The 111728-nt window shown below is 68.8% G+C and carries 105 protein-coding genes, 26 tRNA genes and 5 pseudogenes (2 of these 136 cut by a window edge); 76 read left to right on the forward strand and 60 right to left on the reverse strand.

What is annotated here, in order from left to right:
- The 4 genes in view from OG990_RS05340 to OG990_RS05355 are tightly spaced (each overlapping or abutting the next) and all read right to left on the reverse strand, a layout consistent with a single transcriptional unit that may run on beyond the window.
- On the reverse strand, positions 1-289 hold the 5' portion of the coding sequence (locus OG990_RS05340) for a DoxX family protein (RefSeq protein ID WP_328418371.1). The gene continues 68 nt to the left of window position 1, outside the view; only the first 289 of its 357 coding nucleotides appear in the window; it begins with the start codon at positions 287-289; the stop codon falls past the left edge of the window.
- On the reverse strand, positions 286-2169 hold the full coding sequence (locus OG990_RS05345; RefSeq protein ID WP_406079231.1) for an acyl-CoA synthetase: 1884 nt from the start codon (positions 2167-2169) through the stop codon (positions 286-288). Before OG990_RS05345 ends, OG990_RS05340 begins: the two co-directional genes overlap by 4 nt.
- Complete coding sequence (locus tag OG990_RS05350; RefSeq protein WP_406079232.1) at positions 2166-3104, reverse strand: fumarylacetoacetate hydrolase family protein; 939 nt, start codon at positions 3102-3104, stop codon at positions 2166-2168. The genes OG990_RS05345 and OG990_RS05350 overlap by 4 nt, the downstream gene beginning before the upstream one ends.
- Entirely contained in the window at positions 3101-4234 is a 1134-nt protein-coding gene (locus OG990_RS05355) for a VOC family protein (RefSeq protein WP_406079233.1), read from the reverse strand. The genes OG990_RS05350 and OG990_RS05355 overlap by 4 nt, the downstream gene beginning before the upstream one ends.
- Before the next feature lie 141 nt (positions 4235-4375).
- Between OG990_RS05355 and OG990_RS05360 the strand changes: the two genes are divergently transcribed.
- Positions 4376-5023 (forward strand): TetR/AcrR family transcriptional regulator, encoded by a 648-nt coding sequence (locus OG990_RS05360; RefSeq protein ID WP_406079234.1) that lies wholly within the window; start codon positions 4376-4378, stop codon positions 5021-5023.
- Between the two features lie 33 nt (positions 5024-5056).
- Here OG990_RS05360 and OG990_RS05365 read toward each other — a convergent pair whose 3' ends face one another.
- The gene (locus OG990_RS05365; RefSeq protein ID WP_406079235.1) at positions 5057-6229 is read right to left on the reverse strand and encodes a low temperature requirement protein A; all 1173 of its coding nucleotides are present in this window, start codon (positions 6227-6229) and stop codon (positions 5057-5059) included.
- A 29-nt stretch (positions 6230-6258) separates the two neighbouring features.
- The gene (locus OG990_RS05370; RefSeq protein ID WP_406079236.1) at positions 6259-6402 is read right to left on the reverse strand and encodes a hypothetical protein; all 144 of its coding nucleotides are present in this window, start codon (positions 6400-6402) and stop codon (positions 6259-6261) included.
- 311 nt (positions 6403-6713) lie between these two features.
- Between OG990_RS05370 and OG990_RS05375 the strand changes: the two genes are divergently transcribed.
- Positions 6714-8600: a glycoside hydrolase family 15 protein gene (locus OG990_RS05375; RefSeq protein ID WP_406079237.1), complete on the forward strand. Its 1887-nt coding sequence runs from the start codon at positions 6714-6716 to the stop codon at positions 8598-8600.
- Between the two features lie 573 nt (positions 8601-9173).
- On the opposite strand, the gene OG990_RS05380 is transcribed toward OG990_RS05375, so the two are convergent.
- From OG990_RS05380 to OG990_RS05395, 4 genes and pseudogenes are all read right to left on the reverse strand, one after another.
- A complete protein-coding gene (locus tag OG990_RS05380; RefSeq protein WP_406081993.1) occupies positions 9174-9452 on the reverse strand; it encodes a hypothetical protein in 279 nt (92 codons plus the stop codon).
- A gap of 70 nt (positions 9453-9522) precedes the next feature.
- Positions 9523-9714: pseudogene (locus tag OG990_RS05385) on the reverse strand (helix-turn-helix domain-containing protein); the annotation flags it as partial.
- A 142-nt stretch (positions 9715-9856) separates the two neighbouring features.
- On the reverse strand, positions 9857-10270 hold the full coding sequence (locus tag OG990_RS05390; RefSeq protein ID WP_406079238.1) for an SRPBCC family protein: 414 nt from the start codon (positions 10268-10270) through the stop codon (positions 9857-9859).
- 47 nt (positions 10271-10317) lie between these two features.
- Positions 10318-10680, reverse strand: coding sequence for a VOC family protein (locus OG990_RS05395; RefSeq protein ID WP_406079239.1), 363 nt, complete (start codon positions 10678-10680; stop codon positions 10318-10320).
- 364 nt (positions 10681-11044) lie between these two features.
- Between OG990_RS05395 and OG990_RS05400 the strand changes: the two genes are divergently transcribed.
- The 3 genes from OG990_RS05400 to OG990_RS05410 all read left to right on the forward strand — a co-directional run bounded on the left by OG990_RS05400 (position 11045) and on the right by OG990_RS05410 (position 13268).
- Positions 11045-11608, forward strand: coding sequence for a helix-turn-helix transcriptional regulator (locus OG990_RS05400; protein WP_406079240.1), 564 nt, complete (start codon positions 11045-11047; stop codon positions 11606-11608).
- A gap of 207 nt (positions 11609-11815) precedes the next feature.
- Complete coding sequence (locus OG990_RS05405) at positions 11816-12454, forward strand: hypothetical protein (RefSeq protein ID WP_406079241.1); 639 nt, start codon at positions 11816-11818, stop codon at positions 12452-12454.
- Between the two features lie 163 nt (positions 12455-12617).
- A complete protein-coding gene (locus tag OG990_RS05410; protein WP_406079242.1) occupies positions 12618-13268 on the forward strand; it encodes a hypothetical protein in 651 nt (216 codons plus the stop codon).
- A gap of 30 nt (positions 13269-13298) precedes the next feature.
- Here the strand turns inward: OG990_RS05410 and OG990_RS05415 are convergent, their stop codons facing one another.
- Positions 13299-14417, reverse strand: coding sequence for an IS630 family transposase (locus OG990_RS05415; RefSeq protein ID WP_406081661.1), 1119 nt, complete (start codon positions 14415-14417; stop codon positions 13299-13301).
- A gap of 323 nt (positions 14418-14740) precedes the next feature.
- Here OG990_RS05415 and OG990_RS05420 point away from each other — a divergent pair, with 323 nt between their 5' ends.
- From OG990_RS05420 to OG990_RS05480, 13 genes are all read left to right on the forward strand, one after another.
- Complete coding sequence (locus OG990_RS05420; RefSeq protein WP_328426716.1) at positions 14741-15346, forward strand: helix-turn-helix domain-containing protein; 606 nt, start codon at positions 14741-14743, stop codon at positions 15344-15346.
- A complete protein-coding gene (locus OG990_RS05425; RefSeq protein ID WP_406079243.1) occupies positions 15346-15714 on the forward strand; it encodes a hypothetical protein in 369 nt (122 codons plus the stop codon). The genes OG990_RS05420 and OG990_RS05425 overlap by 1 nt, the downstream gene beginning before the upstream one ends.
- Entirely contained in the window at positions 15711-16649 is a 939-nt protein-coding gene (locus tag OG990_RS05430) for an ABC transporter ATP-binding protein (protein ID WP_406079244.1), read from the forward strand. The genes OG990_RS05425 and OG990_RS05430 overlap by 4 nt, the downstream gene beginning before the upstream one ends.
- Positions 16646-17443, forward strand: coding sequence for an ABC transporter permease (locus OG990_RS05435; RefSeq protein ID WP_406079245.1), 798 nt, complete (start codon positions 16646-16648; stop codon positions 17441-17443). Before OG990_RS05430 ends, OG990_RS05435 begins: the two co-directional genes overlap by 4 nt.
- A 178-nt stretch (positions 17444-17621) precedes the next feature.
- The gene (locus OG990_RS05440; protein ID WP_406079246.1) at positions 17622-18794 is read left to right on the forward strand and encodes a MalY/PatB family protein; all 1173 of its coding nucleotides are present in this window, start codon (positions 17622-17624) and stop codon (positions 18792-18794) included.
- Positions 18795-19330: 536 nt separating this feature from the next.
- Positions 19331-19462, forward strand: a complete 132-nt coding sequence (locus OG990_RS05445) for a hypothetical protein (RefSeq protein WP_328418350.1) — start codon at positions 19331-19333, stop codon at positions 19460-19462.
- A 71-nt stretch (positions 19463-19533) separates the two neighbouring features.
- A tRNA-Trp gene (locus tag OG990_RS05450) sits at positions 19534-19606 on the forward strand.
- A 273-nt stretch (positions 19607-19879) separates the two neighbouring features.
- Positions 19880-20638 (forward strand): transposase family protein, encoded by a 759-nt coding sequence (locus OG990_RS05455; RefSeq protein WP_406079247.1) that lies wholly within the window; start codon positions 19880-19882, stop codon positions 20636-20638.
- 70 nt (positions 20639-20708) lie between these two features.
- Positions 20709-20783 (forward strand) — tRNA-Pro (locus OG990_RS05460).
- Position 20784: 1 nt separating this feature from the next.
- Positions 20785-20857, forward strand: a tRNA-Ala gene (locus OG990_RS05465).
- 131 nt (positions 20858-20988) lie between these two features.
- Positions 20989-21061, forward strand: a tRNA-Glu gene (locus tag OG990_RS05470).
- 16 nt (positions 21062-21077) lie between these two features.
- Positions 21078-21150: transfer RNA gene (locus OG990_RS05475), tRNA-Gly, on the forward strand.
- Between the two features lie 7 nt (positions 21151-21157).
- Positions 21158-21234, forward strand: a tRNA-Gln gene (locus OG990_RS05480).
- A 1-nt stretch (position 21235) separates the two neighbouring features.
- On the opposite strand, the pseudogene OG990_RS05485 reads toward OG990_RS05480, so the two are convergent.
- A pseudogene (locus OG990_RS05485) lies at positions 21236-21562 on the reverse strand (histone-like nucleoid-structuring protein Lsr2); the annotation flags it as partial.
- A 113-nt stretch (positions 21563-21675) separates the two neighbouring features.
- Here OG990_RS05485 and OG990_RS05490 point away from each other — a divergent pair.
- The 22 genes from OG990_RS05490 (at position 21676) to OG990_RS05595 (ending at position 24625) form a co-directional block, all read left to right on the forward strand.
- Positions 21676-21810 (forward strand): HNH endonuclease, encoded by a 135-nt coding sequence (locus OG990_RS05490; RefSeq protein ID WP_328418349.1) that lies wholly within the window; start codon positions 21676-21678, stop codon positions 21808-21810.
- Positions 21811-21937: 127 nt separating this feature from the next.
- A tRNA-Gln gene (locus tag OG990_RS05495) sits at positions 21938-22011 on the forward strand.
- Between the two features lie 6 nt (positions 22012-22017).
- A tRNA-Leu gene (locus OG990_RS05500) sits at positions 22018-22094 on the forward strand.
- A gap of 1 nt (position 22095) precedes the next feature.
- Positions 22096-22171 (forward strand) — tRNA-OTHER (locus tag OG990_RS05505).
- Position 22172: 1 nt separating this feature from the next.
- Positions 22173-22245: transfer RNA gene (locus OG990_RS05510), tRNA-Thr, on the forward strand.
- A 10-nt stretch (positions 22246-22255) separates the two neighbouring features.
- Positions 22256-22328: transfer RNA gene (locus tag OG990_RS05515), tRNA-Leu, on the forward strand.
- Between the two features lie 183 nt (positions 22329-22511).
- A tRNA-Asp gene (locus OG990_RS05520) sits at positions 22512-22585 on the forward strand.
- Positions 22586-22599: 14 nt separating this feature from the next.
- Positions 22600-22690 (forward strand) — tRNA-Ser (locus tag OG990_RS05525).
- Between the two features lies 1 nt (position 22691).
- Positions 22692-22766: transfer RNA gene (locus OG990_RS05530), tRNA-Ile, on the forward strand.
- 62 nt (positions 22767-22828) lie between these two features.
- A tRNA-Arg gene (locus OG990_RS05535) sits at positions 22829-22900 on the forward strand.
- Positions 22901-22904: 4 nt separating this feature from the next.
- Positions 22905-22979: transfer RNA gene (locus OG990_RS05540), tRNA-Pro, on the forward strand.
- Between the two features lie 5 nt (positions 22980-22984).
- Positions 22985-23058 (forward strand) — tRNA-Pro (locus OG990_RS05545).
- A 5-nt stretch (positions 23059-23063) separates the two neighbouring features.
- A tRNA-OTHER gene (locus tag OG990_RS05550) sits at positions 23064-23151 on the forward strand.
- Positions 23152-23227: 76 nt separating this feature from the next.
- Positions 23228-23303, forward strand: a tRNA-Met gene (locus OG990_RS05555).
- A 2-nt stretch (positions 23304-23305) separates the two neighbouring features.
- Positions 23306-23377 (forward strand) — tRNA-Val (locus OG990_RS05560).
- 11 nt (positions 23378-23388) lie between these two features.
- Positions 23389-23465 (forward strand) — tRNA-Glu (locus tag OG990_RS05565).
- 1 nt (position 23466) lies between these two features.
- A tRNA-Asn gene (locus OG990_RS05570) sits at positions 23467-23540 on the forward strand.
- Position 23541: 1 nt separating this feature from the next.
- A tRNA-Val gene (locus OG990_RS05575) sits at positions 23542-23614 on the forward strand.
- Positions 23615-23682: 68 nt separating this feature from the next.
- Positions 23683-24303 carry a group I intron-associated PD-(D/E)XK endonuclease gene (locus OG990_RS05580; protein WP_406079248.1) on the forward strand — a complete coding sequence of 207 codons (621 nt, stop codon included), beginning with the start codon at positions 23683-23685 and terminating at the stop codon, positions 24301-24303.
- Between the two features lie 7 nt (positions 24304-24310).
- A tRNA-His gene (locus OG990_RS05585) sits at positions 24311-24389 on the forward strand.
- 87 nt (positions 24390-24476) lie between these two features.
- Positions 24477-24549, forward strand: a tRNA-Arg gene (locus OG990_RS05590).
- A 5-nt stretch (positions 24550-24554) separates the two neighbouring features.
- Positions 24555-24625, forward strand: a tRNA-Cys gene (locus OG990_RS05595).
- 576 nt (positions 24626-25201) lie between these two features.
- Here OG990_RS05595 and OG990_RS05600 read toward each other — a convergent pair.
- The 7 genes from OG990_RS05600 to OG990_RS05630 all read right to left on the reverse strand — a co-directional run bounded on the left by OG990_RS05600 (position 25202) and on the right by OG990_RS05630 (position 29149).
- Positions 25202-25738 carry a GNAT family N-acetyltransferase gene (locus OG990_RS05600; protein ID WP_406079249.1) on the reverse strand — a complete coding sequence of 179 codons (537 nt, stop codon included), beginning with the start codon at positions 25736-25738 and terminating at the stop codon, positions 25202-25204.
- Complete coding sequence (locus tag OG990_RS05605; protein ID WP_406079250.1) at positions 25663-25971, reverse strand: hypothetical protein; 309 nt, start codon at positions 25969-25971, stop codon at positions 25663-25665. Before OG990_RS05605 ends, OG990_RS05600 begins: the two co-directional genes overlap by 76 nt.
- 85 nt (positions 25972-26056) lie before the next feature.
- The gene (gene arsB, locus OG990_RS05610; RefSeq protein WP_406079251.1) at positions 26057-27133 is read right to left on the reverse strand and encodes an ACR3 family arsenite efflux transporter; all 1077 of its coding nucleotides are present in this window, start codon (positions 27131-27133) and stop codon (positions 26057-26059) included.
- A 174-nt stretch (positions 27134-27307) separates the two neighbouring features.
- A complete protein-coding gene (locus OG990_RS05615) occupies positions 27308-27715 on the reverse strand; it encodes an arsenate reductase ArsC (RefSeq protein ID WP_328418341.1) in 408 nt (135 codons plus the stop codon).
- The gene (locus tag OG990_RS05620) at positions 27715-27849 is read right to left on the reverse strand and encodes a hypothetical protein (protein ID WP_406079252.1); all 135 of its coding nucleotides are present in this window, start codon (positions 27847-27849) and stop codon (positions 27715-27717) included. The genes OG990_RS05615 and OG990_RS05620 overlap by 1 nt, the downstream gene beginning before the upstream one ends.
- A gap of 106 nt (positions 27850-27955) precedes the next feature.
- Positions 27956-28657 carry a helix-turn-helix domain-containing protein gene (locus OG990_RS05625; protein ID WP_406079253.1) on the reverse strand — a complete coding sequence of 234 codons (702 nt, stop codon included), beginning with the start codon at positions 28655-28657 and terminating at the stop codon, positions 27956-27958.
- A gap of 114 nt (positions 28658-28771) precedes the next feature.
- A complete protein-coding gene (locus tag OG990_RS05630; RefSeq protein WP_355611690.1) occupies positions 28772-29149 on the reverse strand; it encodes a metalloregulator ArsR/SmtB family transcription factor in 378 nt (125 codons plus the stop codon).
- A gap of 326 nt (positions 29150-29475) precedes the next feature.
- Here OG990_RS05630 and OG990_RS05635 point away from each other — a divergent pair, with 326 nt between their 5' ends.
- From OG990_RS05635 to OG990_RS05650, 4 genes are all read left to right on the forward strand, one after another.
- Positions 29476-30726: a M28 family metallopeptidase gene (locus OG990_RS05635; RefSeq protein ID WP_406079254.1), complete on the forward strand. Its 1251-nt coding sequence runs from the start codon at positions 29476-29478 to the stop codon at positions 30724-30726.
- Positions 30727-30748: 22 nt separating this feature from the next.
- Positions 30749-31066, forward strand: a complete 318-nt coding sequence (locus OG990_RS05640; RefSeq protein ID WP_328426714.1) for a metalloregulator ArsR/SmtB family transcription factor — start codon at positions 30749-30751, stop codon at positions 31064-31066.
- Complete coding sequence (locus OG990_RS05645; protein ID WP_328418331.1) at positions 31066-31560, forward strand: N-acetyltransferase family protein; 495 nt, start codon at positions 31066-31068, stop codon at positions 31558-31560. Before OG990_RS05640 ends, OG990_RS05645 begins: the two co-directional genes overlap by 1 nt.
- Positions 31561-31637: 77 nt before the next feature.
- Positions 31638-33056: an FAD-dependent oxidoreductase gene (locus tag OG990_RS05650; RefSeq protein WP_406079255.1), complete on the forward strand. Its 1419-nt coding sequence runs from the start codon at positions 31638-31640 to the stop codon at positions 33054-33056.
- 197 nt (positions 33057-33253) lie between these two features.
- Here OG990_RS05650 and OG990_RS05655 read toward each other — a convergent pair whose 3' ends face one another.
- From OG990_RS05655 to OG990_RS05670, 4 genes are all read right to left on the reverse strand, one after another.
- Positions 33254-34309, reverse strand: coding sequence for a CapA family protein (locus OG990_RS05655; RefSeq protein ID WP_406079256.1), 1056 nt, complete (start codon positions 34307-34309; stop codon positions 33254-33256).
- 104 nt (positions 34310-34413) lie between these two features.
- Complete coding sequence (locus tag OG990_RS05660; protein WP_406079257.1) at positions 34414-34971, reverse strand: hypothetical protein; 558 nt, start codon at positions 34969-34971, stop codon at positions 34414-34416.
- Positions 34968-35810, reverse strand: a complete 843-nt coding sequence (locus OG990_RS05665; protein ID WP_328418323.1) for an ABC transporter permease subunit — start codon at positions 35808-35810, stop codon at positions 34968-34970. The genes OG990_RS05660 and OG990_RS05665 overlap by 4 nt, the downstream gene beginning before the upstream one ends.
- The gene (locus OG990_RS05670; RefSeq protein ID WP_406079258.1) at positions 35807-36778 is read right to left on the reverse strand and encodes an ABC transporter ATP-binding protein; all 972 of its coding nucleotides are present in this window, start codon (positions 36776-36778) and stop codon (positions 35807-35809) included. The genes OG990_RS05665 and OG990_RS05670 overlap by 4 nt, the downstream gene beginning before the upstream one ends.
- A gap of 176 nt (positions 36779-36954) precedes the next feature.
- Here OG990_RS05670 and OG990_RS05675 point away from each other — a divergent pair.
- The 3 genes and pseudogenes from OG990_RS05675 (at position 36955) to OG990_RS05685 (ending at position 40111) form a co-directional block, all read left to right on the forward strand.
- A pseudogene (locus tag OG990_RS05675) lies at positions 36955-37631 on the forward strand (response regulator transcription factor).
- A 31-nt stretch (positions 37632-37662) separates the two neighbouring features.
- Complete coding sequence (locus tag OG990_RS05680) at positions 37663-38991, forward strand: sensor histidine kinase (protein ID WP_406079259.1); 1329 nt, start codon at positions 37663-37665, stop codon at positions 38989-38991.
- Positions 38992-39355: 364 nt separating this feature from the next.
- Entirely contained in the window at positions 39356-40111 is a 756-nt protein-coding gene (locus tag OG990_RS05685; RefSeq protein ID WP_406079260.1) for a BTAD domain-containing putative transcriptional regulator, read from the forward strand.
- 4 nt (positions 40112-40115) lie between these two features.
- On the opposite strand, the gene OG990_RS05690 is transcribed toward OG990_RS05685, so the two are convergent.
- From OG990_RS05690 to OG990_RS05705, 4 genes are all read right to left on the reverse strand, one after another.
- Positions 40116-43307, reverse strand: a complete 3192-nt coding sequence (locus tag OG990_RS05690; protein WP_406079261.1) for an efflux RND transporter permease subunit — start codon at positions 43305-43307, stop codon at positions 40116-40118.
- 36 nt (positions 43308-43343) lie between these two features.
- Positions 43344-43823 (reverse strand): hypothetical protein, encoded by a 480-nt coding sequence (locus tag OG990_RS05695; RefSeq protein WP_406079262.1) that lies wholly within the window; start codon positions 43821-43823, stop codon positions 43344-43346.
- 43 nt (positions 43824-43866) lie between these two features.
- Positions 43867-47043, reverse strand: a complete 3177-nt coding sequence (locus OG990_RS05700) for an efflux RND transporter permease subunit (RefSeq protein WP_406079263.1) — start codon at positions 47041-47043, stop codon at positions 43867-43869.
- 240 nt (positions 47044-47283) lie between these two features.
- Positions 47284-48675 carry an MFS transporter gene (locus OG990_RS05705; RefSeq protein WP_406079264.1) on the reverse strand — a complete coding sequence of 464 codons (1392 nt, stop codon included), beginning with the start codon at positions 48673-48675 and terminating at the stop codon, positions 47284-47286.
- Positions 48676-48820: 145 nt separating this feature from the next.
- Between OG990_RS05705 and OG990_RS05710 the strand changes: the two genes are divergently transcribed.
- Entirely contained in the window at positions 48821-49357 is a 537-nt protein-coding gene (locus tag OG990_RS05710; RefSeq protein WP_386983363.1) for a TetR/AcrR family transcriptional regulator, read from the forward strand.
- A 257-nt stretch (positions 49358-49614) separates the two neighbouring features.
- On the opposite strand, the gene OG990_RS05715 is transcribed toward OG990_RS05710, so the two are convergent.
- The gene (locus OG990_RS05715) at positions 49615-50019 is read right to left on the reverse strand and encodes a GNAT family N-acetyltransferase (protein WP_355611741.1); all 405 of its coding nucleotides are present in this window, start codon (positions 50017-50019) and stop codon (positions 49615-49617) included.
- A 454-nt stretch (positions 50020-50473) separates the two neighbouring features.
- On the opposite strand from OG990_RS05715, the gene OG990_RS05720 reads away from it, so the two are divergent.
- The 5 genes from OG990_RS05720 to OG990_RS05740 all read left to right on the forward strand — a co-directional run bounded on the left by OG990_RS05720 (position 50474) and on the right by OG990_RS05740 (position 53954).
- On the forward strand, positions 50474-50737 hold the full coding sequence (locus tag OG990_RS05720; RefSeq protein ID WP_386984632.1) for a metal-sensitive transcriptional regulator: 264 nt from the start codon (positions 50474-50476) through the stop codon (positions 50735-50737).
- Between the two features lie 104 nt (positions 50738-50841).
- On the forward strand, positions 50842-51153 hold the full coding sequence (locus tag OG990_RS05725; RefSeq protein WP_328418301.1) for a rhodanese-like domain-containing protein: 312 nt from the start codon (positions 50842-50844) through the stop codon (positions 51151-51153).
- Between the two features lie 43 nt (positions 51154-51196).
- Positions 51197-52603 (forward strand): rhodanese-like domain-containing protein, encoded by a 1407-nt coding sequence (locus OG990_RS05730; RefSeq protein WP_406079265.1) that lies wholly within the window; start codon positions 51197-51199, stop codon positions 52601-52603.
- A complete protein-coding gene (locus OG990_RS05735) occupies positions 52600-53181 on the forward strand; it encodes a rhodanese-like domain-containing protein (protein WP_328418297.1) in 582 nt (193 codons plus the stop codon). The genes OG990_RS05730 and OG990_RS05735 overlap by 4 nt, the downstream gene beginning before the upstream one ends.
- The gene (locus tag OG990_RS05740; RefSeq protein WP_406079266.1) at positions 53178-53954 is read left to right on the forward strand and encodes a sulfite exporter TauE/SafE family protein; all 777 of its coding nucleotides are present in this window, start codon (positions 53178-53180) and stop codon (positions 53952-53954) included. Before OG990_RS05735 ends, OG990_RS05740 begins: the two co-directional genes overlap by 4 nt.
- A gap of 95 nt (positions 53955-54049) precedes the next feature.
- Here the strand turns inward: OG990_RS05740 and OG990_RS05745 are convergent, their stop codons facing one another.
- Complete coding sequence (locus tag OG990_RS05745; RefSeq protein ID WP_386983354.1) at positions 54050-55198, reverse strand: hypothetical protein; 1149 nt, start codon at positions 55196-55198, stop codon at positions 54050-54052.
- An 80-nt stretch (positions 55199-55278) separates the two neighbouring features.
- Between OG990_RS05745 and OG990_RS05750 the strand changes: the two genes are divergently transcribed.
- Positions 55279-55767 (forward strand): PP2C family protein-serine/threonine phosphatase, encoded by a 489-nt coding sequence (locus OG990_RS05750; RefSeq protein ID WP_406079267.1) that lies wholly within the window; start codon positions 55279-55281, stop codon positions 55765-55767.
- 9 nt (positions 55768-55776) lie between these two features.
- Here the strand turns inward: OG990_RS05750 and OG990_RS05755 are convergent, their stop codons facing one another.
- Positions 55777-57672 (reverse strand): hypothetical protein, encoded by a 1896-nt coding sequence (locus OG990_RS05755; RefSeq protein WP_406079268.1) that lies wholly within the window; start codon positions 57670-57672, stop codon positions 55777-55779.
- 76 nt (positions 57673-57748) lie between these two features.
- A pseudogene (locus OG990_RS05760) lies at positions 57749-57944 on the reverse strand (cupin); the annotation flags it as partial.
- 164 nt (positions 57945-58108) lie between these two features.
- On the opposite strand from OG990_RS05760, the gene OG990_RS05765 reads away from it, so the two are divergent.
- Entirely contained in the window at positions 58109-58312 is a 204-nt protein-coding gene (locus OG990_RS05765) for a hypothetical protein (protein ID WP_328418288.1), read from the forward strand.
- 188 nt (positions 58313-58500) lie between these two features.
- Here OG990_RS05765 and OG990_RS05770 read toward each other — a convergent pair whose 3' ends face one another.
- Positions 58501-59292: an NAD-dependent deacetylase gene (locus OG990_RS05770; RefSeq protein ID WP_386983348.1), complete on the reverse strand. Its 792-nt coding sequence runs from the start codon at positions 59290-59292 to the stop codon at positions 58501-58503.
- Positions 59293-59544: 252 nt separating this feature from the next.
- Here OG990_RS05770 and OG990_RS05775 point away from each other — a divergent pair, with 252 nt between their 5' ends.
- The 5 genes from OG990_RS05775 to OG990_RS05795 all read left to right on the forward strand — a co-directional run bounded on the left by OG990_RS05775 (position 59545) and on the right by OG990_RS05795 (position 63480).
- Positions 59545-60270 (forward strand): ABC transporter ATP-binding protein, encoded by a 726-nt coding sequence (locus tag OG990_RS05775; protein WP_406079269.1) that lies wholly within the window; start codon positions 59545-59547, stop codon positions 60268-60270.
- A complete protein-coding gene (locus OG990_RS05780) occupies positions 60267-61037 on the forward strand; it encodes an ABC transporter permease (RefSeq protein WP_406079270.1) in 771 nt (256 codons plus the stop codon). The genes OG990_RS05775 and OG990_RS05780 overlap by 4 nt, the downstream gene beginning before the upstream one ends.
- Positions 61034-62380, forward strand: a complete 1347-nt coding sequence (locus OG990_RS05785; RefSeq protein ID WP_406079271.1) for a sensor domain-containing protein — start codon at positions 61034-61036, stop codon at positions 62378-62380. The genes OG990_RS05780 and OG990_RS05785 overlap by 4 nt, the downstream gene beginning before the upstream one ends.
- A 14-nt stretch (positions 62381-62394) precedes the next feature.
- Positions 62395-63042 (forward strand): LuxR C-terminal-related transcriptional regulator, encoded by a 648-nt coding sequence (locus tag OG990_RS05790; protein ID WP_386983341.1) that lies wholly within the window; start codon positions 62395-62397, stop codon positions 63040-63042.
- 150 nt (positions 63043-63192) lie between these two features.
- Positions 63193-63480, forward strand: a complete 288-nt coding sequence (locus tag OG990_RS05795; RefSeq protein WP_328418276.1) for a hypothetical protein — start codon at positions 63193-63195, stop codon at positions 63478-63480.
- Positions 63481-63657: 177 nt separating this feature from the next.
- On the opposite strand, the pseudogene OG990_RS05800 reads toward OG990_RS05795, so the two are convergent.
- From OG990_RS05800 to OG990_RS05810, 3 genes and pseudogenes are all read right to left on the reverse strand, one after another.
- Positions 63658-64903, reverse strand: a pseudogene (locus OG990_RS05800) (RNA polymerase sigma factor).
- On the reverse strand, positions 64900-65274 hold the full coding sequence (locus tag OG990_RS05805) for a YciI family protein (protein ID WP_406079272.1): 375 nt from the start codon (positions 65272-65274) through the stop codon (positions 64900-64902). The pseudogene OG990_RS05800 and the gene OG990_RS05805 overlap by 4 nt, the downstream one beginning before the upstream one ends.
- Positions 65275-65279: 5 nt before the next feature.
- Positions 65280-65660: a YciI family protein gene (locus OG990_RS05810; RefSeq protein ID WP_406079273.1), complete on the reverse strand. Its 381-nt coding sequence runs from the start codon at positions 65658-65660 to the stop codon at positions 65280-65282.
- A gap of 176 nt (positions 65661-65836) precedes the next feature.
- Here OG990_RS05810 and OG990_RS05815 point away from each other — a divergent pair, with 176 nt between their 5' ends.
- Complete coding sequence (locus tag OG990_RS05815) at positions 65837-66001, forward strand: hypothetical protein (RefSeq protein WP_406079274.1); 165 nt, start codon at positions 65837-65839, stop codon at positions 65999-66001.
- A 19-nt stretch (positions 66002-66020) separates the two neighbouring features.
- Here the strand turns inward: OG990_RS05815 and OG990_RS05820 are convergent, their stop codons facing one another.
- Together OG990_RS05820 and OG990_RS05825 are read right to left on the reverse strand one after the other, a co-directional pair.
- Positions 66021-66956 (reverse strand): zinc-binding dehydrogenase, encoded by a 936-nt coding sequence (locus tag OG990_RS05820; RefSeq protein ID WP_355611786.1) that lies wholly within the window; start codon positions 66954-66956, stop codon positions 66021-66023.
- A 160-nt stretch (positions 66957-67116) separates the two neighbouring features.
- Complete coding sequence (locus OG990_RS05825) at positions 67117-67677, reverse strand: TetR/AcrR family transcriptional regulator (protein ID WP_406079275.1); 561 nt, start codon at positions 67675-67677, stop codon at positions 67117-67119.
- Between the two features lie 333 nt (positions 67678-68010).
- On the opposite strand from OG990_RS05825, the gene OG990_RS05830 reads away from it, so the two are divergent.
- Positions 68011-68673 carry a tetratricopeptide repeat protein gene (locus OG990_RS05830; RefSeq protein ID WP_406079276.1) on the forward strand — a complete coding sequence of 221 codons (663 nt, stop codon included), beginning with the start codon at positions 68011-68013 and terminating at the stop codon, positions 68671-68673.
- 194 nt (positions 68674-68867) lie between these two features.
- On the opposite strand, the gene OG990_RS05835 is transcribed toward OG990_RS05830, so the two are convergent.
- On the reverse strand, positions 68868-69308 hold the full coding sequence (locus OG990_RS05835; protein WP_406079277.1) for a hypothetical protein: 441 nt from the start codon (positions 69306-69308) through the stop codon (positions 68868-68870).
- 196 nt (positions 69309-69504) lie between these two features.
- On the opposite strand from OG990_RS05835, the gene OG990_RS05840 reads away from it, so the two are divergent.
- Complete coding sequence (locus tag OG990_RS05840; RefSeq protein WP_328418262.1) at positions 69505-69798, forward strand: hypothetical protein; 294 nt, start codon at positions 69505-69507, stop codon at positions 69796-69798.
- A gap of 258 nt (positions 69799-70056) precedes the next feature.
- On the opposite strand, the gene eno is transcribed toward OG990_RS05840, so the two are convergent.
- Complete coding sequence (gene eno / locus OG990_RS05845) at positions 70057-71364, reverse strand: phosphopyruvate hydratase (RefSeq protein WP_406079278.1); 1308 nt, start codon at positions 71362-71364, stop codon at positions 70057-70059.
- Positions 71365-71517: 153 nt separating this feature from the next.
- On the opposite strand from eno, the gene OG990_RS05850 reads away from it, so the two are divergent.
- Positions 71518-71940 carry a MarR family transcriptional regulator gene (locus OG990_RS05850; RefSeq protein ID WP_328418258.1) on the forward strand — a complete coding sequence of 141 codons (423 nt, stop codon included), beginning with the start codon at positions 71518-71520 and terminating at the stop codon, positions 71938-71940.
- Positions 71941-72024: 84 nt separating this feature from the next.
- Here the strand turns inward: OG990_RS05850 and tnpB are convergent, their stop codons facing one another.
- From tnpB to OG990_RS05870, 4 genes are all read right to left on the reverse strand, one after another.
- Entirely contained in the window at positions 72025-73452 is a 1428-nt protein-coding gene (gene tnpB, locus OG990_RS05855) for an IS607 family element RNA-guided endonuclease TnpB (RefSeq protein WP_406079279.1), read from the reverse strand.
- On the reverse strand, positions 73449-74024 hold the full coding sequence (locus OG990_RS05860; protein ID WP_386990352.1) for an IS607 family transposase: 576 nt from the start codon (positions 74022-74024) through the stop codon (positions 73449-73451). Before OG990_RS05860 ends, tnpB begins: the two co-directional genes overlap by 4 nt.
- Before the next feature lie 142 nt (positions 74025-74166).
- Entirely contained in the window at positions 74167-76158 is a 1992-nt protein-coding gene (locus OG990_RS05865) for an acyl-CoA dehydrogenase (protein WP_406079280.1), read from the reverse strand.
- A 285-nt stretch (positions 76159-76443) separates the two neighbouring features.
- Complete coding sequence (locus OG990_RS05870; protein WP_406079281.1) at positions 76444-77595, reverse strand: glycoside hydrolase domain-containing protein; 1152 nt, start codon at positions 77593-77595, stop codon at positions 76444-76446.
- Between the two features lie 261 nt (positions 77596-77856).
- Here OG990_RS05870 and OG990_RS05875 point away from each other — a divergent pair, with 261 nt between their 5' ends.
- Both OG990_RS05875 and OG990_RS05880 read left to right on the forward strand, forming a co-directional pair.
- Complete coding sequence (locus tag OG990_RS05875) at positions 77857-78576, forward strand: class I SAM-dependent methyltransferase (RefSeq protein ID WP_406079282.1); 720 nt, start codon at positions 77857-77859, stop codon at positions 78574-78576.
- A gap of 16 nt (positions 78577-78592) precedes the next feature.
- On the forward strand, positions 78593-78760 hold the full coding sequence (locus OG990_RS05880) for a hypothetical protein (RefSeq protein WP_328418249.1): 168 nt from the start codon (positions 78593-78595) through the stop codon (positions 78758-78760).
- Between the two features lie 146 nt (positions 78761-78906).
- On the opposite strand, the gene OG990_RS05885 is transcribed toward OG990_RS05880, so the two are convergent.
- Positions 78907-79842, reverse strand: coding sequence for a hypothetical protein (locus OG990_RS05885; protein WP_406079283.1), 936 nt, complete (start codon positions 79840-79842; stop codon positions 78907-78909).
- 546 nt (positions 79843-80388) lie between these two features.
- Between OG990_RS05885 and OG990_RS05890 the strand changes: the two genes are divergently transcribed.
- Positions 80389-80742 (forward strand): hypothetical protein, encoded by a 354-nt coding sequence (locus OG990_RS05890; protein WP_406079284.1) that lies wholly within the window; start codon positions 80389-80391, stop codon positions 80740-80742.
- A 120-nt stretch (positions 80743-80862) separates the two neighbouring features.
- On the opposite strand, the gene OG990_RS05895 is transcribed toward OG990_RS05890, so the two are convergent.
- From OG990_RS05895 to OG990_RS05920, 6 genes are all read right to left on the reverse strand, one after another.
- Positions 80863-81756, reverse strand: a complete 894-nt coding sequence (locus OG990_RS05895) for a hypothetical protein (protein WP_406079285.1) — start codon at positions 81754-81756, stop codon at positions 80863-80865.
- Positions 81753-82889, reverse strand: coding sequence for a GNAT family N-acetyltransferase (locus OG990_RS05900; protein WP_406079286.1), 1137 nt, complete (start codon positions 82887-82889; stop codon positions 81753-81755). The genes OG990_RS05895 and OG990_RS05900 overlap by 4 nt, the downstream gene beginning before the upstream one ends.
- Entirely contained in the window at positions 82886-83332 is a 447-nt protein-coding gene (locus OG990_RS05905) for a DUF4188 domain-containing protein (RefSeq protein ID WP_386983307.1), read from the reverse strand. The genes OG990_RS05900 and OG990_RS05905 overlap by 4 nt, the downstream gene beginning before the upstream one ends.
- The gene (locus tag OG990_RS05910; RefSeq protein ID WP_406079287.1) at positions 83329-84870 is read right to left on the reverse strand and encodes a phenylacetate--CoA ligase family protein; all 1542 of its coding nucleotides are present in this window, start codon (positions 84868-84870) and stop codon (positions 83329-83331) included. The genes OG990_RS05905 and OG990_RS05910 overlap by 4 nt, the downstream gene beginning before the upstream one ends.
- A 257-nt stretch (positions 84871-85127) precedes the next feature.
- Entirely contained in the window at positions 85128-85742 is a 615-nt protein-coding gene (locus OG990_RS05915) for a molybdopterin cofactor-binding domain-containing protein (protein ID WP_406079288.1), read from the reverse strand.
- 283 nt (positions 85743-86025) lie between these two features.
- On the reverse strand, positions 86026-87249 hold the full coding sequence (locus OG990_RS05920) for an oxygenase MpaB family protein (RefSeq protein WP_406079289.1): 1224 nt from the start codon (positions 87247-87249) through the stop codon (positions 86026-86028).
- Between the two features lie 360 nt (positions 87250-87609).
- On the opposite strand from OG990_RS05920, the gene OG990_RS05925 reads away from it, so the two are divergent.
- Together OG990_RS05925 and OG990_RS05930 are read left to right on the forward strand one after the other, a co-directional pair.
- Positions 87610-88377, forward strand: coding sequence for an SDR family NAD(P)-dependent oxidoreductase (locus OG990_RS05925; RefSeq protein ID WP_406079290.1), 768 nt, complete (start codon positions 87610-87612; stop codon positions 88375-88377).
- 219 nt (positions 88378-88596) lie between these two features.
- Entirely contained in the window at positions 88597-90450 is a 1854-nt protein-coding gene (locus tag OG990_RS05930) for an AMP-dependent synthetase/ligase (protein ID WP_406079291.1), read from the forward strand.
- Positions 90451-90710: 260 nt separating this feature from the next.
- Here OG990_RS05930 and OG990_RS05935 read toward each other — a convergent pair whose 3' ends face one another.
- Positions 90711-91589 (reverse strand): oxygenase MpaB family protein, encoded by an 879-nt coding sequence (locus OG990_RS05935; RefSeq protein ID WP_406079292.1) that lies wholly within the window; start codon positions 91587-91589, stop codon positions 90711-90713.
- Positions 91590-91830: 241 nt separating this feature from the next.
- Here OG990_RS05935 and OG990_RS05940 point away from each other — a divergent pair, with 241 nt between their 5' ends.
- The 3 genes from OG990_RS05940 (at position 91831) to OG990_RS05950 (ending at position 94932) form a co-directional block, all read left to right on the forward strand.
- Positions 91831-92301 (forward strand): DUF4334 domain-containing protein, encoded by a 471-nt coding sequence (locus tag OG990_RS05940; RefSeq protein ID WP_406079293.1) that lies wholly within the window; start codon positions 91831-91833, stop codon positions 92299-92301.
- Positions 92302-92326: 25 nt separating this feature from the next.
- The gene (locus OG990_RS05945; protein WP_406079294.1) at positions 92327-93421 is read left to right on the forward strand and encodes an NAD(P)-dependent alcohol dehydrogenase; all 1095 of its coding nucleotides are present in this window, start codon (positions 92327-92329) and stop codon (positions 93419-93421) included.
- A gap of 293 nt (positions 93422-93714) precedes the next feature.
- Positions 93715-94932 (forward strand): oxygenase MpaB family protein, encoded by a 1218-nt coding sequence (locus tag OG990_RS05950; RefSeq protein ID WP_406081665.1) that lies wholly within the window; start codon positions 93715-93717, stop codon positions 94930-94932.
- A gap of 15 nt (positions 94933-94947) precedes the next feature.
- On the opposite strand, the gene OG990_RS05955 is transcribed toward OG990_RS05950, so the two are convergent.
- Together OG990_RS05955 and OG990_RS05960 are read right to left on the reverse strand one after the other, a co-directional pair.
- Positions 94948-96111, reverse strand: coding sequence for a TetR/AcrR family transcriptional regulator (locus tag OG990_RS05955; RefSeq protein ID WP_406079295.1), 1164 nt, complete (start codon positions 96109-96111; stop codon positions 94948-94950).
- Between the two features lie 126 nt (positions 96112-96237).
- Positions 96238-97434 (reverse strand): TetR/AcrR family transcriptional regulator, encoded by a 1197-nt coding sequence (locus OG990_RS05960; RefSeq protein WP_406079296.1) that lies wholly within the window; start codon positions 97432-97434, stop codon positions 96238-96240.
- A 184-nt stretch (positions 97435-97618) separates the two neighbouring features.
- Between OG990_RS05960 and OG990_RS05965 the strand changes: the two genes are divergently transcribed.
- Positions 97619-98833: an acetyl-CoA C-acetyltransferase gene (locus OG990_RS05965; protein ID WP_406079297.1), complete on the forward strand. Its 1215-nt coding sequence runs from the start codon at positions 97619-97621 to the stop codon at positions 98831-98833.
- Positions 98834-98843: 10 nt separating this feature from the next.
- A complete protein-coding gene (locus tag OG990_RS05970; protein ID WP_406079298.1) occupies positions 98844-100991 on the forward strand; it encodes a 3-hydroxyacyl-CoA dehydrogenase NAD-binding domain-containing protein in 2148 nt (715 codons plus the stop codon).
- Between the two features lie 4 nt (positions 100992-100995).
- Here the strand turns inward: OG990_RS05970 and OG990_RS05975 are convergent, their stop codons facing one another.
- Genes OG990_RS05975 through OG990_RS05990 form a run of 4 tightly spaced genes read right to left on the reverse strand, consistent with a single transcriptional unit; the run spans position 100996 to position 105438 of the window.
- Positions 100996-102942, reverse strand: coding sequence for a GMC family oxidoreductase N-terminal domain-containing protein (locus tag OG990_RS05975; RefSeq protein WP_406079299.1), 1947 nt, complete (start codon positions 102940-102942; stop codon positions 100996-100998).
- Positions 102943-102953: 11 nt separating this feature from the next.
- Positions 102954-103694 (reverse strand): ABC transporter ATP-binding protein, encoded by a 741-nt coding sequence (locus OG990_RS05980; RefSeq protein ID WP_406079300.1) that lies wholly within the window; start codon positions 103692-103694, stop codon positions 102954-102956.
- Positions 103691-104446: an ABC transporter ATP-binding protein gene (locus OG990_RS05985; protein ID WP_406079301.1), complete on the reverse strand. Its 756-nt coding sequence runs from the start codon at positions 104444-104446 to the stop codon at positions 103691-103693. The genes OG990_RS05980 and OG990_RS05985 overlap by 4 nt, the downstream gene beginning before the upstream one ends.
- A complete protein-coding gene (locus OG990_RS05990) occupies positions 104443-105438 on the reverse strand; it encodes a branched-chain amino acid ABC transporter permease (RefSeq protein WP_406079302.1) in 996 nt (331 codons plus the stop codon). The genes OG990_RS05985 and OG990_RS05990 overlap by 4 nt, the downstream gene beginning before the upstream one ends.
- A 95-nt stretch (positions 105439-105533) precedes the next feature.
- Between OG990_RS05990 and OG990_RS05995 the strand changes: the two genes are divergently transcribed.
- A protein-coding gene (locus OG990_RS05995; protein WP_328426520.1) for an IS5 family transposase occupies positions 105534-106399 on the forward strand; the annotation gives its coding sequence in 2 pieces (ribosomal slippage) (positions 105534-105867 and positions 105867-106399; 867 coding nt in all).
- Here OG990_RS05995 and OG990_RS06000 read toward each other — a convergent pair.
- The 3 genes from OG990_RS06000 to OG990_RS06010 form a co-directional block, all read right to left on the reverse strand.
- Entirely contained in the window at positions 106383-107318 is a 936-nt protein-coding gene (locus OG990_RS06000; RefSeq protein ID WP_406079303.1) for a branched-chain amino acid ABC transporter permease, read from the reverse strand. The genes OG990_RS05995 and OG990_RS06000 overlap by 17 nt on opposite strands.
- Positions 107319-107393: 75 nt before the next feature.
- Positions 107394-108584 carry an ABC transporter substrate-binding protein gene (locus OG990_RS06005; RefSeq protein ID WP_406079304.1) on the reverse strand — a complete coding sequence of 397 codons (1191 nt, stop codon included), beginning with the start codon at positions 108582-108584 and terminating at the stop codon, positions 107394-107396.
- Between the two features lie 555 nt (positions 108585-109139).
- Positions 109140-110291 carry an acyl-CoA dehydrogenase family protein gene (locus OG990_RS06010; protein WP_406079305.1) on the reverse strand — a complete coding sequence of 384 codons (1152 nt, stop codon included), beginning with the start codon at positions 110289-110291 and terminating at the stop codon, positions 109140-109142.
- 75 nt (positions 110292-110366) lie between these two features.
- Here OG990_RS06010 and OG990_RS06015 point away from each other — a divergent pair, with 75 nt between their 5' ends.
- On the forward strand, positions 110367-111728 hold the 5' portion of the coding sequence (locus tag OG990_RS06015) for an aldehyde dehydrogenase family protein (RefSeq protein ID WP_406081667.1). 129 nt of this gene lie beyond the right edge of the window; the window shows 1362 of its 1491 coding nt (coding positions 1-1362); it begins with the start codon at positions 110367-110369; its stop codon lies off the right edge, out of view.

Consider the following 111728-nt stretch of genomic DNA (forward strand, 5'->3'; position numbering starts at 1 on the left):
CGTACTTGCGCGGGCCGTCTCCCTTGCGCAGGTGCACGACCAGGGCTCCGCCGAGCAGGAGGAGCAGCCCGGCGCCGGCGAGGATGCCAATCAGCGGCTGGAACAATCCGATGAGCAGCCCGATCACCGCGGCGACCTCGAGCAGGCCGATGCGGCGATAGGCCGCGACGGGAAAACCGGCCTCCGCGGCCAGCGCACGCATCGGTTGCAGGGCCAGGATCTTGGCCGTGCCCAGGGCAGAGAAGATCAGCGCGAGCAGCACCGCGAGGATGGACGCAGCGAGCGTCATGACACAACCACCAATCGCCATTCAATGGCATACCGGCCCAGGATCGCCTTGATAGCCCCCTCCTGGGCAGAGGGATGAACTTTCACAGTGGCCACGATGGAGTTACCCTCGATCGCGGCCTCGATGTCCTGTACTCCGGCGGTCTGGTCAAGCGCGGCACGGAGTTCCGCGCGGGCGGCTTCCTTCCGCAGGGCGAGCTTGTACAGCTTGCCCACGGCGGTGACGGGCAGTTCGTCGAGGATCGTCACGGTCTTGGGCGCGGCGGTGCGGTCGGGCACCCGGTCGCTTGCCCAGTCGCGCAGCTCGTCTTCCGTTACGGTGGCGCCTGGCATGAGGGTGACGTAGGCGACGGGCACCTCACCGGCGTGGACGTCGGGGCGCCCGACCGCGCTGGCCGCGGTGACCTGCGGGTGAGTCAGTAGCGTGTCCTCGATGATCGCGGGGTCGATGTTGTGTCCGCCGCGGATGATGAGGTCCTTCGCCCGCCCGGCGAGGTAGACGAAGCCGTCCTCGTCAACGCGCGCGAGGTCCCCGGTGTCCAGCCAGCCGTCGACGAGCTTGCCGAGTCCGTCGAGGACGGGCCCGTTCTCGTCACGGTCTGTGACGTAGCCGGGGAAGACTGTCGGGCCGCTGATCGCCAGCACGCCGGTCGCGCCGAAGGGTCGGTCTTCCCACGTGCCGTCAGCGGCGACCACCCGCACCCGCTGGTAGGGCAGGCGCTGCCCAACAGAGCCCGGCCGCGACGCGTCGGGAAAGGTACGCGCGCTCGCGCACGTTGCCTCGGTAAGCCCGTAGCCCTCGACCAGGGTTATCCCGGTGTGGGCCTGAAAGTTGTCCCGGACCGCGGTGGGCAGCGGCGAGGCCCCCACCAGCGGAAATTGCAGGCTGTTGATGTCGGCGTCGATCGGGACCTGCGCCAGTACGGCGTACACGGTGGGCACTGCGCTCATGGCAGCGATCCGGTAGTGCTCGACGATCTTCCAGAACTCGCCGAACAGTGCGGGGTCGCGGTAACCCGATGGACCGGCCCACACCACGGTCTGTCCCTTGAACAGGGGCGCCAGCAGGGTGACGACGAGGGCGTTCACGTGGAACAGCGGGAGGGCCGCGAAGACCACGGTCTGCTCGTCGAACAGGGAGCTGGCGGCCAGCATCCACCCGTCGGCGACCTCGTTGGCGTGTGTGTGCGCGGCCAGCTTCGGCGCGCCCGTGGTGCCACCGGTGTGGAACATCGCGGCCAGGTCGGCGGATCGGGGCAGCTCACCGCCGAAGGCGGACGGGTCCTTCTTTGCTGCAAGCTCGCCGAGGTAGCCGACGCGTACGCCGCCGACGGCCGGTAGAGGGTGGGGCGTGCCCGACGCCCCGGTGGGCCGCAGCACGAGAATCGCGTCGAGCAGGCCGTTGCGGGCGAGCGCCTGCGCGGTGCCCCACATGTCCGGCGCGAGCTCGGGCCCGGCCGTGACCAGCACGCGGGCACCGGAGCGCCGGAGGAGCTCGGCGAGGTGCTGCCGCGACAGTCCGCCGCCCAGGGGCGCCGCGATCCCGGCGAGCTGTGCGCCCATCGTCGCGGTGATCAGTTCGGCGCAGTTGGGCGACATCAGGGCGACCGCGTCATTCCGCCGCACCCCCAGGTCGTGGAGCAGGTTCGCAACCCGGTGGACGTCGGCCAGGAGCTCGGCGAAGGTACGGGGGAGCGGCTCCCGCCAGCGGGCGGCGTCCGGCAGGACGGTGATGGCCGCGCGATCCGGCCAGTGCGTCGCCGCCCGCGACAGTAGCGCGTACGTCGATTCGGGCAGGCCCCGCGCCTCCAGCGGCACGGCCTCGATCGCGGCCAGGTCCGCGGCCGTGGCGTAGTCCGGCCACAGCAGGGGTCCAGTCATCGGGCGTACCTCACGACCGTGCGCTGCCGGCCCAGATCGATCGCGCCGTCGTCGGTGGCGACGGTGACCTCGACGGCGTCGCCGTCCTTGAGGTACCTAGGGTTGCGGGCCTGGCCCTTGAAGAACATCTTCCACTTCACCGCGGGCGGCAGCAGCGAGGCGATGATCTCGACGGGCTTCGGCGGTGCGCTCAAGGCCGTCCCGACGGGCGTGCCGGTCAGCAACAGATCGCCGGGGTCGAGTCGCTGAAAGCGGGTCAGCGCCTGCAGCGCCTGGACCGGCAGGTAGATCATGTCGGCGGCCGTCATGTTCTGCCGGAGTTCGCCGTTGACCCACAGCTTCAGCCGCAGGTCGGTGAACCGCTTGAGCTCGTCGGCGTCGAGCAGCACCAGCGCGGGGCCGACCGGAGTGAAGGTCGGGTAGGACTTGGCCTCGTAGAACTGGGTCTTGGGAAGCTGGACGTCACGTGCCGAGATGTCGTTGGTGACCACCAGGCCCGCGACGTAGTCGGCGAGATTGTCCGCGGTGACGGTCGTGCCGACGGGCATCTCGCGGCCGAAGATCAGCCCGATCTCCACCTCGTAGTCCAGCAGCGTCACGTGGGTGGGACGGACCACGTCGGCGAAGGGACCGCTGACCGAGCCCGACGTCTTGCGGAAGAAGGTCAGCGGGACGGTCTCGGGATTGCCGTTGGTGTCCTTGACGTGCGAGGCGAAGTTCGTCATCTGGGCGACGACGCGGCAGGGCGCTGTCACCGGGGAGACCAGCGCAAGGTCGTCCACCGGAACGGTGTCGCTGCTCGTCGCGGCCGCGACGATCGCCGGCCGGTCGGCCAACAGCTCCCCGGTGGTGGTGGCGCTGGTGTGCACCTTGGCGGCGCCGGTGGGGGTGAGCACCCACCAGGCGTCGGCGGTGCGCAGGACGGAGGTGGTCATGAGTTGAACGCTTTCATCAGGCCGCGGAGGCGGTGGAGGTCGAATTCGTTTTCCTCGCGCAGCGCGCTGATGACCGCGCGCAGCTCGCGAAGCGATTCCCGGCCGGGTCTCATGCCGAGAAAATCCTTGGTGGCGGGCGGACCCCACTGGGCGAGCCCGGAGGCGCTCATCGGTGCCCAGCCCGGCTCGAGCGTGCAGTCGAACAGGTCGCCGTCGGTGAAGTGCTCGACGAGGAAGTCGTCCGGGTCGCGCCAGTAGTCGAAGATCTGGCTGCCCTGGATGTGCCGGCCGATCCCCCAGGACCGCTGGTAGCCCCGGTCGAGCAGGTACTCCCCGCCGGCGGCCAGCGAGTCGAGGTCCGGGACCTGGTAGGCCGAGTGCACGTACCGGTTCGCCGGGCCGAGGGTCATCGCGAGCGTGTGATGGTCCGTGGGCGTGCCGCCGCGGTCGCAGCGAATGAAGCTCATAATCGGGCCGCGCTCGCGCTGCCCCTCGTGGTAGAGGAAGTCGCTGACAATCAGGCCCAGGTTCTCGAGATACCAGTTGAGCGTCTCCAGGTACCGGGTCGTCTGCAGCACGACGTGACCGAGCCGCTGCGCCTTGGCCGGCTCCCGCGGTGGCCGTTGGACGCCGTTCGCCCGCCTCACGTCGTGCCCGAAGTTGAACGTCAGAGGCGCCTGCGTGGGCAGCGCGGGGAGCTCGTGCGTGCCCGCGACCACGCGTACCCGCGCCCCGCTCGGGTCGACCAGATCCACCGTCACCCCGCCCAGGCTTTCCGGCAGCGGTGCGATCGCCGTGCCGGTCGCATCCGCAAGCCGCAGCACGTCCTCCGGCTCGGCAGCCCGGAAGGCGGGGCCGATGAACCGTGATCGGCGGCCCCGGCGGATGAGCACGCAGGGCGAACCCGGGTCCGTGCCCCGCAGGTGCAGCTCGTCGGCGGTACGCAACGACGTCGTGAAGCCGAAGGCCCGGGCGAACAGCTCAGCCCGCTCAAGATCGGGCTTTTCGAACTCCAACCAGGCCAGGTCGTGCACCTTGATGAGCGGGTTGCGCGCCCTCCCGGGGTGCTCGCCCGGCAGCGCACCCTGCTCGCTGTGCAGACCCGTGTGCGGGTCGTGCCGCTTGATCATGTCCCGCTCCTTCCTAGCGCTGACGAAATCGTCACTTACGAGGGTGGCGTCAGTCAAGGACGGATGACGAATCCGTCATATCTGAGGGTCGTCGGGGTTAAGGTAGGCGCAGACCGACCTGGGAGAGGTGAACAAGTAGGCATGGCGCAACAAACCACGCATGCCCCTAACCGCCTGGAACGGCGGAAGGCGCACACCCGATCGGCGCTCGTTAGAGCCGCCCAGACCTTCATCGCGGCTGGAAAGCAGAACGTCCCGATCCTCGAGCTCACCCAGGCCGCCGACGTGGGGATGGGCTCGTTCTACAACCACTTCGACAGCAGGGAACAGCTCTACCAGGCCGCGGTGGAGGACGCCCTCGAGCGCCACGGTGCCCTGCTCGACGAGCTGACAGTGGGCCTGGACGACCCGGCCCACGTCTTCGCGCAGAGCTTCCGGCTGACCGGACGCCTCCATCGCCGGAGTCCCGAGCTGAGCAAGGTGCTGCTCAGCAACGGCCTGGCCCTGGCTGGTTCCGACAAGGGGCTCGCGCCGCGAGCCCTGCGCGACATCGAAGACGGCGTCCGTGCCGGGCGGTTCAGCGTACGCGACCCCGAGTTGGCGACGGTGATTGTTGCCGGCGCCGCGCTGGTTCTCGGGCAACTGCTGCACGACCACCCCGAGCGCGACGACGCCGCAGCAACCGACCAGGTCACCGAGGACCTGCTGCGCACGCTCGGTCTGCCGCCCGACGACGCGCACGAGATCTGCCTGCGGCCCTTACCCGCGCTCGACGGTGTCCGCCCATAAGACCGCTGCATCCGGAAGCGGCTAACCAGGTGGTCACGGCTGCTCGGATGGGAACCTTCGGGTGCGGAGCGTGTCGGCTACGGCGACGCCGGCGAGGATAAGGGCGGCGGCGGTGGCTACCGCGAGCGGCGGTGCCGACCTCATTGCTGGGGTGAGGGCGAGGAGGGCGAGTGCGCCGATCACGCGAGGTTGGGACACGCGGCCGAACACCGCGTAATCGAAGGTGGCTCGTCCGGCGAGGAACAGGGCGGGTCCGCCGAGGATGACGGCGATCCAGGCCGGGTCCGGGTGTCCGAACGGGTGCGTGATGATGAGTTCGTCGCCGACGGCGATGGCGACGATGCCGGCGATCATGATCACGTGGGAGTAGATCGTCAGGATCGCAACGCGGCGTGGGTTGTTGGTCGCCACGATGGCGCCGGCCAGCAGTGCTCCGGCGCGGTGGATGTAGATGCGCCACAGCAGTGCCGTGGTGGCGAACGCCAGTAGGGTCGCGGCGGTGCGGCCCGCCCCGAACTCGCGGCTTCCGAACGTCAGTCCGACCACCACGATGGGCTCGCCGAGCGCGATGATGAAGAACTGCTGGTACCGCTCAGCCGTGTGCTCCTCGGAAACCACGACCTCGAGTCGACGCTCGCCACTGCGGCCCAGCCGCGGCGTGGGGAAGCCGAGTGCGATCCCCGCGTACTCCACGGCCGCCGCCGTGATCCACAGGGCTCCACGCGCCGAGCCGGGTAGGAGCGCTCCGGCGATCCATGGCAGCGCAGCCATGCCGACCCAGAACAACAGCCGCACCGCGCTGGGCTGTGCCTCGTGGCCACGCAGGAAGAAGGTGGCGACAGCGAGGCCACCAGCGCGGATGGCGAGGTACGCAATTGCGAATACCAGGCCCTTGTGACCGAACGCCTCAGGCGTCGCAGCCGCCATCACGAGGGTGCCGAACATGATGGGCATGGTCAGCAGCTGTACCAGCGGATGCTGAGGGTCGAACGCGTCCAGAAACCTCGCCGTGGAGACCCAGACCGCCAACACGGCAAGCAGCAACACCAGTGTCTGGAACGCGCCAGTCCAGGTCAGATGCGCCAGCAGTTCCTCGGAGAGCCGAAAGAACGCGAGGACGAACACCAGGTCGAAGAACAGTTCCAGGAACGCCGGCCGCGCCTGGCCGGGTCTTCGCAGCAGTGCCCCGAACCTACCGTTCGTCATCGGTCGCCTGTTCTGTCCGCCTTGATCGGTCAGCCTCGTCGTTCGCCGGGCGGTGGCTGGTCCCGGTCAGCGATCGCAACGATGCCGAACCCACGCTCCTCAAGGACCTGGATCGCCCCGATCTGCGCATAGCCGCGCGCCTCGCCTGCGCCGAGTGACACCGCGATCCGCACGTCATCACCGTCCACTGCTCCGACCCACATTGGGCCACGAGGCTTCGATATCGAGGACGGTGAGCCGCAGTCCGCTTGGCATTTCGGGCAGGCCCAAGGGCACCCGTCGGTGCTGATACTCAATCACGAAACGGAGGACCGAGGAGCGCGAGCGGCGAGTGCGGCCGTGTGAGTCAGGGACAGCTTGTTACCTCCTCGGCGCTGGCCCCGGGCTTCGTGCAGCGCGCTGGTCCTGACCGATGTGCGCCGCTGAGCTCCCGCCAGCACATACGGTGAGAGCAGTTGCAGGAGCCCTGACAGGAGGCTGGTGAGTGGAGTCGTATCCGTTCGTCGAGTCACATGGCCTGATCGGGGACCTGCAGACGGCGGCGCTGATCGCGGACGACGGCACCCTTGACTGGTTCTGCGCGCCGCGGTTCGACTCGCCCAGCCTGTTCGCCGGACTGCTCGACCTCAAACGGGGCGGGTATTTCCGAATCGCACCCGATGGCGGCGGCGACGTCAGAAAGGAGCAGTTGTACCTGCCGCGGACACCGATCCTGATCACTCGTTTCCTGACGTCCGGCGGCGTGGGTGAGGTCATCGACTTCATGCCGGTCGCCGGCGATACGCCGACCGATCGTCATCGCCTCGTTCGGCTCATCAGCGTGGTTCGGGGCACCATACGGTTCCGGATCGATTGCCAGCCGCGATTCAACTATGGGCGCGACCGGCACGAAGTCGAGATGTACGCCGACGGCGCCGTTTTCCGCAGCCCGACGCTCAGTATGACGGTGCATCGAGTCCGCCACGCCGACCAGCCCCCAGACGAAGTCGAGATCGAACGCGACGGCGACGGGGTGCGCGCCTTCGCCACCCTTCGCGAGGGTGCCACCGGCGGGGTCCTCGTCGAAACCGGCTCGGGTGAGCCACCCCGGCTCATCGGGCCTGAGGAAATACGGGCCATGTACGAGCAGACCCGGGACTATTGGTGGGCCTGGCTCAGCGGCTCCAGCTATCGCGGACGGTGGCGGGAAGCGGTGGAGCGCTCCGCCCTGACGCTGAAACTCCTCACGTACGCGCCGACTGGCGCCCTGATCGCCGCTCCGACCGCAGGCCTGCCGGAGCAGATCGGCGGGACGCGGAACTGGGACTACCGCTACGCCTGGATCCGCGACGCCTCAGCTTCGGTTTACGCCCTGCTCGGTCTCGGCTTCACCGAGGAAACGCGCCGATACCTGCATTGGCTCAACGATCGCATCTGCGAGGCGGCCGGCGGGGCGACGCCTCTGCACCACCTGTACCGCGTCGACGGCTCGACCGCCCTCGACGAGGAACTCCTGGATCACCTGGAGGGCTATCGACGCTCCCGCCCGGTGCGGATCGGCAACGCCGCTGCCGACCAGCTCCAGCTTGATATTTACGGCGAAGCGATGAGCGCCATCCACTTCGCCGACGCGTATGGACTGCGCAGCTCCTATCAGGCGTGGCTCAACACGGTGAAGCTCATCGACTGGCTCTGCGAGCACTGGGATAGACCCGATGAAGGGATCTGGGAGACCCGGGGCGGCCGCCAGGACTTCACCTTCGGCCGCCTCATGTCTTGGTTGGCTATCGACCGGGCCATCCGCCTCGCTCAGCGGTACGGGGTACCCGGCGAAATCACCCGCTGGAGCACCGAGCGCGGCCGGATCTACCACCAGATCATGAACCGGGGTTACCACCCCGCACGCCGGGCGTTTGTGCAGCACTACGACAGCGACGTCCTGGACGCGGCGCTGCTCGTCATGCCGGGCGTGGGGTTCATCGCGCCCGACGATCCGATGTGGCAGTCCACACTGCGGGCGATGGACGACGAACTCGTCTCGGACAGCCTCGTCTACCGGTACAACCCCACCGCATCGCCCGACGGTCTGCCCGGCAACGAAGGCACCTTCAGCATGTGCACCTTCTGGTACGTCGAAGCCCTGGCCCGCTCGGGACGTCTGAGCGACGCGCTGATCACCTTCGAGAAGATGCTGACCTACAGCACCCACCTCGGTCTCTTCGCGGAGGAGATCGGACCGACCGGCGACCAAGTCGGCAACTTTCCCCAAGCCTTCAGCCACCTCGCACTGATCAAGGCCGCGACGACCCTCGATCAACTCATGGACGCTGCACCGGCATCGTCTCGCACTCCGCTCGAAACCCTGGTCGAGCGAGAATCACCGCTCCCGTGAAGACTCGTCCGAGGTACCTGCGGCGGAGTCCGGATCACCTCGATGCCCTCGGCGGTGAACACAGCGTCGAAAACCTTGGGTGAAGGGCCTCGTCGATCGAGGGCTGCGGTCGAGCAGCAGTGGATGAGGAGCCAGTCGTACATCGTAGAAGCCACCGAGTTGAACAAGATCAAGAGGTGGGCTGCCAGGCAGAACTGGATGGGCATCTGGCTGCCGATGCCTGGCGAGCACTCGCCGGGACTGCTCGGTGAGTTCCCGGACCTCGGACCATGGCCGGAGTACCTTGCGGCGTGTGCACGCGAGGCTGAGGGAACGTCACGTGACGGCGCACCTGATCCCGATCCACTTTGGTCGGAAAATTCACATCAGCCGCGAGAGGCGGCCTCCAGGACTGGGCACTCGCATGGCGCTAGCGACTGCCACGAACACAAGGCGGTCAACCAGCGACTGGAGCGCGACCGAACTGGCAAACCGGGCAATACCATCACCTCTCGTGCTCGAGCTTCTCGATGCGCACTGGGCTCCGAATGTAGAGTCCGAGCCGGCCCTGGGTCTGGGGCCGCCCGGAGGCGATCATGAGGGCCTGGAGCGCCGGAAAGGGCGAGCGGCTCGCGCCGGGATGTGGCGGATCTCGTCAGGGCTCATGGTCCGACGTCTGGTGAGGCGGCGCAGCTTGGCCTCGGCGGTGACCTGTTCTGCTTGGACGTCAGCGATCCATGAGCTGACGACGGTGGGGTCGGCGCCGCCGTCGAGAGCGGCGCGGTAGCGGTCTAGCCGGGTTGCGCAGGTGGCGGTTTCCCGTGCTGCCTTGATCGTCTGTTGCTCGGCGTCGTCGTGTTGCGCTTCGGCCATGGAGTGGACAGTTGCGCTGAGTCGGCTGGGTGAGAAGGCTCGGGCGAGCCATGGGTCGAGTTGTTCGAGGATGTGGTCTTCGCGGACGTAGACGCTGCGGGGTGGGTGATGCGACGCGGTAGCGATCGGCCCAGCGTTTCGCTGTTGTCGGGCTGACCTGGAACCGTTCCGCGGCCCGGCGCAGCGGCCAGCCGTCGTCGACGACACAGCGGGCCAGACGCAGTCTCCCGCGTTCGGTCAAGGGTGCATTAGCGTGGGTCACGAGGACCTCCCGGGTGGTGCGGAACCTTCGAAAAGCTCCACCTCACCCGGAGGCCCTCACCCATTTCAAGATCTAAGTCCTGTCACCAACGTCTATGGGCAGAACCCCTAGGCCGGCACACCCTGCAGCACGCGGTCGTCCGTTAGGCGTGCGCGGCTTCAGACTCCAGCGTCTGCTTGATGACGGTCATGCCTTGCTCCATGGCGGCGTCGAGTGATGTGGCGAGGTCGTCGGGCAGGACGTCGTGGATCCAGACAAGCCGGCTGCGGGCTTCGCCCTGGTCGAAGACCTGCATGGAGGCGTTGTCGTGGGTCGGGCGGATCGTGTCACCGACGACCGAGTAGACGGTCCGACGAGCCACGTCATCGATCGAGACGAGACGCTCGCGGGCCACCGTGCCATCAGCGAAGGTGACGACCCGACTGGCTGCCTCCATGCGGGTATCGACGACAAAGCCGGGCGCCATGCGCGACGGTCCGGCACTGAAATCGCGGATCACGTTCCAAACCTTGTCGGCGCTGGACTCGATGATGATTTCCTTGCGGATGGAAGCCATTGCTCGGTCTCCGATTCTGCTAGAGCTGTAGCGGCAGCCAGGGAAGTTCAGTCGCTGCCGACGAGGCAGAACAGATGCCCTTGTGGATCGGCGAGCACCACCCACTCGTCCCCACCAGGCTGGAACTCGGGCATGGTCGCACCGATCGCGAGCAGCTCCTTGACCGCGTGCCCCACGTCGATGACCTTGAAGTCGAGGTGGGCGTGCTTGGCCACGTCGGGCCAGCCCGAGGGCCGGTAGCCGTCGACTCGCTGGAGACCGAGCTGGATCTGGCCACCGTTGCCCAACTGGACGCAGTCCTCGTCGCGGTAGGTGACCTCCCAGCCGGTCACCGCTCGGTAGAAATCGGCGAGCGGGCCTGGGTCGGCACAGTCAAGGATGACCGTGGTGAACTCAGCCAATGCGGGCATGTCGACTACTCCTTGAACTCGTATGGACTCATGGAGCAGCCTGCCCGCCGCGGCGCGTGCCGTCTTGAAGATCCTTGCGTTGGTTGTCGGACCTCGGGCATAGCTTCGAGGCGTGCGCTCGTTCCGTGTTCTCGCTGCCCGGCCCGACTTCACGGTGACGGCGGTGACCTGTCGCGACGACCACAAGGGGTGGTCGGAGGTCGAGTCGCCGGACGATTACCGGGTGGTGCTGGTTCGTCGTGGCCGATTCCGCAGGAGGACCGCCGGTGTCCCCGCGGAGGTTGATCCGACCCTCGCATACGTTGGCCTGCCAGGGGACGAGGAGCATTTCGCCCATCCCGCGGGGGGAGACGTGTGTACGTCGGTGAGGCTGACACCGGCGCTGTGGCGTGCCCTGGCAGGTGACGCGGCGCGGGTAACCAGGCCGGTCGTTTATGTCGACCCTCGGCTTGACCTCACCCACCGTCGGGTCCTCACCGCCGCCAGCGCCGGGGACCTTGACTACGCGCTCACGGAGCGACTGATGGACCTGCTCAGCCGCGTCGTCGAGCAGGTCGTCACCGGCCCGACGCCCATGGGTGCGAGTCCCGCCAAGGCCGATCACGCGCTCGTGGCGGCGGCGCGCGCCGTCATCGGCGAGGGCGACCCGGCCGCGAACGGACTGTTCCCGCTCGCCGAGTTGCTGGGGGTCTCGCCGTACCGGTTGAGTCGGGCGTTCACTCGGGAGCTGGGGGTGTCGCTGACCCGCTACCGAAATCGGGTCCGCCTCGGCCGAGCGCTGGACCGGCTGGAGGGCGGGGAGTCCAGCCTCGCCACGCTCGCCGCGGACCTCGGCTTCGCCGACCAGGCACACCTGTGCCGCACCGTCCGCGAACACCTGGGCCACACGCCGACCGCGCTGCGTCGCCTCCTGGCCGAGCCAACCTGACGCCATCTGCCACCTGAGGGCCCTTCTGCCATCACCCTTCCGGGAGGCCGAGTCCCTTGTCGACGCCGCCCCTGCGGCGGTGGACCCGGGCCGCCGGGGGGGCCGAAGGTCCCGCCGGTTAAGGGGGGACGGCCCTGCCGGGTGGGGCGGGGAAGCTGACAACGTGATGGTTACCGAATCAGCCGTCAACATCCCTCGGAGACTCCCATGAAGCGCAGGACCCTCGACCTTCTGTTCAGCATCGGTGGGCTGGGCCTCGCAGTCCTGCTGCTCGTCGTCGGCATCGTCCTGACGTCGAACGCCACCTTCGCCAGCAACTATGTACGCGACCAGCTAGGCGCGCAGAACATCACGTTCACGCCGGCCGCCCAGCTCGACGAGGAAGAGAAGAAGGCCGAGTGCCTGGTCGAGAACGCGGGGAAAAGGCTCACCACCGGCAAGCAGGCCGAGTGCTACGCCAACGAGTACATCGGGTTGCACCTGAAGAACATGGCTGGCGGTAAGACCTACGCCGACCTGGGTGAGCCGCAGAGCCAGCTACGCGAGCAGGTCGCCACGGCTCAGCAGACCAACGACCCGGCCCTGGCCGACCTGCAGAAGCAGCTCGCCGAGGTCAGCGGCCAGCGCGAGACCGTGTTCAAGGGTGAGACGCTGCGCGGTCTACTGCTCACCTCGTACGGCTTCAGCGAAATGGGGGTGAAGGCCGGACAGGCTGCCACCGTCATGTACCTCGGCGCCGCGCTGCTCCTGCTGCTCTCATTCGCCGGCCTGGTGCACGCCTTCCGGACCCCGCGCAGCGAGGCGTTCGCCGCCCCCGAGTCGACCCGGGCAACCACCGTCGGCTGACGCTGCAAGGCCCCTACCTCGACTGCCCCGGCCTCCCACGGAGGCCGGGGCGTCGCCCCGTCCGGGAGCCCTCCGACCCGCCGCCGGCTCAGGTGGCCTGCGGTGATCTGCGAAGTGGTACGGCATAAGCCGGCCCTTTTCGCGTGTCGGTTAGGTTGGCCCAGTGGATGTTGAGGTTGTGGAGGGTGCGCTCGTCGAGCTGCCGAGCGCCGAGGTCGCGGGCATGGACCGCCGCGCCTTCGGCGAGTTCGTTGGTCCCCAGGGTGAACTCGCCTCGTACGCATTTGGTTGGACGACCGGCGCCGAGCCACGCGTCGCTGCGCTAACGATCGGGATTGGTGTCGGTAATCCGGGCGGGGGCACGTTTCACGCCGTGATTTTCCAGCACGAGGACGGCCACGCCTTCTCCCTGACCGACGAGCCGTTCGAGCAGGTACCACAGGGTGGCCCAAGTCTGACGGCGGACCAGGCTCGTGCGCACGAAGATCTACCTTTTGTCTGGTGGGTTGCCGACCAGGTAATGGAGCGTGACCGTCGGGCGCGGTGGATGCGGCACTGGCTGCTGGGCACCCACTGCATCCAGACCTTGGAAGTCATTGAGCGTCGCGAGCCTGTCCTTTTCGTAGCGAACGACGCTGACGACGGGATCTGGCAGCTCATCGGCACGACCGATGCTGGCAGTAGCGGCAAGATCGGGCACCTTTACCACTCGATCGAGGAAGATCCGACGCTGATCGAGGTCCTCGACCTTGCCCCCGGCCACAGCGCGAGTCGGGCTCGCGTTGGGGGATCGTGGGACCGCCACCTCGGCTAGTGCCCTGACCACAAACGTTGGCCGGGTTGGTTACGCCGCTTTCGTTGTCGGGTGGCCCCAGCGGTGTTGTCGTTCGCTGCGGACGCGTGCGCGTTCGCGGCGTTGAGCGGCCAGGACGTCGGGGTGGCGGGCGTTGGCGTTGCGCCAGCGCAGGTATCGGTGCAGGTGACGGCCCAGTGCGACGTGGTTTTGGTGGTCGGATCCGGCGACCACGAAAGTGCGTAGCGGCCCGAAGTGGGCTTCGATCGGGTTGGCCCAGGACGCGTAGGTCGGGGTGAAGCAGAGTTCGACCTTGTTCCGGGCCGCCCACTGCCGGATGGCGATGCCCTTGTGTGCCGACAGGTTGTCGAGGATGACGTAGATCGGCGCACCGTCCGGCCGTTTCGCGCGGATCGACTTGAGGGCAGCGAGGGTGTTGACCGTGGATTTCTGCCGGTGGATGGCACCCCACATGGTGTCGTCACCGACGGAGTAGCAGCCGTGGAACTGCCGGACGCCGTGCAGCTTGTGATAGTTCGCCGGGAGCCGGTCCGGATGGTTCTTCGGCTGCCATCCCGAGCCGGCCTGCGGACGGATCGTCAGCGGCCCGAACTCGTCGAACGCGAACACCCGCTGCGGGAAATGGTGCATGACGTGCTCGATCCGGGCCAGTTTTGCTTCCCGCTGCGGGTCGTTCGACTCCTTCCACGTCTTGGTCCGTTGGAAGGTGATCTCGTGTTTGCGCAGGAGCTGCCGCAGCCGTTCGCGGCCCACGACTACGGTCCGGTCGGGGTTGCCGGCCAGGTAGTCGACGAGCTTGCGGATACTCCACCGAGTGAACGGTCGCCCGAGCTTCGTCGGGCGGGTGTTAGCCGTCGAGACGATGAACTGTTCGTCGTCAGGACTGATCTGGCGGGGACGGCCACCCGCCCACTGAGGGTCCAGGCTGGGCATGCCCATCTCGTTGAACCGGTGAATGACACCGCGGACGGAGTCCTCGTCGGCCTGGACCAGACGGGCGATGACCGGCACGCTATTACCGCCAGCCGAGGCGAGCACCACCATCGCCCGGCGAAGTCGCACCGCTGAGCCCGTCCCCCGACGGACGAGACGTTGCAGCTTCTGACCTTCAGGATCGCTTAATCGGCGTACTCGAACAGGTTCTGCCACCCCCACAGCCTCGACCGACACCGGGCCCACGTCGCGGACCCGGCTCGGTGTGTCACCCGACCCGGCCAACGTTTGTGGTCAGGGCACTAGCCCTCCTGAGCTTTTGTTCCGCGTTGCCGAGCGGTGACAGCATCCGCTCTCTGGCCGGGCTGAGGAGATCACCTGCTCCCGCTTGTGCCGGACGCGTGCCCGTACGTGCGGCGAAGCGCGGTGTCCAAAGGGGTCGGAGACGCGGCCTCGAACTCCCGGAAGGCCCACGAAGGTCGGTGGTTGCTAGGTCCTACCGTTATCACTTTCGATAGTGATAACGTTGCGACGTGGAGATGCCAAGTGAGCGGTGGGCCGAGCTGGCGCTGCACCCGGTCCGGATCCGGATCCTGCGCGCGGTCGCAGCTGCCCAGCTGACCACGCGTGACCTCGTTGAACTGTTGCCGGACATTGCGCAGGCGACGCTGTACCGGCACCTGGCGACGCTGGTCAAGGCCGGGCTGCTGGACGTGGTCGAGGAGCGCAAGGTACGCGGCGCCGTCGAACGGGTCTACGCGCTACCGGCGCACGGTGCCACGCTGGACCCGGCGGCACTGGCCACAGCCACGGCCGAGGACCACGCTCGCTACTTCACGGCGTTCGTGTCGAGCCTGCTGTCGGAGTTCTCCCGCTACCTGGCCCGGGAGCGGATCGATTTCGCCGCCGACGGCGTCGGCTACCACCAGCTCGTGCTGCAGCTGACCGACGCCGAGCTGGGCCAGTTCGCCGCCGACCTCAACGCGCTGGTCGGCCCGCTGCTGGCCAATGAGCCCGGTGGAGGGCGAATACCGCGGTTGCTGGCGACGATCCTGATGCCAGCCGACCAGCCGGCTGCCACGAGCGACAACACGCCAACAGCCGAGACCGTGGACAACTCGGGGACGACGAAGGGGGACGACTGATGGCTTCGGTCATGGTTACCGGCGATGTGATCGACATCGGATTCACCAGCTGGGAGCGACTGTGGATCGGGCAGGAACGGCTCGTGCTGCCCGTCGCCGTGGTGCGGCAGGCCGCCTCGGTCGACGATCCGCTGCGCCTGGCGCGCGGCGGCCGGCGCGGGCTCGCGGTGTCCGGTGTCGTCAAGATCGGCGTTTGGGGCCTGTTCGGCGGTCCCCGGCAGCTCGTGGCGGCCCGCCGCGGCGAGCGCGGGTTGCACCTGATCCTGGACCGGACGGCCGGCGGTGCGTTCGACGAGGTCGTGCTCTCCAGCCCGGCCGCGCCGCACCTGGCGGACGCGATCGGGCGTGCGTTGGCGGCCCGCGGATGAGTGGCGCCCGCCTGACGATCGAGGTGGCGCACCTGACGAAGCGGTACGGCGAGGTCACCGCGGTCCGCGACCTCAGTTTCACCGTCGCACCGGGTGTAGTCACCGGGTTCCTCGGCCCGAACGGCGCCGGTAAGACCACCACGATGCGGATGCTGACCGGCCTCGTGACGCCTACCAGTGGTACCGCCACCATCGGCGGGCAGCCCTACCGCCGGCTGGCCCGGCCCTCGAACACCGTGGGGGCGGTGTTCGACGCCAACGCGTTCCACCCCGGCCACACCGCCCGCGACCACCTACGCGTTTACGCCGCCATGGGCGGCCACCCAGACAACCGCGTCACCGAGCTGCTGGACCTGCTCGGCCTGACCGAGGCCGCCGACCGGCGTACCCGCGGGTTCTCCACCGGCATGCGGCAACGGCTCAACCTGGCCACCGCGCTGCTCGGCGACCCCCGCGTCTTGCTGCTCGACGAACCCAGCAACGGTCTTGACCCGGAAGGCATGTCCTGGCTGCGGGCCCTGCTGCGCCGGCTGGCCGAGGAAGGGCGCACCGTCCTGGTCTCCAGCCACGCGCTCAGCGAGATCCAGCAGCTCGTCGACAGCGTGGTGGTGATCCGACGCGGCGAACTCGTCGCGGCCGGACCGTGGTCCCAACTCGCCGGCCCGCCAGCCGTGCTGGTCACCTCACCCGACGCCGAGGCCCTCGCCGCGACCCTGAAGGCCAGCCGTGCCAACAGCGGCACCACGCCACGGGTCGAAACGGTCGGGCCCGGCAGGCTGCGGATACACGGGTTGAACGCGCCGGGCGTCGCCGACCTCGCCGCCGCGCACCGCCTGCGCGTACACGAACTGGTCACCGAGAACACCAGCCTCGAACAACTCTTCCTCCACCTGACCACCGACACGCCGACCACCGACAAGGCGGCCACCCCATGACTCTCTTGATCAAAGCCGAGTTCCGCAGGCTACTAGCCACCCGCATGTGGGGCGGACTCCTAGTCGTCGCCGCCCTGATCGGTGGCGGCATGCTCGGCGGCATGGCGCTGATCGGCCCGGAAAACTTCGACCCACCCATGCCCGGACTGGACACCGAAACCGGCGTCCGCTCCATCCTCGGCATCCTCGGCTACACCGCATTCGTCCCGGCCGCCGCCGGAACCCTCGCGGTCACCTCCGAATACCGGCACCGCACCGCCGCCGTCACATTCCTGGTCGCACCGCGCCGCTGGCAGGTACTCGCCGCCAAACTCGCCACCTACACGGTCGCCGGGCTCGCCTACGGCCTCATCCTCGCCGGCACCGCCGCCGCAGCCGTGTTCACCGTCGCCGCCGCCCGCCAAGTCCCACTCGGCCTGCCCGCCCACACCCTGCTCGCGTTGCTCGCCCGCATCGCCGCCGCCATGGTGGTGTATCTGATCATCGGCGTCGGCATGGGCGCCCTTATCCGCAACCAGGTCGCAGCCCTGTGCGTCGTGATCGGCTACCTCTACATGGGCGAAACACTGCTCATGCTGATTCCCGGCGTCAACACGCTCTATCCGATCCTGCCCGGCGGCGCCACCGCCGCCCTCACCGACTTCACCTACCTCGCCGACGCCATGTCTGCACAACTCGGCAACACCACCGTCCAACTCCTACCGCCAGCAGCCGGCGCACTCCTCCTCACCGCGTACGCCATAGGTGCCTGCGCCGTCGCCGTCCTCATCCCCATGCGCCGAGACATCACCTGACCAACACGGCCGCGACCGCGCCACCGCACAGCCCCGCTATCGAGCGTCATCCCGAACGGCACGGCCAAATCCTCACCGCTGCGCAGGATCACTTGTACGCGGCTGCGCACCTGACTCGCATGCCGACCGTCCCTCGGCCGTGATCGCGAGGTGGCAGGGAGTGGACTAGGGTTCATCGATGAGCGCTGTGCTTCGTGGTGCCGCAGTGAATCCCCTTCGCCAGCTCACGATCGACCAGCTCCGGCAACGGACGAGCCTCAAGTGGCGGGAGTACCCGGACGACGTGCTGCCGCTCTGGGTGGCGGAGATGGACGTGCCGCTGGCCGAGCCGGTCGCGCAGGCGATCACCGACGCTGTCGCGCGCGGCGACACCGGCTACACCGCCGGTACGGCGTACCCGCAGGCGCTGGCGGAGTTCGCCCGGCGGCGGTGGGGATGGGACGGGCTGGCCGTGGAGCGCACCGCGCTGATACCCGACGTGATGCACGGTGTCGTCGAGGCGCTGCGGCTGGTCACCGAGCCGGGGGACGCGGTGGTCGTCAACTGCCCGGTCTACCCGCCGTTCTACGAGTTCGTGGCGCACGCCGACCGCCGGATCGTGGAGGCGCCGCTCGGCGAGGACCTGCGGATCGACCTCGGCACACTGGAGGACGCGTTCCGGCAGGCTCGGGCCGGTGGGCGGCCAGCGGCGTACCTGCTGTGCAGCCCGCACAACCCGACCGGCGTCCTGCACACCACCGACGAGTTGGCCGCCGTCGCCAGTCTGGCCGAGCGGCACGGGGTGCGGGTGGTCGCCGACGAGATCCACGCTCCGGTGGTGGCCGGGGGAGTGCGCTTTGTGCCGTACCTCTCGGTGCCCGGCGCGGAGAACGGCCTGTCGCTGATGTCCGCCACCAAGGGGTGGAACCTGGCCGGCCTGCGCGGTGCGCTCCTCATCGCCGGCCCGGCCGCGGCCGCAGATCTCGCGCGCGTTCCGTTCGAGGCCAGCGTCAGCACCAGCCACCTCGGCGTGATCGCCCACACCGCCGCCTTCCGCGACGGCGGCGAGTGGCTCGACGCCTTGTTGACCGGCCTGGACGACAACCGTCGGCTCCTCGCCACGCTGCTCGCCGAGCACCTGCCGGCCATCCGTTACCACCCCGGTCAGGCCACCTATCTCGCCTGGCTCGACTGCCACGCCCTGGGCCTCGGCGACGACCCCGCTGCCGTGTTCCTCGACCGTGGCCGGGTGGCGCTCAACTCCGGTTCGGCCTTCGGCACCGGCGGCGCCGGCCACGTCCGGCTGAATCTGGCCACCGCACCGGAGCTGATCACCGAGGCGGTGCGGCGGATGGCCACCGCAGTCGCCTGAGAAGCCACTTCGGCCGCTGCCGACCGCCATTGCCCGGAAGAACCCATGCCCAGGGTGGATCAGCGCAGCGCGGGCTCGCGAACTCCGGCGCCTCGTCGAGACTGCCGATCAGCTCTTCCTGAGCCGAACTCTGCCTGCTCCGCAGCGGCAGAGAAACCCGAGACATGGCCAGGTCGTGCGGCTGCAGCTGAGCAGGTAGCCGTGCTCCGCGCGCCCGACTCCGCCTCCTAGTGGCCGAAGCCATCGCCGCCGTCGTGAGCAGCGCCCGCGATCCTGACGTGAAGGCTGCCGCGACCTACTGGGCTCTCCGCCGACGGGAAGAAAGGCATCGGGGTACGGCGCGAACTACCGGCGCTGCGGAGGTGTCAGCCCGCGCTGCCGATGGTGTTCAAGTCGCAGGCGCAGGACGCCTACCTCGACTGACGGCGGCCACTGGCGAAGGACATGAATGTGCCTCGAAATATCCATTGCCAATGTCGGACCCCGCGCCTACCTTTAATGAGCAAGGTCAACCGGACCAACCCAAGGAGTTCCCCGTGTTGCAGTACGCCTCCACCGAAACCACGCGGTTCATGCCGCGCGGCGGTGTCGTGCTGCCCTCGATCGGGCGAGCCCACGATCTGTGCGCGAGCGAGCAGAACTGGAAGCCGGGGTGGCGGCGCGAATAGCGTCAGCGCAAGCTGCGAAGCCGCCCACCCCGACAGGGATAGGGCGGCTTTTCGTTACTCGAACAGTTCATAGGGGCGCAGCTCAACTGGTAGAGCACCGGTCTCCAAAACCGAAGGTTGCAGGTTCAAGTCCTGTCGCCCCTGCTTTTCGTCCTGGCCGCGGCCGGCGACGTTGCAAATTCTCAACTCCACAGTGAGGTGATCTCAGCAAGGATTCGGGCGGGATTCGGGATGGCACGGGCGTAGCGTCCATAGCGGACAGTGTGGGATAAGGACGTGGAGCCATCGGTAGACAGGTTCTTGCGACAGAATCAGTCTCCGAGAGGGCTCCACGTGATCACCTATTCTGCCAGGCTCGACGTCCCCAGGGAACTCGTGCGTCACGTGGCGCGTCTGCTACACGCGGAGCGTCGGGCGGTGGGAACTCGCCGCCGAGCCCGGGCGTTGACGTGCTTCTACCAGGCGCTTCTGGTGCTGGTGTGGTTCCGCAAGGGCGAGGACAAGACGACCCTCGGGGTCGGGTTCGGGGTGTCGAGGGCAACTGCTTACCGGTACGTCGCCGAGGCCGTGCGCGTCCTCACCGCGCAGACCCCCACCCTGCACGACGCCCTGACCCAGGTCGCGGCTGACGGCTGGTCCCACGTGATCCTCGACGGCAAGTTGTTCGACACCGACCGGCTCGCCGAGACCACCACCAGCGTCAAGGGCAAAACGATCGACGCCTGGTACTCCGGGAAACACCGCGACTTCGGCGCGAACATCCAAGCGGTCATGCGCCCGGACGGACTACCAGTCTGGACCTCGAGTGCGATGCCCGGACACCTTCACGACCTGGCCTGCGCCCAACAGTTGGACATCACCGGCGCGCTCTACTGGGCGGCGTCGGCGCTGGATCTACCGACCCTGGCCGACTCCGGCTACGAAGGCGCCGGCCAGGGCATCCACACCCCGTACAAGCAACCCGCCGACGGCCGCCGCCTCGCGGTCGACAACCGCACCTACAACGCTGCCCTTCGATCCATGCGATGCCTCGGAGAACGCGGCTTCGCGATCCTCACCGGCCGCTGGCGCACACTACGCCACAGCACCGCCAGCCCACGACAGGTCGGCGACATCGTCCGCGCCGCTCTCCATCTCACCCATTTCGAATACCGATACCTACCGGATTCATGTTGAGATCACGTCAGTGGATGGCATAGCAAGAACCCGGCCTGCGCCCACACGGGCCGGCCGGGGGCAAGACCCTCCGGGACGAGGGAGACGGCAACCCGCCTGCTTTGGGAGCAGGAGACACGGGGTTCGACACCCCGGTCCCGGACCATGGGGATGTAGCTCAGATGGGAGAGCGCCGCCTCGGCAGGGCGGAGGCCAGGGGTTCGAGTCCCCTCTTCTCCACGTACCAATGCCCTCTTCGCGTAACTGGTAGCGCACAGGAGTGAAGTCCCCGAGGGCTCCGTTCAAGTCGGGGGAGAGCACGTTGGCGGGGGAAGTGCCCGGGCGCACAACCCAGCCCCCGTCGGCTCCATGGGCCGTTGGAGCAATTGGCAGCTCACCTGGTTCTCAGCCAGAAGGTTGCGGGTTCGAATCCCGTACGGCCTACGCAGGAAAATGCCATGCGGTCGTGGTGAACTCGGCGGACACGTCGGTCTTCCAAACCGAAGAAGCGGGGTCGGTGCCCGCCGACCGCTCAACCATTCCGGGCTGCTCTGCTGGCAGGGGCGACGGGACTTTGAATCCCGGTACAAACGTAGGTTCGATTCCTGCTCCCGGAGCTCACACCCCAGGCGCGGAGCCCGTCGCCGCTGGAATCACGCCGGATGACCTGCTCGTGGCAGGACTGACCAGCGTCTCGTGCTGCCGGTACGCGTCGATCACGGTGGCGGGGATGCGTCCGCGCTCGGTGGCCTTCTGGCCGACGAGCTTCTCGTTCTTCGTCCACCACTCCCGGATGATCCGTCGACGGTCCCGCTCGGCGTTCTGGGACTTCATCGCCCCAGGGGCCGCAGGGCCTGCCCCCTGCCAGGCCCTGCGGGCGGCATCAACGAACGGGGCGAGATGCTCCTCGAAGCTGCTCCGGCTCTTCTCGGTCAGGTCGATCCGGTACTCGACGCCGCAACCTGCGGTTCTCGCCTCGGTAGCCCAAAGGCAGGAGGCTCATACGCCAGGTCGCCGAGATCCACGAGGACGAGCGGCCCAGCTGGTCCAAGTCCGGCGTGCTCCGGCGCGACGGCCACCATTGCGGCTACCGCCTGGCCCCGGCCACGACCGTCGACCACATCCAGCCCCGCTCCCGCGGCGGGCGTAACACCTGGAAGAACACCGTCAGCGCGTGCTACTCGTGCAACTAGCGCAAGGCGGACCTCACCCTCGCCGAGGCCGGCATGGACCTGCTGCTCCGGCCGCAGGTCTCCACCTGGTCGAGCACCGTGCAGCGTCGACCCTCCCCGCCGGCGAGACCGCGGCTCGCCGGCCCATTCCGAGATGGTGCAATCTGGCAGCACGTCCGATTCTGCATCGGAAGGCTGGAGGTTCGAGCCCTCCTCTCGGAGCGCAATGCCCTCGTAGCCCAACGGCAGGAGGCGCGGTCTTGAGGAGGCCGACAGTGCGCGTTCGAATCGCGCCGAGGGCACCACGCCGGCGTAGCTCAGATGGACCGAGCGTCCGCCTTGTAGCGGAGGGCCGCCGGTTCGAGCCCGGCCGCCGGGTCCACGCCGCCGTAGCTCATCAGGCAGAGCAGCGTCCTCGTAAGGCGCAGGTGGTTGGTTCGAGGCCAACCGGCGGCTCGCAGTACATGCCCGACTGGCCCAGAGGAAGAGGCGCTCGGTTCAGGTCCGAGAGGTGCGGGGTTCGATTCCCCGGTCGGGTACGCATGGGTCGAGGGCTGGTGCCCAGTGTCGCTTTGCAAGCCTCGTGTGCCCGGTTCGAAACCGGGTCGATCCACTGTCCATGCCGGCCAGTTCGTGACCGCAGGTCCGCCGAAGCGCGATAGGTGGACCGTGTATGCGATCTCCCTGTGGGAAAGCCGAGCCGGCTGGAAGTCGCGCGCCAAGGTGTCGTAGCTCAATTGGCCAGAGCACCGCCCTGTCGAGGCGGGGGTTGCGGGTTCGAGTCCCGTCGGCGCCGCGCAGCAAGATTATGGAGGGGTGGCATGAGCGGTCTATGGCGCTTCCCTGCTAAGGAAGACCGGGGGCAACCCCGGCCCGGGTTCGAATCCCGGTCCCTCCGCCAAGCCGTCGTGGCCAAGCTGGTTAAGGCACCTCGCTGATAACGAGGAGATGCGCTGGTTCGACTCCAGCCGACGGCACGGGCCGCCGGGGCGGGGCAGAACCCGGCGTACCGGCCGGCTTCCCTCGTTTGCAACACATCCCCCCGTAGCTCAGTGGAAAGAGCACGAGATTACGGTTCTCGGTGTCGCTGGTTCGATTCCAGTCGGGGGCTCTTTCGGGATACGGCGCAGTCAGGTAGCGCTCCGGTCTGGGGGGACCGGAAGTCGCCGGTTCGAATCCGGCTATCCCGACTCAACGGGTTGTAGCTCAGTTTGGTGGAGCGCGCGGTTCGGGACCGCGAGGACGCAGGTTCGAATCCTGTCAACCCGACGCATGGAGGGTAGTGCGGAACAGGTCCGCGACCGGTCTCGAAAACCGGCACCGGGTGAAAGCCCGAGGGTTCAACTCCTTCACCTTCCGCCATGCGCCGTTAGCTCAGTTGGTAGAGCTTCCGACTCTTAATCGGAGTGTCCAGAGTTCGATCCTCTGGCGGCCCCCTTGCGGGATGGCGCAGTTATGGAAGCGCGCTGGGCTCATAACCCAGAGGTACCCGGGTTCGAATCCCGGTCCCGCTCCCGTCGCGGTAGCTCAGCGGGAGAGCAACGTCTCGACAAGGCGTAGGTCGCTGGTTCGATCCCAGCTCGCGGCACGTACCCACCTGGCGCGGTGGACGAATGGAAGAGTCGCCCGGCTTTCACCCGGGACATGTGCGGGTTCGAGTCCCGTCCGCGCTGCCATTCCCCTGTAGTTCAAGGGTAGAGTGGCCGGCTGTTAACCGGCTGATCTTGGTTCGAGTCCAGGCAGGGGAGCCAAGCCCGCATAGCTCAGCGCGCAGAGCAGCGCCTTCACACGGCGCAGGTCGGGGGTTCAAATCCCTCTGCGGGTACTGGCCTTCGGGCCGCGAGTGTGGCCGTAGCGCAACAGCAGGGCACAGGGTTGAGCTACACTGCCCGTGTGGACAAAGAGCTATTGGAATCCGCGCTGGCTAAAGGGCTGAGCCAGCGCCAAATCGCCGACTGCCACGGCTGCTCTCAGGTCAACGTTCGTTACTGGCTCAAGAAGCATGGGCTGCAATCCCGTCGTCGCGTCGCTGCTGCGCCGAAGACGGCCACGTCTGTTAGACCGCCAATCGCGTTCCCGTCTCGCCCGACTGCGCTTACGGCGAACGACTCCAACGCCGTCGCAGCCATCGTGGAGAGTCGCGTACTGGCCGCCCTCACTAATGCTGGCTACCCCTGCTACGTTCCATTCGGGGTGGGCAAAGCAGACCTGGTGATCGAGACCGGCGACGGGATGAAGTCGGTCCAGTGCAAGACCGCCCGGCTGGTCCGGAACGGCTCGGTCATCGAGTTCGCCACTACCTCCAAGAACTACGCTCAACAACGAACGACCTACGTCGGGCTGGTCGACTACTTCGGTGTCGCAGTCCCGGGACGGCCTGGCGTCTACCTTGTGCCGGTCAGCGAGGTCGGGAAATCGTCGGCGTACCTGCGGATCGCCCCACCGGTCAACGGCCAACGGTCGCTCGTTCGGATGGCCGATGACTTTTTGATTCCTGGGTCGACGGAGATTTAGAAGCATGGTGGTTGTAGTAGCTCAGTGGTAGAGCACCGGGTTGTGGTCCCGGGTTGTCGCGGGTTCGAGTCCCGCCAGTCACCCCAAGCGCGTCGTGGGCGGCGGCACGCCCCCCGGCCTGTAAAGCCGGCGCTTTCGAGCAGACCTGGGTCGGCACCAGGGACGCGCACCATGCCCCCGTAGCTCAGCGGATAGAGCAGCGGTTTCCGGGACCGCAGGCCGGCCGTTCGAATCGGTCCGGGGGCGCGCACGGTCGTATGCCCGAGGGGTGAGGGAGCGGTCTGCAAAACCGCGCACGCCGGTTCGAGTCCGGCTACGGCCTCTAGATGCCATCCACTGCGGAGTAAGGCGCAGGCGGACGTGGGTCCAGCTGCTGCTCATAACGGCGGCCTGCTCGGTTCGACTCCGAGGCTTGCGACCAGTCCGGCACATGCGTCGAAGCAAGATCGCCGGCCGTTACCGGTCACAAGACGATGCGTGACCCCGCTGTCGCTGGCCTCCACACGTCCTATGTGCTCGCCGGTAACACACCGGTCCTCGTACACACCTGCGGTGGCGAACTCGCCCCTTCCATGGGGGTCGCAGCAAATCCCGTCGCGGGGCAGCGCCGTACACCGACCACCCGTCGATTGGGAGGAGGATTTACTAGGTGAGGTCAGAAGGGGGCAGGCGTTGTAGGGCAGGTGCCGGCCTGGAAGCTCCCGTCAGCCCGCACGAATCGTCCGTACTGTTGATCTGCCCGAGCAGGGGACCTTGCAGCGTTATCACCGGGCAGTTCGGCAGCGCGCAACCATGTTCGGTGATCGATCCGCTTGTGGTGTACCGCAGCACGAACTCGGAATGGGGCAGCTGACGCCTGCCGTCGCTGCTCGGAGCCGCAGGCGAAACACCGGGTGTGTCAGAGCCGTCTCGTGGTGAACAGGGTGGTCCCGTAGACCGCGTCCACTTCCTTCCGATCGGTCTCGGTGAACCCGACCTTGGCCAGCACACGGCGAGAAGCGGTGTTCCACTCCCAGACTGTGGCCCACAGACGTTCGTACCCGGACGATCTCGCCCAGTCCAGAACCGCCAACGAGGCCTCGGTCGCGTATCCCTGACCCCAGAATCGGCGTAGCAGCTCGAACGCCAGTTCCGGTTCCCCTTCCGATCCTCGTCCGCCGTCGATCAGCCCGCAGTAGCCGATGACGTCACGAGCGGCCTTCCGCTCGATCGCCAGTAACCCGGTCGACGATGGCTGGTTGGTGCGGATCGAATCCTCGAGTTCCGCGACCGTGGGGTGTCCATCCGCGTCGATTCGGCGGTGCGGCGGCACTCGTGGGTCACGTTCGGTCCACAGCTCGCGCTGGACGACAGCCTCGGCTACCCGCCAAGGTCTGAGCAGCAGGCGATCCGTCTCGAGGACAACTTCGCGGCCCGGAGTCGCTTCAGCTGCCATGACACCAACTTTCTCACGGGCGCACGCACTGTCATGCTGCGGGACGCGCGGTCGATCGTGCCGAATCGTGGACGCTTGATGTGCGGACGTCGTGGCCTGCCTGATGCAAGATTCGCTCCCGTGAGCGAGTCTGAGCGTGGGCACCCGATCTCCGATGATCGGCAGCGGACGGTGCGGTGCAGATACATGTAGGACTCGAAGGCGTACCGTTCGACGGTTTCCGGGCCGAACACGCCGGTGAACGGAGTATGTGGCCCCGAACGGCTGCCGACGGTCGGCCTCGCGCCGCTGGCTGCCGGAGCCGTTGCTTGTGCCCGGCTAGGCGTTGGTGACTCCGGTGGGGAAGAACCGGCGGCGGGCGGCGAGGCTGACGTAGACGAGGGCGACCAGGACCGGTACCTCGATCAGTGGTCCGACGACTCCGGCGAGGGCCTGGCCGCTGGTGACGCCGAACACGCCGATCGCCACGGCGATGGCAAGTTCGAAGTTGTTGCCGGCCGCGGTGAAGGCGAGCGTGGTGGTGCGTTCGTAGTTCAGGCCGATCGCCCGACCGATGGCGAACGAGCCGAACCACATGATCGCGAAGTACGCGAGGAGGGGGAGTGCGATGCGGGCGACGTCCCAGGGCTGGGCGGTGATCGCGTCGCCCTGCAGAGCGAAGAGCAGCACGATGGTGAACAGCAGCCCGTACAGGGCGACCGGCCCGATCCGGGGCAGGAACTTCGCCTCGTACCAGTCGCGGCCCTTGGCGCGTTCGCCGAATTTGCGGGTGAGGTAGCCCGCGGTCAGGGGGATGCCGAGGAAGACCAGGACGCTGCCGGCGATGTCCCATCCGGAGACTGACAGTCCGGCCTGCTCCAGGCCGAGCCAGCCGGGCAGGACCGTGAGGTAGAACCAGCCGAGCAGGCCGAAGGCGAGGACCTGGAAGACGGAGTTGAGCGCGACCAGGACGGCGGCGGCTTCCCGGTCGCCGCAGGCGAGGTCGTTCCAGATGATGACCATGGCGATGCAGCGGGCGAGGCCGACGATGATGAGGCCGGTGCGGTACGCGGGCTGGTCGGGTAGGAGCAGCCAGGCCAGGGCGAACATGACGGCGGGGCCGATGAGCCAGTTGATGACCAGGGAGGAGATCAGCAGGCGCCGGTCGGAGGTGACGGTGTCGAGGCGGTCGTAGCGGACCTTGGCCAGGACCGGGTACATCATGATCAGCAGGCCGAGGGCGATGGGTACGGAGATCCCGCCGATCTTGACCCGGTCGAGGGCGTCGTCGAGTCCGGGGATCAGTCGGCCGAGGAGCAGCCCGGCGGCCATGGCGGCGCCGATCCATACCGGCAGGAGCCGGTCCAGCGTCGAGAGCCGTGGTGTGGTGCGCGCCGGTGTGGCCAGTGCCGTCATGGGGTTCGTTCCTCTGTTGGTTCCTGGGCGGGTGCGTCGGGCCCGCAGGGCCGTCTGCCCTCGGCGCCGGTGGGCGCCTGGTCGGCGAAGGTGATGCACTGACCGAGCGCGCGGAGCGATTCGGGCCGGAGTCGGTAGTGGGTCCAGTAGCGGGCGCGCGGGGCGGTCTCGGGGTCAGGCGACAGGGCGCAACTCGGTGAGGAGTTTCTCCACGCGAGTGCGGATCTCGTCGCGGATGGGGCGGACGGCCTCGACGCCCTTGCCGGCGGGGTCGTCGAGCTTCCAGTCCTCGTAGCGCTTACCGGGAAAGACCGGGCAGGCGTCGCCGCAGCCCATGGTCACGATGACGTCCGAGGACTGCGCCGTGGCGTACTCGAGGAGCTTCGGCGTCTGGTCGGTGATGTCGATGCCGACCTCCCGCATGGCCTGCACCGCGGCGGGATTGACCGTCTCGGCCGGGGCGGAGCCGGCAGAGCGGACCTCGACGGCGTCGCCGGCGAGGTGGCGCAGCCAGCCGGCGGCCATCTGGGAGCGGCCGGCGTTGTGGACGCAGACGAACAGGACGCTCGGCTTGTCGGACATCAGAAGCCCTCCTTGCAGTGTGGATCGCGGGGCCAGTTGACCGGTGCCTGGTCGGGAATCGCCGGCAGGGTGCGGGCGGGGTCGCTGTTGCGGTCGAGACGCTGGTAACGGCCGGCGGGACGCGACGGATTCACCAGGCCTCGGTACGTTTCGTCCGCCCTACGATGCTGCGGCTTGGTGCTTACGGGGTGCAGTTGGGCGCCGGGTTGCCCTCGTTCATCGCGCACGTAGGGGTTGGTGTCAGTCATGGCGGCCGGCCGAACTCGTGGCGGGGGCGACGTTGGGGGCGACGCGGTCGACGCGGGCGGCGAGGTCGGCGAACGCGGCCTCGAACGCGGCGTCGGTGTCGACGCGGACCGGGTCGGGCACCGACCAGTGAAGTCGGGGCGCGGCTGGGCCGGTGAGTTCCTCGTGGGCGTTGTCGCAGACGGCGATGACGAGGTCACCGTCGCGCACGATGTCCGCGACGTGCGACGTGCCGGTCGGGTTCAGCCGCAGTCCGTGCCGGTGGGCCACGGCGACAGCCCGCGGATGAACCCGCTGTGCGGGCTGCGTTCCTGCGGACGCAGTCGAGGTGTGGGTGCGGTCGGACCAGAGGGCGGCGGCGAGTTGCGAGCGGGCGGAGTTGTGGGTGCAGACGAACACCACCCGACCCACCTCGGTCAACGGCGCCGGCATCAGCATGGCCAGGGCCTCGGGCCGCAGCCGCAGGTAGGTGCGACGGCGGTCTCCCTCGGACCGGCTGCGGACGACGAGCCCGGCTTCGGTGAGGACCTTGACGTGGTGGGCGACCAAGTTCGTCGGCATCCCCAGGTCCTGGGCGATCTCACCAGGGGAGGCATCGCCCAGGGTGAGCGCGTCGACGACCGCCAGGCGCGCCGGATCCCCGAGCGCGGCGTGGATGCGGGCGCGCCCCTGCAGGGAAGCAAGCTCAATAGTCATTGAGTCAACTATTGCTGAGCAACTTTGCCGCTGTCAAATGGCGACGAGTCGGTGGTCGGTGTGGGGCGCGCTGAGTGCACCCGGCTGGGTGGATGTTCACCCGGGGGCCGCGGCCTACGCCGTGGGGGTCGGTTCGACCGTGAGCAGCGCGGCGAGCTGGCGCAGGATGGCCGGGCGAGCGCGGTAGTAGACCCACGTCCCGCGTCGCTCGGCATCGACGAGGCCGGCCTCGCGCAGCGTCTTGAGGTGATGCGAGATGGTTGGCCCGGTGAGGTCGAAGGCGGGAGTGAGGTCGCAGACGCACGCCTCCCCGCCCTCCGCCGAGGCGATCATCGACATCAGCTGCAGCCGCACCGGATCGCCCAGGGCCTTGAACGCCGGAGCGAGCACTGCGGCGGTTTCGGCCGGCACCCGGCGCTGAGCCAGTGGAGGGCAGCACGGCGTATCAGCGGTCAGATCCACGAGGGCGAGAGGCGCGCCTTGCTTCGACATGTCTCTAGGTTGACATCCTTCTAATCAACGTGCAACTCTCTGCTTAGACAAACGTCAAGACAGGCGGAAGGGAACACGATGAGCGAGGACACCCAGAGGGCAGGCGGATTCACCGGGGACCCGGGCGCCGCCCTGGCCGTGACCGGGTCGGGCTCCTGTTGCGGAAGCCCCGCGCAGGGGGTCGGCTCGATCCTCCCGCCCGCTGGCGAGACAGCGACGACCGGCGGCCCGTGCTGCGGCACCCAACAGACCGCCGAGGCGGCCGACTCCTGCTGCGGCACCACGGCGAAGGCCGACGCGATGCGCACCGGACAGGGGTGCTGCGGATGACCCCGGCAGCCGGCCCGCCCGCCACCATGGCGGCACGGCTCGCGGCCGTGTCCGCCGAGCGGATGACCACGACCGTCGCCGCCCTGGCCGCGGACGACTTCGCCGGTCGGCGGGTCGGCACGCCGGGCGGGGCTGCCGCCCGCGCCTGGCTCGCCGACCACCTCACCGCGCTCGGCGCGAGGGTCGAAATCGACGACTTCCCGGTCCGAGCCGTGCCCGACATCTACGCCGCACCGACCGTCACATGGGGTGTCGGCGACGTGTCGGCGGATCTGACCTTCGGTCGTGAGGTGTCGATCCACCCGGCTTCCACCGACACCATCGAGGTCAGGCGTGGCCTGCTGGGTGTGGCCGGTAGCGATGACCCGACCGGCCGCTGGCTGGTGGTGCCAGCGGGGATGATTCTGTTCGACGCCTACCGTGACACCCGAGGCGCCGCCGGTCTGCTCCTGAGCCGCGCGGTCGACGCCGACGGATGGCAGTACACAACCCTCGCGGGCCCGGACCCGGGACCCCTGCCGGTCCTGACGCTGGACCCGAGCACGCACTCTGTCGTCTTGAGCGCCGCCGGTGAGGGCTGGATGAGCGCGAACACCCCACTACGTCGCGCCGACGCCACCGGGACCAACATCTACGCCACCTTCGACCGACCCTCGCCCCGTGCGGTAGAGCTGCTGTTGACCGCCCACTACGACGGGGTGGGCGACCACCCCGGCCTGCGCCAGCCCGGCGCGTCCGACAACGCCAGCGGCGTCGCCGTGGTCCTGGAGGCCGCCCGGGTCCTGTCCGCCGTGCTCCCCGACGAACTCGGACTGTCCGTCGCGCTGCTCGACGCCGAGGAAATCGGGGCGTTGGGCTCCGCCCACCACAGTTCTCGACTGCGTGCCAGCGGCGGCAACCCGCTGGTCATCAACGTCGACGGCGCCGGCCGCCTCGACCAGGCCGCCGCGGTAGAGGCCGGGGGCCCCGCCCACCGGCTGCTCGCCCTGCTCGACCAAGCCGGCCGACACACCGGCCTTCCCCTAACTGCCGGGCCCGTGGCGTCGGACAACCGCCGCTACGGCGCCGCCGGGCTTGCGGCTGTGGGCATCGGTGCGGGAATGGCCGGCTACCACAGTCCCGCCGACACCCCGGATCGCGTCGACCCGCACACCCTGACGGCCATCGCCCGCCTGGTTGTCGCGACCGTGTCCCTCGCTGCGCCCGCACCCGCTACACTTTCATCGCCGATCGGCGATAAACGATGAAGGGGGAGATGTGGCGGCCGAGATGCTCGACCGGACCACCGCGCAGGCGTACGCATCCTGGTTCCGGGCCCTGGCCGACCCGACCCGAGTGCAGATCGTCGAATACCTCGCCCGGCACGCCCGACCAATGAGCGTGGGAGAAATCGTCGACGCCGTCGGCCTGGCGCAGTCCACCGTCTCGCAGCACCTGAAGATCCTCACCGAGGTGCGGTTCGTCTTCGTCGAGCCGGTCGGCACCGCCCGCCACTACCGGATCAACGACGCCTGCGTCGACTGCTTCCCGTCCGCCGCGGACGTGGTCATGGGCCGACCCGCCCCCCACCCGAATGGAGCCTGCTGATGGCCGACATCACGGTGCGCCCCCTGCGGGACGACGACGCCGAGCGGGTTCTGGCGATCTATCAGGCCGGACTCGACGCCGGCAACGCCAGCTTCGAGACGATCGCACCCACCTGGGCGGCGTTCGACGCGGCAAAGCTGCCCGAACACCGCTTCGTGGCGATCGACGGGAACACGGTGGTCGGTTGGATCGCTGTCGTGCCCACCTCGGGGCGCACGGTCTACGCCGGCGTGGTCGAGCACTCCGTCTACGTCGACCCCGTCGCGCAGGGCCGCGGCGTCGCCCGGCTGCTGCTGGACACGCTGATCACCTCCACCGAAGCCGCCGGCATCTGGACCATCCAGTCCGGAGTCTTCCCCGAAAACGCCGCCAGCCTCACCCTGCACGAGCGGGCCGGCTTCCGGGTCATCGGCGTGCGCGAGCGGGTTGGTCGCCACCACGGCCGCTGGCGCGACGTCGTCCTGCTCGAGCGGCGCAGTCCCGTCGTCACCTGACCAACCCTGGCCCCTCACAAGCAGGGCCTCGTCCACCTACTTGATTCGATAGTTCTCAACACAGAGGAGTTTGACCGGTGAGCACCCTGAACGAGCTGCCTGTCGTGGTCATCGGCGCCGGACCAGTAGGCCTGGCCGCCGCCGCGCACCTGAACGAGCGGGGCATCGCCTTCACCGTCCTCGAAGCCGGCGACACCCCGGGTGCCGCCGTGCGGCAGTGGGGCCACGTGCGGGTGTTCTCCCCGTGGCGCTACAACATCGACCCGGCCGCCCGCCGGATTCTCGACGAGGCGGGCTGGGCCGCCCCTGACCTGGAGGCCCTGCCCACCGGAGCGGAGCTGGCCGGCGACTACCTCCAGCCCCTCGCGGAGCTTCCGCAGCTCAAGCCGTACCTGCGCTACGGTGCCCGGGTCGAAGCGATCAGCCGTCTGGGCCTGGACCGACTGCGCACCGCCGGCCGTGAGTCCACGCCGTTCCTGATCCGCCTCGCCGACGGCGAAGAGCTACTCGCCCGCGCCGTCATCGACGCGTCCGGCACCTGGGGCACGCCGAACGTCCTGGGCGCCTCCGGCTTGCCCGCCCGCGGCGAGACCACTGTCGCTCCGTTCCTGGAGCACGCGCTGCCCGACGTTCTAGGCGCGGCCCGGGACCGCTTCGCCGGCCGGCACACCCTCGTCGTCGGGGCCGGCCACTCCGCCGCGAACACGCTGCTGTCCCTGGCCGAGCTGGCCGAATCCACGCCGGGCACCGAGGTGACCTGGGCGATCCGGACCGCCTCACCGGCGCGTACCTACGGCGGCGGGGACGCCGACGCGCTGCCCGCCCGCGGTGCCCTGGGCTCGCGGCTGCGCGCGCACGTCGACGCCGGCCGGATCCGGCTGCTCACCGGCTTCTCCGTGCACGCGCTCACCCCGACAGACGGCCGGGTGAGTGTGGTGGTGCGGCACGGCGACGGCGGCGAGGAGTCGGTCACGGTGGACCGGATCGTCGCGGCCACCGGCTTCCGACCGGACCACTCGATCGCCGCCGAGCTGCGCCTGGACCTGGACCCGATCATGGGCGCCACCCGCGCGCTCGCGCCGCTCATCGACCCGAACGAGCACTCCTGCGGCACCGTGCCCGCACACGGCGTCGACGAACTCGTCCATCCGGAGGCCGGCTACTACGCCGTCGGCATGAAGTCCTACGGCCGGGCGCCGACGTTCCTCATGGCCACCGGCTACGAGCAGGTCCGCTCCGTCGTCGCCGCCCTCGCCGGCGATTGGGACGCCGCCCGCGACGTCCAGCTCGACCTGCCCGAAACCGGCGTGTGCAACAGCAACCCCACGGACTCCGCCGCCGGCGACAGTTGCTGCGGGCCGGCGCCGACCGCCGAGCCGGCAGCGCGCGGACTGGCCACCGGCATCTCCGGGGGCCTGCTGTCCGCACCGTTGAACCTGGTCACCCTTGACGCCGCCCCCGCTGGTGGTCAGGCCGGCGGCTGCTGCGGCAGCTGATGCCCACCACCACGACGGTGCCCGCCGACCCCACAATCGGCGGGCACCACGTCCACGGCTGGGGCAGGTGGGCATGCGGCCGGCCGCCGCAGTAGCTGCACTTCCGGAGTTGTGGTTCCGGCCGTTTTAGCTGCGCGTGTCGAAGTCGGCTGAATTTCACCCCTGGGTTCCACGTTGCGGGGCCGTGTTTCGCCCGACTATGGGGCGGGGCTCGCGGCGAGTCCGGTGCAGGCGCGCAGGCCCGCGTACTCCTGGCCGATCCGGGCCGTGTCTTCGCGGCCGGCGAGTTCGGGTCGACCGGTGCGGCGGGAGATCGTCGCGGGCACCAGTTCCGTTTTCGAGATCGCGGAAGCGTCGAGGGTCACCCGCAGCACCCCCGTGTCGTTGCTGTACGCGTCGTCACGCCACCACAGGAAGTTGCCGAGTCCGTACTGGACGAAGGTCTTGCCGAGCCACCCGTCGCCGAGCAGTAGGTGGGCGTGGGTGCCGACCACGATCGTGGCACCGGCCTCGGCCATCTCGCCAGCGAACGCGCGAGCCTCGGCGGGTGGACACGCGTCGCCCTCCGTGCCCCAGTGGACGTAGACGACGACCACGCTGGCCTGGCGCCGGGCGGCGCGCACCGCCGCGACGGCGCGCGGTAAGTCGCGGGTCATCGCGATGCCGGCACGGGTGTCTGTGGCTCTCCACTCCGACCACAGCTCGGAGACCTGGCTGAAGCCGAGGACAGCGATTTTGGTACCGCGTATCTCGGTGATCCACGGCGCGTACGCCGCCGCCGCGTCGGCGCCCGCCCCGACGGCCGGCAACCCGACGGCCCTGGCTGCGTCCACGGTGTCGGCCAGCCCTGTCCGCCCGTAGTCCAACGCGTGGTTGTTGGCGATCGACACGACGTCGATGCCGGCGGCCTTCACCGCGTCATACGCGCTTGCCGGCGCCCGGAAATGGAACTCCTTCGGCTCGGGAGTGCCGCGTGTGGTGACCGCCGTTTCCAGGTTGACCATCGCCAGGTCTGCGGCCGACAGCGTCGACGAGATCGACCCGAACGCGGTCGCCGGGTCGCCCAGCAGATCTGCCGTACGGTCGGCGAAGTGCACGTCGCCCGCGAAGGCCAAGGTGATCTCGGCGGGGTGCGACGGGGAGCCCGCAGGGGCGGAGCGGGTGGGCGCAGCGGCCGGCGGGGTCCGGACGGCATCGCACGCCGTAACAGTCAGGGTCGCCGCCAGCGCGACGAAGGAACGTGCCCATTTCACTCAGCGCAGCGTACGGAAACCCGCCCGACCCTGGGCCTACTTGGCCAGATTGCCCTCGGCCTGACCCAGCGACGACGCCGTTGCGCGAGGGTGAGTTCCTCCCGTCAACTCATACGCCGAATGCGATATCTGGCAGCTGCGGCCAGCAGAGCGAGCACGACCGGAACGACGATGGCAACCGGCAGCGAGCCCGCTGCGGTCAGGGTCCGCTTTCCGGCCACGCTCACGTGTAGCGGCTGGCTCACCACCAGCGGGCCCGTACCCGCCGTGGAGTCGCCGCCGGGCATGAGCACGACGTAGACGTCGAAACTGCCGGTGTTAACGGCCTGGTACTGCCAGGACAGTGACGTGCTGCTGCCCGGCGCCACCGGCGGAACCTCCCGGGTCACGTCCGCCGACCAGTCCTCGAGGTCGACGTAGACGCCGTCCAGGCTCGCGACGTTGAGGTGGGCCACCAGCCGGTCGGTCGGCGCGTCACCCGAGTTGACCACGCGGGATTCAAGCGTCAGCCGCTCACCAACGACCGTGTTGAGTCGGCTCTGCTCCAATACGACCTCAACGGCGCCCGGCAGTGGCGGCGGAGCGGCTGCCGCCGAAGCGGTCAAGCCGACGGGAGCCGTCAGCGCCAACAACAGCCCGGCGAGGGCCAGCCCTGTCTTCATGCTCCGCTCACCCCTCCATAGAGCCTGACGATCCGGGTGCCGGCGGCAATCAGGACGCCCCCGGTCAGTACCGCGATGAGTAGCGGAGAGATCAGGTACGACAGGTCCCGCGTCCAGCTGTGCCCGTTGACGAGCACAGCCGTCAGGTAGTGCAGCGACGCGCCGACCGGATTGAGCCGGACGAGAAGATCACCGAACCAGCCCTTCGGCGCGCCGCCGGGCAACTGGGTCGGTGCGAAGAGCGCCAACAGCAGGAACAGGCTCACCGCGAGGCTGACTTTGTTGGAGCTCGACACGGCGCTGATCAGCAGACCGAGCGCGGCGAGCGCGACGGCCAGCAGCGTGCCGACGAGCAGGCCCAGCACCAGCGCCTGCCCGACGATGGACACTCCGCGTCCGAGCGCCCACAGATACGGCACACTCACGACGAAGGCCGCGAGCCAAAGCGACAAGGCGGCGGCGAACTTCCCCAGCACGATCGCCCGGCGGGAGACGGGTGCGAGCAGCAGGCTCTCCAACGTGCCCCGTTCCCGCTCCCCGCTGATCGCGTCGGCGCTGACCACCAGCGTGACGAGGACGCCGACCGCCACCGCAACCTGCAGGGTGAGGTTCACCGCCTCCCGCTGCTCGAGGAAGTTGAGCACCTGACTGGTACCGGCAAGGTAGGTCATGACGCTCAGGACGACGCTGAACGCGAAGACCAACACCGGGCCGCGCCCGCTCACCCACAGATCGCGGCACTCCTGTTCGGCGATGACCCGCCAACCCGGGCCATCGCCGCGAACCCCGCCCGCGCTGGGTTCGGCGTTCCGGACCAGCCCCCGCAGACCCGTCGTCATCGGACACCCTCCCCGGTCATGGCTAGAAACGCGTCGCTGAGCCGCGCGCCTTCGACCTCGAAGGACAGAACCGGCACGTCGGCGCTCAGCACCGCCCGTAGCGGTCCATTCATCCCCGGATCCGCGCCGGCCTGCGTGGCGACCGACCGGTCGTTCACGGAGAACTTGAGGATGTCGGGACGTTCATCGGCCGGCTCCAACGTCAGGCCGGCAACCCCCGCGAGGGCGTCCCGGGCCCGACCGACCAACTCGATCGGTACGCGCATCTGCGCGTACCGCTGGGTGGGGACAGCGCGGGTGACCTCGCCGGAGGTGCCGGAGACGAGGACCTTTCCCTTGTGAAGGATCAGCACGCTCGTGCAGATCTCCTCGACGTCCGGAAGGGTATGGGTGCTGAGAATGACCGTCGCTCCCCTGACCACCGCGATCTCGCGGACGATCGCCCGCATCTGACGTTGCCCGGCCGGGTCGAGCCCGAGCGTCGGCTCGTCGAGGAACACGACAGCGGGATCGTTGACCAGCGCCCGTGCGATACCCAGCCGCTGCCGCATGCCGCGGCTGTACGTGGAGATCCGCGACGAGCCACGCTCGGCCAGGCCTACCTCCGCCAGTAGCCGCGCGGCGACTCGCGCGGCGTCTGGACGGGCGTTGCCGAACAGCCGCGCGTGGTAGCGCAGGTACTCCTCGCCCGTCTGGTGTCCGGGATAGCCGCTGCTTTCCGGCAACACGCCGATCCGCCGTCGAATCTCGCCCGGCCGGGTGCAGGGAACACCAGCCACCGAGAACTCCCCGCTCGTCGGCGCGAGCACCGTGGTGAGCAATCGGATGGTGGTCGTCTTGCCCGACCCGTTGGGCCCGAGCAGTCCCACGACCTCGCCTTGTCGTGCGGTGAAGCTCAACCCGTCAACCGCCGTACGGTCCCCGAACCGCTTGGTGAGCCGCACCGCATCGAGCTGCGCGCTGGCCATGAGCGTCCCCCTCTCGCCGTGTGCGAGGTGGCGGCGCGCCACCCGCGGTCCGTTCGACCAGGACGTCATGGCGACAGTACGGAGGGTTCGCTGAAGGCCGGCTGAACCGGACGAAGCCGGAGGTCTGCGTCGGCGGCTTCAGCGGGCAGTAAGCCGGCGAGTGGCACACTTGGGAAGTGCGCATCCTCGTGGTCGAGGACGACAAGCACCTCGCCCGGTCAATCAAGCGTGGACTGGAGGCCGAGGGGTTCGCTGCTGAAACGCACTCGACGGCATCGACGGCCTCTGGCGGGCCACGGACGGCGACTTCGATGTCATCGTTCTCGACATCATGCTTCCCGGCAAGAACGGCTTCCAGGTGTGCGCCGAGTTGCGTGAGGCCGGCAACTGGACCCCGATTCTCATGCTCACGGCCAAGGACGGCGAGCTCGACGAGGCGGAAGCTCTCGATACCGGAGCCGATGACTACCTGTCCAAGCCGTTCTCCTATGTCGTCCTGGTCGCCAGAATTCGGGCGCTGCTGCGCCGGGGTTCGCGGGAGCGCCCGGCCACGCTGAGTGTCGGCGACCTACGGCTCGACCCCGCCGCCCACAGGGTCTGGCGTGGGGAAACGGAGGTCTCACTCACTCCGCGCCAGTTCGCCCTTCTCGAGTTCCTCATGCGGCGTCCGGGCGAAGTGCTTTCCAAGGGCACCATCCTCGACCACGTCTGGGACTTCGCGTTCGACGGCGACCCCAACATCGTCGAGGTCTACGTCCGGCACCTCCGCAGGAAGATCGACGAGCCGTTCGGTCGATCCGCGATCCAGACCGTCCGTCTCGTCGGCTACCGACTGGACCCCGATGGCGGCTGAAAACCCTCGGCCTCGGGCACGCCTCACGACGGTGCGTGCCCGCACCACCGTGGCCGCCACGATCGTCGTCGGTGTCGCCCTCGTGGTCACCGCCGTGAGCCTGGTGATGTTTCTGCGTCATTCGCTGGTCGAACGCGTCGACGACATTGCGAGGGTACGTGCGCACGACATCGCGACCCTGGCCCGCCAGGGCACGCTCCCCACGGAGCTGGCCGTCGAGGGTGACGACGGAAGCATCGCCCAGGTCGTGGACGGCGCCGGCCGGGTGGTGGCCGCCACCGCCGGACTTCGGCGCGATCAGTCTCTCGCCCGGTTCCTCCCGGGGGCGGGGTCCGAGGTGCGCACAGTGGACGGCCTTCCGTTCGGCGAGGCCGGCGGCTACCGGGTCATCGCACTGCCCACGAATACGCCCGAAGGACCGGTGACCGTCTACGTTGCGGCGAGTCTCTCCCCGGTCGATGACGTCGTCGACGTTCTCCAGGGCGCCCTTGCCACCGGTGCTCCACTGCTGCTGGCACTCGTCGCCGTCACGACCTGGACGGTCGCGGGTCGCACCCTGCGGCCGGTGGACGCTATCCGGGCCGAGGTCGCCGACATCTCCGAACGCTCCCTCGACCGGCGCGTGTCCGTGCCGACCACGGACGACGAGATCAGTCGGCTCGCGGGCACGATGAACATGATGCTCGACCGGTTGGATGCCGCCGCCGAGCGTCAACGCCGCTTCGTCGCGGACGCCTCGCACGAGTTGCAGACCCCGCTCGCCGCGGCGCGTACCGATCTGGAGGTCGCGCTCGCCCACCCTGACCGCACCAAATGGAACGAAACCGCCGCTGATCTGCTCGTGGCGAACCGTCGCATGGAGCGGCTGGTCCGGGATCTGCTGTTCCTCGCACGGGCGGACGCCGGCGTTCCCCGCCCCCCAGCCCGTCCCGTCGACCTCGACGACATCGTCCTGGCCGAGGCGGCCCGGATTCGTGGCAGCGGCCACCTGCGGGTCGACACCGGCGCGGTCTCGGCGGCTGCCGTCGACGGCCGTCGCGACGACCTGACCCGGGCCGTACGCAACCTGTTCGACAACGCCGAGCACCATGCCTCGTCATCGGTCAGCGTCGAGCTCGACAGCGACGACCGCCGGGTCACGTTGATCGTCCACGACGACGGGCCGGGGATTCCGCCCGCGGACCGGAAGCGCGTCTTCGAGCGATTCACGCGCCTCGACGACGATCGGAGCCGGCGCACGGGCGGCACCGGTCTCGGTCTGGCCATCGCGAGAGAGATCATCGATGCACACGAAGGCTCGATAGACGTCGAGGACGCGCCTCGCGGTGCACGGTTCGTCATCCGCCTACCTGCGCGCTAATTGACCGCCTTGCTGGGAAAGGCCCGGTGAATCCACCTTTATGGGCAAACGCATGTTGTGAGGAGGGCAAGGCGGGGCACGTGCACTTGCCTGTTGCGGAAATGCGCGTCCTGGTAGGCAATGAAAGGTACTGGTGACCCGGATTTCTGATGATTACTCGCTTTTGCCCGTGAACACGGACTGAATCGGCCTCTAGTGTCACAAATTATATTTAGACCTCGGCGGGTGCATACCACTTGTGAGTTGGTGTCGGCGGAATGCAGAGAACGTGGCCCACCATTCATCACGAGCATCGACGGCCTGGATCCGAGGCCCTGCGCAGCGAGGCGGAGGAGGTGTAGACGCATCACGGGGGGAGGGGGTCGTGGAGTTCCGGCTCTTGGGTGCGGTGGAGGCATGGGCGGGGGATCAACAAGTCGATCTCGGGCCACGCCAACAGCGGCTTGTGCTGGCGATCCTCGCGCTGAACGTGAACCAGCTCGTGCCGCTCGACCGCCTCGTTGACCTGACATGGCCTGAATGGCCGCCCCCGACCGCACGTCATGCCATCCACGTCCGCGTCTCGCAACTGCGCAACGTACTGGCCATGGCCGGTGCGGACCGTGAAGGCGTAAGGATCACCACGCGCGGCCGGACCTATGTCCTGCGGGCCGACCCGATGAGCGTGGACGCCCACCGTTTCCGCGCCCTCCTCGCCGGGGCTCGTCTTGAGACGGACGACCTGGAGAAGGCGGCGATGTTGCGGCGCGCGCTCGATCTGTGGCACGGACCCCCGCTGGCCGACGTGGCGACCCCGCGAGTCGAAGAGCTGTGCCGGGGACTGGAGGAAGCGCGGTTGACGGCTGTGGAGGAATGGTTGGACGCGCAGTTGCGGCTCGGCGGGCACGAGGCCGTCCTCGACGAGCTCGCCGAGTACGTCGGGCAGTATCCGTACCGGCAACGACTGCTCGCGCAGCTCATGCTCGCCCTGTACCGCGCTGGCCGCGCCGCCGACGCGCTGGTCGCGTACCGGCTCGCACGGAGTCGGCTGGTCGACGAGCTCGGACTCGACACCTCGCCGCAGCTACAGAAGCTGGAGAGGGCGATCCTTCGCGGCGATCCTGCACTTGACCTGCCGTGACCGCTCAGGCTTGGGACCTTCCGGGCCGCAGGGCTGTGGGCCACACCCGCCCTGCAAGCGGCCGGCGCGTGGACGAATCCCTGGGTCGGCCGAAACGCAGATAGAGCGACGGGAGGACAAGCAGGTTCAGCAGAGTCGAGGTGAACAGGCCACCCAGAATCACCACCGCCATCGGGTGTTCTATCTCGTGACCGGGCAGGCTGCCCTCGATGGCCAGGGGAACCAGGGCGAGCCCGGTCGCCAACGAGGTCATGAGGATCGGCGAGAGTCGCTCCTTCGCGCCACGGAGGACGAGGTTTCGGCCGAAGCTTTCCCCTTCCTCCCGCTCGAGATGCTGGAAATGGTTGATCATGAGAATGCCGTTGCGCGCGGCGATGCCCAGCACGGTGAAGAATCCCACCAGCGAGCCGAGCGAAAGGATGCCGCCACCGACGTATGCCGCGAGGATCCCGCCCACCAGAGCCATGGGCAGCGTGAGGAGGACGAGGAACGACAGCCGCCAGCTGTTGAAGGCGGTGGTCAGCAGGAAGAGGATCCCGATCACCGCGACGCCGGCGAAGAGCCGCAGCCGCTCCTGGGCGCTCGTCGCCTCCTTGTACTCACCGAGCAGTTGTGGGTGGTAGCCGGGCGGGAAGTCCACCGTCACCAGGCGGCGCTCAACCTCGGCCGCCACGTCACTCAGGGCCTTCCCCGCGGCCACATTGGCACCCACATTGATATACCGCGATCCATTCTCTCGCAGGATCTGGTTGGGCGTGGGCACCATCTTGACCTCGGCCAGCTCACCCACCGGGACCTTGCTCCCGTCCGCCGCGTCCATCAGGAGGTTACGGACGCTCTCGATGCTGTACCGGGCACTCGGCACGCTCCACACGTGCACCTCGGTGTTCTTGCCGTTTCGCCAGATGTCGCCCGCCTCCTCGCTGGCGATGAACGTGGCCGCCGTTCGGCGTACATCGCCGGGCTTGATCCCGTATTGGGCAGCCTTGGCCAGGTCGACCTGGACGTCGACCTGGGGAACTGTGGTCTGCAGCGTCACGTGTTCGTCGATGATGCCGTCGATCCCGGCGACGAGGTCCTTGACCTCGTTGGCCTTGTCGCGGAGCACGTCGAGGTCGTCGCCGACGATGCGGACGATGATGGCGTCGCTGGAGCCGGTGAGCACCTCCTTCGTGCGCTCCTTCAGATAGGTCTGCACATCGCGCTGCAGGCCGGGATAGCCGTCGACCACCTTCTGCACGGCGTCATGAGTCTTGTCGTAGTCGACCTTCGGGTCGATGCTGATCCAGTTCTCGGTGAAGTTCATGCCGACGACCTCGTCGGCCAACGTGCCCTGCCCGATGTGGGCGCCGAAGTTCCGGACTCCGGGGATCGCCCGCAGTTCCCTGCTGACCTGTTCCGTGATGCGGACACTCTCCTCACGCGACGTGCCGGGCTGGGTCACCCAGTGCATCAGGAAGTCCCGCTCCTTGAACGCGGGGAACAGGTTCTGTCCCAGCATCGGTACCACCATGACGCCTCCGGCCAGGACGAGTACGACGGTCGCGTAGGCGACGGCGGGACGCGGGATAATGCGTGCCAGCAACGCGGTGTAGCCGCGTTGGAGCCAGCGCACCAGCGGCGATTCCCGCCGCTCGATCGGTGACCGGGCCAGCAGCATCAGGGCGAGCGCCGGGATCACCGTCAGGGCCACCAGCAGCGAGGCCAGGATGGCCAGCCCGTAGGCCAACGCCATGGGCCGGAAGAACGAGCCGGTGAGCCCGGTGAGCAGGAAGATCGGGACCGTGCTGACCAGGATGATCATCGTGGCCTGGACGATGGGACCACGGACCTCCACCGACGCGTCGAGGACGATGGCGGCGGTCGACTTCGTGCTGCCCGCTCGTCGATGCTGGCGGATGCGGCGGACGATGTTCTCAACGTCGATGATGGCGTCGTCGACAAGCACGCCGAGGGCGATCACGAGCCCGGCCAGGATCATGGTATTTATCGTGGCCCCGGTCCAATGCAGGACGAGTCCCGCCGCGACGAGCGAGAGCGGGATCGAAATGGCGCTGATCAGCGCGACCCGCCACTCGAAGAGGAAGAGCACCAGGATCAGGACCACCAGAATGAATCCGATGGCCATCGCCCGACCGAGATTCTCGACCGAGGTCTCGATGAAGGTCGCCGGCCGGAAGATCTCGGTATCGACGTCGAGGCCCTGCATACCGGGCGCCATCTCCGTCAGTGCGGCCTCGACCCCGCGGGTCACCTCAAGGGTGTTGCCCCAGGGCAGCTTCTCGACGATGAGCATGAGGCCGGGGCCGCCGTTGATGACCGCGTCCCCCGTGAGCAGGGACGGCGGCATGATGTCGTCGGTGATGTAGGCGACATCCTTCAGGTAGACGGGCTTGGCGCCCTTCGGCACCTCGATGGGGATCTCGGCCAGCTGCTGCCCGGTCAGGGCGGGCAGTTGGTGCTGCACCTGGAGCCGCTGGTTGGCGGTGTCGACCCACCCGCCGGTGCCGATCTCGAACCCGCCGTTGAACTTCAGCTGACCCACGTCCACCGCGTCTCCGGCGGCCTCCATGACCTGGGCCAGGGTGACGTTGTGCTGCTTCATGAGCTCGGGATCGACGAGGGCCTGCTTGACGTGCCACCGATCGCCCCAGATGGCCACATTCGCCACCCCGGGTACCCGCATCAGGCGGGGCCGGACCGTCCAATAGGCCTGCAGCGCCATCTCGACGTGAGCCGCATCCGACTTGTCCGCCTGGGATATTCCGATCTTCATCACCCGGCTGGTCGACGACAGCGGTTGGATCATGAAGGGGGCGTTGGCCCAGCGCGGCAGTCTGGGAGTGATGGAGGTGAGGCGCTCCTGGATCAGCAGGCGGGCCGCCATCAGGTCAGTCCCGGGCTTGAAGATCAGGACAATCGAGGAGAGCTGGGAGACCGACTTGGAGCGCATCACGTCCAGGCCCTCGATCCCGGTGAGCCCCTGCTCCAGCGGGACGGAGACAAGCTCCTCGACGTCCTGTGCGGACAGTCCGATGCAGATCGTCTGAATCTCCACCCGGGGCGGCGCGAACTCGGGGAACGCGTCGACGGGCATGTCGCGAATCTGCAGGACGCCGAAGAACATCAACATGGAGGCCCCGACAACCACGAGGAACCGGAGCTTCAGACTCGTTCCAATGATCCAACGCATCATGGTGTGGGGTCCCTACCCTCGTAGCGACTGGATGGACTACTTGCCGACCCCGAGCTCGGCTCCCCAGAGTTCGATCACGCCTGTCGTCACGATCGAGGTCCCCGCCGGCGGTGCCTGCGCAAGGAACGCGTCGGTCCCGCGCGCCCCGCCCACGGTCGCCACCACGACCTTCTCCCGGACGTAGGTCAACGGCTGGGGAACCGTATAGACCCAGGCCAGGCCGGTCGGGTCGTAGAGCACTGCCGAGTACGGCACCACGGTCGTCGGCGTGCCCGGCGACGGGGTCGGCCCGACCGGCGGCGCGGTCTGCGCCGCGCCGATCGTGACCGTCGCGATGCCCACCCGGCGCGCCGCCTGCTCGGTCAGCGTCACCTTCTTGACGTCCTTGCCCGGCATCGCCTCGACACTGGCCGGGCTCTCCTTGTGGCCACCCGAGGTGTTCGATGCGGGCGTCGTGCAGGCCGCCAAGCCCAGCGTGATCAGGATCGCTGCCATCCACCGACCACTGTGTCGCATGTGGTCGCCTCCTTGTCTGTGCATGGGACTCTCCTGGTTCCGGTCAGGCCGGAGCCGGGCTTGAAGGGGTTTCCTTGCCCGCCGGACCGGGTTCTGGCCTGGGCGCGGGTATCGATCCGGTCCGAGGCTCCGACCCGGCCACCGATGGAGACCGGACGGCGAACCGCAGATACAGCACGGGCAGGACGAGTAGGTTCAGCAGCGCGGTCGTGACCAGGCCACCGAGGATGATCAGGGCGAGCGGGCTCACGATCTCAAGGCCGGAGACGCCGCCGTAGATCACCATGGGAAGCAGAGCCATCCCCGCCGCCAGGATGCCCGTCACGGCCGGGATGAACTGCTGCCGTGACCCGAGCTCGACCAGCTCGGCACCTGGCGTGTGGCCTTCCTCTTCCAGCCGCTGGTACCGCATGATCTGCAGCGTGCCGCCCCGAACGGCCATGGCCAGCACGGTGAGCAGCCCCAGCAGCGCGACCACCGAGACGGCCGACCGGTCGATGGCCGCCAGCAGCAGCCCGCCCGCCAGTGCCATCGGCAGGAGCAGGAAGTACAGCGACGCCACCCGCCAGCTACCGAAGCCGGCCTGCAGCAGGAAGAAGATCAGGATCACGGCGCCGATCACGAAGGTCCAGACGCGGAAGTCGGAACTCGCCTTTGCCTGGGCCTCTCCGAGCACCTCCAGATGGTGCTCACGGGGGAAGGTCACCTGCGCGAGCCGGTCCTTGACCTCGCTGGTGACGGCACCCAGACCACGCCCGCGCACGGTCGCGACGACGTCCATGCTGCGGGAGACCTGGTCGTGTGTGATGACCTCCGGCTTCGCCACGACTCTGACGTCGGCAACGTCAGCCAGCCGCACCTGGGTCGGGCCGCCACGCGGGCCTCCGACCGGCGCGTCGATCAGAAGGTTCTGGATGGTGGACAGGTTCTGGCGCACCGTGGGCACGCCCCACACGACGACCTCGAACACCTTCTGGTCGTCGAAGAGGTTGCCCGCGACGGTGGACGAGACGAGGGTGGCGGCCGACCGGCGCACGTCGCCCGGCTTGAGCCCGTACTTCGCGGCCTTGGCGACGGAGACCTCGATCTCCACCGTCGGCGCGACCTCTGCGGACCGTACCCGTGGCTCGGTGACGCCGTCGATGGCGGCGATGACGCCGAGGACCTCCTGGGCCTTCTCGTTGAGCACCGTGTAGTCGTTGCCGTAGATGCGCACGATGAGGTCCTCCGTGGCACCGCGGGTCACCACCTCCCGGATCCGCTTGTCCGAGTAGGTGATCACGTCGCTCTGCACCCCGGGATAGCCATCCACCACCTGCTGCACGGCGGTCAGGGCCCGGCCGTAGTCGGCCTCCGGGTCGACACTGAGCCACACCTCGCCCGAGTTCATGTTGACGACCTGGTCCGACGCCAGTGCCCGCCCGGTGTGGGCGCCGACGTTGCGTACTCCCTGGATGGCCCGCAGTTCGGCACTGAGCGCACCCGTGATCCGGTTCATCTCCGGCCGGGAGGTGCCGGGCGGCGCCTCCCAGGTGATCAGCAGGTCGCGCTCCTGAAGCGTCGGGGACAGCGGCCGCGAGCCGAGGAACGGTAGAGCGGCCAGGCCCGCCACCACGAGGAGTCCGACCAGGGCATAAGACCAGACGGGCCGGCGGAGCAGCCGGGGCAGCAGCGCACCGTACGCCCGCTCCAAAGCTCGGGCGAGCGGCGACTGGCCGTGCTGCAGCGACGACCGGGAGAGCAGGAGCGTGGCCAGCACGGGGGCCAGCGTCAGCGCGACCACCAGTGAGACCACCGTGGCGGCCAGGAAGCCCTGGGCGACCGGGGTGAGGAACGCCCCGCGCACCCCGTCGAGGATGAAGAGGGGCACCACCGAGACCGCGGCGATCAGGGCTGCGACGAAGAGCGGGCCGCGCATCTCGAGGATGGCCGTACGGATGGTGTCGGAGACCGCCTCGTCGGACGCCTCCTCGCGGTGCTGCCGCAGCCGTCGCCGGATGTTGTCGACGCAGACCACGGCGTCGTCCACGACGATGGCGAGGGCCATCACCAGCCCTGCCAGGGACATCATGTTGAGGGTCACGCCGAACCAGGACAGGACGAGCACCGTCACCGCCACGGAGGACGCGATGGTCAGCAGGCTGACCAGCGCGGTGCGCCAGTTGAACAGGAAGGCGCAGAGCACCAGCAGCAGGAGGATCGCGCCGAGGATCAGCGTCGTGGTGAGGTGGTCGACCATCTTTTCGATGAAGGTGGCCGGCCGGTACACCGTCGTGTCGATCTCGACGCTCGGCATGGCGGGTCGCAGCTCGTCGAGTGCAGCCTCCACGTCCTGGGTCACGGCCGCCACGTTGGCGCCCGGGAACCTCTCCACCACGAGCATGAGGCTCGGGGTGTCCTTGACGACCGCGTCGCCGATGAGGAGTTGGTGGTCCTCGACGATCTGGGTGACATCACCCAGCAGCACTCCGCGGTCCTCGGCGCCCTGAACGGTGACCTTGCCGAGATCCGCCGCAGTCTTGATCGGCTGGTTGTGCTGGATTTCGATCCGCTGGTTGGGGGTGTCGATGAAACCGCCCAGCCCGGGCGTCGACGCCTCCACAAAGGTGAGCGGCGAGACCCACAGCGCGTTCGCCGACGTGCGCAGGACCTGGTCCAGCGTGATGCCGCTCTGCATCAGCTTGGAGGGATCGACCTGCACCTGCAGCTGCCGGTCGCGGAACCCCCAGATGGCCACGTTGGCCACGCCGGGGATGCTCAGCAGGCGGGGCACGATCGTCCAGCGCGACAGCAACGACATGTCGATCAGTGAGCGATCCTGGGACGACAGACCGATCATCATGAGCCGGCCGGTCGACGAGAGGGGCTGCACCACCAGCGGCGGCCTCGACGAGGCGGCCGGCAGCATGGCGACCATGGTCAGGCGCTCCTGCACGACCTGCCTGGCCCGGATAGGGTCCGTGCCGGGCTCGAACGTCATCTCCATCGACGACAATCCCGGTAGCGTGCGGGACTCGAGCTTGGCCAGCCACGGGATTCCGTTGAAGAATTCGTTCTCCATCGGGTTGGTGATCAGATTCTCCACCTCCTCGGCGGAGAGCCCGAGGGCCTCGACCTGCACGTCCACCCGCACCGGCCCGAACTCCGGCAGGGCTTCGACCGACGTGTTGCGAAGCTGAACGAAGCCGACGGCCATCAGGGCCACGGCGATGGCGAGCACCAGCCGTTGATATTTGACGCTTGACCCGACGATCCACCGCATCATGGCCCGAGACCTCTCAGTTGGAGTTCATCGGTCTGCCGACCAGGGCCAAGATTGAGGCCGCCCGCTCACGCTTTGCTCACAGTGGGCTCACAGCAGGCGTACCGGAAGCTGCTGTCGGTCAGCGCGATCGAACGCCTGCCCTTGGCCGAACGTGTCGCCGGTGGAGTCCCACTCCACCGGCGACATGTTCGGGGATCAGTTACTGGAGCGTGGCCTGGGCGTGATGATGAAGGCCAGGCCAGCGGCGGCGGCCGCGATGATGGCGCCGGTGGTGAAACCGCGGGAGAACCCGTCAGTGCTGTTCCCGGCGATACTCGCCGCGGCCACGCTCGACACCACAGCGGCGCCGAGCGATGCCCCGAACTCGTGGAACGTGCTGACGATTCCAGAGGCCAGCCCGGCCTCTCGTGGATCGATCTGCGCTAGAGCGGTCGCGGATGCGACGACGAAGACGGCCCCGGTGCCGGCGGCGGCAAGGCTGACGCCGGAAACCATCGCCACGGTCCCGCCCCATAGCGCGGGGATCACGAAGCCTGCCGCGGCGAGGAGAAGTCCCAGCACGGCAAGGGTGCGCGGGCCTGTACGACCAATGACGCGGCCCGCTGCGTTGGCCCCGAGCATGGTCGCGAGCGCTACCGGGAGAAAGAGCAACCCGGTCTGGAGGGCGCCGTACCCGCGGTGGTCCTGAAGGTAGAACGACCCGAGGAAGAAGACAGTGATCATCAGGGCGGTGGCCACCAGGATCAGCAGAGTCCCGGTCGCCACCGGTCGGCGCAGCAGCAGTCGCAAATCCATGAGCGGGCTCGCCGCGAGGCGCTGACGGACGACGAAACCACCGTAGAGAGCCACAGCCGTCGCGAGGAGTGCCGCAGTCGTCGGAGTGCCCCAGCCCTGGTCTCCAGCCCTAATCAGGGCGTAGATCAGGGTACCGGTGGCAGCGGTCACCAGCGCCGCGCCCGGTACGTCCAGCCGACCCGGCGCGCCGGTGCTCTGCTGCGGTGGGAGTTGCACCCGCAGGATGAGCAGCAGGACGAGTCCTACCGGGACGTTGATGAAGAACACCCACGGCCAGCCCGGTCCAGCGGTCAGCAGGCCACCGAGGAGGACCCCCAGGGCGGCCCCGCTACCGCCCAACGCAGACCAGATCCCGAGGGCCTTGTTGCGTTCGTCGCCCTCGAAGATCGTGACGACCAGAGAGAGCGCGGCGGGGGACAGGATCGCCGCAGCAACGCCCTGAGCGATGCGACCGCCCAGCAGCATGGGGCCGTTGGTTGCCAGTCCTGCGAGCAGGGACGCGGCGGTGAACAACAGGAGCCCCATGATGACAAGGCGTCGGGCTCCGAACAGGTCGGCGGCGCGGCCCCCGAGTAGCAGCAGGCCACCGAAGGCGAGGGTGTAGCCGCTCACCACCCAGGTGAGGGTCTCCCGCTCGAGGCCGAGGTCCGCACCCACGTGGGGAAGGGCGATCGCGACGACTGTGACATCCAGGATCAACATCAATTGGGCGACGCCGACGAGTCCCAGGATCTTCCAGCGGTGCGGGTTGGGACCGCGGGTCGGACTCGTCGGGGCCATGGTTTCGGCCATGACTATCCGCCTCCTTCAGGTAAGTTGAACAGTGATGTTCGAGTTGTAGCGGCTACCATAACTCATACAGCACTGTTCGACTTGAGGGAGTTGCATGTCCCGCTCGGGAACCAGCCAGGCCCGCAGAGCCGACGCTCGGCAGAACGTGGAGAAGATCCTGGATGCAGCGATCGCCAGCCTCAGTCGAAACGCTGACGCGAGCGTGAGCGAGATCGCCCAGGCTGCGGGAGTGGGTCGAGTCACCCTCTACGGGCACTTCCCGACTCGGGACGCCCTCATCGAGGCCGCGCTGGTACGAGTCATATCCGAGGGGGAGACGGTCCTGGCGAGTCTGGATCTCTCAGGCGACCCTCGACGGGCATTGCGCGTCCTGATCGAGTCGAGCTGGCTACTGATCGCCCGGGCGAGCGCCGTCCTTGCAGCGGCGCAGGCGGCGCTCCCTCCCGGACGGGTACAGCAACTGCACGCGGAACCTGCCCAGCGCGTCGACGAGCTGATCCGGCGCGGCCAATCCGAAGGAGCCTTTCGAGACGACCTCCCGGCGACCTGGCTGACCAGCGTCCTGCACCACCTGCTGAAGGGTGCGGCGGTGGACGTGGCCAACGGGCTCGTAGAGCAGGCGGACGCACCACGCCTCATCTCCGAGACCGTCCTGGCCGCCTACACGCGGGCCAACGCGTAGCGGGGCTGCGCCAGTGGCGGTGTCCCTGCTTCACCCACCTGAAGTGTCCGTGGCGCCACCCTGAGCGAGGCCTCGGCATCGAGGTGCATCGGAAACAGAGGGCTTGGCGGCGCATTCCGGTAGGTGAGATGGCCTTCCCACCGGTGCCGCGCCGAGCGCGACGGTCTTGCTCGATGCTGGTCCTGCTGGCGGACACACTCTCGTGCCGCTGAATACCCGAAGATCGACGCGGACGACCGTCCCGCAGCGCAACGTCGTCAGAGTTGGCGAGCCATGCCCACCGACTCCGGCGCGGTCTCCGCGAAGCCGTACTGCGCATAGAGGTAGCGCGCCTTGCCGTCTGCGATGAGTGAGACGTAGGCGGTGCGAGGTGCCCGATCCACGAGCCGCTCCATCAGTGCAGCCATGATTCTCTTGCCGACTCCTAGCCCCTGGTGCTCGGGCAGAACGCACATGTCAACGATCTGGAACGCGGTGCCACCGTCGCCGATGATCCGGCCCATGCCCACTGGATGGTCATCGTCATAGACGACGACAGCGTGCCAGGTTCCCGCCAGGCCATTCGTCGCGGCGTCAACGGATTTAGGACTTAGCCCGGCGGCGACCCGCAGATGCCGATAGACCTCAACGGAAGGTGTTTCTACTCGTAGGAGGTAGGTCACGGGTTCCTCGCATTTGACGGAGCCGTACTACATGAGCGCCGACAGCATACCCCCGGCGGGTATCAGTCGGCGCCCTGGTTCATGCGGGAGGTCGGGCGACAGCCGGCTTGGGACTCGGTGCGGGGCGTGTCGCGTTGGGGGGCCGGCGGACGTGTTGAACCTGTGTCGGGTCGGCGGATCAGCCCGCGATTCCAGCGAGTACCGCGCCGTCTCGCCCGACGAATGGCTCGAGTTCGAGCACAAACTCCAGCTGCGCCGGTCCGCTCGGCGACCGCTTCCGCCCCTACGGCACACGTCCGGGAGCACACCCGTGTCCGTTCCTGCGGCTGGACCCGCCCAGACTCCGCCGTGACGATCCCATCTGTGGGCTGAGGGCAACGGTGCGTGAGGTGTTCCACAGCCCGATGGATACCCCCGGGGGTATGTTGGATCACGGAGGTGGGGCGACGTGGAGATGGACGCCAAGGTGCTGTCGGACGCGGTGACGCGGTTGAAGCGCGCTAACGGACAGCTGGGCGCGGTGATCGCCATGATCGAGAACGGTGACGACTGTGAGCGGGTGTTGACTCAGCTTGCCGCTGTGTCGCGCGCCCTGGACAAGGCTGGCTTCAAGATCATTTCGACGGGGATGCGGCAATGTCAGCAGGCGCGCGAGCGTGGCGAGCAGCCGCCGATGACCGAGGAGCAGCTGGAGAAGCTGTTCATGGCGTTGTCCTGACCTGAGTGGGCTGCCCCGCTTCGGCGGGGTCATGTCGCCTGCCCACTTCACACAATTCTCTTCAACACATACCCCCCGGGGTACTCACCGCGAGGAGTGAACCTGTGACGGTTCGGGAGATCGACCTGGACGAGTTGCGCCGACGTGAGGGCGCTGTGGTGCTGGATGTACGCAGCCCGGCCGAGTTCGCGGCAGGCCACCTGCCGGGCGCGGTGAATCTGCCCTTGGACGAGCTGCCCGGGGCTGCTCGGCGGTTCGCCGGGCAGGACGTGGTGGCGGTGTGCGCGTCCGGTGGGCGCAGCGCGATGGCCGCGCAGGTCCTCGACGCCGCCGGTGCCCGCGCGTGGTCGCTGACCGGCGGCACGCAGGCCTGGGTGCGCGCCGGTCACCCGATCGAGCAAGGCGCGACCCGATGAGCGGCGGCCGCAGCAGGACCACAGAAATCCAAGATCGGAGACGATGATGGCTGGCATTGAGGTGGAGGTCGTGGACACCTCGTCACTGGGTGACCGCAGTTACCTGGCGCACGACGGGCGGGTCGCGGTCGTGGTGGACCCGCAGCGCGACATCGACCGGGTGCTGGCCCTCGCGGGCCGGCTCGGGGTCCAGATCACACACGTGGCCGAGACGCACCTGCACAACGACTACGTCTCCGGCGGCCTGGCACTGGCCCGGCTGACTGGTGCCACCTACCTGGTGGCCGGCGCCGACACGGTGGGTTTCGAGCGGTTGCCGGCCGCCGACAGCGACGAGATCACCGTGTCCGACGAGATGCGGATCGGCGTGGTCGCCACCCCCGGGCACACGTTCCACCACGTGTCCTACGTCCTGCACGGCCCTAACGGGCCGCAGGGGGTGTTCACCGGTGGGTCGCTGCTGTTCGGCACGACTGGGCGCACCGACCTGCTCGGTGAGCAGCACGCACACACGCTGGCCGGGCATCAGCACGATTCGGTGCGGCGGCTCGCCGATCTGCTGCCCGACGGCGCTCACGTCTGGCCGACACACGGCTTCGGCAGCTTCTGCTCCGCCACCCAGTCCGACGCCCCGGACTCGACCATCGGCCGTGAGCGGCAGGTGAACCCGGCGCTGCGCCTGGAAAACGAGGCGTTCGTCGCCGAGACCCTCGCCGGGCTGGACGCCTACCCTTCGTACTACGCGCATATGGGCGCCCGTAACACCGACGGTGCCGACCTGATCGACCTGACGCCGGCCCGCCGCGCCGACCCGGCCGAACTCGCCGATCGCATCGCCGCCGGCGAGTGGGTGGTCGACCTACGCTCACGCAAGGCGTTCGCGCACCGGCACCTGACCGGCACCCTCAGCTTCGGCCTGGACGGGCCGATGTCGACCTGGCTCGGCTGGATGGCACCCTGGGGCGCGCCCATCACCCTGCTCGGCGAGAGCGAGCAGCAGGTCGCCGACGCCCAGCGCGAACTCGCCCGCATTGGCATCGACCGGCCGGCCGCCGCAGCCACCGGCCACCCCGACGACTGGGCGGACGGCGACGACACTCGCCTGGCCGAACTCACCACCGCCACGTTCGACGACCTGGCAGCCGCCCGCGACGGAGCCGTCCCGCACAGCCTGCCCGCACCCGAGGTGGTGCTGGACGTGCGAATGACCAACGAGTGGCGCACCGGGCATATCGACGGCGCCGTGCACATCCCGCTGCCCGACCTGCCGCACCGCCTCGCTGACGTGCCCGCCGGCACAGTGTGGGTGCACTGCGGCTCCGGCTACCGTGCCGCCGCCGCGACCAGCCTGCTGCAACGCGCCGGCCGCACTGCGGTGCACATCGACGACGCCTACGCCAAGGCCGCCAACACCGGCCTGACCATCATCACCAGTAAGGAGACTGTATGACCACCGGCACCCCTGCCACCGTCCAAGCCACCGACCTGCACCATCAGATCAGCACCGGCAACGCCCCACGCCTGATCGACGTGCGCACCCCGGGCGAGTTCGAGACCGGGCACATCCCCGGCTCCTACAACGTGCCACTCGACCTGCTGCGCGAACACCGCGACGAATTGCGCGCGCACCTCGACGAACAGGTCGTGCTCGTCTGCCGCTCCGGGCAACGCGCCGCCACCGCCGAAGCAGCGCTCGCCGCCGCCGGCCTGCCGAACGTGCGCGTGCTGCACGGCGGCATCACCGCTTGGCAGGCCGCCGGCGCGCCGATCCGCACGGGCAGAGCCCGCTGGGATCTCGAACGCCAGGTACGCCTGACCGCCGGGTCCATCGTGCTCGTCGCCGTGCTGGTCAGCATGGTGTTCCCCCCGGCAAAATGGGTCGCCGCGTTCATCGGCGCCGGCCTGACCGTCGCCGCGGTGACCAACACCTGCGCGATGGGGATGCTGTTGTCCAAGCTGCCCTACAACCGCGGCCCGCGCACCGACCTCGAAGGCGTCGTCGCGGCCCTGGCCGGCCCGCGGTCGTGACCGCTGCCCTCGGGCTCGGCACGGTCATCGGCATTCTGCTCGGCCTGCTCGGGGGCGGCGGTTCCATCCTCGCCGTCCCCGCTCTGGTCTACGGCGCAGGGCTGCCGCTGAGCGCCGCCGTACCGACGTCGCTGCTGGTCGTCGGCATCTCCTCGGCCACCGCACTGCTGCCCCGGCTCCGTGCTGGGCAGATCCGCTGGCGGATCGCCGGGATTGTCGGTGCCGCCGGTGCCGCAGCGGCGTTCGCCGGCGCTGCGGTCAACCGACTGCTCGACCCCCGCGTCGTCCTGATCGGCTTCGCCGGACTCATGGTTGCTGCGGCGCTGAGGATGCTGCGGGATCAAGGCGAGGCGGGCGGCGACTGCGCCCTGCCCGGCGGTGGCGTCAACTGGCGCGGCTGCCTGCCCAAGTCCGTCGGCGCGGGCATCGCGGTCGGCTTCCTCACCGGCTTGTTCGGCGTCGGCGGCGGCTTCCTCATCATCCCCGCCCTGGTACTGCTGCTGGGCCTGCCCATGCCCGCCGCCGTCGGCACGTCGCTGGTCATCATCGTCATCAACTCTGCGGCCGGATTCGCCGCCCACTCCGGCGACGCCACACTCGACTACCGCATCGCTGGCGCCTTCACCGTCGCGGCGATCATCGGGTCCCTCGCCGCCGCACGCTTCGCCTCTCGGGTACCCGCTCGGCACCTGAGCCGCGCTTTCGCCTACCTCGTCATGGTCATCGCGGCCTTCGTCGCCATCCAGGCCGCCATCAACCCACCCGCCACCTAAGCGCGACGGGAAACCACGCAAGCAGCAGGAGGAGCCTCCCAACGAGGTCCACCCCTGATGATGCCGACGCCGTACGCCACCGCCAAGGACGTCGACTATGGCGAGATCCGCACCTCCACCGAGCTGATGAACCACCGGAAGTCGGACCTGCTGTGGATGGAGACGTCGTTGGTGCCGCTCAAGTCGAACGACCGCGTCCCCGCGCACACGATCACGGGCTCATTCGCGGGCACCGGACCGGCGCTGAACAGGTGCGCGAAGTAATGGGCGCCCCGGGTCAGGTTCTCGCGGACATGGCTGGAATCGTCGTCGGTCTGCAGGTGGAAGGCTGACATCTGGGCGTACGACGGCTCGGCCACGCTGGGATGCAGGACGTCGAGCATCAGGAAGTTGCCCTGGCCGGTGGTGGAGTTCGACCACCCCCACTCGTTCTCCGTCCTCAACCGGTGCGTCGCCTCAACGGACTGGGCGTCGATGAGCACCTCGACCAGACCTGCCGTCGGCGGTGTGAAGGAGAAGGCTATCGCGCTGAAGCCGTCGCCCGAGGCGTAGTCGAAGTCGCCGGCGTCGCCGTCGTCCATCGTGACGGTGATGCCGACGTCTCCGAGCGACGGATTCAACGTGTGCAGCCGGTCGACGATGAAGTTGTCATTGCGTACCGGGACGAAGCCGAAGTTGAACCCGAAGAACGGCGGACGGTGGACCTCCCACCGGTGCGGGCCCGGGTCTCCGTCCGCGATGATGACCCCCCACGGAAGCGCGTGCGCGTGGAACGGGGACAGCCTCAGCCACCTGTCGAGGTGGCTGGACAGGTGGAAGCCCGGGGTGACGTGCGCATCCACCGGGGCGAGGACGTCGGCCATCGCCTCGTGGTAGTCCTCCCTGATCTCGGCAAGCTCGTCACGCCGGACCTTCCGGGCGCGGAGAAACGCGTCGGCCTTCTGTTTGCGGGCCTCGTTCAGGTCAGCGAAGGTCGATTCCAAGCCGTGCGGCGGCTGGAGCAGGTCACGAAGCGCCAGCCGCTCCTGGTGCATCAGCGTCGTCAGGTCCGCCCAGTTGTCGTCCCCCAGCAGGCGACGCAGCCGGTCACTGGCGCCGGCCGCCACCTCCGCGGCCTTACGGTTGCGCGCGTTACTGATCGTCCGGAGACGCTCCTCGCGCTCCTGGATCGCCGCGTCGGCCATCCGCTGGGCTTCGACGGGAAAGTGACGAAGATTCTGGCTCGTTGTGTGGGTCTTGAGCATGGTGTGCCCCCTGAAGGTGGGCGACCGTTGCCCGGAGCATATGCACGTCCCACGCCCGTGGAGCAGTCCATGTCCACGATGTGCTGAAACGGGCCGCCCCGGGCCGTGACCTGGACATTCGAAGATCGCCAGGAAGGGGCGACGGAGCCGGCGGCGCCGCCAGCGCCGCGCCCGTTGATGCCCTCGCCCGGCTGGAGCCGGTGGTCGCGGCGGGCCCGGACCTGCTTGGCATGCTGGCCGACGCGGTCGCTGACGCGGATCCCGCCGTGCGGCGGTCGGCGGCCACCAGCCGGTCACCACGCTCGCGGCGATGCTGTGCTCCGGCGGCCGGCTCGCGCTGGTGCACGTCGGCGATATCTCGGGCGTACGCGCTGCTGGACGGCGAGCGGTCCCAGCTGACCCGCGACCACACGTACGTGCAGTCGCGGGTCGACCAGGGCCGGTTCGGCGCGCAGGAGGTGGCCACCCATCCGCAGCGGGCCCTGCTGGTGCGGGCGCTCGGCGTCGGGGGAACCGCCGTGGAGGCCGACACCGAGCGCGATCAGGTCGTTGGGCAGCGGCGGGCCTGACAGCGGAGGTCAGTCGCCGTGGTCGTGGCCGGTGGAGCGGATTGACTGGCGACCGCTCTCCTGATCCCGCTCGTTGTCGGCCACCGGCTTGCCCAGCCGGGTCACCCAGTCGACGAACTCCGCGTCCTGTCTCGGCAGCAGCTCGCCGTTCCCCGGGGTGCCCGCGCCGTCCCCGTCGGCCCGGGACTTGTTGCGCCGGAACAGGCCCAGCCGCCCGCTGGCCCGCCCGCTGGCCCGTCCCGCCTCGACGACGGATGCCGGGGCGGCCGGCGCGGGGACCTGGGCCACCGGACCGGTCCCGGCGGGGCCGGCCGGCGCGGCGTTGGTCGTGGGCGGGGGCCCGGCGCGCCGGGCGGTCGCGAGGGCGTCCCAGTTCGCGGCCTGGTTCAGGTTGGGCAACGGCGGCCGGATCCGAGGTGGAAGCGCCGGTTCGAGCCTCTCTCGCGTGCCGGCCGAGTGGGTCGCCTCGGCGCCCGGAGCGGGCTCGGTCGAGGGCGGCACCCGCCGCGCCGGAACGACCGGCCGGGTCGCCTGAACCCGCGTCCGGTCGGTCTTCGGCGGCTGGTATATCCGGCGGGTCCCCGGGGCGACGAGTGCCCCGTCGGAAGGCATCCCATCGGGTTCGGTGTTGTCGGCCTCGGCCTCCGCCGTCCCGGAGCCGTCCCCGCCGGGTCCCGCGGGAAGGTAGGCCGCCGTCGCGGGGACCGGTTCCGATGTCTCCGGGGTGTCGTCGTGGTCGGCCGGTGTGGCGAGGTCGGCGGGTGCGGCCGATGCGGCGGTAGCGGCCGGTGCGGCGGTCAGCGTCGCGGAGTCGGCCGGTACGGCGCTGGCGTCCCGGTCGCCAGCCGACGTACCGAAGCCCAGCGGTTCGGCTGCGGTCGGGAGCTTCGCTGCGGTCGTGTCGGCGACCGGCCCCGTGCCGGCCAGGTCGACGGGCTCCGGCTCGTCGGTCGAAACATCAGCGGCCGGCGTCATGGCCTGCGGCACGGCGGGGTCGGCGGACAGCGGACGGTGGCTGTCGGTCGGCTCGACGACCCGCGCTTCGGCGGTGCGTGGGTGGAACGGCCAGCGGAACGACGCGGCGGCGGCCGAACCGAGCACACCGGCGGCGACGGCGAGCAGCGCGACGTAGTACGGCGTGATCTGGTACCGGTCGACGGCGTCGCCGGGACCGGCGGTCAGGTAGGCGAACGCGACCAGCGCTGCGCCGGCCGTGCCGGTCGCGCCGTTGACCAGCGGCGGATGCCCGCGCCTGCGGGCCAGCACGCCGGTCGCCGCGCCGATGAGCAGGGCGACCGCCGGCAGAATCAGGATCGCCTGCCGGTGTGCCGTGTCGGCGTCGAGCCCGGCCGGCTCCAGCACACCGAGTCGTACGGCGGGCAACGGCCCGCCGGTTGCGAGCGACGGGACGACCGAGACGAGCGCCAGCAGCCAGACCACGCTGCCCACCGCCGCCATGTTCCAGCCCAGCGGCGGCTTCACCAGTACGGCGATCGCGGCACCCGCGCCGACCAGCGCGCCGATGGTCGCACAGATGGCGACGGCCCAGATCGGGTCCACAGAGAAGCGCTCGGCGGCCTGGGCCGGCCGGACGCAGAGCGGCGCCACAACGGTGGCGCCCAGCGCGGCGGCGGCGGCGACGGCCGCCAATCTGCCCGTGCTCCCCAGCATCCCGTACCGGCGGGCCAGGCGTGCGGTGACGACGGTGCCGGCTACGGCGGCGTGTGCCGCGAACCAGCCCACCCAGACGAGCTGGGAAGGCCATTGGTTGACGGTGGCACCGGCGGAGGCGCCGGTGAGCTGGACGATGCCGAAGCTGAACGCGATGCCGAGCTGACCGGCACCGGCGAGCACGCCCATCCCGACCGCTGTGAGCAACAGGTTACGCCAAGTGCGAGAGACCATGTCCGGCACGTTACGCACCTAATGCGCCGACTTTCACCGAAATGACGGATTCCACGTCGGACCGCCGTGCCAGCGGCTACTTCAATTCGACCAGGCGCGCGAGGTACGTGGTGCCGCCCACATTGGTGAGCATGTGGACGTTGCCCCGGGTCACGGGAGACGAGGCCGCCGGTCGGCTCGTCAGCGTCGGTGCGGGTGCCGTCCAGGGTCTGCACCACGTTTTTCGCGTCCTGAATCGCCACCACCAGGTCCGGGTGGTCGTGCCGGTGCAGCAGCTCCGGCCGGGTCTCGGACAGGTACCTGCGGTGATCGTCGAGGGCAGGTACGGACAGGTGCGGCACCGGGTGCAGGAACGCGATGTCGCCGTCCCCGCCGGCTGCGCTGGCACGTCGCCAGCGCCGCCGCGGTCTTCATCGCCTGCGAGTTCCTGTTCTCCGTGGTGTTCTTCTGGCCGCGCAACGAGATCATGTTCGTCGACCCGGTCGGCACACACTCCCCGGAGTACCTGCGCCAGGTCGCCGAGGAGTTCGTCGCCGGCCACTGGGTACGCCTCGCTGGCGGAGCGGTGACGTCCGCGCTGGCGTTCACCGCGCTGCTGCGCTTCGCCCGGGAAACCGCACCCGTGCGGGCCGAGCGATGAGCCGCGGACGTCGTACCCTCGGCTTTTCGTGGCCGGCCCCGGTCGCGCTCGCCGCGTTGGCCGCACCGCGGGTTGCCGGCCTGCATGGCAGGGGAGCGTACGAGGGGGACGGCGGCCGGGAGCTGACACCGCGGTGGGTGCCGGTTGCTTGTGACTGCGGTGGTGGCACGCGACCCCGCCCGCCGCCGTTATGTCTTGTCGGTTTCCTTCCATGCGGCCGCGACGAGGGTCGGGAGGACCCGTGCTGCGGCATCGCGCAGGTTGATGGCGGAGATCCGGTCGAGTGGGGTTGGCTCCGGGTTGACCTGGATCACGGTCGCGCCGGAGCGTGCCGCGATCCGGGGGATCTCGGCGGCCGGGTACACGACGCCGGAGGTGCCGACCGTCAGGAGCACGTCGCACGCGGCGGCTGCTTCGACCGCCGCAGTCAACGCCGCCTCGGGCAGCGCCTCACCGAACCACACCACGCCCGGGCGGACGAGTGCTCCGCAGGACGCGCACCGCGGCGGCGGAATCCGGCGGCCTTCGTGCGGTTGCGCGACGTCGCTGTCCTGTGGGTCCTCAAAGGTTGCCGGGTGAGCGGCCGTCGCCACGCATCGGGGCATGAAGAGGCTGCCGTGCAGGTGGATCGCAGCCTGGGTTCCGGCCCTCTCGTGCAGGTCGTCGACGTTTTGCGTGATGATGGTGGTGCCGGGTACCCGGGCCCCGATGGTGGTGATGGCCAGGTGCCCAGGATTGGGCTCGGCTCGGCGTACCCTGCTGCGCCGCCATTCGTACCAGCCCCAGACCAGGTCTGGATCGGCGTGGAACGCCTCGGCAGTGGCGAGCTGCTGGGCGTCGAAACGCGCCCACAAGCCGGTGAGATCGTCACGGAAGGTGGGCACACCGCTCTCGGCGGAGATCCCGGCGCCGGTGAGGACGACGACACGGCGGGCGTCGCGGAGGAGTTGGGCCGCTCGATGCGGCAGCACACCGTCCATACGGGAGATCCTGCCACCACGTGGCGGCGCGCAACTGCTTCAGGGCAGACGACCGCGCCATGGCGAAGCCTCCCGGCTCGTCGACGTGGTGTCCCGTGAACCTCATCGGTCTACGTCGCGAACAACTCGAAAGTAAACCGATCACGGTCTGGGACACCAACTGGGTCGGGACCGGGATGGGGGAAAACCTCCAGGCGGAGGCGGATGGTTTCCGGCTTCCGACCGCCGACGGCGTTGCCTAGCGTCGTTCGTATGATCGAACTACGTGAGCTGACGAAACGCTACGGCGGCCGGGTCGCCGTCGACGGCTTGAGTGTCCGGGTGCAGCCGGGCGTGGTGACCGGCTTCCTCGGCCCGAACGGATCCGGCAAGTCGACGACCATGCGGATGATCCTCGGCCTGGATGCCCCGGACCATGGCGAGGCACTGATCGGCGGCGTCCGGTACCCGGACCTGAACTGGCCGTTGAAGACGGTCGGCGCGCTCCTCGATGCCGGGGCGTTCCATCCCGGCCGCAGCGCCCGTGCGCACCTGACCGCGCTGGCGGCGAGCAACGACATCCCCGGTTCCCGGGTCAAGCAGGTGCTGCGCATCGTCGGCCTGTCCGACGCGGCAACGCGGCGCGCCGGTACGTACTCGCTCGGCATGCGCCAGCGGCTCGGCGTCGCTGTGGCCCTGCTCGGCGACCCGAGCGTCCTCCTGCTCGACGAGCCGGTCAACGGACTGGATCCGGAGGGCATCCGCTGGATCCGGGACCTGCTGCGCGGTCTCGCCGCCGAAGGCCGGACGGTGTTCGTGTCCAGCCACTTGATCGCCGAGATGGCGCTGACCGCCGACCGGCTGGTGGTCATCGGCCGCGGCCGGCTGCTGGCCGAGACGACCGTCGCCGAACTCGCCGCCGGCGACGACAGCCTGGAGGACGTGTTCTTCCGGCTCACCTCAGAGGCCACCGACTATCGCGGAGTGGGAGCGTCATGAACGGGTACGGATTCCGGCACGTGGCCCGGATGGAGCGGATCAAGCTGAGCAGCGTCCGGTCGACGTGGTGGCTGGCGACCGCTGCGGTGGTCTCGATGGCCGCGGCCGGGGCCGGGGTGGGACTCGGGTACCGATCGCACACCCCGATCGCCACCGCCGCCCAGATCCTGAACAACAGCCTCGGCGGCGCCATTGTGGCCCAGTTGCTTCTCGGAGCGCTCGGCGTCCTGGTGGTGACCGGCGATTACGGCACCGGGATGATCCGCTCGACGTTCGCCGCCGTCCCGCGGCGTCGGATCGTCCTGTCCGCGAAGGTCGCCGTGTGCGGCGGCGCGGCTCTCACCGTCGGCCTGGTCGCGAGCTTCGCCGGATATCTGGGCGGGCAGCTCGCGATCCGCGGCACCGCCATCCCGGCGGCATCCCTCGGAGACCCGGCGATCCTGCGCGCGGTCGTGCTGACCGGCGTCTATCTGGGCGTCACCGCGCTGATCGGGGTCGGCATCGGGACGATCGTGCGGCACTCGGGCGCCGCGATCGGCACGCTGTTCGGACTGATGTTCGTCCCGATGATCGTGGCCGGCCTGTTCGGCGAGAGCGGAATCCAGGTCGGCCGCTTCGTCCCGCTGTTGATGCTGCTCAACTCGATCGCGGTGACCTCGCCGCTACCCGGGCTGTTCTCCAGCTGGATCAGCGCGCTGCTGATGTGCGGGTACGCGGCGGTAGCGATTCTGTGCGGCGGCATGCTGCTCCGCCATCGCGACGCGTGACCAGCGACAATGAGCTGATGATCGCGCTGCGCGCTCCGTTCACCACACTCGCCCTGCGCCGGGCGGTGTTCTGCGTCGTCGGCGTGGTCAGTGCGGCCGCGATCCTGAGCGTACCGGCGATCGTGCCGGCCCTGGGCGTCCTCATCCTCTGGGCGACCGGAGCCATGTCCAACCAGCCCGCACCTACCGTCGCACCGTTGTTCCTGGTCCTGTTTCCGCTCACCATCGCGCTCCTGGTCGTGCTGGCCGCCCCGACCGGGCGCGCGATGGGAGCCCTGCATCGCTCACTCGCCGACCGGCTGCTCGACGTGCACATGGACGCCCCACCGCCCCGGCTCTCGAAGCGGATCAGCGCCGTGGTCTCCGACGGACCGGGCTGGCGCGCCGCCGGGTACGGCCTGCTCAAGGTGCCACTGGCCATCCCCGAGGGCTACGGTGCGTTCTGCTACGTGTTCGGCCTGGTCAACCTCAGCTATCCGGTGTGGTGGCCGCTGTTTCGCAACCACCCGGCCGGCACGCGCCTCGGACCGGTGTGGGCGCTGACACCGTTCGGCACCATCGGTACGCGGACGTTCGCCGGAACGTTCCTCATCGCCGCGGCCGGCCTCGCCATGCTGCTGGTCGCACCGTGGTTGATGCGGGCCGGTACGACACTGGACCTTGCCGCGATGCGACGGCTGCTCGGCCCGCGTCGGCTCGCCGAGCGGGTACGCGAACTGCAGGTCACCCGGGCCCGCGCGATCGACGACGCGGCCGCGATGATGCGCAGGCTGGAACGGGACCTGCACGACGGCGCGCAGATCCGGCTGGCCACGCTGGCGATGAACCTCGGCATGGCGACCGAAAAGCTCGGTGTCGACGGCCCGCCACCCGACCTCCCACAGGCCCGCGAACTGGTCGCGCTCGCCCACCGCGGAGCGAAGGATGCCCTCGCCGACCTGCGCGACCTGGTGCGCGGGATCCACCCGCCGGTCCTCGACAACGGTCTCGGCGACGCGCTGGCGACGCTCGCGACAAGCAGTGCCATCCCGGTCGCGGTGAACGTCGAGCTGCCCGACCGCCCGGCGCCCGCGATCGAGACCATCGCTTACTTCTGCGCCTCCGAGCTGCTCGCGAACGCGGCCAAACACAGCCGGGCGACCCGTGTCAGGCTCGGCGTCGTCCGATCCGGCGAGCGCCTGATGTTGACCGTCAAGGACGACGGCATCGGCGGAGCGAACCCGGACGGCCCCGGCCTGTCCGGCCTGGCCCGCCGCATCGCCGTCGTGGACGGCCGGATGCGCGTACACAGCCCGACGGGTGGTCCGACCCGGGTCGAGATCGAGCTGCCCACACGGGTGTGAACGGAGGCGACGACATGCGGGTGGTGATCGCGGAGGATGCCGCGATGATGCGCGAAGGGCTGATCCGGCTGCTCACCGACCGCGGTTTCGAGGTGTGCGCGGCGGTGGCCGACGCGGATGCGTTGCGGTCAGCGATTGCCGCCAACGCACCGAACGTAGCCATCATCGACATCCGGATGCCACCGACGCACACCGACGAGGGACTGCGCGCCGCAATCGACATCCGACGCGACCATCCCGACGTCGGTGTGTTGGTGTTCTCCCAGTACGTGGAGACCCGCTACGCGACCCGCCTGCTCGCCGACCGGCCGGCCGGCGTCGGATACCTGCTCAAGGACCGCGTTGCCGACGTCGCCGATTTCGTGGACGCGCTGACCCGGGTGGCATCCGGTGGCACCGCGCTGGATCCAGAGGTGGTCGGTCACCTGATGCGGGCCGGGCAGGACACGGCCGGGGTGGCGTCGCTGACCCCCCGGGAGCGTGAGGTGCTTTCGCTGATGGCCGAGGGACGATCCAACGCCGGGATCGCGGCGGCTCTTGTCATCACCTCCGGAGTCGTGGAGAAGCACGTGGCGAACATCTTCGCGAAACTCGGTTTGCCGTCCTCGGATAGCGACAACCGCCGCGTCCTGGCCGTCCTCCGTCACGTCAGCGGCGGCTGATGTCACGTGCTACCGGGTCTAGCTCGGGCCTCGCCAACGCACGGCCAACCCAGGGGTGAGAGCAGATCAGGGTCGCTCCCCGTGGCCGTTCGCGTTACGGGGCCGATGTCGTGGCGCGAACGAGCGCAGTCCGGGATAGCCTTGGCGTATATGGCTACCTATCGCAGCGCCTCAGTGCTTCTCTCCTCGGACGGCACCAGGACCCCCGGCACCGCCGCCCTCTTCGCCGAGCCCGCCCGCAAGGGTAAGACCCCGCCGTGGGCAGGCGACTTCCGACCTGCCAACAGCGCCGGCAACGGCCCCAAGAACGCGGTCGGGAAGACCTTCACGTTGGAGCTGCCCGACGGCAGCACCGGCAAGGTCGTGGTCCAGAGCCTCAAGAGCGGGAAGGGAGGCGTCGTGCTGGCGTTGATGGGCGAGGACGCACCTCCCTTCTGACCAGGAAAGTGATCGCCGCCGCCACCGGCTGAAGACGGCCGGTATGCGACCCTGTCGATGTCAATGCGTTCGGATAGCTGCCGGGCGCATTGCCTCACCCATGGCTGGGCGTCGACGAAGGTCAGGTGTACTGATCTCCCACGAACGGTGCTGGAACGGGCTGGCTCCACGTGTCGGTCAGCCGGCCAGCTGGTCGCGGCGGCGGGTGAGGTAGGCCCGCTCCGCGGGGTTGCCGGCGAGACCGATGGCCCGGTCGTACGCCGCCCGCGACTCGCCGCCGCGCCCGAGTCGCCGCAGCAGGTCGGCGCGCGCGGCGTGGAAGGCGTGGTAGCCGTCAAGGACCTCGGCGAGGCGGTCGATCTCGGCGAGCCCGACCCCGGGGCCGTCGACCTCGGCGACCGCGACCGCCCGGTTGAGCCGCACGATCGGTGAGGGGTCGAGCAGCATCATGCGGCCGTAGAGGGCGACGATGGTGGACCAGTCGGTGTCTCGGGCGGACGGAGCATCCGTGTGGACCGCGTTGATCGCGGCCTGCAGCTGGTAGCGCCCGGCTGGGCCACCGCCGACCGCCACCGCCTCGAGCCGCTCGCGAACCAAGGCGTTGCCCTCGGCGATGAGGGTGCGGTCCTATGCGCCGCGGTCCTGCTCGTCGAGGGTCACCAGCTCGCCGGTGGGGGACACGCGCGCCGGCCGCCGGGCGTCAGTGAGGAGCATCAGGGCAAGTAGGCCGGCCACCTCGCCGTCGTCCGGGAGGAGAGCTCGGAGCAGGCGGCCGAGGCGGATTGCCTCGTCGGTGAGGTCGACGCGCACCGGGTCGTCCCCCTCGCTGGCGAGATAGCCCTCGTTGAAGACGAGGTAGACGACCGCGAGCACGCCGGCGAGCCGCTCGCGGATGTCGTCAGCCCAGGGCACCCGGTAGGGAATGTGTGCCGCCTTGATCTTCGCCTTGGCGCGGGTGATCCGTCGCGCCATCGTGGTCTCCTGCACCAGAAAGGCGCGGGCGATCTCGGGGACCGGTGAGGCCGCCGAGCAGGCGCAGGGTGAGCGCCACCCGGGCCTCCAACGCGAGCGCTGGGTGGCAGCAGGTGAAGACCAGTCTGAGCCGGTCGTCCTCGACCGGGCCGGTCGGCTCAGGAGGGGTGTCGTCGTACACGATCCGGGCCGCCTGGTGCTTGGCGTCGCGCTGCGACTCGCGACGGAGCCGATCGATCGCCTTGCGGGTCGCGGTGGTGGCGAGCCAACCGCCGGGATTGGGCGGTACGCCCTCGCGCGGCCACCGCTCTGCAGCCGCTAGGAACGCCTCGGCCGTCGCTTCCTCGGCGACATCAAGATCGCCGAAACGGCGCGCGAGGCCGGCGACCACCCGCGCCCACTCCTCGTGGTGGGCACGGGTGATCGCCTGCTCGACGGTGGGACCAGTCACGGCTCCAGCAGCACTCGGACGGATTCCTCAGTTCGGAAGGGACGCACCTCGACCGTGCCGCGGCACGCTTTCGACCCCTCGGCGGCAAGCGCCAGGGCCACGTCGAGGTCGGCCGCCTCGATGACCCAGAAGCCGCCGAGGTACTCCTTCGTTTCCGGGTAGGGCCCGTCGGCGAAGGCCGGCTTCTCGCCCTGCCCATCGACGGTGGTGGCGGTCGTCGCGGGCTCCAGGCCGTCGGCGAAGACGAAGTGACCGTCCCTCTGGAGCCTCTCGGTGAAGGCGTCGGCGTCGGCCAACGCCTGCAGCATGGCCTCCTGGGAGGGGTACGTGCGCTCGGCCGGTCCGTAGACGGACAGCAGGTACCGGGGCACCGCGCTCACTTCTCCCCAGAGCCGTTACGCCGGGCCTGCCCGGGACCTCGGAACCGGTGCACCTCCTGCGGCCAGTCGAGCACGGTCGCGAGCCTGCCGGCCCAGTATCGCGCCGCCGCGTCGTCGGGCACGTCCACGACGGCGAAGCCGCCGAGGTGCTCCTTGGTCTCGACGTACGGGCCGTCAGTGAAGACGGGCTTGCCGTCAACCGGCTCGACACTGCACACCGCGGTGGAGCGGTCGAGCCCGCCGTTGGTGAAGATCAGGACACCGTCGGCTTGCATCTCCTCGATCACGGCCCGGGCGGCCGTGCCCTTCTCGCGCAGCTCCTCCGCAGTGTGCTCGGGCACCCACTCATCGTTGAAGGTGATCAGGTACTCCGTCATGGTCGTCTCCTCTCAGTCCCGGGACGAGGGCCGTTCCTGACTCCTTGTGTCCGGCGGCCGGGCTGGCCGCCGCACACTGGTTCCACGAACGGCTGCGCCTTGATACGACACCATCCCGGAAACTCCTCTTCAAGGCAGCCCCGGCGTAGTGACTGAGGAAAGGATCGATCTCCGAGGTGTACGGCTGGGCGACCCCGTCGAGCGGAGGCACCACCGTCGGGGAGGCGCTCAATATCCTCGAACGGTTCGACCTGCGGTCGATGACCGCGACCCAGGCCATGCACTACTCCCTGGAGGCTGGCGTTCACCGTGGCCAGGCGGTGCAGCCCTGGCCACGGTGAAGAAGGTGCATCACGAAGCTCAATCGCCGAAACGGGCGACGAGCCGGCCGGTGACCTCGTTGTTGCGGAGCCGTTCGAGGCCGGCGCCGATCTCCTCGAACGCGATCTCCGTGTAGGTGGGCTCGATCTCGCTCCTGAGCAGCAGGTCGAAGACCTCCTCGATGTCCTGCACCGTGCCCCCGAGCGACCCGACGATGCTTTTGCCGAGGATCGTGGGGGTCGCGATCGTGAAGGTTGGCCGGCCCAGACCGACCTGTACCACCTTGCCGCCACGCTTCACAGCGGCGAGCGCCTTCTGTGTCGTGTCGAACCCGGCGTAGTCGACGACGAGATCGAAGTCCTGAGCGGGCCACTCGGCCGCGTCACGGACGACCGTCGCGGCGCCCGCGGCCGTGGCGAGGCCCCAGACCTCCTCTTTCATCTCCGCGACGTGCACTTCGGCACCCGCCAGGACAGCGGCCCGGGTACCGATCTGGCCGAGGCCGCCGTAGCCGATGACGCCGACCTTCATGCCGGCCGTCGCCCCGCCGGCCTTGATGATCGCGTGGTAGGACGTCATGCCGGCATCGGTCGCCAGGGCGGCCAGGGAGAGGTCCAGCCCGGCGGGGACGCGGGCGAGGTCCGGCGCGTCGGCGACCAGCTTGCCGGCGAAGCCACCGTGCGTGAACATGCCCAGCGGCGGCCGGACCCCGGAGGAGCAGACACCGACGACATCGCCGATCTTCCAGCCCTCGACTCCCTCACCGAGGGCACTGATCACACCCGCGTTCTCGTGCCCCTGGGTCATGGGCAGGAACGGCATCGTGGCCTCGCCGATCTCCATGTACATGAGGTCGCTGTGGCAGAGCCCGGCGGCCTTCACGTCAATGACCACCTCGCCGGGACTCGGCTGCGGATCCGGCACCTCGTTCAGAGCGATCGGTTTGCCCGTCCCCTCGAACTGCCAAGCCTTCATGCGCTGACTCCTTCCGGTGATGGGCCCGATGGCGACCCTCAGGCGACGGCACCGAGACACGGCTGATCTGCGATCCGGCGCGCCGCACGGCGACTCAAGTATCCGTACACAACTGTACGCTTAGCTATGCGGCCGCAACAAAATCGCGTTGTGGACCACGTCAGGCCACGAAGAGCGCCCGATGGAGCATCTCGCGAATGCGTTCGTCCCAGCGCTCGCGGCCTGCGCGCTCGTTCTGAGCCATCGCGCCCTCCGCCATCTGCAACGCCAGAAAGATCTCGGCCATCCCGACGCCCGCGTGCACCACCCCGCCGGCGCGACCCCGCACGAGCACCGCCTCGAACGCGTGCACCGTCCGTTCCGCCAGGCCTTCGAACCAGGAGATGTCCGCTCCGGCGAGCACACGCACCAGACTGCGGTTGGCCCGCTGCAGGTCGAGCACGAAGTCGAAGAGCTCGACAACGCCGGTCGGCCGATCGGCGAGCTCCTTCGCCCGTACCTCCATCAGCTCGACCGCGCTTTCGTACACTGCGGCCACCAGCTGTTCTCGTGTCTCAAAGTTGCGATACAGCGTTGTACGGCTCACCCCCGCGGCAGCAGCGACCTCCTCGAGCGCCACGTCAGGCCCGCGCTCGGCGAACAGATGACGGGCGGCCTCCAGCAAACGCTCTCGATTGACCGCCGCATCACGTCGCAGGCCACTTCGCGGGTTCGCTGACATGCCGGCAGAGTACCCAGTGCCCAAGGCCGGGCCCGAAGGGGAAATCCGTCGCGGGCCCCAGGGCGCTTGGCCGGCCGCGTCAGGACGGTGCCTGTCTTCGTAACCGTCGGTGCGGTACGTGCCACGCGGGAAGACGGCATCCGCACAGTCCTTGCCATCTTTCACGACCTCGAACTGACCCTGCAGACCGACGGGACGTGGACGGATCCCACGGAGGCAACCCGGCGAGTCAGAAGACGGTCAACTTCGATCTGACGAAGCTGCATGCGTACAGGCTTAGGCTGACTGGACTGCCGGGTCTGGCAGGTAGTGGCGATGCCGGCGGGGGCGACGATGAGTACCGACGATCGGATCGAACGGGCCAGAGAGGTCTATGAACGGGCAGTGTTCGGCGGCGATACCAGCGCGTTGATCGACGCCGAACAGGGCTTGGACGCGGTCGAGGCCGATGCGGCGTTGGCGCGTGGGCTCATTCTGCATGCGCGGTTTCAGAGCGCGTCCGCCGACGCCGGCTCGTTGCCCGCCGAGGATCCCGCTGAACTGCCGTTGTTTGAGCGCGCGCTCGAGTTGTACCGGGCACTGGGGGACACGCGCGGCGAGGCCGAGGCGTTGTTCTGGATCGGTTGTCTCCACCAGTTCATCCGGCGTGACAATGAGACTGCGGTTCCCTACCTCGAGCTGTCCTGCCGGCTGGCGGCGCAGACCGGTGACAAGCCGACCCGGTCCGAGGCGCTACGGCACTTAGGCATCGTGGCGCACGCGGCTGGCCGGCTGGACGAGGCGCGCGAGCGGCTGGAGGAGTCATCCCGGCTGCGCCGGGAGGTCGGGGCCTTGCCGGGCGTGGCCTCCAACATGATCGGGCTGGCCTACATCGCCGCCGCCCAGGACCGCCGCGCGGACGCGCTCGCAACACTCGACGAGGCGCTCGTTATCGCACGTGCGCACGGTGCTCACGCCATCGTGCGGCACATCGAGCAGGCGAGAACGCAGATCTAAGCGTGCGGCCACGGGCAGACGTTCCGCGAGCCTGTAGCGGGCGCGTACTTCTGCCGCTGAGAACGCTCGAACCGCTCGCTGCCGTCAAGGCACTGTGAGCGGCGGGGGGTGTCGTGGGTGGTGCAGCAGCGCTGGTGGTGGCTCGGGTCCGGGCTGGCCTGGGTCGGCGGCGGTCCGCCGACCAGGGCCACCGGTCAGCGGCGGCCGGTGGCCAGGGCGACGAGGTACTGTCCGCCGCCTGCGTCGACGCTTGAGGTCACCGGCAGTCCGGGCACCAGCCGGGAGAACCGGTCGACCAGCCAGTCCGCCGCCTCCTGGGCGTCCTTCTTGCTCGGACAGCGGGCGACCAGCTCGCGGCCACCCTTGCGCTCGAGTCGCTCGGCGACGGTGATCAGCGGCGCGGGCTCCACCACGTGCAGACGGTCAGGCCAGGCGATGACCACCTTGACCGCGCCCTTGCGAGTGTTGCAGGCACGGTGCGCGAGTCGCTCGGCGACCTTGGCCTTCTTGTCGGCGGTGCGGCTGTCGACGCTGGGACCACGCGGGTCGTTCACCGACATGTCGGCGTCGACCGGCTCGTCGCACACCCAGCATCGCCAACTGTCACGCCTCGCGACGTCATCGAGGAGACTCATCCGAGCAAACTAGCCTGTCGACCCCTCGGCCAACGACAGCCCCGGCCGCGGCGAGCGCCGCCAGTCCGAAGAAGGGTTGCAAAGGATCGCTCTCCTGCGCCGTACACCTTGACTCCCGGTGCGATATCGCACCGCCGTTGGCAGCCTTAAGACGTGCACCAACCACGCGGTCGAGTTGTTGGAGGTTCGTAGGCTCATGGAACGCACACACGCTGCCCACGCGTTTCGGGAGGCCGCTCAGTCCTTGGTCGATCTTGTGCTCACCGAGGACATGGTTTATTTCGATGGGCTGCCGGACCGAGTTGACCGGGAACTCGGCACACCGCTGGCCGGCCTTGGAAGTGCCCTGAGCGAGGGCCGAGAACTTTCTGCCATCCTCGACATGGCGCGCCTGGTCGAAGAGATAGCGGACGAAATCCGACCCTCGCTGCCAGAGGATCTGGCGAGCGCCATCTCGGACATGGCTACTGCTCGGCGCGACGTGGACTGACGCTCCCATCGTCGGCCAGCAGTGGAGTGAGCCGCTGCACCCACCGGTAGGCCATGACGTGATCGACCTCGACTCCGCGTTCAACCAGCATGTCTGATCCGGCACTGGCTGGTTCCATTCGACCGGCAGTGCCGACCGGTCCGGGAAGGCGCAGGTCACACGGGGTTGAACAGCCCAGGGAGATTTGTCTCCCCAGCACGCGAGCGGGCCCCCGATCGTGATCGGGGGGCCCGCGTGGTCTCTACCTCTGCCTGCTGTTCACGCCCGACGCAGTGCGGAGCGGCCCGCGAAGCGCGCCAAGTCGCCCAGCTCCTCTTCGATCCGGATCAGTTGGTTGTACTTCGCCGTGCGGTCGGAGCGGGAGAGCGAGCCGGTCTTGATCTGACCGCAGCCGGTCGCCACCGCCAGATCCGCGATGGTGGTGTCCTCCGTCTCGCCCGAGCGGTGCGACATGACAGCCGTCCAGCCCGCCTGGTGGGCCGTGGTTACCGCGGCCAGCGCCTCGGTCAGGGTCCCGATCTGATTGACCTTGACCAGGACCGAGTTGCCGACGCCGGTGCGGATGCCCTCGCGCAGCAGCGTTTCGTTGGTGCAGAACACGTCGTCGCCGGTGAGCTGACAGCGGTCGCCGACACGGGCGGTCAGCTCGCGCCAGCCGTCCAGGTCGTTCTCCGCCATCGGGTCCTCGATGGAGACGACCGGGTAGGCGTCGATGAGCTTGGCGAGGTAGTCGGCGTGCTCCAAGGGGGTGCGGCGCACCCCCTCGCCCGCGTAGTCGTACACCCCGTCGCGGAAGAACTCCGACGACGCCGGGTCCATGACCAGGCCGATGTCCGTGCCGGGGCGGTAGCCGGTGCGCTCGATGGCGGTCATCACGAAGTCGAGCGCTTCCTCAGCGGTAGGCAGCGCGGGCGCGAAGCCACCCTCGTCGCCGACGCCCGTGGAGTGCCCGGCGGCCAGCAGATCGTGGCGCAGGGTGTGGAAGACCTCGCTGCCCATGCGGACGGCTTCGGCGAAGGTGTCCGCGCCCACGGGCGCGATCATGAACTCCTGGAAATCCAGCGGATTGTCGGCGTGGGCGCCGCCGTTGACGATGTTCATCATCGGCAGCGGCAGGAGGTGGGCGTCGACGCCGCCGAGGTAGCGGTAGAGGGGCTGGCGGTGGGCCGCCGCGGCGGCCTTGGCGGCGGCGAGGGAGACGCCGAGGATCGCGTTGGCGCCGAGCCGAGACTTCGTGGCGGTGCCGTCGAGGGCGACCAGCACGGCGTCGAGACCCGCCTGGTCCGCCGCGTCCCGCCCGCGCACGGACGCCGCGATCTCCCCGTTGACGTGGGCCACCGCGCGGTCGACGCCCTTGCCGTGCCAGCGCGCGGAGTCCCCGTCGCGAAGTTCCACGGCCTCCCGGGCACCGGTGGAGGCGCCGGAGGGGACAGCCGCGCGCCCCAGGGACCCGTTCGTTAGGACGACGTCGACCTCGACCGTGGGGTTGCCCCGACTGTCGATGATCCGGCGGGCGGTGACGGTCTCGATGGCGGCGTTGACGGTTCCGACTGCCTTTGCGGACATGGGAGGTCCTTCCCGTTGTCGTTGTCGTGCCGTGGCCCCGGCTGCGACAACGCTGGCGCTGAGCCCGACATCGGCAAACCTACAGCAATGCTGCTCAGTGTTGCTGTGCAGGTTAGGTGCACAGCTTTGCTGACCAATGGTGTAAGGTGCCCTATGCCCACCTCGGAAGCCGCCGCCATCGCCGCCGAACTGCGCACCGCGATGGGCAAGCTCACCCGACGCGTCAAACACGAGGACCGCATCCCGCTGGGCCAGGTCGCCGTGCTCGGTGCACTCGACCGCGACGGCACCATGACTACCAGCGACCTCGCCGCCGATCAGCGCGTACGCCCCCAGTCGATGGCCCGGACGGTGGGGCTGCTCATAGAACAGAACCTGATCACGCGCCGGGCGCACCCCACGGACGGACGCAAGTCGCTGGTCGAGCTGTCGGACGCGGGCCGGGCCGCGCTCGAAGCGGAGCGCGGCCGCAGGGCCGGTTGGCTCGCGCAGGCCATCGAGGCCGAACTCACGGATGAGGAGCGGGCGTTGCTGGCACGGAGCGCCGCCCTGCTGGAGCGGCTCGCCACACGCTAGTGCCCCGACAGGCAACGCTCGCCCCGTCGCGACGCCTGGCACGCGCCCCCATGCTCCCGGCTTCGCTCGAGCAGGGAGGTACCGTTACCTTTCAGTGAGCAAACGTGACTCCTGATTGGCAGTCGTCCGTTGCCGGGCGACGTTGACCGGATGAGCCGGTCTAGACGCTTCACGGCCCGCCGCCCCGCCTGCGCATGCAGGTCTTACGGGTCTTACGTGGGCTCCACGTCCTGTTTTTGCGTCGCCCAGCGACTCCAGGTCGACGTGCCGCACGAGCGCGGCAAGATTACGTGCGGCGTTGACGTCCCGGTCGAGGGACAGCCTGCACGCGGTGCAGTGGAACGTGCGCTCGGCCAGTGACAGCTTGGGTTTCACCGTCTTGCAGGCGGAGCATGTCTTGGAGCTGGGGTACCACCGGTCGGCGACGTACAGCGTGGCGCCGTACCAGCCGGTCTTGTAGCCGAGGTGCCGGCGCAGCGTCGCCGGGGCGGCGTCGGTCAGGGACCGAGCCAGTTTGCGGTTACGAACCATCCCGGCCACGTGGAGGTCCTCCACGACGACCGTGGTGAACTGCTGCGCCAGGCGGGTGGTGAGCTGGTGCCACGAGTCGGCGCGGACGGCCGCGACCGTGGCGTGCAGTCGAGCCACCGCCTCCTGTGCCCGCTGCCACCTGTTCGACGCGGTCCGCTTGCGCCTGGCCTGCGGGTCGTAGGGGCCGATCCGCCGGGCGGCACGGCGCTGCGCCTTGCCGAGTTTCTTCAACGCGGCTTTGAACGGCGCCGGGTTCGGCACCATCTCGCCGGTGGACAACACGGCCAGGTGCTTGATCCCGGCGTCCACCCCGACCACCCGGCCGGCCTTCGGCGCGTGCGCCGTCCGTCCGACCGTGCGCCGGACGGCGACCTGGAACGAGCAGGACCACCGTCCGGCGGTCTCGGTGACCGTGGCGGACAGGATCGTCGCGGTGCCGGCCTTCACCCGGCGGGCCAGCTTACGGGTGGACTCGTGGGTGCGGATGCGGCCCAGCCGGGGCAGCACCACGTGCCGGTAGCCAGGGTCGACCCGGATCGCGCCGGTGGTGAACCGGGCCGACCTGCGACCGTGCTTCCTCTTGGTCCGGGGCCAGCCCATCCGGCGGCCCTTGCGGGCACCGGTACGCGAGGCGTGCCAGTTGCCCAGCGCCGCGGACAGGTTCGCCAGCCCGGTGTTGAACGCCTCCTTGGAGCACTGCGCCCACCACCGCGCCGCCCACTGCTTGATCTCGTTCCAGGTGCGCCGCAGGTCCGGCAGGGACCAGCCCTGCCACGGCGTCAGGTCGGCCTCGGCCACCCCGTAGCTGGCCTCGGCAGCCCGTTGCGCCTTCACCGCGCTGACCCGGCGCAGCATATGGTTGTAGGCGAACCGGGCCGCACCGGTGTTGCGGCGCAGGCCGAGAACCTGGGCGTCACTCGGGTCCAGGGCGAACCGGTATGCCTGCACGGTCCAGCCGGCCGGCGGCTCGTACCGCTTCACGACTCGTCCTTGGCGGTGGCCGCGGCCACCGCGCGGCTGGCCCGGTTCGCCGCGGCCCGGCGGCCGTACAGCCGGGCGCACAGGCTGGTCAGGATCTCCGTCACGTCCCGCACCAGGTCGTCGTCCACCTCGGCCGGGTCGGCGACCAGCAGCCGGCGGCCCTGGGCGGCCAGCGCCGCCTCAACGTACTCGGCGCCGAACCGGGCGAACCGGTCCCGGTGCTCGACCACGATCGTCGTCACGGACGGGTCGCGCAGCAGCCCGAGGAACTTCTTACCTCGGCCGTTCAAGGCGGAGCCGACCTCGGTCACCACGCTGGAGACGACCATGTTCTGCCCGGTGACCCAGGCGGCCACCCGGGCGACCTGCCGGTCAAGGTCGCCTCGCTGATCGACCGACGACACCCGGGCGTAGACAACCACCTGGCCCTGGGTGTCGACACTGACAACGTCCACCATGATCGTTCCCGACGGAAGACGCCGAGCGGGCACCGGCATGGTTCCCTCGCGGAACCATCGGTACGCGGTCTGTGGGTGCACCCCGTTGCGGCGCGCCCACTCAGCAAGCTTCACGACACCGACACTAACACTCACATATTCGCATGCCTGATCACAGAATCGGGAACTGCCAACAACCCCCTTCGCCGCACCGGCTGAAAGCCCAAGCACATCCAGTACGAGGACTTCCGGCCGGCACGCCGGACGAACCTTCTGCCTACGCCGGGACTGCCTGCGGATCACCGGCGGCGTCATGGGCGACCATGGTCTCCTGCCGGCGGGGTTCCTCGCGCAGGACGGCGCAGTGCAGCCACGTGTCCGGGATGGCGAAACCGTCCACAAGCGTCCGCATGTGCGGGCGCAGCTCTCTGAGTAGACCGTTCACCACGGCGGTGATCGCCTTGGCGCGGGCCGGCGTGAGACGGCCGTGCTCCAGGAACCATCCCTTGTTGGTCTCGATGACGCTGAGCGCGTACAGGTCACAGATTCGGGAGAGCAGCGCCTGGACCGCCGGGTCTGCGGTGTCTTCGATGCCGGCGACGAACGCCTCCAGGGTGACTCGGTCGATGTGCGCGGTGGCAACGGCGAGGACGTGGTCCTGAACGTCGTTGAAGATGTCGAAGGGACGGTCCTTCTTCGTGGCCGCGCCGTTGCGGAGGCGGCGGACCGCGCCGTCGAGGAGGTGCCTTTCGCGGTCCTCGAAAACCTTGAGCTGCCAGCCGCGGTCGGTGACGGCGACTTCCTCGTCACGGCCGGGCACGGCGCTGATCAGCCGCTCGATGAGCGACCGCGCGGCGGTGCGCTCGAGCACCATCTCGCGGACCTGTTCGGCGACGAAGGAGGCGCGCCCCCAGCCGTCCAACGAGCCGAACTCGTCCCGGTGGCCGGTGAGCAGCCCCTTGGCAACCAGCTGCAGCAGCACCGTGTTGTCGCCCTCGAACGTGGTGAAGACATCGGTGTCGGCCTTGAGACTGGGTAGCCGGTTCTCGGCCAGGTAGCCGGCGCCGCCGCATGCCTCGCGGCACATTTGGATGGTGCGCGTCGCGTGCCAGGTCTGCGCGGCCTTGAGACCGGCGGCCCGGGACTCCAGCTCCCTTTGCCGGTGCTCGTCGACCGGCCCGTCGCCGCCCTGCACCTCACTGAGCGCGGCGACCAGCTCGGCCTGGGCGAAGTTCAGCGCGTACGTGGTGGCCAGGGCGGGCAGCAGCTTGCGTTGGTGGGCCAGGTAGTCGTTGAGCAGCACCTCCCGGTCCGCGTCGGGCGTGCCGAACTGGCGGCGAATGTCGCCGTAGCGCACCGCGATGGTCAGCGCCGATTTGGTGGCCGCCGACGCGGCGCCGCCCACGCTCACCCGGCCGCGGACCAGGGTGCCGAGCATGGTGAAGAAGCGCCGGGAGTCGTTCTCAATCGGGCTGGAGTACGTCCCGTCCTCCGCGACCTGACCGTGCCGGTCCAGCAACATGTCCTGCGGCACTCGTACGTGGTCGAAGCTGAGCCGCCCGTTGTCAACGCCGAGCAGGCCGGCCTTGGGCCCGGCGTCACCGATGGTCACGCCGGGCAGCGGGTTGCCCTGCGCGTCGCGGATCGGGACCAGCCACGCGTGTACGCCGTGCCGTCGCCCGTTGGTGATCAGCTGCGCGAAGACCACCGCCATCCGCCCGTCCCGGGCCGCGTTGCCGATGTAGTCCTTCCGGGCCGCCTCGTGCGGGGTGTGGAGATCGAAGGTCTGCGTCTGCGGGTCGTACGTGCAGGTGGTGCGCAGCTGCTGGACGTCGGAGCCGTGGCCGGTCTCGGTCATCGCGAAGCAGCCGAAGATCTTGCCCGAGATGATGTCCCGTAGGTACGCGTCGTGGTGCCGCGGCGTGCCGAGGGCCGCGACCGCGCCGCCGAACAGGCCCCACTGCACGCCCGCCTTGACCATCAGCGACAGGTCGACCTGCGCCAGCATCTCGGTGGCGACGATCGAGCCGCCGACGTCGGATCTGCCGCCGTACTCGGTGGGGAAGCCCGACGCGATGCCCAGCTCGACAGGAAGTTCGGTGAGCAGCCGGCTGATCCGCTCACGTGCCTGGTCACCGGTCTCGCCGTACACCGGGAGGAAGCGCTCGTCGAGGTGATCCCGGTGCGCGTTGCGAACCTCGGCCCACGGTCCGTCGAGCACTTCCTGCAGGCGGGCGAGGTCGATGCGGCCAGACGCGTGATCGGGCATGGTCACCCCTCGGGATGGTGGACATATGGGTACAGTCTGTACCTGATCAAGAGTACCGGCCCCCCTACATCGGTCCGGTGAGAGACAGCGGTGAGACCCGACACCATCGCCGTGCGTCGTGCCGACGGCGCCCCGAATGAGCGCGCCCGTCGGCGTCAACTGATCGTGCAAGCGGCCGGTCCGCGCCATCGAGGAATCCGGCACGACGCGGCCTGAGCGTGGTGGCGGACCGGGCCGGACTCGAGTTCGCGGCTCGACCAGGTGTCACTCGGCCAGCGAGGGAGTTCAGACCCGGGTGATCCGCACCGCGTCGGCGACCACGAATCCAGTGCCACTGGTCCAGCGACTCACGCCGACCTTGTTGCCCGTGCCCGCCACCAGGGTGAACACGCCGATCGAGACCCATCGGCCGCCGTTGGCTCGCTGATTGACGGACACGGACTTGCTCCCGGTGGTGGTCTCCACAAGGTAGGGCGTCAGGTTGTTGTAGCCCGCGTCGGCCGGGTACCAGACCGAGATCTCATAGTTTCCGGTCGCTGGGATGGTCGACCGGTACCAGGCGACGTCGCTGGAGGACAACGGGTTGGCGAATCGGTAGTCGGTGCCGAACCGCTGGCCGGAGTAGGCCGACGTGCCCCATTCGGTGCTCGCCGTGAACCCGCCCGAGGTGCTGTTGTCGATGGTCGTGGTCCACTGCTGCGGCGGGGTCTGCGTAACCCTCACGTCGAGGTAGTTGCGGTCGATTTTCATCGTCACGCCGCCCCAGGTCTCGGTGACATCGCCGGCGTACTGGTGCACGCGCTGCTGGTTCGCGTAGTAGGCATCGGCGCAGTAACTTCCGGCGTCCGTGTCAGCAACCCCGTTCCACCAGGCGATCCAGATCTGATCGAGTCGCGTGTAGGTCGGGTTGCCGTACGCGTCGCAGACGTCCTTGATGCCGGACGAGCCGCTGGAGTACATGCCAGCGAGGTAGCCGCGTACGTGCAGTTGCTCGACCCAGCCGGACAGGAACGACAGCACGGCAGCCCGGCACGACGCGTTCGACGGGTACTGCTCGATGTCGTTGTAGATGGTGCTCGCACTGCCGATGCCCAGTGCCTGGGCGGCATTCGCGGCGCTGTTCGCCGCGGAGACGCCTTGTGACCGGGCGGTGGTGGGATCGGCGGACATCTTCGGCGTCCGGGTGCCGCACGGTGCCTGGTACCCCAGTTCGATGGGGAGTAGCCGCCATCCGTTACTGGTCTGGTTGGCCACCCAGGTCGCGGTGAGGTTGGGCTGGGAACAGGTGCGGCTGGCCCCGCTGATGTAGATGCCGATCGCGCCGTAGGGCGAGCTGGCCCGCCACGTGTTCATCGCAGCCTGTGACGGGGCGGCGCAGGTGTCGAATCCCCGGCCGGTAAAGGTGCCGGGTTGCGGGCCGGTGGCCAGCGGCGTCACTGCAGTCGATGTTTGTGCGGGTGTCGCGGCCACAGCAATCGAGTCGATCGGCGCCACGAGTCCCGCGGCAACGGTGAGACCCGCTAGCCATCCGGCAATGACTCTCACGCTGCCTCCGTTTGAAGAAATCCTCGCCTCGGAACGGGCACCACGAAAGATTTCTACCACGAATCGATGAACAGCAATAGAGGGCTTGGGTCGCTTCAGACACAAGATGGTCGGGGGTTCAGTCTGAGGAACTGTCTCTGGAATGATGTTCCAGTGGTTGACCAGCGCGCCGGTTTCGAACTGCTTGGCAACGACGCCTTGGAGCGGTCGGCAGTGGTGGCCAACTGCGCCATGAACCGCGAGCGGCAGCTGTCCGGGGTCAACAGCTACACCCGGGAGTTGGGGTTCAACCCTCTCGACGTTCTCGCCGCCGCCGACCGGGCCGAACCTTCGGCAGTCGCTGGTTGGCTGGATCTGTGCTGCGGCACTGGTCGGGCGTTGATCCAGGCTGCCGGGGAGCTGCGCCTGGCAGGGCTGACCGAGCGGACGGTCCTCGTCGGGGTCGACCTGGTCGACGCCTTCGATCCCGTACCGGCACCACCGCTGAACCTGGAGCTGATCTGCGCCTCCGTCACCAACTGGACACCTACGCGGACGTTCGACTTGATCACCTGTCTGCACGGACTGCACTACGTCGGAGACAAGCTCGCCGTCCTGACCCGGGCCGCCGGCTGGCTGACTCCCACCGGCCGGCTCGTGGCCGACCTGGACCTGTCCAGCATCCGGCTTCCTGACGGGCGACCCGCTGGGCAGCGCCTCACCGCCCGACTCCGCGCCGCCGGGTTCTCCTACGACTCCCGTCGACGCCGGATCAGCTGCACCGGCCGCCGTGAAGTCCGCCTCCCGTACCGCTACCTCGGCGCCGACGATCGCGCTGGTGCCAACTACACCGGACAACCCGCCGTGCACTCCCACTACGCCGAAGACCACTGACCGCACCGACGCCGGCGTGGCCGATGCCGACGTGGATCTTCTGGCCGGCGATGACGAGGGTGCGGCGGCACCTGACGCGTCGTTCGACGCGCAGTGGCTGGGTTGCCGGGGTGGGTGGGGATCCGGCGGGACGGGCGTCGCGGATGCGGGCCTGCTCGGTCGGGGTGCCGGCTTCGACGCCTGATCTTCCTGTTGGCTGCGGGCGATCAGGGCCCGTCTCGGCGTCCTCGACGCCGACTGGGTCGCGCACGAAGCCGTAGACGATCTCGTTGTTGGCCGAGGAGACTCCGGGCCCGGAGGATCCCGCGGTAGGGGCCCGAGTAGAACCTGTCACCGGCCGCAGGCCCTGCACGTGGCGCGGGTGCGCAGGTGGTAGTCGCTTGACGCCGAGATGAGGCCGAGTCCCAGGATGCAGTACGCCGACATCGCCACCCAGAGGAACGTGTCGGAGAACTGGCTGATCGATCCCGACGTCAACTGCACCAGCCCCATGCCGAAGTAGGCGACGATGCCCGCCCCGAGCCCGAAGCCGGGCACCAGTAACAGCAGGCGAGGGATCGTGCGGCCGGCGAGCAGCGGCACCCACCCCGGCCAGATCTCGCCCCAGCGGTGTACCAGCGCCAGCGGCAACAGCACTCCAGCCAGCAACAGGCCGATCTCCAACCCGATCACGGAGGCGTCCTGCGTGAGGCCGTCGAATCCCACCACGATCTGGGCCGCGAAGCGGGTGACGAGGCCGGCTACCGCGGCGTACGCGGCCCACCGTGCCCACCGCGCGGGTGTTGAGCGCCGCAGACCCGGTCGGACTGTCCGGCAGCAGTCCGGACAGTCGCCCCGGGTGCGTCGCTGATAGTGGGCGGTGGCCAGACTGAGCAGGACCGCTCCGGTGACGCAACCGAGCCGGCTGGCGAACGCTACCGGGTCGAAGTACGGGCCGACCGTGAACAGCAGGAGGCCCACCAACTCCGGCAGCAGGATCGCGGCTGCCGCGATCAGTGCACCAGCGACCGTCCAGGCGACACCTGCGAGCGCCGGCCGCCAGGTCTCCACCCGGTCCAACGCAACCGCCAGAGCACCCGCGGCAACGCACAACGCCACCGACCGCCAGCCGGTGAAACCGAGCAGGTCCGACCCGAACTGCCCGAAGTCCGGAGCCTCGCCGATCGTCCACGCCAGACGCACACCCCCGTATGCCACGGCCCAGCCGAGCACTGCGTACGTCAGGCCGTGGCCGGTCCTGCGAACGATCGATGCCGATGTCGTCATGCACCCGATCCTTCCGGCGCCCCGACGTGGGCGGCCCCCGCCGACAGGGGAAGGCGCTCCCCCGCAGGAGGGACGTGCCGAGGGCCCGCCGGCCGTGCCGTCATCTGGGACGCCGATCCCACGGGCAACGCTGTGACCAGGCTCTTCGGCTTGGAGGCCTCTTCGGCGCTCAGAACAACACCCGGCACCCACCCCTACCAGCAGTTTCTAGTCTTCGCAGGTCAGAGTCGGTGTGGCGTCCTGTTTCACACCGAAGAGGTCGCTGGCTCGATACCAGCATCGCGGGCGGCTCGCGAACTCCGTCGCCTCGTCGACACTGCCGATCAGCTCTTCCTGAGCCGAACCCTGCCTGATCTCTGGGCGGGCCCCGGGGACCCGTGGTGGCTGCAGCACAGGTGATGGGGCAGGATGGCCGCCCGGTACGCCGTCACCAGTTGTCCGAGCCGCTAGTAGGGGTGAGGCGATCTTGAATAGGGTCGGCGACCACGGTCCGCTACCGAAACGCGTGGCCGAACGGATCACCATGGACGGGATGGGTGGGCTGACATGGCGCTACTGCTTGGCATTGATGACCTCCCGCCAGGGTTTGATTATCCCCAGGAGTTCATCCGGGTCGTTGAGCTTGGACTCACGGACCTCGAACCGTGGTTCATCCTGGATGATGACGATCTTTACGATCGCCATCGTGGTCTTCGCGGACGGTATCCGAACAGGGTGCTGGTGCCGTTCGCGCGCCGCATCGACAACGATGACGTGGCCTGCTGGGACGCCGACCGAGGCGGGCGAGTCGTCATCGTGCACGACTTCGCGTCGCCCGGCTGGGAGCACCATGCAGACGTTGGCGGCTTCTACGACTGGCTTCGGCAGGCCGTGGAGGATCTGATTGAGTACGACTGTTGACCTCAGTCGAGCCGTGTCCCAGGGAACTGGGCCGATCCTGTGCCACCGGCTGCAAGCCGATGTGGTCCATCCGCTGAATCGTCGTATCCCCGAGCACAGGGGTCGGATGGGGACGGCCCGCTAGCATCGGGCCGAACGGACCGGCTCGGCGAGGGGACGACCGACGCGAAACACCGCGAGCGGTTCGCCGCCCACCCGTTCGGCGAGCCGACTGGCCGTCGCCGGGCAGTCGATGAGCTGGCTGAGTGGATGGACCGCCAGGCCGTGCCGGGCGAGAGTCAGCCACGTACGCAGAAGACGCCGGCCTGCGGCGATGTGGTCGTCGCCGTCGGCGAGTAGAACCAGGATGCTGCCGTCGTAGCGCAACAGGCCGCGGCCGCTGGCGGCCAGCAGCGCCGGAAGGCCCAGCCGGCGGGTGACCGGGTACGCCCGAAGTGCGGCGGACAGGACCCGCGCTTCGTACCGGGACAGGGTGAGCGCCCGGTCGGTGAGCCCGTCGAGGTGGTATCGGGGATGGTGTGGGCTGAGGCGCAGCCAGTCACGCAACTCGACCGCTACGGCTGGTGTGCCGAACAGCCACCGGTCGGCGACCGCCAGATCCGGAGCGAGATCTCGGGTCGGAACGTGCGCGATGCCGGGCCCGAGGTCGGCGATGACGGCGGCGTCGACGTACCCGGGCGCGTATGGACCACGGGCGACCCGGCGGGCCTCGACGTCGGCGATCGTGAACGGAGTCGCGTACCGATTTGCTGCGGGGATCAGTCGCGGACCGGGCGCCGCGGTGATGGTGAGGCCAAGTTCGGCGGAGACGATGAGGCACGTCTCGACGAATGCGCCGATGCCGAGGGCCAGGTCACGCCCGGTCGGGTCGGAGTCGGGCAGGCGGCGGGCGGGATCGACGCCGATGACGATCTCGTCGGCGTGGTACTCCGGTCGCCACGGCTGCGTGTTGTGCGCGCTCGGTGCCCGGCGGCAGACCGCCTCGTTGGCCCGCAACTGCTCGACCCAGCTCACGCCGCCGCCCCTCTCTCGTAGAAGGTGTACCCGTGCAGGGGCCGCCCGCCGGCGCGCCGGTACTGAGCGGCCGAGGCGACGTTTGTCCGCTCGACGAAGGTGCTGCGCAGTGTCCGGTACCCGTTGCTGGCGAGGTTGCGGTGCAGTTCCCTGGACAGCAGCGTCAGGTACCCCTTGCCCTGCTCGTCGGGCATGGTGCCCTTGATGATGAGGACGGCGTCGCTCCGGTACCGGCCGCGGGTGGCGAGGAGGCGGAGCTGATTGATGACGCCGAGCCGGCCACCGACGCTCATGAGGTACTCGGAGATGTCCGGCACGGTGACGACGAACGCGACGGGTCGGCCGGCCTTCTCCAGCCAGAGAAGCAGCGCCTCGTCGAGCAGGAACGCGAGGCCGTCGGTCTGCTCCGCCAGCTGATCGGCGGAGATGTCGGTGTAGTAGCCGAGTTGCGCGAAGCTCGCGTTGAGCATCCGCCGCAGGATCGGCAGTTGGCTGCGCAGGTGCCACCGGGAGCCGTGCCGGATGACGAGCTGTTCGGCGGCGATCCGGCCGTCGTCGAAGGCGAACCCGTGGTCATGGTCGGCGGCGACGAGAGCACAGGCGGCGAGCGGAGCACCGGCGGCGACCGGAGCACCCGTGGCCGTGCCGTTGAGGTCGACCAGCCAGGTGTCGGCCTCGAAGCGACGGTGGAAGCCGTGCCGTTCGTACATGTCCGGGTAGTAGGCGGGGTTCCACGCGGAGTCCACGAAGCCGCGGTCGGCGAAGCCGGAGGTGATCACCCCACCGGTCTGGTTCGGCAGCAGTGCCACCGGTCCGAACAGTGGTCGGCCGTTGGCCCTGGTCTCGACGGCGTCCATGATGGCGGCAAAGACGTCGTCGTCATCGACGAACTCGGTGTGCCCGAACAGCTGCCGTGGGCCCACCTTGGTGTCGAAGGCCGCGCTGCGGTGCATGCTGGTGCGCCCCACGACGACGCCGTTGCGGTCGCGGACCAGGAACAGCTCGGCGGTGCGGCGGTGGGTCGCGATGACCGATGACAGCAGGGGTACGTACCGGTCTGTCGGGTGGAGCCGGAGCGGGAAGTCGACGAACGCTCGCAGGTCGGCCCGCGACTGCACGGGAACCAGTCTCATGCGCGATGCACCGGCGGGCCGGACGTCTCGGTGGACAGCGGGGTGAAGGTCGGTACGTGCGCCATGCCGTCCGACTCAGCGCGCCAGATGCCGTTGCTGTAACCCTCGGGCTCGGCACCGTACAGGCGGATGTAGCCACCGGTCGCGTTCTTCGTGCCGTGATCGGTCACCCAACACATGAGGTCGCGGTGGTGGCGGCTGCGGGCGAACTTCAGCAGCGCGTCGCGGTCGCTGAAGAAGGCGATGGTGCCGAGCGTGAACGGGAACTGGTAATACACGGTGTGCCACCGGTACCCGTCCATCCGTCTCATCTGCCGGACCATCTTGAACCACGTCCGGGTGAGCGTGAGAATCGAGCGCGGCCCGCGGTAGCGGGTGGCGCCGACGAACATGGCGGTCGCCTGGCCGACCGGAGGCGCTGCGGAGAAGTCGGTGGTCCTCACGCCGTCACGCCCCTCACCAGGTATACGTTCTTGATCTTGGAGGCGGCGTCGGCGAATGGGCCGGTACCGTACTCGTGGACCTCCACCCGCAGGTCGGCGGCGGACGGGTCCTCGGCGAGGGACTCGGCAAAGTCCCGGCTGACCTCGGCGAGGTGACGCAAAACCCCCGCGCGGCAGGTGTGGATGAGGGTTTGCCGCTCATCAGGACTGAGCGCCAGGCCCTCGCGAAGTTGCAGGTTGACGACCGGCCGGCTCTCCAGGTCGGCCTGCTCGGTCAACTGCAGGCAGAAGCTCTGCAGCAGGTGCGCCTGGGAATTGCCGGTGTAGAGGCCGTACTCGACGTCCTGGGGGTAGATGTTGGCGCCCATGTACGAGATGGTGCTGTCCTTGCGGCCGTACAAAAAGAGCAGTGGCAACCGCATCCGGTCGATCTGCCAGGCGCGGTCCGCGGCGGCCCTCGCCGCGGGGTCGGCGATCGCGGCCAGGACGTCCGGGTACGAGATCAGCCGGCCCTCGTCGCCAATGTTGTAGCGGACCCGGGGATTGAGCACCGCCGTCGAGTTGATCGTGCAGAGCACCTCATGGTCCGGGGTGGTCTCCAGGTACGTCTCAAGCGGGTTGTACTGAAAGACCATCGGCAGCCGGTGCTCGTCGGCGCCGAGCAGTGCGGTCCGCAGTGCGGCGTCGGTACGCAGTCGTCGACGGACCCAGACACTGAAGTCGCTCTCCCCGGCGATGCCGATGGTGAGGTCGCTGGCTCCGTAGCCGGAGCGCACCTTGACGAAGCGCTCCTGCAGGTAGTCGCGCAGCGCCTCGGTCATCCCCTCACCACCGACCAGACCGCTGATGCGGTACTCGGCCCATGGGAAGTCCTCGGCGTCGAGCTTGTCGCGTAGGTGCTTGAGGAACGGCGGATACGCGGTGACGATGTAGTCGAATCCGGGCCCGAAGTACAACAGGGTGTCGACGATCTTCTGCAGGTCCGGCCCGGTGTTTTTCACCATCGCGATCGTGGACATGGCGATGCCGGTGTTGGTGCCGGTGGCCCAGGCGCCCATCGAGTACGCGTTGATGACGAACCGCCGCTTCGACGGAAACACCATGGTCGCGTAGCCGGCCAGGTTCTTGTGGACCGAGCGCAACTCACGGCGGCTGCGGATCCAGTTGAACGGCTGACCGGACGAGCCCGACGACTCATCGACCACGCTGCCGGCGATCTCGATCTCACCGTGCCAACAACGCTGCGCCTCCGGGTACGCCTGCACGTACGACCGCTTGTCCGTCTGCGGGTACGACGACAGGTCGAACCACCGGAACCGCCAATGGTTGCGGCGTAGGAAGTCGCCGTACGCGGGCACGTCGATCGCGGCGAACTGGCAGGTCATCCAGGCGTGCAGCCGGGCGAAGCGACCCATGTACGGACGGTACTGACGTGCCGTGAGCCGCCACACCGCCGGATGGATCCGGTAGAGCGTGTAGAGCCAGGTCAGGGCGAAGCTCGCGGAGCGTAGGGTCCACCGACGCAGGAATGTCACCACGCGGCCACACTATTGAACCGTCGAGCCAGAAGCCTGGTGACGGATACTCAGGTGTCTAAGTATCCCGGGCCGGCCGGCGCCCGTCGGCGCGGCCGGGTTCAAGCCGACGAGCCCGGTCGATCGCTGAGGGATCGGCGGGGCTCGTCGGGTGGTGCCTGTCAGGCGAGGTCGACCCGGTCGAGATCCATGAACCGCGGATGGCGATCTCAGTGCGACCGCATAGCTGGGCGGTCCATCGGCGACCGTCTTGCGCCCGGTCACCGCCTGCCGCGCGCCGACCCGGTTGCGGGATGGCTGGTGACGGTGGAGCATTCCCGCCGGGAGAGTTCCAACGCCACAGCGACGGTGCTCGTGCTGGCGGCCTTCGTGGCGAGGGCGCCGATGTCGAGGCGCCGACCGGAGCCATCGGTGATGACGCCGGCGTTGAGCCGCAGGTAGGCGACGGGCGAGCCGAACGTGGCCGATGCGGCTTCCAACAGCCGCTGACGGGCTACGGCCGCGGCGACCCGGACGGGGGTGTAGGTCGAGGCGGTCGTGTTCGATCCGCCGATCACCTGGTTGAACACCGATTCCGGCCAGGCATCGGTCAGCGTGACACGGACCCGCTGCCGCGGTACGGACAGTTCCTCGGCGATCAGCATGGCAGTCGAGGTGGTGATGCCCTGTCCCACCTTGGCTCGGGGCAACGCGAACGACACGGTCCCATCCTGGCTGACCTCGACCGAGATCAGTCCCGATGTCGGCAGGGCCGCCGCAGTCATGACGTCGTTGAGGCCGAGCAGCTCTGTCACGTCTGACGACGGCAGCTTGGCGTCTGTTGTGGACGTCGCCGCCAGTTCAGCCGCGGTCACGAGGATCGGGGCAGCCAGCACGTACCCGAGGAACCGTTGCCGGGGGATGGGTTCAGCCATGGTGGCTTACTCGGGGCAGTTCGTTGTGGGGACTTCGATCTTGGTCTCGTGGCCCCTGGTGGGGAAGAACTGACCACGTCCACCCGCCCGCCAGCAAGAACTTGCGCCTGCTCAGCTCAGTCATGCCCTCAACTCCCTACCGATTCACTGTTGGCCGGCGTGCTGAGTTGCGGTGCATCGGCGGTGCGCCGGGAAGAGCCAGGGACGCGGGACCGTCCCGCGCCCTCAGCTGCGACGCTCCCAATCAGAACTCGCGGTTGCCGAGCGGGATCTCGATGTTGATCGACCGCCCCTCGGACAGGAAGAGCAGGGCCAACTTGCGCAGGAACTCGTCGAAGAGCCAGTAGCACTCCGGCGCGAGGGGGAGCGGCAGCAGGCCCTCCCGGACGGCGATGAACGGCCCCCAGAACGTCTGCAACAGCGAGTCCCAGAGCAGCTCTCGGGGAATCTGAAGCCAACTGGCGATCTGCCTACCGAGCATGAACCGCGTGAACGAGCCGAGGATGGGCTTGCTCAGGAGGCCGGCGTCGATCTCCTCACCGAGGCTGAGCAGGATGTCCGCCAGCGCGATGCCCTCGGGCGTCGGCGCCAGCACCGGGTCGAGGACCTCGCTGGCCTGGGCGTTGGCCTCACTCCACGACGCGGGAATGTACTCGTCCTTGATGCCCAGCATGTGGGCGGCCACCTGCCACAGGTGGAGGAAGGCATCCGACTCGCGGGCAGGGACCGGAACCCTCCAGTCGGTCAGCTTCCGCATGACCGTGGTCGGCAAGCTGTGCCAGGTGACCATCAGGTCCCGCTGACTGATCGGGATGTCCTCGGGGGCGACCTCCGCCCAGTCCGGCGACTGCGGCAGGAGGTGACGCACGCCGGCGTGCGCCAGTCGGGTCTTGACGGCGGTCACGATCATCGAACCGTCGGGCTGGTAGGCGTTCGCCGTCCCGATGTCGTACCCCAGCTTCGCGGTCTTGGAGATGCGGTCCTTCATGTCCGCGCCGCCCTGGGAGTAGTAGACGGCGCGGGCCTCCTTCGGAATGACCGTGCTCATCATGCCGCTGGCCAACCCGTAGAGCACGCCGAGGTAGAGCCCTCGCTTCTGGTTGAACTGCACCGCGGTGGCCAGCTTGCCCTGGTCCACCCACGACGGTAGCTGGCGGGCGTGCTCGATGAAGCTGCGTACATCCCCCGGCAGTCCGTCCGGCAAGGGCTGACCGTTCGTGGTCCAGGTCCGTAGCAGTGCGTTGACCATGGGCACGTCGCCCCGGTCGAGCAGCGAGGCGACCAGCGGGTCGGCCTCCTCATCCCACACCCACCGCGGGTCGACGCCCGCCCCGGCGCCCGCCACGGAACCCGAGGGGGACCAGGTCCACACCGACTGGGCCTGCGCCGGCGCGGCGACACCCAACGCGCCGAGCGCGCCAAACGCCCCACCGACCTTCAACATCTTGCGCCTGCTGAGTGGTTCCACGCCTCGCTCCTCCTCAAGGTCGACTCCACTGATACGATGAAACGCATGTTGCGTCCATGTTTCACATGAGAGCACACTGTGTCGGAGATCACAAGACTGATCATGACGATGGTCTATGTTTGGCCCGAGCCGGACCGCGCGGACGTCCAAGCCGCACACCCTCTCACCTGCATCAAGCTCACGGGCCATCATGGATCGATCTGCTTCCGCCATCTCCGGGGCAGGCAAATGGGATCGGACACAGCAGACTTTGCTGGCGGCATCGGCGGCGCGCGTGGAGATGGGTCCGCGGGTCGTCGACGGGCAGGGCGTCGCGGCGCTGGGTTCGTGGCGAGATCTCCACAGAGAGGGAATCCGACGATGACCATGGTCAAGGGACTACTTCAGGGCAAGGTCGCCTGGGTGACGGGCGCCGGCCAAGGCGTGGGAGCGGCGATCGCCGAAGGACTGGCGGAGGCCGGCGCGTCCGTGATCCTCCAGTCGCGCCGGTTGGACGCGCTGCAGGCGGTGCGGGACAAGATTGTGGCCAACGGTGGCACGGCGGACATCGTCACCGGTGACGTCACCGACGAGTCCACTGCCGACGCCGTCGTGGCGTTGGCCCGGCAGCGATGGAGTCGCCTCGACATCCTGGTGAACAACGCCGGGATCAGTCCGGCGCTGCAACGCAGCGAGCGGCTGAGCGTCGCGGACTGGCAGCAGGTGATTGACACCAACCTGTCCGGGGTGTTCATCTGCGCCCGCGCCGCCGGCGCGTTCATGATCGAGCAGGGCGCGGGCAGCATCATCAACATGTCCTCGGTTCACGGCCAGGTTGGCCTTCCGCGACTGGCCGCGTACAGCGCCAGCAAGGGCGGAGTCGAGCAGCTCACCCGGACGCTGGCGCTGGAGTGGGCGGCTGCCGGTGTACGCGTGAACGCGGTGGCGCCTGGTTACCTGGAGACGCAGATGACGGAGGGATTGCGCAACCACGACCAGTGGTCGAAGCGGTTGCGCGAGCGAATCCCGATGGGCCGGTTCGGCCTGCCGCGTGAGGTTGTCGGCGCTGTCGCGTTCTTGGCATCGGACGCTGCCAGTTATGTCACCGGCAGCGTCTTGCACGTGGACGGTGGTTGGACGGCGCAATGACAACCGGCGGTCCCGGCCGATCTGGTTAGTCTGCGTTCGTCCACCGATCACACCTGAGACTCAGGTGAGCACGTACTCCCAATCGCTCCTTCCCAGAAAGTTAACCCTCGTTTACAGTGCTGTCATGGGCTGCGGCGCCCTCGACGGCACCACGATGAGGGGTACGCCGGCCTTAACTCACGCCACCACCAGGCCCGGTTACGGTTGAAGGAGTACCTCATGGACCCTGCCGACACCCTTGCCGACCAATGCGCCAAGACGGCTGCCGACCTGACCATTCCCGCCCTCCTACACCGCAACGCCACCGAGTTCGCCGACTTGCCTGCGCTGACCACGCTCAACCGCGACGACACCCGCACCTGGGCCGAGTTGCGCGATGAGGTCGCCGAGCTGTCCGGCGGCCTGGCCGAGATCGGCCTGGAGTCAGGCAGCCACATGCTGATCATGATGTCCAGCCGGCCGGAGCACTGGCTGATCGACCTCGCCGCGGTCCATCTCGGCGCGGTGCCCTCCACGGTCTACTCGACGCTGAGCACTGATCAGCTGCGGTACCTGGCGGTGCACAGCGGCGCCCAGGTGCTCGTGTTGGAAGGCGCCGACGAACTGGCCCGCTGGCGTTCGATCCTGCCGGACCTGCCCAAGCTCCGCCGGATCGTGCTGGTCGACGAGGCCGAGACCAGCGGCACGACCCCGGAGATCGTGCCGCTGTCGCAGGTACGTTCCCTCGGCCAGGCCGCGCACCAGGCCGACCCGGACGCCTTCGAACGTCGCTGGCGCGAGGTCCGACCCGAGCAGCCGGTGACGCTGCTCTACACGTCGGGAACGACCGGCGACCCGAAGGGCGTCGTGCTCAGCCACCACAACGTGATCTACCAGGCCGTGGCCCTCGAGGCCACCGTGCCCGTGCCCAATCACGCGCCGTCGGTGGCCTACCTGCCGCTGGCCCACATCGCCGAGCGGATGCTGGGCATCTACAACACCATCTACCGTGCGGGTCACGTGACCATCTGCCCCGACCCTACCCAGCTCATCGCAACCCTGCGCGCGGTCGGCCCCGCCTCGTTCTTCGGCGTCCCGCGGATCTGGGAGAAGATGGCAGCCGGCGTACAGGCCCATCTGGCCGCCGCGGAACCGATGGTGCGGGACGCCTTCAGCGCCGCGAGCGCTGTGGCCCTGGAGGCGTACGAGCTGCTTGCGGCGGGCAAGCCGGTGCCCGACGAGTTGGCCGCCCGGGTGGCGCAGGCCGAAGCCACGGTGCTGCGACCGCTCCAGTCCACGCTGGGCCTGCAGAACATGGTCTGGGCCGGCAGCGGCGCCGCCCCGATCCCGGTCGACGTCCTGCGGTTCCTGGCCGGGCTCGGCGTCGACGTGCTGGAGGTCTGGGGCATGACCGAGACCACCGGCACCGCCACCATCAACACCCTGGACCGGTTCCGTACCGGGACCGTCGGTCGGCCCATCTCCGGCATGCAGGCGCGCCTGGCTGCCGATGGCGAGATCTTCGTACGCGGGCCCTTGGTGTGCTCCGGGTATCTGCGTGGCGACGGCAGCGTCGAGCCGGCCACCGACGCGGACGGCTGGCTGGCCACCGGCGACGTCGGCGTGATCGACGACGACGGCTTCCTGACCATCACCGACCGCAAGAAGGAACTCATCATCAACTCCAGCGGCAAGAACATCTCGCCGGCGCACATCGAGGGGCTGCTTCGGGCGCATCCACTCATCGGTCAGGCGGTCGCGATCGGCGACCGGCGGCCGTACATCACGGCACTGATCGTGCTGGATGACGAGGTCGCGCCCCAGTGGGCGCGAGCGCACGGCATCAGCGACGCGCAGCTGCCCGGCCTGGCCGCGGAGCCGCTGCTGCTCGCCGAGATCCAGGCTGCCGTCGACGCCGCCAACGCCAAGCTCGCCAGGCCCGAGCAGGTCAAGACCTTCCAGGTGCTGCCGTCGGCCTGGACGCCGGAGTCGGGCGAGCTGACCCCCACCTTGAAGCTGCGGCGCCGCGTCATCGTCGATCGTTACAGCGAGAGCATCGACACCCTCTACCAGTCGGCAGGCGCGGCTCGTTGAGTCCTCCACGCGAGGTTGACGGGTGAACAGCCTGAGTCGTCAATTCGCCGGCAGGTAGGAGGCTGTCGGGGGCGGCGGGTCGTCCGCCGTGGGGTGGTGGAACTGACCGATGACGAGCGGGCGTGCCTGAACCGCACCGGGTTTGGTCATGCTCTGACCCTTGTGGAGGGTCAGGCCATGTCACGCCCTTCCCCGCCAAGCCCTCAGGCGCGACGCGTCAGGTCAGACCGGCAGTCCGGTTGCTGGTACGGGCGGGCCAGTCACTTCGGGTCGTGGTCGGGCGGCGGTGGTGGCGGACCCAGATCTGCGGGCTGATACCCCTGGGGATAGCCGGGGTAGGTCCGGTTGTGCGGCGCGTGTGTCAACCGGCTCGCGGTACGCGGTGGCAACAGCCGCACCACCGCGGCCCGAGTGCGCAGCCCACCGTTGACCACTCCGGACATCCAGCGCGGCGCGGCCGGGAACCCGAAGGCGGCGCGTAGCTCGGCGGGAAGCAACGCGAGCACACCGAGCCGCGCGGCCCGGCGCAGCGGCGCCGGGTACCACGAGCTGAACAGGCCCAGGGTGTAGGTGCCGATTCGCTGATTGGTCGGGGCGTAGCGGAACGTGGCGCGCTCGTACTCGCGCTTGAAGTCCCAGAACGCGTCGAAGTCGTCCGGCACGTCGCGGACGCCCATCCGCGCACCGACCGCCCGGTAGTAGTGGAACGCGGCCAGCCGCTCGTGCTCGTGCAGCCGACGCCAGCCGAACCGGTCCAGCCACTCGATCGGCTCGTACACGAACGTGGACAGCACGTAGAGCATGTCGTCGTTGGAGATCGGGTACCGGCCGTGTACCCGGTTGATGACCCGCAGCGCCTGCTTGCCGCGCGGCGAGTCGTACCCGTGCTCCGCCATCTCCGCCATCAGCAACGCGGTGTCGTCGTACCTCTGCTGCGCGCGGAGCCGGAACTCGCCGGTCGCGTCGAGCAGTGCGGAGATGCTCGGTACGCAGTACGTGCGGAACAGTGCGAGCTCCAGCGCCCGTTGGTAGTCGAAGGGGAACTCGTACCCGACCGAGATCCGGTAGATCTCGTGATGGTCGCGTACCGGATCGAGCGCCTCGATTCGATGCAACCAGCGGTATCGACCGCCACCCATCGCGACCACCTCCCAAGCAGATTCGGCGACGGCGCGGCTCGTGTCCAGGCCGGGTGTGGCGCCCTGGCCGAATCGAATCACTTCTATGAGATGGATGCAACGGACGTCGTCATGTCCGAATCTTCGTCACCTGGATCTTCACGGCCCTGCGGAGACTTGATATTCGATATTCGATGTCTATCCTGTCAGCCGAGGCCGGTGTCGCTACCCACGCTCCGGCGTACGGCGAGAGGAAGCCATCATGAACGCGAGCAAGGCCCGAGCCCGCTTCTCCAAGCTGCGCCGACAGGATGGCCAGATTTCCGCCGCCGAACTCGACGAGATCTGGTCCGGGTTGGACACTGTCCGCCCCGAAGAGATCCTCGGCGAGTGGAAGGGCAGCGAGTTCGACACGGGCCACCCCGTCAACGGGCAGTTGGACAAGGTGAGGTGGTACGGCAAGACCTTCGTCACCCTCAAGGACGTCAAGCCGCTGATCTGCCGGAACGACGAGGGCGAGCTGTACTCCAACACCGTGCTCGGCAAGGGCGAGGCGAGCCTGTGGACCGTCGAGTTCCGCGGCGAGTCGACCGCGACGATGGTCTACGACGGCCAGCCGATCTTCGACCACTTCAAGCGAGTCGACGAGAACACGCTCATGGGAATCATGAACGGCAAGAACTTCTCCGCCGACGGCCCGTTCTACTACTTCGTTCTCGAGCGCGTCGCCTGAGTTCGCTCGAACGAAGGAGTTGGTCATGCGGATCCGAGCAGCCGTCACCGACACCCCGGGTGGACCGTTCGTCATCCGGGCCGTGGATCTCGAAGCCCCACGGCCGCACGAGGTGCTGGTCAGGATCACCGCGGCTGGCATGTGCCACACCGACCTCAGCATGCAGGCGATCTGGCCCCGGCGGCTCACACCCATGGTCTTCGGCCACGAGGGGGCCGGTGTGGTCGAGGCGGTCGGCGCGGAAGTGACCGGCCTCGCGCCGGGCGACCACGTCTGCCTGACCTTCAACAGCTGCGGTCTGTGTGAGCAGTGCGCGGCCGGCCACCCGGCCTACTGCCACTCCCAGCGGACCCTGAACACCTCCGGCCGCCGTGGCGACGGCACCACGCCGTTGTCCCGCGACGGCGCCCTCGTACACGGTGAGTTCTTCGGCCAGTCCAGCTTCGCCACGTTCGCGGTCGCCCATGAGCGCAACGCCATCCGGGTTCCTGCCGACCTGCCGGCCGTCGTTGCCGCGCCGTTGGGCTGCGGTGTGCAGACGGGGGCGGGCACCGTGTTCAACCGTCTGCGCCCCGAGTCGGGCGGCTCCCTGGTCGTCATCGGTGCTGGCGGGGTCGGACTCAGCGCGCTGATGGCCGCGATCGTCCTGGGCTGCGACCCTGTCATCGTCATCGAACCGGTCGCCTCGCGACGCGCCCTGGCCACTGAGCTCGGCGCCAAGGCTGCCCTGGACCCGAGTGCGGCCGACGACCTCGTCACCACCGTGCTCGACCTCACCGGCGGCGGCGCACACCACATCGTGGACACCACCAGCCGACCGGAGATGCTCCGGCAGGCCGTCAGCGCCCTGCGGCCCCGGGGCGACCTCGCCCTCGTCGGCATCGGCACCACAGTCGCCTTCGACGTCATGAGCCTGCTCAGCAAGGGGATCCGTGTCCACGGCGTGATCGAGGGCGACGCGGACCCGGCGCGCTTCATCCCCGCACTGGTCGACCTTTACCAGCGCGGCCTCTTCCCGCTGGATCGGCTCATCGCCACCTTCCCCTTCGAGAACATCGGTGACGCCGTGGCCGGCATGCGCGACGGCACTGCGATCAAACCCGTCCTCACCTTTGGCTGAGGGACAGCGCCAACGCATAGTCGGGTGACGGTGCCCGCCCGCTCCACCTCGACGACTGCCGCCCGGCGTCGGAAACACCCGTCGCCCCTGTCGCCCCGTCCGGGCCGCCAAGCCGCCCGCCAGCTCGAAGTTGATCGATACGACTTTGCGTCGAACATGCCCTCTTGCCGGCAACGTGATGCTCATCTATGTTAATAGAAAATCACACACCCGGATGACTTGAAACCTGCTCGTAGCACCTCCGCAAGCCGGTGTTCAGGGCGCTGTCCGGCCGACCGGGAGAAGACGTGCGAATGGAAAATCTCAGCAGAAGAAGCATCCTGACCCTCGGTGCCGCGCTGGGTCTGGTGGCCGCGACGGAACCTGCCAAAGCGTGGGCGTGGTCGTCCGCCAACTCGATCGCCGGCACCGACACGGTCACCGACCCGTGGGAGGTCTGGGACGACGACACCGACCCGCTCCTCGTCTCGCTGCTGGACAACAATCAGATCCCCGCCGTCAACAACGCGTTCAAGTCGTGGAGCAGGAACGGCGACCCGCTGCCCAGCGGCCTGCCGCCCGCGCTCACCACCTACCTGAGGAAAGTCAACACCCTGCCGGCCTGGGCCGACCCGGCCAAGCTGGACCGGGCCGCCCAGTTCAACAAGCGCATGAGCATGTACCTGTTCCTGCTCTACGGCCTGGGCAGCGGAATCATGAGCACGGTGATCCCGCGGGAGGCCCGCAACGTCTACTGGTCCGAGGGCGGCGCCGACATGAAGGCGCGTGCGGCCAAGACCTTCACGTACGGTTACGACCTCAACGCGCCCGACGCCTTCAAGCCCACGGGCTACTTCATGGTCACCTCCCACAAGACCCGCCTGACGCACGCCGCGGTGCGGCACCTGCTGCCGCAGTCAGCGAAATGGCGGGGCGTCACGGACCACCCAATTCCGATCAGCAACGGCGATATCCTGATCACCTTCCACAGCCTGGGCACCTATGTGCACCGCAAGCTGGTCGAGTGGCGTCGCTTCGGCCTGCGGATGTCGACAGCGGAGGAGGAGGCCTTCCTGCACATGTGGCAGGTCGCGCTGCACCTGCTGGGCGTACGGGACGAATTCATCCCCGCGACCTGGGCTGCCGCGGACGAACAGTCGGAGTACGCGCTGACGCCGCTCCTCGCTCCCACCCGGGAGGGCATCGACCTGGCCGACATCCTGCTGAACCTGACCTCATCGGTCGACCTGGGCGTCACCAAGGGATTCCAGCGCGAGTTCGCGCGCTACCTGCTGAGCGACGAGATCGGCAACTGGCTGCAGCTGCCGCGCCACCTCGTCTCGCGTGGTGTGATCGAGGTCGGTTGGCCGACGTACATCAGGTTCCGCGAAGGGTTGTCGCCGGTCATGCCGGAAACCTTCACCATGTTCGATCGGTTCGTGCGCGGCCTGGCGATGCTGTTCCTCAACAACGGCAGCTCACCGACCCAGACTCCCATCACCATTCCGACTGTGAACCGGCCCGGCAGCTGAGTGGACGACCCCCGTTCACAGGGTCAGGGCGCCGGTTACCAGGGCGGTGACCGCGTCCCGGTGGCCGGGGGCGTCCTGCCATCGCAGGGCGCGCCCGGCCTCGACCACCACGCCGAATCCCGCATGGACCAGCAGCCGGGCCTGTCGCGGGTCCAGCTCCGGACGGACCGTCCGTAACTGCTGCTCCCAGACGGCGATGTGCTCACGCTGCGCGAGGATCAAGGGCCGCCGCAGGTCGGCCGGAAGACTGGCGACCTCGGCTTCGGCGACACTGTTGAGCGCATTGTGCTCGAAACAATAGGCCACGTACGCCGCCGCCAGCGCGACCAAGGCCTGACGCGGGTCGGCCGCCTGATGAAGGCTCCGGTCCACAGCTTGGGCCAGCAGTCCCGACGCCTGCAGACAAGCGGCCACCAGGATGTCGACCTTGCCGGGGTAATGGCGATAGATCGCGGACGGGGCGAGCCCCACCGCCTGAGCGATCTGCACGTTCGTGACGTTGGCGAACCCGTCCCGCGCGAACAACGGGATGGCCGCCGCCAGGATCTCCGCGCGCCGGGTGCGCGGCACGGGCTGGGCGGGCAGTTCGACCAGGCGCGCCGTGCCGGCGGTCGCCGCCGGATCGGTGGCGACCACGCCCATGGCGGATGCCAGCAACAGCTCTTCGATCCGGCGTTGGGCGATCGAGGTGTGATGCATCGTGATGGACCCGATCACTCCGAGGGCCGCCACGGCCCGCAGGCGCTCGTCGGGCAGCGGGTACTCGCACCGCACCATCTCGATCACCCGCCCCACGACGTGCGCGAACTTCGTCCGGAGCAGCCGGCGGTCCGCACGCTCGAGGTACCGGGCCTCCCACCGGTAGAGGCTGCCCGACGCGCGGTGCGAGACCGTGACCCGAGTGAGGGCAACAAGTACATCCTGCAGGGCCGCCTCGGGCGGCCACTCGTCGATGACCGCGACGAGATTGTCCACTATGAGGTTGGCGCACTCGGCGAACAACGCGTACTTGTTCGGGAAGTGTCGGTACAGCGCCGGCGCGCTGATACCCACGACGGCGGCGATCTCCTCCATGGACGCCCCGTGGTAGCCGCGCTCGCTGAACACCTGGCCGGCCGCTTCGACGATGACCTGCTTGCGGTTGCGCGGTCGGGTGGCGGCAGTCGGCCCGGTGGTCACCGGACCAGTCGATCAGACGTGGGTGGGCACGAGAGCATACGTGCTAGTCAATCACAGCACCATTGAGGCCCTCGAAGTCTCGGCGGGCCTGGAGTGCGTGCGCGATATGACCGGGTTGGCCGCTGGTCAGGCCTGTAGCACTGCGAGGGCGAGGCGGGCCGTCTGGGCGTCGTAGCCCTCGGTGCGGTCGAAGCGGCCGAGCCGGCCGATGTCGGTGATGACGTTGAGCGCGGCGTGCACGAGCACGCGGGCGTCGGCTACCGGCAGGTCCGGTCGCACCGTGCCCACGAGTCGCACCCATTCCTCGACGTGCAGGCGCTGCGCCCCGCGCAGCTGGTGACGGTCCTCGTCGGGCAGGTTGTTGTTCTCCGCCAGGTAGACCGCGACAAGGTCGCTCTGGCCGAACGCATAGGCGACGTAGGCCTGCACCACCCGGCGCAGGGCGTCGGCCGGGTCGCTCGCCTCGGCGATCGCCGCGATCGTGGTACCGGCGAGGCGGTCGGCGGCGCGGTAGTAGGCGGCCGCGAGCAGGTCGGCCTTGCTGGGGAAGTGTCGGTACACGCTGGAGGCCTGCATGCCGGCCGCGCGCCCGATGTCCTCGACGGCCACCGCATGGTAGCCGTGGCGGTGGAACAAGCGGATCGCCTCGATCAGCAGCAGTTCACGGCGCGACGCCGGGCGCACCGGCGCCGTGCCCGGCGTGGCACGCTGTTGTGGCGGCAACTGGGGCGCGTCGGCCCGCAGCAGGGTCCAGGCGACCCGGGTGAGCAGCTGCTCGGTGTCGGTGCCGGTTGCCGCCGCGCGGTAGGTGGTCACGCTGCCGAAGGCGCTGAGCGCCGCGTTGACCAGCAGTTCCGCCTGTCCGGCAGTCAGCTCGGGCCGTAGCTCGCGCAGGGGCCCGGCGAGGCGGCTGATAAGCGTGGCAAGGGTCGCGGCGAACTCCTGCCGATGCTCGGGGGTGAGGTAGCGGCCCTCCCACTGGTACAGCCCGGCGACGCGCCGTTTGCTCACGGCGATTCCGGCGAGCGTGCTCAGCAGTTCGTCGAGGACGCCTTCGGTGGTGCTCGTCAGCGGGTCGGCGGTCGCGGCGAGCATGGCGCCGACGACCTCCCGGGTGGCGTGCACGAGGATCGCGTACTTGTTCGGGAAGTGCCGGTACACCGCCGGGCCGCTGATGCCGACGACGGCGGCGATCTCGTCGACGGAGACCCGGTGGTAGCCCCGCTCGCAGAACAGCTCGGCACCGGCCAGTGCAATGCGGTCTTTGCGGTCTTTCGGCCGCTTCGTCGCTACGGGGCCCGTGCCGCTCGCTGCTGGTCGCACCCCTACACGTTAGCCCCACCTCGCGAGAAGGCTGCGGCGACGGTCGGCCTTCTCGCTCGCCGTGCGGGGACGAGGCCGAAGGCGGCCAGCGCGCTTCGCGTGCCGAGGCTCCTTGACAAGCCACCGTGAACTCCACGAAAGTTAGGCTGAATTCGCATCCGGGCGAGCAACGAGGAGCTTGGCCATGACGACCGAGGCGTTCATCTACGACGCGTTGCGCACACCGCGCGGCCGGGGGAAGCCGAATGGATCGCTGCACGGGGTTAAGCCGGTTTCGCTCGTCGCTGGTCTGATCGAGGAGACCTTGCGGCGGATGCCGGGCCTGGACCCGGCGCTGATCGACGACATCGTGCTCGGGGTGGTGTCCCCGCTGGGCGACCAGGGCGCCGACATCGCCAAGACCGCTGCCCTCGTCGCCGGCCTGCCCGACACGGTGGCCGGCGTCCAGCTCAACCGCTTCTGCGCCTCGGGCCTGGAGGCGGTGAACATCGCCGCACAGAAGGTGCGTTCCGGCTGGGAGGATCTCGTGCTCGCCGGCGGCGTCGAGTCGATGTCCCGGGTGCCGATGGGGTCTGACGGCGGGGCGTGGGCGCTGGATCCGGAGACCAACTTCCGCACCGGCTTCGTGCCGCAGGGCGTCAGCGCGGACCTTATCGCGACCCTCGACGGCCATGACCGCGACGTGGTCGACGGCTACGCGCTGCAGTCGCAGGCCCGGGCGGCGAAGGCGTGGGCCAACGGCTACTTCAACCGCTCGGTCGTACCCGTGCGGGACCGCAACGGATTGGCCGTCCTCGACCGCGACGAGCACATCCGGCTGGACTCGACCGCCGAGGGTCTCGCCGCGCTTCGTCCCTCTTTCGCTCGCATCGGTGAGAAGGCCGGCTTCGACGCGGTCGCGCTCCAGAAGTACCACTGGATCGAGCGCATCAACCACGTTCACACGGCGGGCAACTCGTCCGGCATCGTCGACGGCGCCTCGTTGGTGGCCATCGGCAGCGAGGCGGTCGGTGCGCCCGCCGGTCTCACCCCGCGGGCGCGCATCGTCGCTACCGCACTCAGCGGTGCCGATCCGACGATCATGCTCACCGGCCCGGCTCCGGCCGCTCGCAAGGCGCTGGCCAAGGCTGGCCTCGGCGTCGAGGACCTCGACCTGGTGGAGATCAACGAGGCGTTTGCGGCCGTGGTCCTGCGGTTCGTCGCTGACCTGGGCCTGAGCATGGACATCGTCAACGTCAACGGCGGTGCGATCGCGATGGGGCACCCGCTGGGGGCCACCGGAGCCATGATCCTCGGCACGCTCGTCGACGAGCTGGAGCGACGCGGTGGTCGCTACGGGCTCGCCACGCTCTGCGTCGGCGGCGGCATGGGCATCGCCACCGTCATTGAACGAATCTGAGGAGTCACGAATGGTCAACACAATCCGGTGGGAGTACGGCGATGACGGCATCGTCCTGCTCACCCTCGACCACCCCGGGCGTTCGGCGAACGTGATGAACGACGAGTTCAGCGCGAGCCTCGTGGCGACGGTGGATCGGCTCGAGGCCGAGCGCGACCAGATCGCTGGCGTGATCATCACCTCGGCCAAGAAGACGTTCTTCGCCGGCGGCGACCTGGACGCCCTGCTGCGGCTGACGCCGGCCGACGCCGAGGCCTCCGAGGCCAACACACGTCTGCTCAAGAACGCCGTGCGCCGGCTGGAGACACTCGGTCGTCCGGTCGTGGCCGCCATCAACGGATCGGCCCTCGGTGGCGGACTGGAGCTCGCACTGGGCTGCCACCACCGCATCGTGCTCGACAACCCCGCCATCGAGATCGGCTTTCCCGAGGTCACCCTTGGTCTGCTGCCCGGCTGCGGCGGCGTCGTGCGCACCGTCCGGCTGCTGGGCGTGGCCGACGCGCTGGTCAACTGGCTGCTACGCGGCCAGCGGCGCCGACCGCAGGACGCACTCGCGCACGGGTTGGTCAACGAGATCGCCGCCCAGGAGGCGGGCATGATGGACGCCGCCCGCGCCTGGATCGCTGCCAACCCCGACGCGACGCAGCCCTACGACCGCAAGGGCTACAAGATTCCCGGCGGAACCCCGTCCACCCCGGCGCTCGCCGTCCAGCTACCGGCCATGCCTGCCACTCTGCGCAAGCAGCTCAAGGGCGCGCCCTATCCCGCCCCACCCAGCATCCTCGCCGCCGCCGTCGAAGGTGCGCACGTCGACCTGGACACCGCCTTCAGCATCGAAGGGCGGTACTTCACGGAGCTGGCCACCGGCCAAATCTCCAAGAACATGATCAAAGCGCTCTTCTTCGACGTGCAGACGGCCAGCTCGCGGGACGTCGGTGAGGGCCACCCGCCGGTGCAGCGGGTGGCTGTCATCGGTGCGGGCATGATGGGCGCCGCCATCGCCTACGTGTGTGCCCGGGCCGGGATGCAGGTCGTGCTCAAGGACGTGACCGTCGAGGGAGCACTGCGGGGCAAGGCGTACTCGGTGGGCCTGCTCGACAAGGCCGTCGCCCGCGGCGTGTCCACACCGGACGAGCGCGACGCGATCCTGGCCCGGATCCAGGCCACCGAGGACATGGCCGACCTGGCCGGCGTCGACCTCGCCATCGAGGCGGTCTTCGAGGATCCCGCGCTCAAACACAAGGTGTACGCGGAGATCGAGCAGGTCGCGCCGGACGCGCTCATCGCCTCCAACACGTCCACGCTGCCCATCACGGTGCTCGCCGAGGGCGTCAGCAAGCCCGAGGAGTTCATCGGGCTGCACTTCTTCTCGCCGGTGGACAAGATGCCGCTGGTCGAGGTGATTCGCGGCGAGCGGACCAACGAGGCCACGCTGCAGCGGGCCCTGGGCATCGTACGTCGGCTCCGCAAGACGCCCATCGTCGTCAACGACAGCCGCGGCTTCTTCACCAGCCGGGTCATCGGGACGTTCACCAACGAGGGCGTGGCGATGCTGGCCGAGGGGGTGCCGGCGGCCACGATCGAGCAGGCCAGTAGCCAGGCCGGATACCCCGCACCGGTCCTCGCACTGATGGACGAGCTCACCCTCACCCTGCCCCGCAAGATCCGGCAGGAGACGGCCGCGGCGACGATTGCCGCCGGCGGCACCTGGCAGCCGCACGCCGCCGACGCGGTCATCGACCGGATGATCGACGGCTGCGGCAGGCCCGGACGCTCGGGCGGCGCTGGCTTCTACGACTACCGCGACGGCAAGCGGGTCGGGCTCTGGCCGGGCCTGCGGGACAATTTCGGCGGAACGAACCTCGACACGCCCTTCGACGACCTCAAGGAGCGACTGCTCTTCATCGAGGCGATCGAGTCGGTGCGGTGCCTCGAAGAGGGCGTGCTGCCCTCGGTGGTCGACGCCAACGTCGGCTCGGTCCTGGGCATCGGCTATCCGAGCTGGACCGGCGGCGTCCTGCAGTACATCAACCAGTACGAGGGCGGGCTGCCGGGCTTCGTCGCCCGCGCGCGGGTGCTCGCGGAGCGCTACGGTGACCGGTTCAGCCCGCCCCAGCAACTGTTGGCCATGGCCGAACGGGGCGAGCGGTTCGAATAGTTGGTCAGAGGGCGGCGGCGAGGCGTTGGGCGTTCATGTACGCGATGGCCTCTACGGAGATCATCGGGTTGACGCCCAACGACGCCGGGAAGGTGGACGCGTCGGCGAGGACCAGGTTCGGGATCTCCCAGGTGGCACCGTCCGGCCCGGCGACCGACGTCGCCTTGCTGCCGCCCATGCGGGCCGCGCCCATGATGTGCAGGGCGGCCATGGCGATCTGGCCGGGCGCGGTCCCCAAGGCGTCCGTGTACTGGATGAAGTCGTCGATGGAGCCCTTGCCGCGTTCCCAGATCTTGCCGCGCTGATGTCCGGAGAACAGCTTGAGGGCGCCGGCAGCCTCGACGATACGGGCGGCGCCCTCGATCCCGGCCCGCATGTGCGCGGCGTCGTAGTCGGAGATGCGGTAGTGCACCACGGGCTCGCCGTCGCTGCCGACCTTGACCTGTCCGCTGTCGCGGTCGCGGGTGATGATGCCGACCCCGCTGAGGTTCGGCAGCGATCGCATCTGGTCCAGGTGGGACTGGGCGCCCGTCCAGCTCATGAACGACACGGCGGTGGCCGGGTTGGTGGCGGCGGTCTCGTAGATGACGCCGTAGCCATGGCCGTCGAGATCGGCATGTTCGGTGGAGTACCGGGTCTGTATCCCGCCCTCCCACGGTCGGATCTCCTCGGCGAACACGCCCCAGACGCCGGTGGCAGGGTGCAGATGGAGGTGCCGGCCGATGTTCGGGTTGGTGAGGCCGGAACGGCGTAGCAGGGCCGGGGTCTGCACGCTGCCGGCGGCGGCGATCACGGCGCGGGCGTGAATGGTCACCGGGTGACCGTCGGCCGTGTGGCCGGCGACGCCGGTCGCCCTGCCGGCCTTGACGGTGACAGTGCGTACGTCGACGCCGACGACGAGTCGCGCACCTGAACGCTGGGCGTCGACGAGCCAGGTCTTGGTCGTGGACTGCTTGGCGCCGATGCGGCAGCCCAGGCCGCACCGCCCGCACTCGATGCCGGTGTCACAGCCGTCGACGTTGCGGGGCATCTCGTCGACGTGCCAGCCGAGCTTGGCCAGTCCGCGTTCCATTAGCGCGTCGCGGGACGAGATCTGGCCGTGGTCGCGGTTGACACCGAGCCGGGACCACACCGCGTCGAGGCAGCGGTCGTACTCATCCGTGGCGAACTGCGGCACGCCCAGCGCAGCCCATTCGTCCCGAACGCGCGGCGGGGTGCGAAACGACGTGGTGTAGTTGACGACGGTGCCGCCACCGAGGCACTGTCCCTGGAGAAGACTCAGCTGGCCCTCTGCGGTGGCTGCGGGGCCTGGAGCGTACAGCCGCGACAGTCCGGACAATTCCCCGCCGTCGAAGTCCTTGTCGTCGTAGTATTCGCCCTTCTCCATGACGATTACGTCCAGGCCGCGGCCGGCGAGTACGGCCGCAGCGGTGCCGCCGCCGGCGCCCGACCCGACGATGACGACGTCGCAGTCCAGGGTGGTCACCTCAGACGGGCGGAGCGGAGCCAGTACGGGCTCGGGGGCGTCGGTCCTGGTGCCGAGCGGGCCGGGGTAGCCGATGGCGTGCCACAGGGGCGAATGACCGGTCGGTCCTGGTGCCATGTAGTAGGACAGCGTGGCGGCGCCCTTGAGTGCCTGGAAGAGCGCCCGCTTGGGGGTGATACTCGATTCGGCCAGGGTGAGCAGCATCTGCTCGCGGCGCTGCTGGCTCTGTTGGGAAAACCGTCGTGCGCCTCCGCCGAGGATCAGTTGGATGGCGGGGGACTCCCACAGGTCCAGCAGCCGGAGGAATTGCTTGACCTCGGCGGCGCGAGGGTTGTGCAGGACCATCGCGGCCATGATGTCGACGGCGCCGAGTTGACTGGCCGACGGCAGGTCGGCCCCATCGCCCGGTGCGAATGTGTCGCAGATGCTTGCCAGGGCGGCGCGCTGTTTGGCAGATAATTCCATGATTTTTCCGTTCAGAGCGGTGGGTGGGGTCCCGCGTGGCCGGCGCCAGGCGCGGGGGCGGTACCGAAGTAGGCCTCGGCGACGCTGCGCCGGTCGGCGCGGAGTTCGGCGGCGGACCCGGTGAGCACGACTCGGCCGTGGTGAAGCACCATCGCCCGGTCGGCGATGGACAGAGCGAGGTCGATGTGCTGCTCGACGAGGACGAGACCGACACCGTGCCGGTCGGCCAGCGCTCGGATGCCGGGCAGCAGGGCCTGGACCGCGATCGGGGCCAGACCCATGCTCATCTCATCGATGAGCAGGACCCGTGGCCGGCAGACCAGTGCCTTGGCGATGGCGAGCATCTGCTGCTCACCGCCGGACAGCTGACCACACCGACGTGACATCAGTGGTTTCAGAGCGGGGAAGAGGTCGAGGGCGTGCCCGAGGCTGGAGCGCCACCCTCGGGCGAGGGCGAGATTTTCGCGTACCGACAGGTTGTGGAACACCCCTCGCGTGTCAGGCACCAGGATCAGGCCGGCGCGGGCATTCTGCTCCAGCCGTCCACGCAGCGGCCGGCCGAACGCGGTGACGGTGCCGACCATTGGCCGGATGACCCCAGCAGCGGTCAGCAGCGCCGTGGTCTTTCCCGCACCGTTGGGGCCAAGCAGGGCTAGGACCTCGCCCTCGGCGATGTGAAGGTCGAGCTCCCGGACGGCGGGGACACCGGCGTAGCCAGCCGTGACGCGGTGCAGTCGTAGGACATCGCTCATGGCACGAGCTCCGATCCGAGATACGCGGTACGCACAGCCGGGTCGGCGAGCACGGCGCGCGGCGTTCCGGAGGCGATGACGGCCCCGTAGTCCAGGACGTACACGCGATCGCAGATGTCAGCGACGAGGTTCATGTCGTGCTCGATGAGCAGCACCGCCCGACCCGATGCGGCGATGGCACGGACGTGGCCGCCGAATTCGGTGCTCTCGTTGGTGTCCAGCCCGGCGGCCGGTTCGTCGAGCAGGAGGACGCGAGTGGCGCCGGCGAGGGCTCGGGCGACGCCGACGATCTTCTGCCGGCCGAGGCTCAGCTCGCCAGGGCGGCGATCGGCGATGAAGTGCAGGCCGAACATCTCCATCACGCCGTTGACGTCGTGGTCGGGCCGGCGACGACCGGCAAGGTCACTCCAGAGGTTGTGCAGCGGCCCCCGGCCGGACGCGATCGCGATGTTCTGGCGCACGGTCAGGTCGGTGAAGAGCTCTCCCGCCTGCCATGTTCGGGCCAGACCGGTACGGCGGCGCTCGTGGGGCGCGAGCCGGTCGATCCGTCGTCCGGCCACGCTGATCGTGCCCCGGGCCGGGGTGAATCCGGTGACGGCGTCAACGAAGGTGGTCTTGCCGGCGCCGTTGGGTCCGATCAGCCCGACGACTTCGCTCTCGTTGACATGGATGCTGATGTCGTTGTTGGCCACAACGCCGCCGTAGCGGACGGTCAGGCCGGTCGTGGTGAGCAGCGGCTGGGTCTCACTCACGAGGTGACCTCCCGACGGGTGTGTCCGCGCAGCAGGCCAGTGGCGCCGCCGGCGATACCCGCCGGATTGAGTACGGCGGTCACGACCAGGGCGCAGGCTGCGATGAGGGTGTAGTACCGACCGAGGCCGAGCGTGCCGTTGAGCAGCGTGTAGAGCACGCCGAGGGGGGCGACGAGTCCGGCGATGAGCGCACCGCTGATTCGGGTGATCCCGCCGACGTAGGCCATGCACAGGACGCTGAGTCCCACGATGATGTTGAACGACTCGACCGACAGCTGTGAGCGGCTGTAGCCGATGAGGCATCCGCCGACACCGGCGAGGAACGCGGAGAGCGCGAAGCCAGTCAGTTTGACGCGGGCCACGTTGATGCCGGCGCTTGCCGCCGCCCGCTCGTTGGACCGGACGGCCAGAAACGACTGGCCGGTCGCGCCGGCCAGGATCCGGGCGACGGCCAGGGTCAGCAGGCCGACGATGACGATCACTGTGGTCGCGAACGCGGAGGTCGTCAGGTCGGTACCGCGGCGCACCGCCAGATCCCAGCCGAACAGGGTGGGGTCCGCGATGAGGTTGCCCTCGAACGGGGTCAGCGCCGGGTTGGCGAAGACGAGTTGCTGCAGGGCGACGGCACCGGCCAGGGTCACGACCGCCAGCTGCGCCCCGCGGACCCGCAGTGCCGGCAGGCCGACGACCACACCGACGAGCGTGGCAGCGCCGGCCGAGACCACGATCGACAGCGGGAACGGTATGTGCCAGGACATCGTCGCGCGGGACAGCAGAAACCCGGCGGTACCGGCGAAGGCCATGGCGGCGAGCGAGATCTGGCCCAGATAGCCGGTGAGCACGACCAGCGAAAGTGCGATGAGCGCCATGATGATCGAGGTGACGACGCCGAACCGCCAGCTGCCCGACGTCAGCCCGACGGCCAGGGCAGCCGCCCCGGCCAGCGCCATGGCCGCCGGCAACGGCCGTCGGGGCAGCTCTACTGCCGGCATGCGTACCGTGCCCAACGCACCCCGTGCGGGGATGTGCCGACCTAGGGCGTGTCCTGCCGATCTTGTAGTGGTTGATCGTTGACGATGTGCCGGTGGTGCGTCGTGGTGAGTTGACCGATGAAGCGTGGGCGGTGATCGCGCCGCTGCTGCCGGAGCCGGGCGGTGCGCGGGGGCGGTGGCGCGATCACCGTCAGGTCGTTAACGGGATCTTGTGGAAGCTGCGGACCGGTGCGCCGTGGCGTGACCTGCCCGAACGGTATGGGCCGTGGAAGACCTGCCATGAGCGGCTGCGGCGCTGGACGGCCGACGGGACGTGGGATCGGATCCTCGCGGCGGCACAGGTGCATGACGACGGGACACCGGTGCAGTGGACGATCAGCGTGGACTCGTCGATCGTGCGGGCGCACCAGCATGCCGCTGGCGCCCGCAAAAAGGGGGCTCCGCAACACGTGCGGCGACGCCTGGTACGCAAGATGGCGAGGCCATCGGCCGATCCCGCGGAGGACTGAGCACGAAGATTCACCTCGCCGTCGACGGACGCGGCAGGCCGCTGTCGATCCTGCTCACTCCCGGCCAGGCCGGCGACAACCCTCAACTGTTGGCGTTGCTGGACGCGATCTGCGTCAACGAGCCCGGACCGGGTCGACCCCGCAAACGTCCCGAGGTGCTGATCGCGGACAAGGGCTACGCGCACGACTCGACCCGCCGAGCGTTGCGTCACCGCGGGATCCGGCACGTCATCCCCGAACGATCCGACCAGGTCGCCCGCCGCGCCGCCAAGGGCAGCAACGGCGGGCGGCCACCAGCCTTCGACAAGGCGATCTACCGCAAGCGCAACGTCGTGGAACGCTGCTTCAACCGGTTCAAGCAATGGCGTGACCTGGCCACCCGCTACGCCAAACGCGCATCTCTCTACCGCGCCAGCCTCGTCCTCATCGCCGCCATCATCTGGCTTCCATGATCGGCAGGACACGCCCTAGGACGACCAACGCGACGATGACGAGCACGAACGGCACCACGTCGCCGAGGCCAGCCTGAGCCCAGACCGGCCAACCATCGAAGCTGCTCAACAACAGCAGCACCGACTGAAGGACGCCGATACCCACACCGGCCAGGCACGCGGTGATGATCGAGGTCAGGCGGGCCAGAAGGGCGGCGGCGAGGCCGGGCAGGACGTAGAACATGTAGCCGATCGGATCGAGGCCGAGTGTCGGGGCGGCAAGGACGGCCACCAGTGACGTCGCCGCGCCGGTGAGCAGCCACATGACGCTGGCCAGCCGGTCGGGCGACAACCCGGTCAGTCTGGCGGCGAGCTCGTCTTCGGCTCCGGCCCGGGTCGCCACGCCCCACCGGGTGAACCGGAAGTACACCGAGAGCACCAGCGCCACCGCCAGGGTCGCGACCAGAAGCACCAGGTCGCTGATGTTGACCACGGTGCCGCCCACGGACAGCGTCCGGTCGGTGAGCAGGGCGGGCGCGAGTACTCCGTTGGTCGAGAAGCGCAGCGGAACCAGCGCAGCGACCGCCAGCATCAGCCCGACCGATGCGACCACCTGTGACAACGGTGGTGCGGTGCGCAGCGGCCGGAACACCAGCCAGTGCGCGGCGAATGCCAGCCCGGCCGCGCTGAGCACGCCGAGCGCGACAGCGGGCCAGGCCGGCAGCGGTTGCGAGCTGAGCTGCACCGCGCCGATGGGAAACACGAGCGTGCCGCTCTGCCGCAGCTCGGCCACCACCCACACCGCCCACAGGGCCAGGGAGCCCTGTGCGAAATTGAGGACTCCGGTGGCGGCGTACAGGGACACGATGGACGCGGCGATCACGGCGTACACCGCCCCGCCGGCGAAGCCGAGCGTGACGAACAACAAGAGCTGATCCATGGTCGATTCCTTGTGCTGGCCCTGACATGGACGGTGGGCGACGGCGTGCGGCCCGCGCACGCCGTCGCCGGGGGCTTACACCGCGCCGGGAATGACGCTGACGACCTGGGGAATGGGCGTGATCCAGGTGTCCGTGACGGGCTTGATCGAACCGTCGGGCTGGACCACGAACAGCAGTAGTTGTGTGGTGCAGTTGGGTGAGGTGGCGCTGCCGCAGGTGACCTTGGGGCCGAGGAAGCTCGGGAAGCCCTTGAGCGCCTTGAGCGTCTTGAGGACACCGGGGCCGGTCAGGTCGGCGTCGGTGGCCGTGGACATCGCCTTCGCGAAGTTCATGAAGAGCGCGAACTCACCGAACGCGTAGTAACCGGCGGTCCCGCCGGACACGGCGGAGATGTGCTTTTCGGCCAGCGCCAGATCGCTCTGGACCTCCGCGGGTGCGTACCGGGCGGCGGCGGGCAGCCAGTTCGACGAGTACAGGGCACCACCGGCAGCCTGCTCCGGGGCACCCTTGACGTAGTCGGTGCACGCGGCGGTGAAGATCTCGCCCTGGTACCGCAACTGCCGCAATGCCTTGACCAGGGCTGTGCAGACGGCCTCGCTCGGCGCGGCGACCAAGCCGCCCACATCGGGGTTGTCCCGGGCGATCGTGGAGGCCACGGCGGTGAAGTTGGGATTTGTGGGGGAGAAATAGACGCCTTTGGCGTCGATCCCGAGCGCCTTGGCCAGTACCGGAAGGAGATTGTCGATGGTCTGGTGCGACGACGGGGTGTCGACGAGGGCCAGCGTCACCGATTTCTTACCTTCGGTCTTGAACGCCTGCAGCGCGCCGATGAGGAAGGCGGCCTGCGGTGCGGCGAAGAACACGCGGTTCTCCGCCTTGGCGCCGGTCACGGAGTCGAACGGAATCATGCCGACGAGCGGGATCTGCGCGGCGGTCAGGGTCGGCAGGGTCGCGCTCGAGGACAGGTTGTAGCCGTCCATGACGGCGACCACCTTCTTCTCGACGAACATGTTGGCACACGACTGTGCCCGCTCAGGTGTCGTGTCGGTGTCGCACGAGACGACCTCCAGCGGGTGGCCGTTGATGCCGCCGAACTCACCGTTGATGTAGGACAGCGCCGCCTTGACCCCGGTGTCGGTGCCCGGTTGGGGGACCGGCCCGCCGGACGGGTTGAGGAAGCCCACGGTGATCGGTGACTTGGACAGCGTGGAGGTCGTGCTCTGGGTGCTCGGGGTGTCCGAAGCGCAGCCGGTCGCGGCCACCATGGCGGCGACGAGAATGGTTGAAGCCCGGAGGACGGCAGGGGCTCTATGCATGGATCCTCATTTCGACGCGATGGTCGGTGCCGTCAACGGTTCGAGGCGGCCGACCGAACGGCTCTCCGTGATGCGACGGGCCTGTCCTGCGGTGTTCCGTCAGACGTCGCCGCTGGTGGCTGGCGGTGTCGGCGAATGCCCAGGACGGCGCACCGCCGGACCTGTGCGTGACCGGACCGGCGGTACCGGCGGTGACAGGCGATCGGCCCGCGATCGATAGCGCGGGCATCATCTTCGTGCTTACGGCACTGTAAATCACACGTAACTTCTTGGGAAGAGTCGTGGACCGCGCCCTGTGGATGGGCGGGCACCAGCGGACCATTCCGGCGAACAGTGCCTAACAAAACACCCCGGCCGGTGAGTGTTCGGCACACTCGTCGGCCGGGGTGTACGCCGTCGGTGGACGTGTTCACCGACGGCGTGTCACTGAGGATCGGTCACGATGGCGGAGATCCCGCGTCTGACCTGCGGCAACACGGTGGTCAGGTTGGTCGTGGATAAGCCTTACTGCAACTGGTCGGACAGTCCGTAGGTCTTCGCGATGATCTCGCGCTGGATCTCACTGGTGCCGCCGTAGACGGTGGACACGATCGAGGACCGGACCAGGCGCTCCATGTCGAACTCGGTGGCGTACCCGTAGCCGCCCATCATCTGCATCGCGTCCAGGGCCACGCGGCGGGCGGTCTCGGTGGCCTTGAGTTTCGCCATCGAACTCTCCCGGGGTAGCACCGTGCTCGGAGATCGGTCGACCTGGGCGGCGGTGTTGTAGACCAGAAGCCGGGTGCACTCGATCTCGGTGGCCAAGTCGGCCAGGCGGTGCCGGATCACCTGGAACGACCCGATCGGCCGGCGGAACTGGCGCCGGTTCTTGACGTAGTCCACGACGTCGTTGAATGCCCGCTGGGCGGTGCCGAGCATCGCGCTGGCGAGGATCAGCCGCTCCATGTTGAGCCCGGCCATCAGCTGCCGCCAGCCGTGGTCGAGCTGGCCGACCACGGCGTCGGCGGGCAGCATGCAGTCGGCGAAGTAGAGGTCGTTGACCTCGCGGCCGCCCATGGTCTCAATACCGGAGATGGTCAGTCCGGGCGCCGTGGTGGGGACCAGGAACATGGTCAGGCCGTTGTGGTCGCCAGCCCGGCCCGACGTGCGGGCGACCAGCAGAATGTGCTCGGCGAGATGAGCGTTGGAACACCAGGTCTTCTGGCCGTTGATGACGAATCCGTCGCCCCGGCGCTCGGCGCGGCAGCTCAGGTTGGCCACGTCTGAGCCGGCCTCGGGCTCGGACATCGCGACCGCCTCGACGACGCCTCGGGCCACCCCGCTCAGGATGAGCTTCTTCTGCTCCGATGAACCGAACCGCTCGTAGGTGGCGGCGACGATGATCGACGTGGTGAAGCCGCTGAGCGGTGCCATCGCCTTGGCGGTCTCCTCCAGAAAGAGGCACAGCTCCACCATGCCGCCGCCGCCGCCGTCGAACTCTTCCGGCAGCGACAGACCCAGCCAGCCGAGATCGGCCATCTTGCGGTACAACTCCGGGCTGTGGGTTTCCCGTCCGCCGTTGGTGAGCTTCTGCCGCTGCTCACGGGTTCCGACCTCACGGCGGCAGAAGTCCTGCACTGCCGCGACAAGTGATCGTTGCTCGTCGCTCCATTCCACAGCTGTACCTCCAGCGTCGCAAAGGGATTGACAGCAAGGCTAGACTATCGAATATCAAATGTCAGGAGGCTGCCGATGACGTCTCTCGTTGAGCACCCGCGCCGGCTCCACGTCGTCGACCCGATAACCGGCGAGTCCCGCACCGACTACGACATTGCCGACGAAGCTGCGGTACACGCCGCCGTCCAACAAGCGCGCGAGGCGGCAGACTGGTGGGCCGGCCTGGACGCCCGGCAGCGGCGGCGTCATCTGCTCGCATACAAGGCGCTCGTCGCGAGCCGCATCGACGAGCTGGCCGAGCTCATCCGGAGCGAGACCGGCAAGACGGTTGCGGGGGCCCAGCTTGAGGTGATGCTCGCCATCGAACACCTGGACTGGGCCGCCCGGCACGCCCGGCGGGTGCTGAAACGGCGAGCGGTGTCCTCCGGCATGCTCGCGTTCAATCAGGCCAGCTCGGTGGAGTACGTGCCGTACGGCGTCGTCGGCGTGATCGGACCGTGGAACTACCCCGTCTACACGCCGATGGGGGCGATATCGCATGCGCTGGCCGCCGGCAACGCGGTGGTGTTCAAGCCCAGCGAGTTCACCCCCGGTGTCGGTGTATGGCTGGCGCAGCGCTGGAGTGAACTGCTTCCCGATCGACCGGTCCTGCAGGTCGTCACCGGTGACGGCACGACCGGGGCCGCGCTGTGTCGCGCGGCGGTCGACAAGATCGCGTTCACCGGATCGGCGGCGACGGGGCGTGCGGTGATGGCCGCCTGCGCCGAGCGCCTGACCCCAGTCGTGATCGAGGGCGGAGGCAAGGACGCGCTCATCGTCACGGCCGACGCCGACCTCGATGCGGCCGCCCAGGCGGCCGTGTTCGGCGGGCTGGGCAACGCCGGGCAGACGTGCGCCGGAGTCGAGCGCGTCTACGTCGAGCAGGCCGTGTACGAGCCGTTCGTGGCCAAGCTGGCCGAGCTGGTGCGGCAGGTCCGGCCGGGTGCCGAGCCGGATGCGCCGTACGGGCCGATGAGCACGCCGGCTCAGCCCGGCATCGTGCTGAGCCACATCACCGACGCGATCGACCGGGGTGCCCGGGCGGTGGTCGGTGACGCGAGTTCGGTGCGGCCCCCGTTCGTCGAGCCGGTTCTGCTGGCCGACGTCCCCGAGGACAGCGCGGCGGTCACCGACGAGACGTTCGGTCCGGTGCTGGTGGTCAACCCGGTGGCCGACGCCGAGGAGGCGCTGCGCCGGACGAACGCGACCAACTACGGGCTCTCCGGCTCGATCTTCACGCGACATCGTCGCCACGGGCTGGCGCTCGCCGCACGGCTACGGGCGGGCGCGGTTTCGGTCAACTCGGTGCTCGGGTACGCCGGCGTGCCGTCACTGCCCTTCGGCGGCGTCGGCGACTCGGGCTTCGGGCGGGTCCACGGCGCGGACGGCCTGCGTGAG

This window comes from Micromonospora sp. NBC_00858 (genome assembly GCF_045207365.1).
Lineage (GTDB): Bacteria > Actinomycetota > Actinomycetes > Mycobacteriales > Micromonosporaceae > Micromonospora.

Excerpts from the sequence above, each read along its gene's own strand:
- OG990_RS05940 (WP_406079293.1), top strand. The coding sequence starts at position 91,831 with ATGAACGCGAGCAAGGCCCGAGCCCGCTTCTCCAAGCTGCGCCGACAG.
- OG990_RS05600 (WP_406079249.1), bottom strand. The coding sequence starts at position 25,738 with ATGGCAGCTGAAGCGACTCCGGGCCGCGAAGTTGTCCTCGAGACGGAT.
- OG990_RS05360 (WP_406079234.1), top strand. The coding sequence starts at position 4,376 with ATGGCGCAACAAACCACGCATGCCCCTAACCGCCTGGAACGGCGGAAG.
- OG990_RS05970 (WP_406079298.1), top strand. The coding sequence starts at position 98,844 with ATGGTCAACACAATCCGGTGGGAGTACGGCGATGACGGCATCGTCCTG.
- OG990_RS05755 (WP_406079268.1), bottom strand. The coding sequence starts at position 57,672 with ATGGTCTCTCGCACTTGGCGTAACCTGTTGCTCACAGCGGTCGGGATG.
- OG990_RS05840 (WP_328418262.1), top strand. The coding sequence starts at position 69,505 with ATGGAACGCACACACGCTGCCCACGCGTTTCGGGAGGCCGCTCAGTCC.
- OG990_RS05770 (WP_386983348.1), bottom strand. The coding sequence starts at position 59,292 with ATGGACGGTGTGCTGCCGCATCGAGCGGCCCAACTCCTCCGCGACGCC.
- OG990_RS05420 (WP_328426716.1), top strand. The coding sequence starts at position 14,741 with ATGCCAAGTGAGCGGTGGGCCGAGCTGGCGCTGCACCCGGTCCGGATC.
- OG990_RS05975 (WP_406079299.1), bottom strand. The coding sequence starts at position 102,942 with ATGGAATTATCTGCCAAACAGCGCGCCGCCCTGGCAAGCATCTGCGAC.
- eno (WP_406079278.1), bottom strand. The coding sequence starts at position 71,364 with ATGTCCGCAAAGGCAGTCGGAACCGTCAACGCCGCCATCGAGACCGTC.
- OG990_RS05625 (WP_406079253.1), bottom strand. The coding sequence starts at position 28,657 with ATGACTATTGAGCTTGCTTCCCTGCAGGGGCGCGCCCGCATCCACGCC.
- OG990_RS05950 (WP_406081665.1), top strand. The coding sequence starts at position 93,715 with ATGGAAAATCTCAGCAGAAGAAGCATCCTGACCCTCGGTGCCGCGCTG.
- OG990_RS05775 (WP_406079269.1), top strand. The coding sequence starts at position 59,545 with ATGATCGAACTACGTGAGCTGACGAAACGCTACGGCGGCCGGGTCGCC.
- OG990_RS05640 (WP_328426714.1), top strand. The coding sequence starts at position 30,749 with ATGCTCGACCGGACCACCGCGCAGGCGTACGCATCCTGGTTCCGGGCC.
- OG990_RS05825 (WP_406079275.1), bottom strand. The coding sequence starts at position 67,677 with ATGTCAGCGAACCCGCGAAGTGGCCTGCGACGTGATGCGGCGGTCAAT.
- OG990_RS05735 (WP_328418297.1), top strand. The coding sequence starts at position 52,600 with ATGACCACCGGCACCCCTGCCACCGTCCAAGCCACCGACCTGCACCAT.
- OG990_RS05690 (WP_406079261.1), bottom strand. The coding sequence starts at position 43,307 with ATGATGCGTTGGATCATTGGAACGAGTCTGAAGCTCCGGTTCCTCGTG.
- OG990_RS05865 (WP_406079280.1), bottom strand. The coding sequence starts at position 76,158 with ATGCCCGATCACGCGTCTGGCCGCATCGACCTCGCCCGCCTGCAGGAA.
- OG990_RS05990 (WP_406079302.1), bottom strand. The coding sequence starts at position 105,438 with ATGCCGGCAGTAGAGCTGCCCCGACGGCCGTTGCCGGCGGCCATGGCG.
- OG990_RS05615 (WP_328418341.1), bottom strand. The coding sequence starts at position 27,715 with ATGTCCGACAAGCCGAGCGTCCTGTTCGTCTGCGTCCACAACGCCGGC.
- OG990_RS05980 (WP_406079300.1), bottom strand. The coding sequence starts at position 103,694 with ATGAGCGATGTCCTACGACTGCACCGCGTCACGGCTGGCTACGCCGGT.
- OG990_RS05730 (WP_406079265.1), top strand. The coding sequence starts at position 51,197 with ATGATGGCTGGCATTGAGGTGGAGGTCGTGGACACCTCGTCACTGGGT.
- OG990_RS05935 (WP_406079292.1), bottom strand. The coding sequence starts at position 91,589 with ATGGGTGGCGGTCGATACCGCTGGTTGCATCGAATCGAGGCGCTCGAT.
- OG990_RS05790 (WP_386983341.1), top strand. The coding sequence starts at position 62,395 with ATGCGGGTGGTGATCGCGGAGGATGCCGCGATGATGCGCGAAGGGCTG.
- OG990_RS06000 (WP_406079303.1), bottom strand. The coding sequence starts at position 107,318 with ATGGATCAGCTCTTGTTGTTCGTCACGCTCGGCTTCGCCGGCGGGGCG.
- OG990_RS05425 (WP_406079243.1), top strand. The coding sequence starts at position 15,346 with ATGGCTTCGGTCATGGTTACCGGCGATGTGATCGACATCGGATTCACC.
- OG990_RS05835 (WP_406079277.1), bottom strand. The coding sequence starts at position 69,308 with ATGAGTCTCCTCGATGACGTCGCGAGGCGTGACAGTTGGCGATGCTGG.
- OG990_RS05930 (WP_406079291.1), top strand. The coding sequence starts at position 88,597 with ATGGACCCTGCCGACACCCTTGCCGACCAATGCGCCAAGACGGCTGCC.
- OG990_RS05435 (WP_406079245.1), top strand. The coding sequence starts at position 16,646 with ATGACTCTCTTGATCAAAGCCGAGTTCCGCAGGCTACTAGCCACCCGC.
- OG990_RS05810 (WP_406079273.1), bottom strand. The coding sequence starts at position 65,660 with ATGACGGAGTACCTGATCACCTTCAACGATGAGTGGGTGCCCGAGCAC.
- OG990_RS05380 (WP_406081993.1), bottom strand. The coding sequence starts at position 9,452 with ATGGCCGAAGCGCAACACGACGACGCCGAGCAACAGACGATCAAGGCA.
- OG990_RS05660 (WP_406079257.1), bottom strand. The coding sequence starts at position 34,971 with ATGAAGACAGGGCTGGCCCTCGCCGGGCTGTTGTTGGCGCTGACGGCT.
- OG990_RS05925 (WP_406079290.1), top strand. The coding sequence starts at position 87,610 with ATGACCATGGTCAAGGGACTACTTCAGGGCAAGGTCGCCTGGGTGACG.
- OG990_RS05965 (WP_406079297.1), top strand. The coding sequence starts at position 97,619 with ATGACGACCGAGGCGTTCATCTACGACGCGTTGCGCACACCGCGCGGC.
- OG990_RS05645 (WP_328418331.1), top strand. The coding sequence starts at position 31,066 with ATGGCCGACATCACGGTGCGCCCCCTGCGGGACGACGACGCCGAGCGG.
- OG990_RS05945 (WP_406079294.1), top strand. The coding sequence starts at position 92,327 with ATGCGGATCCGAGCAGCCGTCACCGACACCCCGGGTGGACCGTTCGTC.
- OG990_RS05365 (WP_406079235.1), bottom strand. The coding sequence starts at position 6,229 with ATGACGAACGGTAGGTTCGGGGCACTGCTGCGAAGACCCGGCCAGGCG.
- OG990_RS05900 (WP_406079286.1), bottom strand. The coding sequence starts at position 82,889 with ATGAGACTGGTTCCCGTGCAGTCGCGGGCCGACCTGCGAGCGTTCGTC.
- OG990_RS05430 (WP_406079244.1), top strand. The coding sequence starts at position 15,711 with ATGAGTGGCGCCCGCCTGACGATCGAGGTGGCGCACCTGACGAAGCGG.
- OG990_RS05405 (WP_406079241.1), top strand. The coding sequence starts at position 11,816 with ATGAAGCGCAGGACCCTCGACCTTCTGTTCAGCATCGGTGGGCTGGGC.
- OG990_RS05705 (WP_406079264.1), bottom strand. The coding sequence starts at position 48,675 with ATGGCCGAAACCATGGCCCCGACGAGTCCGACCCGCGGTCCCAACCCG.
- OG990_RS05670 (WP_406079258.1), bottom strand. The coding sequence starts at position 36,778 with ATGGCCAGCGCGCAGCTCGATGCGGTGCGGCTCACCAAGCGGTTCGGG.
- OG990_RS05885 (WP_406079283.1), bottom strand. The coding sequence starts at position 79,842 with ATGACGACATCGGCATCGATCGTTCGCAGGACCGGCCACGGCCTGACG.
- OG990_RS05745 (WP_386983354.1), bottom strand. The coding sequence starts at position 55,198 with ATGCTCAAGACCCACACAACGAGCCAGAATCTTCGTCACTTTCCCGTC.
- OG990_RS05830 (WP_406079276.1), top strand. The coding sequence starts at position 68,011 with ATGAGTACCGACGATCGGATCGAACGGGCCAGAGAGGTCTATGAACGG.
- arsB (WP_406079251.1), bottom strand. The coding sequence starts at position 27,133 with ATGACGGCACTGGCCACACCGGCGCGCACCACACCACGGCTCTCGACG.
- OG990_RS05665 (WP_328418323.1), bottom strand. The coding sequence starts at position 35,810 with ATGACGACGGGTCTGCGGGGGCTGGTCCGGAACGCCGAACCCAGCGCG.
- OG990_RS05630 (WP_355611690.1), bottom strand. The coding sequence starts at position 29,149 with ATGTCGAAGCAAGGCGCGCCTCTCGCCCTCGTGGATCTGACCGCTGAT.
- OG990_RS05695 (WP_406079262.1), bottom strand. The coding sequence starts at position 43,823 with ATGCGACACAGTGGTCGGTGGATGGCAGCGATCCTGATCACGCTGGGC.
- OG990_RS05890 (WP_406079284.1), top strand. The coding sequence starts at position 80,389 with ATGGCGCTACTGCTTGGCATTGATGACCTCCCGCCAGGGTTTGATTAT.
- OG990_RS05635 (WP_406079254.1), top strand. The coding sequence starts at position 29,476 with ATGACCCCGGCAGCCGGCCCGCCCGCCACCATGGCGGCACGGCTCGCG.
- OG990_RS05780 (WP_406079270.1), top strand. The coding sequence starts at position 60,267 with ATGAACGGGTACGGATTCCGGCACGTGGCCCGGATGGAGCGGATCAAG.
- OG990_RS05795 (WP_328418276.1), top strand. The coding sequence starts at position 63,193 with ATGGCTACCTATCGCAGCGCCTCAGTGCTTCTCTCCTCGGACGGCACC.
- OG990_RS05390 (WP_406079238.1), bottom strand. The coding sequence starts at position 10,270 with ATGGCTTCCATCCGCAAGGAAATCATCATCGAGTCCAGCGCCGACAAG.
- OG990_RS05720 (WP_386984632.1), top strand. The coding sequence starts at position 50,474 with ATGGACGCCAAGGTGCTGTCGGACGCGGTGACGCGGTTGAAGCGCGCT.
- OG990_RS05820 (WP_355611786.1), bottom strand. The coding sequence starts at position 66,956 with ATGAAGGCTTGGCAGTTCGAGGGGACGGGCAAACCGATCGCTCTGAAC.
- OG990_RS06005 (WP_406079304.1), bottom strand. The coding sequence starts at position 108,584 with ATGGTGGCCGCGACCGGCTGCGCTTCGGACACCCCGAGCACCCAGAGC.
- OG990_RS05355 (WP_406079233.1), bottom strand. The coding sequence starts at position 4,234 with ATGATCAAGCGGCACGACCCGCACACGGGTCTGCACAGCGAGCAGGGT.
- OG990_RS05395 (WP_406079239.1), bottom strand. The coding sequence starts at position 10,680 with ATGCCCGCATTGGCTGAGTTCACCACGGTCATCCTTGACTGTGCCGAC.
- OG990_RS05850 (WP_328418258.1), top strand. The coding sequence starts at position 71,518 with ATGCCCACCTCGGAAGCCGCCGCCATCGCCGCCGAACTGCGCACCGCG.
- OG990_RS05345 (WP_406079231.1), bottom strand. The coding sequence starts at position 2,169 with ATGACTGGACCCCTGCTGTGGCCGGACTACGCCACGGCCGCGGACCTG.
- OG990_RS05440 (WP_406079246.1), top strand. The coding sequence starts at position 17,622 with ATGAGCGCTGTGCTTCGTGGTGCCGCAGTGAATCCCCTTCGCCAGCTC.
- OG990_RS05350 (WP_406079232.1), bottom strand. The coding sequence starts at position 3,104 with ATGACCACCTCCGTCCTGCGCACCGCCGACGCCTGGTGGGTGCTCACC.